Source organism: Rhodococcus sp. AG1013, assembly GCF_003350365.1.
Taxonomy (GTDB): Bacteria; Actinomycetota; Actinomycetes; order Mycobacteriales; family Mycobacteriaceae; genus Prescottella.
The window spans coordinates 57,672-173,014 of record NZ_QQAT01000012.1; the positions used below are offsets into that span (position 1 = coordinate 57,672).

Annotated in this window: 103 protein-coding genes and 5 pseudogenes (2 of these 108 cut by a window edge); 54 read left to right on the forward strand and 54 right to left on the reverse strand. The window is 68.4% G+C overall.

Annotated features, from left to right (window positions below):
* Positions 1–19,715, forward strand: partial view of a non-ribosomal peptide synthase/polyketide synthase gene (locus tag DEU38_RS15835; protein WP_114722362.1) — the 3' portion only. The gene continues 7,153 nt to the left of window position 1, outside the view; only the last 19,715 of its 26,868 coding nucleotides appear in the window; its start codon lies beyond the left edge, outside the window; it ends in the stop codon at positions 19,713–19,715.
* A gap of 126 nt (positions 19,716–19,841) precedes the next feature.
* Positions 19,842–20,243 carry a hypothetical protein gene (locus tag DEU38_RS15840; protein WP_114722462.1) on the forward strand — a complete coding sequence of 134 codons (402 nt, stop codon included), beginning with the start codon at positions 19,842–19,844 and terminating at the stop codon, positions 20,241–20,243.
* Positions 20,244–20,268: 25 nt separating this feature from the next.
* Here DEU38_RS15840 and DEU38_RS15845 read toward each other — a convergent pair whose 3' ends face one another.
* Genes DEU38_RS15845 through DEU38_RS15860 form a run of 4 tightly spaced genes read right to left on the reverse strand, consistent with a single transcriptional unit; the run spans position 20,269 to position 24,674 of the window.
* Entirely contained in the window at positions 20,269–21,264 is a 996-nt protein-coding gene (locus DEU38_RS15845) for a diiron oxygenase (RefSeq protein WP_114722363.1), read from the reverse strand.
* Positions 21,261–22,157: a prephenate dehydrogenase/arogenate dehydrogenase family protein gene (locus DEU38_RS15850; protein ID WP_114722364.1), complete on the reverse strand. Its 897-nt coding sequence runs from the start codon at positions 22,155–22,157 to the stop codon at positions 21,261–21,263. The genes DEU38_RS15845 and DEU38_RS15850 overlap by 4 nt, the downstream gene beginning before the upstream one ends.
* On the reverse strand, positions 22,154–24,295 hold the full coding sequence (pabB, locus tag DEU38_RS15855) for an aminodeoxychorismate synthase component I (RefSeq protein WP_114722365.1): 2,142 nt from the start codon (positions 24,293–24,295) through the stop codon (positions 22,154–22,156). The genes DEU38_RS15850 and pabB overlap by 4 nt, the downstream gene beginning before the upstream one ends.
* A gap of 7 nt (positions 24,296–24,302) precedes the next feature.
* A complete protein-coding gene (locus DEU38_RS15860) occupies positions 24,303–24,674 on the reverse strand; it encodes a chorismate mutase family protein (protein ID WP_114722366.1) in 372 nt (123 codons plus the stop codon).
* A 426-nt stretch (positions 24,675–25,100) separates the two neighbouring features.
* Between DEU38_RS15860 and DEU38_RS15865 the strand changes: the two genes are divergently transcribed.
* Positions 25,101–26,372 (forward strand): lipase family protein, encoded by a 1,272-nt coding sequence (locus DEU38_RS15865; RefSeq protein WP_258557943.1) that lies wholly within the window; start codon positions 25,101–25,103, stop codon positions 26,370–26,372.
* Positions 26,373–26,495: 123 nt separating this feature from the next.
* Here DEU38_RS15865 and DEU38_RS15870 read toward each other — a convergent pair whose 3' ends face one another.
* A complete protein-coding gene (locus DEU38_RS15870) occupies positions 26,496–26,834 on the reverse strand; it encodes an RNA polymerase-binding protein RbpA (RefSeq protein ID WP_114722367.1) in 339 nt (112 codons plus the stop codon).
* A 184-nt stretch (positions 26,835–27,018) separates the two neighbouring features.
* Here DEU38_RS15870 and DEU38_RS15875 point away from each other — a divergent pair, with 184 nt between their 5' ends.
* Positions 27,019–27,351 carry a hypothetical protein gene (locus DEU38_RS15875; RefSeq protein ID WP_114722368.1) on the forward strand — a complete coding sequence of 111 codons (333 nt, stop codon included), beginning with the start codon at positions 27,019–27,021 and terminating at the stop codon, positions 27,349–27,351.
* Here the strand turns inward: DEU38_RS15875 and DEU38_RS15880 are convergent.
* From DEU38_RS15880 to DEU38_RS15905, 6 genes are read right to left on the reverse strand one after another with little or no spacing between them, the layout of a single operon-like run.
* Complete coding sequence (locus tag DEU38_RS15880; RefSeq protein ID WP_181818809.1) at positions 27,293–27,784, reverse strand: hydrogenase maturation protease; 492 nt, start codon at positions 27,782–27,784, stop codon at positions 27,293–27,295. The two genes, DEU38_RS15875 and DEU38_RS15880, sit on opposite strands and share 59 nt — an antisense overlap.
* Positions 27,781–29,112 carry a Ni/Fe hydrogenase subunit alpha gene (locus DEU38_RS15885; protein WP_114722370.1) on the reverse strand — a complete coding sequence of 444 codons (1,332 nt, stop codon included), beginning with the start codon at positions 29,110–29,112 and terminating at the stop codon, positions 27,781–27,783. The genes DEU38_RS15880 and DEU38_RS15885 overlap by 4 nt, the downstream gene beginning before the upstream one ends.
* On the reverse strand, positions 29,102–29,887 hold the full coding sequence (locus DEU38_RS15890; RefSeq protein WP_114722371.1) for an oxidoreductase: 786 nt from the start codon (positions 29,885–29,887) through the stop codon (positions 29,102–29,104). The genes DEU38_RS15885 and DEU38_RS15890 overlap by 11 nt, the downstream gene beginning before the upstream one ends.
* Positions 29,887–30,711 carry an FAD/NAD(P)-binding protein gene (locus DEU38_RS15895; RefSeq protein ID WP_114722372.1) on the reverse strand — a complete coding sequence of 275 codons (825 nt, stop codon included), beginning with the start codon at positions 30,709–30,711 and terminating at the stop codon, positions 29,887–29,889. Before DEU38_RS15895 ends, DEU38_RS15890 begins: the two co-directional genes overlap by 1 nt.
* Positions 30,708–31,178 (reverse strand): Crp/Fnr family transcriptional regulator, encoded by a 471-nt coding sequence (locus tag DEU38_RS15900; protein WP_258557944.1) that lies wholly within the window; start codon positions 31,176–31,178, stop codon positions 30,708–30,710. Before DEU38_RS15900 ends, DEU38_RS15895 begins: the two co-directional genes overlap by 4 nt.
* Positions 31,175–32,281: a 4Fe-4S dicluster domain-containing protein gene (locus DEU38_RS15905; protein WP_114722373.1), complete on the reverse strand. Its 1,107-nt coding sequence runs from the start codon at positions 32,279–32,281 to the stop codon at positions 31,175–31,177. The genes DEU38_RS15900 and DEU38_RS15905 overlap by 4 nt, the downstream gene beginning before the upstream one ends.
* A gap of 143 nt (positions 32,282–32,424) precedes the next feature.
* Here DEU38_RS15905 and DEU38_RS15910 point away from each other — a divergent pair, with 143 nt between their 5' ends.
* Genes DEU38_RS15910 through DEU38_RS15920 form a run of 3 tightly spaced genes read left to right on the forward strand, consistent with a single transcriptional unit; the run spans position 32,425 to position 35,084 of the window.
* Positions 32,425–33,402 (forward strand): 1-phosphofructokinase family hexose kinase, encoded by a 978-nt coding sequence (locus tag DEU38_RS15910; RefSeq protein WP_114722374.1) that lies wholly within the window; start codon positions 32,425–32,427, stop codon positions 33,400–33,402.
* Positions 33,303–33,569 (forward strand): hypothetical protein, encoded by a 267-nt coding sequence (locus DEU38_RS29820; protein ID WP_397484721.1) that lies wholly within the window; start codon positions 33,303–33,305, stop codon positions 33,567–33,569. Before DEU38_RS15910 ends, DEU38_RS29820 begins: the two co-directional genes overlap by 100 nt.
* Before the next feature lie 6 nt (positions 33,570–33,575).
* Positions 33,576–35,084 (forward strand): AAA family ATPase, encoded by a 1,509-nt coding sequence (locus DEU38_RS15920; RefSeq protein WP_114722376.1) that lies wholly within the window; start codon positions 33,576–33,578, stop codon positions 35,082–35,084.
* Positions 35,085–35,098: 14 nt separating this feature from the next.
* Here DEU38_RS15920 and DEU38_RS15925 read toward each other — a convergent pair whose 3' ends face one another.
* From DEU38_RS15925 to DEU38_RS29240, 5 genes are read right to left on the reverse strand one after another with little or no spacing between them, the layout of a single operon-like run.
* Complete coding sequence (locus tag DEU38_RS15925; RefSeq protein ID WP_114722377.1) at positions 35,099–36,037, reverse strand: potassium-transporting ATPase subunit C; 939 nt, start codon at positions 36,035–36,037, stop codon at positions 35,099–35,101.
* 1 nt (position 36,038) lies between these two features.
* Complete coding sequence (kdpB, locus tag DEU38_RS15930) at positions 36,039–38,189, reverse strand: potassium-transporting ATPase subunit KdpB (protein ID WP_114722378.1); 2,151 nt, start codon at positions 38,187–38,189, stop codon at positions 36,039–36,041.
* A complete protein-coding gene (kdpA, locus tag DEU38_RS15935; RefSeq protein ID WP_114722379.1) occupies positions 38,186–39,856 on the reverse strand; it encodes a potassium-transporting ATPase subunit KdpA in 1,671 nt (556 codons plus the stop codon). Before kdpA ends, kdpB begins: the two co-directional genes overlap by 4 nt.
* Entirely contained in the window at positions 39,856–39,945 is a 90-nt protein-coding gene (locus DEU38_RS15940) for a potassium-transporting ATPase subunit F (RefSeq protein ID WP_114722380.1), read from the reverse strand. Before DEU38_RS15940 ends, kdpA begins: the two co-directional genes overlap by 1 nt.
* Complete coding sequence (locus DEU38_RS29240) at positions 39,942–40,067, reverse strand: hypothetical protein (protein WP_258557945.1); 126 nt, start codon at positions 40,065–40,067, stop codon at positions 39,942–39,944. The genes DEU38_RS15940 and DEU38_RS29240 overlap by 4 nt, the downstream gene beginning before the upstream one ends.
* Before the next feature lie 99 nt (positions 40,068–40,166).
* Here DEU38_RS29240 and DEU38_RS15945 point away from each other — a divergent pair, with 99 nt between their 5' ends.
* The 10 genes from DEU38_RS15945 to DEU38_RS15990 all read left to right on the forward strand — a co-directional run bounded on the left by DEU38_RS15945 (position 40,167) and on the right by DEU38_RS15990 (position 50,345).
* Positions 40,167–42,578, forward strand: coding sequence for an ATP-binding protein (locus tag DEU38_RS15945; protein ID WP_114722381.1), 2,412 nt, complete (start codon positions 40,167–40,169; stop codon positions 42,576–42,578).
* A gap of 103 nt (positions 42,579–42,681) precedes the next feature.
* Positions 42,682–43,119 carry a hypothetical protein gene (locus tag DEU38_RS15950; RefSeq protein WP_114722382.1) on the forward strand — a complete coding sequence of 146 codons (438 nt, stop codon included), beginning with the start codon at positions 42,682–42,684 and terminating at the stop codon, positions 43,117–43,119.
* The gene (locus tag DEU38_RS15955; protein ID WP_114722383.1) at positions 43,116–44,066 is read left to right on the forward strand and encodes a hypothetical protein; all 951 of its coding nucleotides are present in this window, start codon (positions 43,116–43,118) and stop codon (positions 44,064–44,066) included. The genes DEU38_RS15950 and DEU38_RS15955 overlap by 4 nt, the downstream gene beginning before the upstream one ends.
* Entirely contained in the window at positions 44,053–45,441 is a 1,389-nt protein-coding gene (locus DEU38_RS15960; protein WP_258557946.1) for a V-type ATPase 116kDa subunit family protein, read from the forward strand. The genes DEU38_RS15955 and DEU38_RS15960 overlap by 14 nt, the downstream gene beginning before the upstream one ends.
* Positions 45,438–45,857: an ATP synthase subunit C gene (locus DEU38_RS15965; protein ID WP_114722385.1), complete on the forward strand. Its 420-nt coding sequence runs from the start codon at positions 45,438–45,440 to the stop codon at positions 45,855–45,857. The genes DEU38_RS15960 and DEU38_RS15965 overlap by 4 nt, the downstream gene beginning before the upstream one ends.
* 4 nt (positions 45,858–45,861) lie before the next feature.
* On the forward strand, positions 45,862–46,080 hold the full coding sequence (locus DEU38_RS15970; RefSeq protein ID WP_114722386.1) for a hypothetical protein: 219 nt from the start codon (positions 45,862–45,864) through the stop codon (positions 46,078–46,080).
* Positions 46,077–46,601: a V-type ATP synthase subunit E family protein gene (locus DEU38_RS15975; RefSeq protein WP_181818810.1), complete on the forward strand. Its 525-nt coding sequence runs from the start codon at positions 46,077–46,079 to the stop codon at positions 46,599–46,601. The genes DEU38_RS15970 and DEU38_RS15975 overlap by 4 nt, the downstream gene beginning before the upstream one ends.
* Positions 46,589–48,313, forward strand: coding sequence for a V-type ATP synthase subunit A (locus DEU38_RS15980; RefSeq protein ID WP_114722388.1), 1,725 nt, complete (start codon positions 46,589–46,591; stop codon positions 48,311–48,313). The genes DEU38_RS15975 and DEU38_RS15980 overlap by 13 nt, the downstream gene beginning before the upstream one ends.
* Positions 48,310–49,704, forward strand: a complete 1,395-nt coding sequence (locus tag DEU38_RS15985; protein WP_114722389.1) for a V-type ATP synthase subunit B — start codon at positions 48,310–48,312, stop codon at positions 49,702–49,704. The genes DEU38_RS15980 and DEU38_RS15985 overlap by 4 nt, the downstream gene beginning before the upstream one ends.
* The gene (locus DEU38_RS15990) at positions 49,701–50,345 is read left to right on the forward strand and encodes a V-type ATP synthase subunit D (RefSeq protein WP_114722390.1); all 645 of its coding nucleotides are present in this window, start codon (positions 49,701–49,703) and stop codon (positions 50,343–50,345) included. The genes DEU38_RS15985 and DEU38_RS15990 overlap by 4 nt, the downstream gene beginning before the upstream one ends.
* Before the next feature lie 10 nt (positions 50,346–50,355).
* Here DEU38_RS15990 and DEU38_RS15995 read toward each other — a convergent pair whose 3' ends face one another.
* Positions 50,356–50,988 carry a response regulator transcription factor gene (locus DEU38_RS15995; RefSeq protein WP_114722391.1) on the reverse strand — a complete coding sequence of 211 codons (633 nt, stop codon included), beginning with the start codon at positions 50,986–50,988 and terminating at the stop codon, positions 50,356–50,358.
* A 170-nt stretch (positions 50,989–51,158) separates the two neighbouring features.
* Here DEU38_RS15995 and DEU38_RS16000 point away from each other — a divergent pair, with 170 nt between their 5' ends.
* From DEU38_RS16000 to DEU38_RS16010, 3 genes are read left to right on the forward strand one after another with little or no spacing between them, the layout of a single operon-like run.
* Entirely contained in the window at positions 51,159–52,049 is an 891-nt protein-coding gene (locus DEU38_RS16000) for a universal stress protein (protein WP_220181926.1), read from the forward strand.
* Between the two features lie 25 nt (positions 52,050–52,074).
* On the forward strand, positions 52,075–52,257 hold the full coding sequence (locus DEU38_RS16005) for a hypothetical protein (RefSeq protein ID WP_114722393.1): 183 nt from the start codon (positions 52,075–52,077) through the stop codon (positions 52,255–52,257).
* Positions 52,245–52,796 carry a flavodoxin domain-containing protein gene (locus tag DEU38_RS16010; protein WP_114722394.1) on the forward strand — a complete coding sequence of 184 codons (552 nt, stop codon included), beginning with the start codon at positions 52,245–52,247 and terminating at the stop codon, positions 52,794–52,796. The genes DEU38_RS16005 and DEU38_RS16010 overlap by 13 nt, the downstream gene beginning before the upstream one ends.
* 22 nt (positions 52,797–52,818) lie before the next feature.
* On the opposite strand, the gene DEU38_RS16015 is transcribed toward DEU38_RS16010, so the two are convergent.
* Positions 52,819–53,802, reverse strand: coding sequence for an Acg family FMN-binding oxidoreductase (locus tag DEU38_RS16015; protein WP_258557947.1), 984 nt, complete (start codon positions 53,800–53,802; stop codon positions 52,819–52,821).
* A gap of 189 nt (positions 53,803–53,991) precedes the next feature.
* On the opposite strand from DEU38_RS16015, the gene ppsA reads away from it, so the two are divergent.
* Genes ppsA through DEU38_RS16030 form a run of 3 tightly spaced genes read left to right on the forward strand, consistent with a single transcriptional unit; the run spans position 53,992 to position 57,665 of the window.
* Positions 53,992–56,307, forward strand: a complete 2,316-nt coding sequence (ppsA, locus tag DEU38_RS16020) for a phosphoenolpyruvate synthase (RefSeq protein WP_114722395.1) — start codon at positions 53,992–53,994, stop codon at positions 56,305–56,307.
* Between the two features lie 3 nt (positions 56,308–56,310).
* Positions 56,311–56,736, forward strand: a complete 426-nt coding sequence (locus tag DEU38_RS16025) for an HPP family protein (RefSeq protein WP_114722396.1) — start codon at positions 56,311–56,313, stop codon at positions 56,734–56,736.
* The gene (locus DEU38_RS16030; RefSeq protein WP_181818811.1) at positions 56,733–57,665 is read left to right on the forward strand and encodes a universal stress protein; all 933 of its coding nucleotides are present in this window, start codon (positions 56,733–56,735) and stop codon (positions 57,663–57,665) included. Before DEU38_RS16025 ends, DEU38_RS16030 begins: the two co-directional genes overlap by 4 nt.
* Here DEU38_RS16030 and DEU38_RS16035 read toward each other — a convergent pair.
* The 4 genes and pseudogenes from DEU38_RS16035 to DEU38_RS16050 all read right to left on the reverse strand — a co-directional run.
* Complete coding sequence (locus DEU38_RS16035) at positions 57,649–58,071, reverse strand: Hsp20/alpha crystallin family protein (protein ID WP_114722467.1); 423 nt, start codon at positions 58,069–58,071, stop codon at positions 57,649–57,651. The genes DEU38_RS16030 and DEU38_RS16035 overlap by 17 nt on opposite strands.
* Before the next feature lie 109 nt (positions 58,072–58,180).
* Positions 58,181–59,113 carry a universal stress protein gene (locus DEU38_RS16040; RefSeq protein WP_114722468.1) on the reverse strand — a complete coding sequence of 311 codons (933 nt, stop codon included), beginning with the start codon at positions 59,111–59,113 and terminating at the stop codon, positions 58,181–58,183.
* Between the two features lie 79 nt (positions 59,114–59,192).
* Positions 59,193–60,827 (reverse strand): GAF domain-containing sensor histidine kinase, encoded by a 1,635-nt coding sequence (locus DEU38_RS16045; RefSeq protein ID WP_147283521.1) that lies wholly within the window; start codon positions 60,825–60,827, stop codon positions 59,193–59,195.
* Between the two features lie 375 nt (positions 60,828–61,202).
* Positions 61,203–61,403 (reverse strand): annotated as a pseudogene (locus tag DEU38_RS16050) (SDR family NAD(P)-dependent oxidoreductase); the annotation flags it as partial.
* A 656-nt stretch (positions 61,404–62,059) separates the two neighbouring features.
* Between DEU38_RS16050 and DEU38_RS16055 the strand changes: the two are divergent.
* Together DEU38_RS16055 and DEU38_RS16060 are read left to right on the forward strand one after the other, a co-directional pair.
* Positions 62,060–62,713, forward strand: a complete 654-nt coding sequence (locus DEU38_RS16055; RefSeq protein ID WP_181818812.1) for an ABC transporter ATP-binding protein — start codon at positions 62,060–62,062, stop codon at positions 62,711–62,713.
* On the forward strand, positions 62,710–65,082 hold the full coding sequence (locus DEU38_RS16060) for an ABC transporter permease (protein WP_114722399.1): 2,373 nt from the start codon (positions 62,710–62,712) through the stop codon (positions 65,080–65,082). Before DEU38_RS16055 ends, DEU38_RS16060 begins: the two co-directional genes overlap by 4 nt.
* A 173-nt stretch (positions 65,083–65,255) precedes the next feature.
* Here DEU38_RS16060 and aspS read toward each other — a convergent pair whose 3' ends face one another.
* Positions 65,256–66,170: an aspartate--tRNA(Asn) ligase gene (gene aspS / locus DEU38_RS16065; protein WP_258557948.1), complete on the reverse strand. Its 915-nt coding sequence runs from the start codon at positions 66,168–66,170 to the stop codon at positions 65,256–65,258.
* Between the two features lie 161 nt (positions 66,171–66,331).
* On the opposite strand from aspS, the gene DEU38_RS28510 reads away from it, so the two are divergent.
* Positions 66,332–66,487, forward strand: coding sequence for a hypothetical protein (locus DEU38_RS28510; protein ID WP_181818817.1), 156 nt, complete (start codon positions 66,332–66,334; stop codon positions 66,485–66,487).
* 127 nt (positions 66,488–66,614) lie between these two features.
* Here DEU38_RS28510 and DEU38_RS16070 read toward each other — a convergent pair whose 3' ends face one another.
* The 7 genes from DEU38_RS16070 to DEU38_RS16105 all read right to left on the reverse strand — a co-directional run bounded on the left by DEU38_RS16070 (position 66,615) and on the right by DEU38_RS16105 (position 71,760).
* Complete coding sequence (locus DEU38_RS16070; RefSeq protein ID WP_147283522.1) at positions 66,615–66,941, reverse strand: hypothetical protein; 327 nt, start codon at positions 66,939–66,941, stop codon at positions 66,615–66,617.
* Between the two features lie 193 nt (positions 66,942–67,134).
* A complete protein-coding gene (locus tag DEU38_RS16075; protein ID WP_114722401.1) occupies positions 67,135–67,386 on the reverse strand; it encodes a WhiB family transcriptional regulator in 252 nt (83 codons plus the stop codon).
* A gap of 25 nt (positions 67,387–67,411) precedes the next feature.
* Entirely contained in the window at positions 67,412–67,789 is a 378-nt protein-coding gene (locus tag DEU38_RS16080; RefSeq protein WP_114722402.1) for an HNH endonuclease, read from the reverse strand.
* A gap of 416 nt (positions 67,790–68,205) precedes the next feature.
* Positions 68,206–68,979 carry a signal peptidase I gene (gene lepB / locus DEU38_RS16090; protein ID WP_114722404.1) on the reverse strand — a complete coding sequence of 258 codons (774 nt, stop codon included), beginning with the start codon at positions 68,977–68,979 and terminating at the stop codon, positions 68,206–68,208.
* Positions 68,980–69,123: 144 nt separating this feature from the next.
* Entirely contained in the window at positions 69,124–69,435 is a 312-nt protein-coding gene (gene mihF, locus DEU38_RS16095) for an integration host factor, actinobacterial type (protein WP_114722405.1), read from the reverse strand.
* An 82-nt stretch (positions 69,436–69,517) separates the two neighbouring features.
* Positions 69,518–70,507, reverse strand: a complete 990-nt coding sequence (locus tag DEU38_RS16100; RefSeq protein ID WP_114722406.1) for an alpha/beta hydrolase family protein — start codon at positions 70,505–70,507, stop codon at positions 69,518–69,520.
* A gap of 20 nt (positions 70,508–70,527) precedes the next feature.
* On the reverse strand, positions 70,528–71,760 hold the full coding sequence (locus DEU38_RS16105; RefSeq protein WP_114722407.1) for a lipase family protein: 1,233 nt from the start codon (positions 71,758–71,760) through the stop codon (positions 70,528–70,530).
* 631 nt (positions 71,761–72,391) lie between these two features.
* Between DEU38_RS16105 and DEU38_RS29245 the strand changes: the two genes are divergently transcribed.
* The 5 genes from DEU38_RS29245 to DEU38_RS16130 all read left to right on the forward strand — a co-directional run bounded on the left by DEU38_RS29245 (position 72,392) and on the right by DEU38_RS16130 (position 74,626).
* Positions 72,392–72,529 (forward strand): hypothetical protein, encoded by a 138-nt coding sequence (locus DEU38_RS29245; RefSeq protein ID WP_258557949.1) that lies wholly within the window; start codon positions 72,392–72,394, stop codon positions 72,527–72,529.
* 433 nt (positions 72,530–72,962) lie between these two features.
* Positions 72,963–73,223, forward strand: coding sequence for a hypothetical protein (locus tag DEU38_RS16115; RefSeq protein ID WP_147283523.1), 261 nt, complete (start codon positions 72,963–72,965; stop codon positions 73,221–73,223).
* Positions 73,220–73,474, forward strand: coding sequence for a hypothetical protein (locus DEU38_RS16120; protein ID WP_114722410.1), 255 nt, complete (start codon positions 73,220–73,222; stop codon positions 73,472–73,474). The genes DEU38_RS16115 and DEU38_RS16120 overlap by 4 nt, the downstream gene beginning before the upstream one ends.
* 201 nt (positions 73,475–73,675) lie before the next feature.
* Complete coding sequence (locus DEU38_RS16125; RefSeq protein WP_147283524.1) at positions 73,676–74,161, forward strand: hypothetical protein; 486 nt, start codon at positions 73,676–73,678, stop codon at positions 74,159–74,161.
* A gap of 45 nt (positions 74,162–74,206) precedes the next feature.
* Positions 74,207–74,626 (forward strand): DUF2628 domain-containing protein, encoded by a 420-nt coding sequence (locus DEU38_RS16130; RefSeq protein WP_114722412.1) that lies wholly within the window; start codon positions 74,207–74,209, stop codon positions 74,624–74,626.
* Between the two features lie 77 nt (positions 74,627–74,703).
* Here DEU38_RS16130 and DEU38_RS28080 read toward each other — a convergent pair whose 3' ends face one another.
* The gene (locus tag DEU38_RS28080) at positions 74,704–75,282 is read right to left on the reverse strand and encodes a hypothetical protein (RefSeq protein WP_147283525.1); all 579 of its coding nucleotides are present in this window, start codon (positions 75,280–75,282) and stop codon (positions 74,704–74,706) included.
* Positions 75,283–75,337: 55 nt separating this feature from the next.
* Here DEU38_RS28080 and DEU38_RS16140 point away from each other — a divergent pair, with 55 nt between their 5' ends.
* From DEU38_RS16140 to DEU38_RS16155, 4 genes are all read left to right on the forward strand, one after another.
* Positions 75,338–75,601 carry a hypothetical protein gene (locus tag DEU38_RS16140; RefSeq protein ID WP_114722414.1) on the forward strand — a complete coding sequence of 88 codons (264 nt, stop codon included), beginning with the start codon at positions 75,338–75,340 and terminating at the stop codon, positions 75,599–75,601.
* A 119-nt stretch (positions 75,602–75,720) separates the two neighbouring features.
* Positions 75,721–76,605, forward strand: a complete 885-nt coding sequence (locus tag DEU38_RS16145; RefSeq protein WP_114722415.1) for a hypothetical protein — start codon at positions 75,721–75,723, stop codon at positions 76,603–76,605.
* 251 nt (positions 76,606–76,856) lie between these two features.
* Positions 76,857–77,171, forward strand: coding sequence for a hypothetical protein (locus DEU38_RS16150; RefSeq protein ID WP_114722416.1), 315 nt, complete (start codon positions 76,857–76,859; stop codon positions 77,169–77,171).
* 141 nt (positions 77,172–77,312) lie between these two features.
* Positions 77,313–77,978, forward strand: coding sequence for a hypothetical protein (locus tag DEU38_RS16155; RefSeq protein WP_147283526.1), 666 nt, complete (start codon positions 77,313–77,315; stop codon positions 77,976–77,978).
* A 15-nt stretch (positions 77,979–77,993) separates the two neighbouring features.
* On the opposite strand, the gene DEU38_RS16160 is transcribed toward DEU38_RS16155, so the two are convergent.
* From DEU38_RS16160 to DEU38_RS16170, 3 genes are read right to left on the reverse strand one after another with little or no spacing between them, the layout of a single operon-like run.
* Positions 77,994–78,824 carry a metal-dependent hydrolase gene (locus DEU38_RS16160; RefSeq protein ID WP_114722418.1) on the reverse strand — a complete coding sequence of 277 codons (831 nt, stop codon included), beginning with the start codon at positions 78,822–78,824 and terminating at the stop codon, positions 77,994–77,996.
* Entirely contained in the window at positions 78,818–79,078 is a 261-nt protein-coding gene (locus tag DEU38_RS16165) for a hypothetical protein (protein ID WP_114722419.1), read from the reverse strand. Before DEU38_RS16165 ends, DEU38_RS16160 begins: the two co-directional genes overlap by 7 nt.
* Positions 79,075–79,374, reverse strand: coding sequence for a hypothetical protein (locus DEU38_RS16170; protein WP_114722420.1), 300 nt, complete (start codon positions 79,372–79,374; stop codon positions 79,075–79,077). Before DEU38_RS16170 ends, DEU38_RS16165 begins: the two co-directional genes overlap by 4 nt.
* A 567-nt stretch (positions 79,375–79,941) precedes the next feature.
* On the opposite strand from DEU38_RS16170, the gene DEU38_RS16180 reads away from it, so the two are divergent.
* On the forward strand, positions 79,942–80,334 hold the full coding sequence (locus tag DEU38_RS16180) for a hypothetical protein (RefSeq protein ID WP_114722422.1): 393 nt from the start codon (positions 79,942–79,944) through the stop codon (positions 80,332–80,334).
* Positions 80,335–80,488: 154 nt separating this feature from the next.
* Here DEU38_RS16180 and DEU38_RS16185 read toward each other — a convergent pair.
* A pseudogene (locus tag DEU38_RS16185) lies at positions 80,489–81,214 on the reverse strand (lipase family protein); the annotation flags it as partial.
* On the opposite strand from DEU38_RS16185, the gene DEU38_RS16190 reads away from it, so the two are divergent.
* Positions 81,192–81,566, forward strand: a complete 375-nt coding sequence (locus tag DEU38_RS16190; protein ID WP_147283527.1) for an NAD(P)-dependent oxidoreductase — start codon at positions 81,192–81,194, stop codon at positions 81,564–81,566. The pseudogene DEU38_RS16185 and the gene DEU38_RS16190 overlap by 23 nt on opposite strands.
* Before the next feature lie 44 nt (positions 81,567–81,610).
* Positions 81,611–82,717: pseudogene (locus DEU38_RS16195) on the forward strand (site-specific integrase).
* Positions 82,718–83,103: 386 nt separating this feature from the next.
* Here the strand turns inward: DEU38_RS16195 and DEU38_RS16200 are convergent.
* Together DEU38_RS16200 and DEU38_RS28085 are read right to left on the reverse strand one after the other, a co-directional pair.
* A complete protein-coding gene (locus DEU38_RS16200) occupies positions 83,104–84,165 on the reverse strand; it encodes a hypothetical protein (RefSeq protein WP_114722425.1) in 1,062 nt (353 codons plus the stop codon).
* 102 nt (positions 84,166–84,267) lie between these two features.
* Entirely contained in the window at positions 84,268–84,630 is a 363-nt protein-coding gene (locus DEU38_RS28085) for a Hin recombinase (RefSeq protein ID WP_147283528.1), read from the reverse strand.
* A gap of 567 nt (positions 84,631–85,197) precedes the next feature.
* On the opposite strand from DEU38_RS28085, the gene DEU38_RS16210 reads away from it, so the two are divergent.
* On the forward strand, positions 85,198–85,926 hold the full coding sequence (locus tag DEU38_RS16210; protein ID WP_397484722.1) for a methyltransferase domain-containing protein: 729 nt from the start codon (positions 85,198–85,200) through the stop codon (positions 85,924–85,926).
* A gap of 9 nt (positions 85,927–85,935) precedes the next feature.
* The gene (locus tag DEU38_RS16215) at positions 85,936–86,682 is read left to right on the forward strand and encodes a Rid family hydrolase (RefSeq protein WP_114722427.1); all 747 of its coding nucleotides are present in this window, start codon (positions 85,936–85,938) and stop codon (positions 86,680–86,682) included.
* A gap of 80 nt (positions 86,683–86,762) precedes the next feature.
* Here DEU38_RS16215 and DEU38_RS28515 read toward each other — a convergent pair whose 3' ends face one another.
* Both DEU38_RS28515 and DEU38_RS16220 read right to left on the reverse strand, forming a co-directional pair.
* Positions 86,763–86,900 (reverse strand): hypothetical protein, encoded by a 138-nt coding sequence (locus DEU38_RS28515; RefSeq protein WP_181818813.1) that lies wholly within the window; start codon positions 86,898–86,900, stop codon positions 86,763–86,765.
* A 986-nt stretch (positions 86,901–87,886) separates the two neighbouring features.
* Positions 87,887–88,483, reverse strand: coding sequence for a TetR/AcrR family transcriptional regulator (locus tag DEU38_RS16220; protein WP_114722428.1), 597 nt, complete (start codon positions 88,481–88,483; stop codon positions 87,887–87,889).
* A 139-nt stretch (positions 88,484–88,622) separates the two neighbouring features.
* Between DEU38_RS16220 and DEU38_RS16225 the strand changes: the two genes are divergently transcribed.
* The gene (locus tag DEU38_RS16225; protein WP_114722429.1) at positions 88,623–89,195 is read left to right on the forward strand and encodes a pentapeptide repeat-containing protein; all 573 of its coding nucleotides are present in this window, start codon (positions 88,623–88,625) and stop codon (positions 89,193–89,195) included.
* 145 nt (positions 89,196–89,340) lie between these two features.
* The gene (locus tag DEU38_RS29825; protein ID WP_397484724.1) at positions 89,341–89,760 is read left to right on the forward strand and encodes a nitroreductase/quinone reductase family protein; all 420 of its coding nucleotides are present in this window, start codon (positions 89,341–89,343) and stop codon (positions 89,758–89,760) included.
* A gap of 96 nt (positions 89,761–89,856) precedes the next feature.
* Here DEU38_RS29825 and DEU38_RS16235 read toward each other — a convergent pair whose 3' ends face one another.
* Positions 89,857–90,813 carry a recombinase family protein gene (locus DEU38_RS16235; RefSeq protein ID WP_114722431.1) on the reverse strand — a complete coding sequence of 319 codons (957 nt, stop codon included), beginning with the start codon at positions 90,811–90,813 and terminating at the stop codon, positions 89,857–89,859.
* A gap of 196 nt (positions 90,814–91,009) precedes the next feature.
* On the opposite strand from DEU38_RS16235, the pseudogene DEU38_RS29250 reads away from it, so the two are divergent.
* Positions 91,010–91,204: pseudogene (locus DEU38_RS29250) on the forward strand (MerR family transcriptional regulator); the annotation flags it as partial.
* Positions 91,205–91,264: 60 nt separating this feature from the next.
* A complete protein-coding gene (locus tag DEU38_RS16240) occupies positions 91,265–91,822 on the forward strand; it encodes a hypothetical protein (RefSeq protein WP_258557955.1) in 558 nt (185 codons plus the stop codon).
* Between the two features lie 869 nt (positions 91,823–92,691).
* Here the strand turns inward: DEU38_RS16240 and DEU38_RS16250 are convergent.
* From DEU38_RS16250 to DEU38_RS16260, 3 genes are read right to left on the reverse strand one after another with little or no spacing between them, the layout of a single operon-like run.
* On the reverse strand, positions 92,692–95,121 hold the full coding sequence (locus tag DEU38_RS16250; RefSeq protein ID WP_114722433.1) for a hypothetical protein: 2,430 nt from the start codon (positions 95,119–95,121) through the stop codon (positions 92,692–92,694).
* Between the two features lie 42 nt (positions 95,122–95,163).
* Positions 95,164–95,481 carry a helix-turn-helix transcriptional regulator gene (locus DEU38_RS16255; protein ID WP_181818815.1) on the reverse strand — a complete coding sequence of 106 codons (318 nt, stop codon included), beginning with the start codon at positions 95,479–95,481 and terminating at the stop codon, positions 95,164–95,166.
* The gene (locus tag DEU38_RS16260; RefSeq protein WP_258557950.1) at positions 95,481–96,599 is read right to left on the reverse strand and encodes a tyrosine-type recombinase/integrase; all 1,119 of its coding nucleotides are present in this window, start codon (positions 96,597–96,599) and stop codon (positions 95,481–95,483) included. The genes DEU38_RS16255 and DEU38_RS16260 overlap by 1 nt, the downstream gene beginning before the upstream one ends.
* A 180-nt stretch (positions 96,600–96,779) precedes the next feature.
* On the opposite strand from DEU38_RS16260, the pseudogene DEU38_RS29255 reads away from it, so the two are divergent.
* Positions 96,780–96,959 (forward strand): annotated as a pseudogene (locus DEU38_RS29255) (recombinase family protein); the annotation flags it as partial.
* A gap of 173 nt (positions 96,960–97,132) precedes the next feature.
* Here DEU38_RS29255 and metA read toward each other — a convergent pair.
* Positions 97,133–98,047, reverse strand: a complete 915-nt coding sequence (gene metA, locus DEU38_RS16270) for a homoserine O-succinyltransferase (protein WP_114722434.1) — start codon at positions 98,045–98,047, stop codon at positions 97,133–97,135.
* A gap of 191 nt (positions 98,048–98,238) precedes the next feature.
* Between metA and DEU38_RS29830 the strand changes: the two genes are divergently transcribed.
* On the forward strand, positions 98,239–98,385 hold the full coding sequence (locus DEU38_RS29830; protein WP_397484723.1) for a helix-turn-helix domain-containing protein: 147 nt from the start codon (positions 98,239–98,241) through the stop codon (positions 98,383–98,385).
* Between the two features lie 10 nt (positions 98,386–98,395).
* Here the strand turns inward: DEU38_RS29830 and DEU38_RS16280 are convergent, their stop codons facing one another.
* Positions 98,396–98,842, reverse strand: coding sequence for a DUF4362 domain-containing protein (locus tag DEU38_RS16280; RefSeq protein WP_114722436.1), 447 nt, complete (start codon positions 98,840–98,842; stop codon positions 98,396–98,398).
* Between the two features lie 200 nt (positions 98,843–99,042).
* Here DEU38_RS16280 and DEU38_RS16285 point away from each other — a divergent pair, with 200 nt between their 5' ends.
* Positions 99,043–99,969 carry a heme A synthase gene (locus tag DEU38_RS16285; RefSeq protein WP_397484725.1) on the forward strand — a complete coding sequence of 309 codons (927 nt, stop codon included), beginning with the start codon at positions 99,043–99,045 and terminating at the stop codon, positions 99,967–99,969.
* 1,078 nt (positions 99,970–101,047) lie between these two features.
* Here the strand turns inward: DEU38_RS16285 and DEU38_RS16295 are convergent.
* Together DEU38_RS16295 and DEU38_RS16300 are read right to left on the reverse strand one after the other, a co-directional pair.
* The gene (locus DEU38_RS16295; RefSeq protein ID WP_114722438.1) at positions 101,048–101,458 is read right to left on the reverse strand and encodes a hypothetical protein; all 411 of its coding nucleotides are present in this window, start codon (positions 101,456–101,458) and stop codon (positions 101,048–101,050) included.
* Positions 101,459–101,834: 376 nt separating this feature from the next.
* Positions 101,835–102,323: a hypothetical protein gene (locus DEU38_RS16300; RefSeq protein ID WP_114722439.1), complete on the reverse strand. Its 489-nt coding sequence runs from the start codon at positions 102,321–102,323 to the stop codon at positions 101,835–101,837.
* 380 nt (positions 102,324–102,703) lie between these two features.
* Here DEU38_RS16300 and DEU38_RS16305 point away from each other — a divergent pair, with 380 nt between their 5' ends.
* Positions 102,704–103,123: a barstar family protein gene (locus tag DEU38_RS16305; protein WP_258557951.1), complete on the forward strand. Its 420-nt coding sequence runs from the start codon at positions 102,704–102,706 to the stop codon at positions 103,121–103,123.
* Positions 103,124–103,379: 256 nt separating this feature from the next.
* On the opposite strand, the gene DEU38_RS29260 is transcribed toward DEU38_RS16305, so the two are convergent.
* The 3 genes from DEU38_RS29260 to DEU38_RS16315 form a co-directional block, all read right to left on the reverse strand.
* Positions 103,380–103,661 (reverse strand): hypothetical protein, encoded by a 282-nt coding sequence (locus DEU38_RS29260; RefSeq protein ID WP_258557952.1) that lies wholly within the window; start codon positions 103,659–103,661, stop codon positions 103,380–103,382.
* A 465-nt stretch (positions 103,662–104,126) separates the two neighbouring features.
* Positions 104,127–104,288 carry a hypothetical protein gene (locus DEU38_RS28520; protein ID WP_181818816.1) on the reverse strand — a complete coding sequence of 54 codons (162 nt, stop codon included), beginning with the start codon at positions 104,286–104,288 and terminating at the stop codon, positions 104,127–104,129.
* A gap of 2 nt (positions 104,289–104,290) precedes the next feature.
* Positions 104,291–105,457, reverse strand: a complete 1,167-nt coding sequence (locus tag DEU38_RS16315; protein ID WP_114722441.1) for a hypothetical protein — start codon at positions 105,455–105,457, stop codon at positions 104,291–104,293.
* A gap of 1,219 nt (positions 105,458–106,676) precedes the next feature.
* Here DEU38_RS16315 and DEU38_RS28090 point away from each other — a divergent pair.
* The 3 genes from DEU38_RS28090 (at position 106,677) to DEU38_RS28095 (ending at position 108,086) form a co-directional block, all read left to right on the forward strand.
* Positions 106,677–106,967 (forward strand): hypothetical protein, encoded by a 291-nt coding sequence (locus tag DEU38_RS28090; protein WP_147283529.1) that lies wholly within the window; start codon positions 106,677–106,679, stop codon positions 106,965–106,967.
* 213 nt (positions 106,968–107,180) lie between these two features.
* A complete protein-coding gene (locus DEU38_RS16325) occupies positions 107,181–107,555 on the forward strand; it encodes a hypothetical protein (RefSeq protein ID WP_147283530.1) in 375 nt (124 codons plus the stop codon).
* Positions 107,556–107,903: 348 nt separating this feature from the next.
* Positions 107,904–108,086: a hypothetical protein gene (locus DEU38_RS28095; protein ID WP_147283531.1), complete on the forward strand. Its 183-nt coding sequence runs from the start codon at positions 107,904–107,906 to the stop codon at positions 108,084–108,086.
* On the opposite strand, the gene DEU38_RS16335 is transcribed toward DEU38_RS28095, so the two are convergent.
* Both DEU38_RS16335 and DEU38_RS16340 read right to left on the reverse strand, forming a co-directional pair.
* Positions 108,087–108,740 carry a response regulator transcription factor gene (locus DEU38_RS16335; RefSeq protein WP_309473098.1) on the reverse strand — a complete coding sequence of 218 codons (654 nt, stop codon included), beginning with the start codon at positions 108,738–108,740 and terminating at the stop codon, positions 108,087–108,089. It lies immediately after the preceding gene.
* Positions 108,741–108,769: 29 nt separating this feature from the next.
* A complete protein-coding gene (locus tag DEU38_RS16340) occupies positions 108,770–110,038 on the reverse strand; it encodes a sensor histidine kinase (protein ID WP_114722446.1) in 1,269 nt (422 codons plus the stop codon).
* Positions 110,039–110,147: 109 nt separating this feature from the next.
* Between DEU38_RS16340 and DEU38_RS16345 the strand changes: the two genes are divergently transcribed.
* From DEU38_RS16345 to DEU38_RS16355, 3 genes are all read left to right on the forward strand, one after another.
* Entirely contained in the window at positions 110,148–110,897 is a 750-nt protein-coding gene (locus DEU38_RS16345; RefSeq protein WP_114722447.1) for an ABC transporter ATP-binding protein, read from the forward strand.
* Positions 110,894–112,825, forward strand: coding sequence for an FtsX-like permease family protein (locus DEU38_RS16350; RefSeq protein ID WP_114722448.1), 1,932 nt, complete (start codon positions 110,894–110,896; stop codon positions 112,823–112,825). The genes DEU38_RS16345 and DEU38_RS16350 overlap by 4 nt, the downstream gene beginning before the upstream one ends.
* Positions 112,826–113,130: 305 nt before the next feature.
* Complete coding sequence (locus tag DEU38_RS16355; protein WP_147283532.1) at positions 113,131–113,445, forward strand: PaaI family thioesterase; 315 nt, start codon at positions 113,131–113,133, stop codon at positions 113,443–113,445.
* A gap of 1,233 nt (positions 113,446–114,678) precedes the next feature.
* Here DEU38_RS16355 and DEU38_RS16360 read toward each other — a convergent pair.
* Positions 114,679–115,107: a protein-tyrosine phosphatase family protein gene (locus DEU38_RS16360; protein ID WP_220181928.1), complete on the reverse strand. Its 429-nt coding sequence runs from the start codon at positions 115,105–115,107 to the stop codon at positions 114,679–114,681.
* A 216-nt stretch (positions 115,108–115,323) separates the two neighbouring features.
* On the reverse strand, positions 115,324–115,343 hold the end of the coding sequence (locus DEU38_RS28100) for a hypothetical protein (RefSeq protein ID WP_147283533.1). Its footprint extends 499 nt past the window's final position; the window shows 20 of its 519 coding nt (coding positions 500–519); the start codon falls outside the window, past its right edge; it ends in the stop codon at positions 115,324–115,326.

Sequence of the window (115,343 nt, forward strand, 5' to 3'; positions counted from 1 at the left end):
CCCCCACCGTGTCCGCGCTGGCGCTGCGGATCGCGTCCGCGGGTACCCGCGGCGCCGACCGGCCACCGCTGTCGGCGGGGGAGCGGCCCACCCCGGTGCCGGTGTCGCTGGCGCAGAAGCGAATGTGGTTCATCAACCAGTTCGACACCACCTCGCCGGCGTACAACGTCGTGCTGCCGGTGCGCCTCGACGGCGACCTCGACCGGGACGGGTTGCGGGCCGCGATCGCCGACGTCCTGGACCGGCACGAATCGCTGCGCACCCGGTTCCCGATGGTCGACGGCGAGCCCACCCAGGTGGTGCTGCCCACCGCGGCCGTCGTCCCCGACCTGGAGCCGGTCACGGTGTCCGAGACCGAGGCGCCGGAGCGGATCGCGGAGTTCGGGGGCACCGGATTCGACGTCACGCTCGCCCCGCCCGTCCGGTCGCTGCTGTTGCGGCTGGCCCCGCACAGCCATGTGCTCGTCATCGTCGTCCACCACATTTGCGCCGACGGCTTCTCGATGGCCCCGCTCGCGCGGGATCTCATGACCGCCTACGTGGCCCGCGCCGTAGGGGAGATGCCGGGTTGGGAGCCGTTGCCAGTGCAGTACGCCGACTACGCGCTGTGGCAGCACCGCGTGCTCGGCAGCACCGACGACCCCGACAGCCTGCTCTCGACCCAGCTCGACTACTGGGCCCGCACCCTCGACGGGCTCCCGGAGGTGCTGGCGCTGCCGACCGACCGACCGCGGCCCGCGGAACGCTCGATGCGGGGCGCGGTCCACGACTTCCGCATCGACGACGACACGCACCGGCGCCTGGTCGCGATCGCCCGCGGCCACAATTCGACGGTGTTCATGGCGGTGCACGCCGCCCTGGCCGCGCTGCTGGCCCGGCTGGGCGACACCGACGACGTCGCGGTCGGCACCCCGATCGCCGGTCGCGGGGAGGCGGCGCTCGACGACCTCGTCGGCATGTTCGTCAACACCCTCGTGCTGCGCAGCCGGTTCGATCCCGACGCCACCTACTCGGCGCTGCTCGCCGGTGTCCGCGACTCCGACCTCGACGCCTTCCACCACGCCGACCTGCCGTTCGAGCGGCTGGTCGACGCGCTCGCCCCGGAACGCTCCACAGCGCACACGCCGCTGTTCCAGGTGATGCTCGAGTTCCGCAACACCGACCGGCCGCGACTCGAACTGCCCGGGCTGACCGTCACGACCGTGGACGCCGCGGCCGAGATCGCGAACTTCGATCTGCAGCTCACGCTGACCGAGGATTTCGCCGAGTCCGGGGAACCGGAAGGGATCACCGCCGGATTCACGTACGCGACCGATCTCTTCGATCCCGCGACCGTCGCCCGGCTCGCCGAACGGTTCACGGCGGTGCTGCGCGCGGTCACGGCCGATCCGACCACCCGGGTCGGCGACGTCGACCTGCTCACCAGCGACGAGCGGGCGGCCCTCGCCCCGGTGAGCGGCGGCGCCGGCGTGCCCGCCCGCACCCTGCCCGAACTGTTGGCGGCCGCGACCGTCATCGATCCCGAGTCCACCGCGGTGGTGTTCGAAGGGCGCGAGCTGTCGTACCGCGAACTGGACTCCCGGTCGGATCGACTGTCCCGGCTGCTGATCGAGCGCGGGGTGGGCCCGGAATCGGTGGTGGCCCTCGCCCTGGCCCGGTCGCTCGAGTCGGTGACCGCGACGTGGGCGGTGGCCAAGACCGGGGCGGCGTTCGTGCCGGTGGACCCGAACTACCCGCCGGACCGGATCGCGCACATGCTCACCGATTCCGGAGCCGCCGTCGGCCTCACCACCACCGCGCACCGCGACACCCTGCCGCAGGCCACCGACTGGATCGTGCTCGACGACAGGGACGTCCGGCAGGAGGTGCGCCGTCAGCCGGCCGGGTCGATCACCGACGCGGACCGGATCCGGCCGCTGCTCCTCGACCATCCCGCCTACCTGATCTACACGTCCGGATCGACCGGCACCCCGAAGGGCGTCGTCGTCTCGCACCGTGGCCTGGCGAACTTCGCGGCCGAGGAACGGACCCGGTTCGGGGTGACGCCGGCGTCGCGGACCCTGCACTTCTCGTCACCGAGCTTCGACGCCTCGATCCTGGAACTGCTGCTGGCGATCGGGGCGGGCGCGACGATGGTGGTCGCGCCGCCGACGGTGCTCGGCGGTGACGAACTGCGGGACGTGCTGCGCGCCGGCGCCGTGACTCATGCGTTCGTGACCCCGGCCGCACTCGGGTCGGTGGACCCGACCGGGCTGGACCGGATCGAATGCGTGGTCACCGGCGGCGAGGCGTGCCCGCCGGAACTGGTCGCGCAGTGGGCGCCGGGGCGGCGGATGTTCAACGCGTACGGGCCCACCGAGGCCACCGTCGTCGCCGCCGTCAGCGAACCACTCGCCGTCGGGGTGCCGGTCACGATCGGCCGGCCACCGATGGGCGCCGGCGCGGTGGTGCTCGACTCGCGCCTGCACCCGGTGCCCGGCGGGGTGCCCGGCGAACTGTACGTGCTCGGGACCGGGCTGGCCCGCGGCTACCACGACCGCCCCGGCATCACCGGCGAGCGCTTCGTCGCGAACCCGTTCGGCGGGCCCGGCGAACGGATGTACCGCACCGGCGACCTGGTCCGCTGGAACGGGTCGGGGCAGCTCGAGTATCTGGGCCGCACCGACTTCCAGGTCAAGATCCGCGGGTTCCGCATCGAGCTGGGCGAGATCGAGTCCGCGCTGCGCCGCCACGACGGGGTCGCGACGGCCGTCGTCACCGTCGACGGGGCCGGTCCCGCGAGCCGGCTGGCGGGCTACGTCGTGCCCGAACCCGGCGCCGAACTCGATGCCGGCGAGATCACCGAGTTCGTCGGGACGCTGCTGCCGTCGTACATGGTGCCGTCCGCGGTGACCGTGCTCGACCGGCTGCCGCTGGGCCCGGCCGGCAAGGTGGACCGCAAGGCGCTGCCGGCGCCGGACTTCGGGACGCGCGTCACGACCGGCCGGGCGCCGCGGTCGCCACGCGAGCAGGATCTGGCCGGGCTGTTCGCGGACGTCCTGGGTCTCGACGCGGTCGGCGTGGACGATTCGTTCTTCGCGCTCGGCGGCGACAGCATCATGTCGATCCAGCTGGTCTCGCGGGCGAAGGCGCTCGGCCTGCACTTCTCACCGCGGGACGTCTTCGAGCACAAGACGATCGCGGCGCTGGCCGCCGTCGCCCAGTCGGGCCCCGGCGAGACGGTGCTGACCGAACTCGACGGTGGCGGGCTCGGTGACGTGCCGCTGCTGCCGGTGGCGCACTGGTTACTCGGCCGCGGCGGCCATCACGACCGGTTCTCGCAGGCGGCGTTGCTCACCGCGCCCGACGGACTCGACGAGGCCGGCCTCGCGGGCGCGTTGCAGGCGGTCCTGGACCGGCACGACATGCTCCGCGCCCGCACCCGTCCCGGCGAGCACCGCATGACGGTGCCGCCGCCGGGATCGGTGTACGCGGAGGGGCTGATCCGCCGCGTGGACGTCGACGGGGCGACCCCCGGCACCGACGCGTTCGCGGAGATCGTGCGCGCCGAACTCGATGCCGCCGAGGACCGGCTCGATCCCGCGGCCGGTGAGATGGTCCAGGTGGTGTGGCTGGACTCCCGCACCGACCGCGGACGCCTGCTCGTCGTCGTTCATCACCTGGTCGTGGACGGGGTGGCCTGGCGGATCCTGGTTCCGGACCTGGCGATCGCGTGGGCGCGGATCGTCGCGGGTGAGCAGCCGGCTCCCGCGCCGGTGGGGACGTCGATGCGCCGGTGGGCGCACGGCCTCGTCGATGCCGCACCGGAGCGCCGCGGCGAGCTGGATCTCTGGCGGGGGATGCTCGCCGGCCCCGACCCGGTCCTGGGGTCGCGTCCTCTCGACCCCGCGGTCGATGTCGCGGCGACGGTCGAGAGTGTCACCGTGGAGGTGTCCCCGGACGTCACCGAGGCACTGCTGACGACCGTGCCGGACGCGTTCCGCGGCAGCGTCAACGACGGCCTGCTGACCGCGCTGGCGCTCGCGCTGGTCCGGTGGCGCCGCGGTCGCGGGGTCGACAACGACGACGCGCTGGTCACCCTCGAGGGGCACGGGCGCGAGGACCACGTGCTGCCGGGCGCCGACCTGGGCCGGACCGTCGGCTGGTTCACCACCCTGTTCCCGGTGCGGCTGGACCTCACCGGGGTGGACGTCGACGACGCGTTCACCGGCGGCCGTGGCGCCGGCGCCGCGGTGAAGGCGGTCAAGGAGCAGCTCCTCGCCGTTCCGGACCACGGCATCGGCTACGGGATGCTGCGCTACCTCGATCCGGACGGTGAGCAGGACCTCGGCGGCCTGCACGCCCCCCAGGTCAGCTTCAACTATCTGGGCCGGCTCACCGCGAGCGTGCCCGACGATCAACGCGACGCGGGCTGGGTGCCGACCGACGACGCCGACCTGGGGATCCTGCAGGACGCCGATCTGCCCGTCGCGTCGGTCCTCGACATCAACGCCGTCACCACCGACGGCCGGGACGGCTCCCGGATCCGGGCCACCTGGGCGTTCCCGGCCGGTGTGCTGACGGCCGCCGAGGTGGGGGAGTTGGCGGACCTGTGGACCGAGGCACTGATCGCGCTCGCCCGGCACGTGTCCCGGCCGGGCGCGGGCGGCGCGACACCGTCCGACCTGGATCTGGTCGCGCTCGACCAGGTCGAGATCGAGCGTCTCGAACAGCGCTTCCCCGCACTCGCCGACGTGTGGTCGCTCTCCCCGCTGCAGTCCGGCCTGCTGTTCCATGCGCAGATCGCGGAACAGTCCGTCGACGCCTACATGGTGCAGATGATGCTCGACGTGCGGGGCGCCGATCCGCAGCGCCTGCGGCGCGCGGGTCAGGCGATGCTCGACCGGCACCCCAACCTGCGGGCCGCGTTCGTGCACTCCACCGACGGGACGCCGGTCCAGGTGATCGTCGACGGCGCCGAGCTGCCGTGGACCGAGGTGGATCTCTCCGAACTCGACGAGCCGGTGCGGGCGACGGAGCTGTCCCGGCTGCTGGCCGCCGACCGGGCGCAGCGGTTCGACATGGCCGCCGCGCCCCTGATCCGGTTCCTGCTGGCGCGCACCGGACCCGACGAGCACCGGCTGGTGCTCACCAACCACCACATCCTGCTCGACGGCTGGTCGACGCCGCTGATGATGCAGGAGTTGCTGACGCTGTACGCCACCGACGGCGACGCCTCCGCGCTGCCCCGGGTGCATCCGTACCGCGACTACCTGGCCTGGATCGCCGCCCAGGACTCCACACACTCGCTGCGGGCCTGGACGGACGCCCTCACCGGGATCGAGGAGCCGACCCTGCTCGCACCGCTCGACCGCGCCCGCGAGCAGTCCACGATGCCGGACGCGGTGGAGACGGCGCTGGACGCGGCCGGCACCGGCCGGCTCGTCGTGATCGGCCGCCAGCTGGGTGTCACGCTCAACACGATGGTGCAGGCCGCGTGGGCGATCGTGCTCGGCGCGCTCACCGGCCGCGACGACGTCGTCTTCGGCGGCACGGTGTCGGGCCGGCCGCCGCACATCCCCGGCATCGAGTCGATGATCGGCCTGTTCATCAACACGCTCCCGGTGCGGGTGCGCCTCGACCCGCGCGAGTCCGTGGGCGAGTTGCTGCGCCGGGTGCAGGCCGAGCAGGCCGGGCTGCTCGACCACCACCACGTGGGGTTGACCGAGATCCAGAACGCGGCCGGACCGGCGCTCGCGTTCGACACCCTCACCGTGTTCGAGTCGTACCCGGTCGACCGGTCCGCGGTCGCCGACGCGGACATCGCCGGCCTGCGGCTGGTCCACATCCACGAGGGGACCGACGCCGCCCATTACCCGTTGACGCTGGTCGCGAACGCCGACGACCGGCTGCGGATGAAGCTCGAATACCTGCCGGACCTGTTCGACCGCACCACCGCGCAGGCGCTCGCGGACCGCGTCGCCCGGATCCTCGCCGACGTCGCCGAGGATCCGCAGTGCACGCTGGCCCGGCTGCGGTTGCTCTCCGACGAGGAATGGGCCGAACTGGTGCCGCTGCGGGGGCGTCCCGGGCGATCCGTGCGGACCCTGCCCGACCTGTTCACCGACGCCGCCGCCGCGGACCCCGACGCGGTCGCGCTGGTCTCCGGCGCCGCCGAGGTGTCCTACCGCGAGCTCGACGAACGGTCGAACCGGCTGGCGCGCCTGCTGGTCGAGGAGGGAATCGGGCCGGAATCGTTCGTCGCCCTGGGAATCCCACGGTCGATCGAGTCGATCGTCGCGGTGTGGGCGGTCACCAAGACCGGCGCCGCGTTCGTCCCCGTCGACCCGAACTACCCGTCCGAACGCATCGCCTTCATGCTCGACGATTCCGGCGCCGACGTCGGTCTGACGGTGACCGGGTCCCGCGACCGGCTACCGGGCACCGTGCCGTGGCACGTGCTCGACGACGCCGGCTTCGGCGCGCGCTGCGCTGCGACACCGGCGGCACCGGTCACCGATGCGGACCGGACGGTGCCACTGCGACTGGCCCATCCCGCCTACGTGATCTACACGTCCGGCACCACCGGCATCCCGAAGGGCGTCGTCCTCTCGCACGAGGGTCTGGACAACCTGTCCGAGGACTACCTGGCGCGCTTCGCGACGCGGCCGTCGTCGCGGACCCTGCACTTCTCGACACCGAGCTTCGACGCGGCGGTCCTGGACTACCTGCTGGCGTTCGGCGCGGGCGCGACCATGGTGATCGCACCGACCACCGTGTACGGCGGCAGCGAGCTCGCCGAGCTGATCCGCGAGCAGCACGTCACGCATACGTGGCTCACCACCGCCGCCGCCGCCACCGTGGAGCCCTCAGACCTCGACGAGCTGGTCGAGGTCATGGTCGGCGGCGAGGCGGTCCCGCCGGAATTGGTGGCCCGCTGGGCGCACGGTCGACGCTTCTACAACGGCTACGGACCCACCGAGACGACGGTGATCGCGAACGCCAGCGCACCGCTGGTGACAGGGGAGACCGTCACGATCGGCGCCCCGCTGCGGGGTGTGACCGAACTCGTCCTCGACCCGAGCCTGCGGCCGGTCCCGGTCGGCGTGCCGGGCGAGCTGTACATCGCCGGGTGCGGACTGGCGCGCGGCTACCACCGTCGGCCGGGTCTGACCGCGGAACGGTTCGTCGCCAACCCGCACGGCGCGCCGGGCGAGCGCATGTACCGCACCGGCGACGTGGTGCGGGTGCGACCCGATCACACCGTCGAGTACATCGGTCGCTCCGACTTCCAGGTCAAGGTGCGCGGCTTCCGCATCGAACTCGGCGACATCGACACCGCGTTCGGCGACCATCCGGCGATCCGCTTCGCGGTCACGCTCGGCCGGCCCGGACCCGGCGGCGACACCGCGCTGGTGACATACGTGCTGCCCAACGCGGACGCGCGACCCGAGCCCGGCGAGCTGCGGGACTACGCCGCGGCACGACTGCCCGTCCACATGGTGCCGTCGAGCATCATGGTCCTCGACGAGCTCCCGCTGACCCCGATCGGCAAGCTCGACCGCGCGGCGCTGCCGGAACCCGAGTTCCTGCCGGCCGCGACGACGTTCCGGGCGCCGACCACCCCCACCGAGCAGACCGTCACCGAGGTGTTCGGCGAGGTCCTCGGCCTGGAGCGGATCGGTGTCGACGACAGCTTCTTCGAGCTCGGCGGCAACTCGCTGATCGCGACCAGGGTCACCGCCCGGCTCGCCGCCGCACTCGGCGTGGACGTCGGGGTGCGCTCGTTGTTCGAGGCGCCGACCGCGCACGAACTCGCCCGCTGGATCGAGCGGAACCAGGGGACGGCGGCCTCCCGGCCGGCGCTGGTGCCGATGGCGCGACCGCACCGGGTGCCGTTGTCGTTGGCGCAGCAGCGGATGTGGTTCATCAACCAGTTCGACACCGACTCGGCCGCCTACAACATCCCGCTGGCGGTGCGGCTGTCCGGGGACCTCGACGCGGCCGCGCTGCGAGTCGCGGTCCGCGACGTCCTCGACCGGCACGAGTCGCTGCGGACGTTCTTCCCGTCCCGCGACGGGGGTCCGGTGCAGCAGATCGTCCCGGCCGCCGAGGCAGCCCCGGATCTGACCGTGATCGACGTTCCGCCGGACGAGGTGCCGGCACGGGTGTCGGCGCTGATCTCCCGCGGCTTCGACGTCACCGCGGCGGTGCCGGTGCGGGCCGAACTGCTCCGGCTCGGCCCCACCGAGCACGTGCTGGCGATCGTGGTGCATCACATCTGCGCGGACGGGTTCTCGATGGCCCCGCTGGCTCGTGACGTCATGACCGCGTACATGGCCCGCACCGGCGGGCACCTGCCGCAGTGGGCGCCGCTGCCGGTGCAGTACGCGGACTTCGCGTTGTGGCAGCGCGAGGTGCTCGGTTCGGAGGACGACCCGGAATCGCTGGTCCACCGCCAGCTGGCGTTCTGGACCGACGCGCTGGCCGGTCTGCCCGAGGCGATCACCCTGCCCACCGACCGGCCCCGGCCGGTGCAGCAGAGCTTCGACGGTGCCCGCGTGCACTTCGCGATTCCCGCCGACGTGCACCGCTCGCTCGCCGACCTCGCCCGCCGCGGCGGCGCGACGATGTTCATGGCCGCGCACGCCGCGCTGGCGGTGCTGCTCGCCAAGCTGAGCGGCAGCGACGACATCGCGATCGGCACCCCGATTGCGGGCCGCGGCGAGGCCGAACTCGACAACCTGGTGGGCATGTTCGTGGGCACGCTGGTGCTGCGCAGCCGTGTCGCCCCCGCCGACGGGTTCGAGGAACTGCTGGCCCGGACCAAGGAGTTCGACCTGGCGGCGTTCGGGCACGCGGATCTGCCGTTCGAGCGGCTCGTCGACGTCCTGGCTCCCGAGCGGTCGACGGCGCACTCGCCGCTGTTCCAGGTGATGCTCGAGTTCCAGAACAACGAGCTGCCCCGCCTGGAGCTGCCCGGCCTGACCGCCGAACCGGTGGACGCGGAGCTCGCCGTCGCCAAGTTCGACCTCCAGCTGACGCTCGCCGAACGCCACGACGAGCGGGGCGTCCCGGCCGGTATCACCGCGGCCTTCACGTACGCGACGGATCTGTTCGACGCCGACACGGTCGCCGAACTGGCGGAGCGGTTCGTCGGCCTGGTCGAGGCCCTGACCGCCGACCCGGGCCGTCCGACCGGCGACGTCGGCATCGCCACCGACGCCGAGCTCGCCGTGCTGCTGCGGGACTGGAACGCCGCGGGGTCCCGCGCGCCGGAGGCCACGCTCGCCGACCGGCTGGCGGTGACCACGGCCCGGTTCGCGGACGCCGAGGCGCTCACCTTCGACGGGCTGACCCTCAGCTACGCCGAGCTCGACGGGCGGGCCAACCGCCTCGCCCGGCACCTCGTCGCGCTCGGGGTGGCCCCCGAGTCGCTCGTGGCGGTGGCGCTGCCGCGGTCGCTGGATCTGGTGGTCGCGCTGCTCGCCGTGATCAAGGCGGGGGCCGGCTACCTGCCGATCGATGTCACCTACCCGGCGGATCGGCTCGCGTTCATGCTCGAGGACTCCGCGCCGGTGTGCGTGTTGACCACCGAGGCCGACGCCGAGGCGATCCCGCCCACCGACGTGCCGCTGGTGCGCCTCGACGACGCCGCGGTGATCGACGCGCTCGCTGCGCTGCCGGACCGTCCGGTCACCGACGCCGACCGCCGGGTCCCGCTGCGCCCCGACGACGTCGCGTACGTCATCTACACCTCCGGATCGACGGGGCGGCCCAAGGGGGTGCAGGTCACCCACCGCAACGTGCTGACCCTCTTCGAGAACACCGCCGCGACGTTCGGGTTCGACGAGACCGACGTGTGGACGATGTTCCACTCGTACGCGTTCGACTTCTCGGTGTGGGAGCTGTGGGGGCCGCTGCTGCACGGTGGCCGCCTCGTCGTGGTCGACTTCTACACCGCGCGCTCGCCGGAGATGTTCCTCGACCTGCTGCGCGCCGAGCGGGTGACGGTGCTCAACCAGACCCCGACCGCCTTCTACCAGCTCGCCGAGGCCGACCGGCTGGCCGGCGAAACCTTGACGGACACTGCGGAACTGGCATTGCGCTACGTCATCTTCGGCGGCGAGGCGCTGGATCTGGGCCAGCTCGGACGGTGGTACGCGCGGCACCCGGACACCGCGCCGCGCCTGGTCAACATGTACGGCATCACCGAGACCACCGTGCACGTCACCCGGCTCGACCTCGACCGCGACTACGCGGCGGAGGCGAACGCGAGCGTGATCGGACGCGCGATCCCCGGCCTGCGGGTGGTGGTCCTCGACGAACGCCTGCACCCGGTCCCGGCCGGGGTGACCGGCGAGATGTACGTCGCCGGCGACCAGCTCACCCGCGGCTACCTCGGCCGCGCCGCCCTCACGTCGGGGCGGTTCGTCGCCGACCCGTTCGGGGCGCCCGGCGAGCGCATGTACCGCACCGGCGACCTGGCCCGCTGGAACCGCGACGGCCGCCTCGAATACCTGGGCCGCAGCGACTTCCAGGTCAAGATCCGCGGGTTCCGCATCGAGCTCGGCGAGATCGAGTCGGCGCTGCTGCGGTACCCGGGGGTGGCGCAGGCGGTGGTGACCGTCCACGAGGGCGATCACGGTGCCGCGCGGCTGGTCGGCTACACGGTCCGCGAACAGGGATTCGATCTCGACCCACAGGACGTGCTCGACCAGGTCGGCGCCGAGCTGACCTCGTACATGGTGCCGGCCGCCCTCGTGGTGCTCGACGAACTCCCGCTCACCGCGAACGGCAAGCTCGACCGCAAGGCCCTGCCGGAACCGGACTTCGGGGCCCGCACCACGATCGGCCGCGCCCCGCAGACCGAGGCGGAACGGGTGCTCGCCGACCTGTTCGCCGAGGTCCTCGGGCTCGATTCGGTGGGCGTGGACGATTCGTTCTTCGCGCTCGGCGGCGACAGCATCATGTCGATCCAGCTGGTCTCGCGGGCCAAGGCCGCGGGAATCGCGTTCTCGCCGCGGGACGTGTTCGAACACCGCTCCGTCGCCGGCCTTGCCGCCGTGTCGGTCGCCGCCGGCGGCGAGACACCGGTGCACCTCGAGGAGCTGCCCGGCGGCGGTGTCGGCGAGTTCCCGCTCACCCCGATCATGCGCTGGCTGCTGGGCCGCGGGCCGGGCGACGCCATCCGCCGGTACACACAGACCGCGCTGCTGGCCCTGCCGGCCGCCGTCGACCGGGATCGGCTCGAGCGGACCCTGCAGGCCGTGGTGGACCGGCACGACATGCTGCGGGCGCTGCTGCAGTCGCTCGACCACGGCGAGCCCAGCATGCAGGTCCGGCCCGTCGGCTCGGTGTCCGCCGCCGACCTCCTCACGCGGGTGCCGGTCGACGAGCTGACCGGCCCGGCCTTCACCGCCGCGGCCGCCGCGGCACTGGACGGGGCGGCGGGCCGCCTCGATCCGGCGACCGGTGTCCTGCTGCAGGCGGTCTGGTTCGACGCCGGCCCGCGCGGCGGGCGGCTGCTGCTGGTGGTCCACCATCTCGCCGTCGACGGTGTCTCGTGGCGGATCCTCGTGCCCGATCTGGCGGCCGCGTGGTCGGCCGTCGCGGCCGGGGAGGTCCCCGACCTGCCGGCCACCGGTACCTCCCTGCGGCGGTGGGCGCACGCGCTGGCCGACGCCGCGGTCGGCGGCTCCCCGGGCCGCGACCGCGAGCTCGAGCTGTGGCGGTCCGCCCTGTCCACCGACGACCCGGTGATCGGCGCGCGGCCGCTCGATCCGTCCGTCGATGTCACCGGGACCGTCGACAAGGTGTCCGTCGAGGTGCCCGCCGCGGTGACCGAGGCGCTGCTGACCACCGTGCCGAACGCGTACCACGGCAACGTCAACGACGGCCTGCTGGCGGCGCTCGCGATGGCGCTCACCCGGTGGCGCCGCACCCGCGGCCACGACACCGGCACCGCACTGGTGAATCTCGAGGGACACGGCCGCGAGGATCAGGTGCTGGCCGGCGCCGACCTGGGCCGCACCGTCGGCTGGTTCACGACGATCTTCCCGGTCCGGCTCGATATCGGCGGCATCGATGTCGACGACGCGTTCGCGGCCGGCCCGGCCGCCGGTGCGGCGATGAAGGCGGTCAAGGAGCAGCTGCTCACGATCCCGGATCACGGCATCGGGTTCGGCATGCTGCGCTACCTCAACCCGCAGACCGCCCCCGTGCTCGCCGCGTTGCCGGTTCCGCAGGTCAGCTTCAACTACCTGGGCAGGCTCGGCGGCACGGCCGGCGCCGGTGACGTCGGGTGGCTGCCGGTGGGCGATACCGAACTCGACGACGCCCCCGACGCGTCGCTGCCCGTCGCGAGCGTCCTCGACGTCAATGCGGTGGTCACCGAGACACCGGACGGACCGCGCCTGCGGGCGACGTGGGCGTTCCCACGCGGTGTCCTCGCGTCGGTCGACGTCGGCGAACTGGCGGACCTGTGGGTCCGGGCACTGTCCGCGCTGGCGCGGCACGCCGAGCATCCGGGTGCGGGCGGACTGACACCGTCGGACCTGGATCTGGTGCGGCTCGACCAGGGGTCCATCGACGCACTCGAGAGCCGTTTCCCGAACCTCGCCGACGTGTGGTCGCTGTCGCCGCTGCAGTCCGGCCTGCACTTCCACGCCGCGTACTCCGACGAGTCCGTCGACGCGTACCTCGTCCAGTTGACCCTCTCACTGGGCGGAACGGTCGACACCGACCGGCTGTGGCGGGCCGGACAGGCGCTGCTGGACCGGCACCCGAACCTGCGGGCTGCCTTCGTCCAGCCCGATCACCGGGCCGCGGAGGCCGTCGGCACGGTCCAGGTGATCCCGGAACGGGTGGAGCTGCCCTGGACCGAGGTGGACCTCTCGCGGCTCGACCCCGCGGCGCGCGCCCGCCGGTTCGCCGAGCTCACCCTCGCCGACCGCCTCACCAAGTTCGACCTGACGACGGCCCCGGCGATCCGGATGACGCTGGTCGACCTGGGTGACGGGGACCACCGGCTGGTCATCACCAACCACCACATCCTGCTCGACGGCTGGTCCACGCCGCTGGTGCTGCGGGACCTGCTGACGCTGTACGCCACCGACGGCGACGCCTCGGCGCTGCCCCGCGTGCACCCGTACCGCGACTACCTCGCGTGGATGGCGCGACAGGACACCACCGAATCGACCGACGCGTGGCGGCGCGCGCTCGCCGGACTCGAGGAGCCGAGCCTGCTGGCGCCGACCGCCCCCGGCGGCGGGGCCACGACGGGCACCGAGGAGTTCGAACTCGCGCTGTCACCGGCACAGACCGACACGCTGCGCTCCCTCGTCCGGGAGCGGGGCCTGACCCTGAACACCGTCGTCCAGGTCGCGTGGGGCATCGTCCTGGGCGCGATGACCGGGCGCAGCGACGTCCTGTTCGGCGGCACCGTCTCGGGCCGGCCGCCGCAGATCCCCGGCATCGAGTCCATGGTCGGCCTGTTCATCAACACGCTGCCCGTCCGGGTCACCCTCGACGCCGGGGAGACGCTCGGTGATCTCCTCGACCGCGTGCAGCGGGAGCAGGCCACGCTGCTCGACCACCACTACCTCGGTCTCGCCGACATCCAGAAGGCCACCGGGCCGGCCACCACGTTCGACACGCTGACGGTGTTCGAGTCGTACCCCGTGGACCGGCAGGCGCTCACCGCCGACACCGACATCGCGGGCATGAGGGTCACCGGCATCGACGGCCGCGACGCCGCGCACTACCCGCTGTCGCTGGTCGCGTCGGTGAACGGCAGCCTCAACCTCAAGTTCGAGTACTTCCCGGCGTTCTTCGACAGCGACACGGTGGAGTCGATCGCGACCCGCGTCGCGGTGGTGCTCGACCGCCTCGTCGCCGACCCCGACCAGCCGCTGTCGCGGCTGGATCTGCTGACCGAGCCCGAACGGCGCGAGCTGGCACCGGTACTCGGCGCCGTCGGCGGGTCCACCCGGACCCTGCCGGAGATCTTCGCCGACGCCGCGGCCCTGGACCCCGACGCGATCGCGCTGTCGTTCTCCGGCCGCGAGGTCACCTACCGAGAGCTCGACACGGGTTCGTCGCGCATCGCCCGGTTCCTCATCGACCAGGGCGTCGGGCCGGAATCGTATGTGGCGCTCGGTATTCCGCGGTCCGTCGAGTCGGTACTCGCGGTGTGGGCGGTCGCCAAGGCCGGTGGCGCGTTCGTCCCGGTCGACCCGAACTATCCGCTCGAACGGATCGAGCACATGCTGGCCGACTCCGGGGCCGGGCTCGGGCTCACCGTCGCCGCGCACCGGCACGAGTTGCCCGACACCGTCACCTGGTTGACGCTCGAGGATCCCGAGTTCGTGGCCGCGTGCGACCAGCACTCCGACGCACCCGTCACCGCCGCCGAGCGCACCGCCCCGCTCGGCCTGCACCACGCCGCCTACGTCGTCTACACCTCCGGGTCGACGGGCCGGCCCAAGGGCGTGGTCGTGACCCATCAGGGACTCGACAACTTCGCCCTCGACCAGCAGGAACGACTCGGGGCGACCGCGCAGTCCCGGACGCTGCACTTCTCGACCCCCAGCTTCGACGGCGCGGTGTTCGAGTACCTGCAGGCCTTCGGGGTGGGCGCGACGATGGTGATCGCCGAACCCACAGTGTTCGGCGGCGCCGACCTCGCGCACCTGCTCGCGTCCGAGCGTGTCACGCACGCGTTCATCACCACCGCGGCCCTCGGCACGGTCGACCCCACCGGCCTGGACCACTTCGCCCACGTCGTCTTCGGCGGCGAGGCCTGCCCGCCGGACCTGGTCGCCCGGTGGGCGCCCGGACGGGACCTGCACAACGCGTACGGCCCCACCGAGACGACGATCATGTCGAACATCAGCGCGCCGATGACCCCCGGCGATCCGATCACGATCGGCGGGCCGATCCGCGGTGTCGGCGAACTCGTCCTCGACGGACGCCTGCAACCGGTCCCGGTCGGCGTCCCCGGCGAGCTGTACATCACCGGCCTCGGGCTGGCCCGCGGCTACCACCGTCGGCCCGGGCTGTCCGCCGAACGCTTCGTCGCGAACCCGTTCGGCAAGCCGGGCGACCGGATGTACCGCACCGGCGACATCGTGCGCTGGCGTCCGGACCACACGATCGAATACGTCGGCCGCTCCGACTTCCAGGTCAAGGTCCGCGGATTCCGCATCGAACTCGGCGAGATCGACACCGAACTGATGGCCGATCCCACCGTGAGCGTCGCGGTCACCCTCGGGGTGCCCGGACCGGCCGGTGACACGGTGCTGGTGTCGTACGTGGTACCCCGCGCCGACGCGACGGTGGTGACGTCCGCACTGACCGACCGACTCTCGTCGCGCTTGCCGTCGCACATGGTGCCGGCCTCGATCACGGTGCTCGACGAGATCCCGCTCACCCCCGTCGGCAAGCTCGATCGCGCCGCGCTGCCCGAACCGGAGTTCGAGTTCACCACCGGCGAGTTCCGGGCGCCGACCAACCCGCTCGAGTACACGCTGTCCGACATCTTCTCCGAGGTCCTCGGAGTCGACCGGATCGGCATCGAGGACAGCTTCTTCGACCTGGGCGGCAACTCGCTGATCGCGACCCGGGTCACCGCCCGGCTCAGCGGCGTCCTGGACGCCGACATCCCGGTTCGCGCGCTGTTCGAGGCGCCCACCATCCACGGCCTCGCGCAGTGGATCTCGCGCGAACGCGAGACGACCGCGGCGTACGGGCGCCCGGAACTGACCCGGCGCGAGCGGCCCGACCGGATCCCGCTCTCGCTCGCCCAGCAGCGGATGTGGTTCATCAACCAGTTCGACACCGCGTCGGCGGCCTACAACATTCCGATGGCGATCAACCTGAGCGGACACCTCGACGCCGAAGCGCTGCGCGCCGCGGTGGGGGACGTCCTCGAACGCCACGAGTCGCTCCGCACCGCCTACCCGGTGGTCGACCGCGCCCCGTCGCAGCGCGTCGTGCCGGTCGGCGAGGTGCTCACCGATCTCACCCCGATCGAGGTGTCCGACGGGACCGAGCTGCGCGAGCGGATCATCGCGTTCGCCTCCGCCGGTTTCGACGTCACCGTGGCGCCCCCGGTGCGGGCGGAACTGTTGCGGCTCGGGCCGACCGACCACGCGTTGGTGATCGTCGTCCACCACATCTGCGCCGACGGCTACTCGATGGCCCCGCTCGGCCGGGATCTGATGGCCGCCTACACCGCCCGCGCCGCCGGTGCGGTGCCGCAGTGGACGCCGCTGCCCGTCCAGTACGCCGACTTCACGCTGTGGCAGCACGAACTGCTCGGCTCGGACAGCGACCCCGAGTCGCTGCTGCGCCGCCAGCTGGAGTTCTGGACCGGCGAACTCGCCGGGCTGCCGGACGTCATCCAGCTGCCCACCGACCGCCCCCGGCCGGTGCAGCAGAGCTTCCACGGCGGGCGCATCGAGTTCCAGGTCCCCGCCGAACTCCACACCCGGATCACCGAGATCGCGCACCGGCACGGCGCGAGCATGTTCATGGCGATGCACGCGGCGCTGGCGACGCTGCTCGCCCGGCTCGCCGACACCGACGACATCGCGATCGGCACCCCCATCGCCGGCCGCGGCGAGGTCGCGCTCGACGAGTTGGTCGGCATGTTCGTCAACACCCTGGTGTTGCGCACCCGGGTCGGCCACGGCGAATCGTTCGACCACATCCTGCGGCAGATCCGCGAATCCGACCTCGCCGCGTTCGGACACGCGGAGGTCCCGTTCGAGCGCCTCGTCGAGGAACTCAACCCGCCCCGGTCCACGTCCTATTCGCCGCTGTTCCAGGTCTCCATCGAGTTCCAGAACAACGAACGGCCGCGGCTCGAGCTGCCCGGACTCGTCGTCGAGGGTGTCGGCATCGACGCCCAGGTCGCCAAGGAGGACCTCGAACTCGTTCTCGCGGAGGATTTCACCGAAGACGGCTCGCCCGCCGGGATCCAGGCCTCGCTCGACTTCGCGACCGACCTGTTCGACGAGCACACCGTCCGCGGGTTCACGGAACGCTTCGTACGGGTCCTCGAGGCCGTTACCGCCGATCCGACCCGCCCGGTCGGGGACATCGAGATCCTCGATGCCGCGGAGCTCGACGAGCTCGCGCCGGCGGCGGGGGAGACCGCGGTCTCGCCGCACGTGTGGCCCGAACTCCTGTCCGGTGCCGCCGCCGTGGACCCCGACGCGGTCGCGCTGTCCTACCTCGGCCGCACCGTCGCGTACCGCGAGCTCGACGAGCAGTCCAACCGGCTGGCGCGGGTGCTCAGCAGTCGCGGTGTGGGCCCGGAGACCTTCGTGGCTCTCGGGATGCCCCGCTCGACCGAGGAGATCCTGTCGATCTGGGCGATCGCCAAGGCCGGTGCCGCATTCGTCCCGGTCGATCCCAACTACCCGGCCGAACGCATCGCGCACATGCTCACCGACTCCGCCAGCAAGGTCGGCCTGACCACGTCGGCGCTGCGGGAACGCCTGCCCGACACCGTGCCGTGGCTGGTCGTAGACGACGGCGAACTCGACGCGCAGATGGCGGCCGCCTCGGCGGCGCCGGTCACCGACGACGACCGGACCTCCCCGCTGCACCTCGCCCATCCGGCGTACCTGATCTACACGTCGGGGTCGACGGGGCTACCCAAGGGCGTCATCGTCACGCACCTGGGGATCGCGAACCTCACCGCGGAGGAACGGAACCGGTTCACCGTCACCCCGCAGTCGCGGGTCTCGCACCTCGCCTCGCCGAGCTTCGACGCCTCGGTGTTCGAGATGATGATGGCGTTCAGTGCCGGCGCCCGCCTGGTGATCGTGCCGCCCACCGTCTACGGCGGCACCGAACTGACCGAACTCCTCTCCCGCGAGGGCGTCACACACGGGTTCATCACCCCGACCGCGCTCGCGTCGATCGAGGACGAGGGTCTCGAATCGCTGCGGGTCCTCGCCGTCGCCGGTGAAGCCTGCCCGCCGGAGCTGGTCGCCAAGTGGGCCCCCGGACGCCGGATGTTCAACGGCTACGGTCCCACCGAGACCACGATCCAGGCCAGCGTCAGCGCACCGATGCAGCCCGGCGAGGTGGTCAACATCGGCGGCCCGGCGATCGGATTCCGCGAGGCCGTCCTCGACGGCCGCCTGCGTCCGGTCCCGATCGGGGTGCCCGGCGAGCTGTACATCTCCGGCCCGGGACTGGCGCGCGGCTATCACAACCGGCCCGGCCTCACCGCCGAACGGTTCGTCGCCAGCCCCTTCGGTGAGCCCGGCACCCGGATGTACCGCACCGGCGACGTCGTCCGGTGGCGGCCCGACCACACCATCGAGTACATCGGCCGCTCCGACTTCCAGGTCAAGGTGCGCGGCTTCCGCATCGAACTCGGCGAGATCGACGCCGTCCTCACCCGGCACCCGGCGGTCACGTTCGCCGCGACGCTCGGGCACACCGGGCCGTCCGGCGACACCCTGCTCGCGTCGTACGTGCGTCCCGTCGAGGGGCATTCGGTGGAATCGCGCGAACTGCGCGCGCACGTCGCGGCGCAGCTGCCCGCGCACATGGTCCCGTCCGCGGTGGTGGTACTGGACGAGATTCCCCTGACCCCGGTGGGCAAGCTCGACCGGCGGGCCCTGCCCGCCCCGGAATTCACGTCGTTGACCACCGAGTTCCGGCCGCCGACCACCGCGACGGAGCGGGCCGTCACCGAGGTGTTCGCCGAGGTCCTCGGCATCGAGCACGTCGGAATCGACGACAGCTTCTTCGATCTCGGCGGCAACTCCATCATCGCGACCCGCATCATGTCCGAACTGCAGTCCCGGCTCGGCCGCCAGATCCCACTGCAGACGATGTTCCTCGACCCGACACCGTCCGGGCTCGCGAAGCGGATCGACCTGCCCGTCGGCTACCTCGGACACAGCGAGTCGCCGGTCGACGACGCGCTGGGCGTGGTGATTCCGCTGCGCCCCAGCGGGGAACGCCCGCCACTGTTCTGCGTCCACCCGGGAATCGGGCTGTCGTGGGGATACGCCGGTCTGGTGCAGTACCTGGCCAAGGACCGGCCCGCGTACGGGCTGCAGTTGCCGCTGCTGAGCGGGGGGCCGGACTTCGAGTCGGTCCAGCAGCTCGCGCACCGGTACGTCGAGGAGATCCGCATCGTGCAGCCGCACGGCCCGTACCACCTGCTCGGGTGGTCGCTCGGCGGCGTGATCGCGCACGCGATGGCCGTCGAACTCCGCCACGCCGGAGAGGAAGTCGCGACGCTGGCGATCATGGACAGCTACCTGACCGAGGACGAGGAGGAACCCGAGCACCTGACGGTGATCGAACTGCTCGAGGGCCTCGGGCTGGACCTGACGCCGTACAGCGACGTGCGCGACCTCACGTACGCGCAGGCCGTCGACCTGCTCAACGAATCACTCGGGCAGGAAACGGGTTTGACGCCTGCCCATCTGAAGCGGATCAACGACGGTTTCACCACGTCGGCACGGATCATGAACCGCTACCGGCCGGGGGTGTTCGACGGGGACCTGCTGTTCTTCACCGCCGGCCGCGGCGACGGCAGCGACCACGACGCGCCGGAGCATTCACCGCAGGTCTGGGAGTCCGCGGTCACCGGCCGGATCCGCGAGTTCACGATCGACTGCGAACACAACCAGATGATCGAGCCGACCGCGCTCGCCGAGATCGGCCCGCTGCTCGAGGACTACCTCGTGGAGCACTGAAATCGGTCCTGCCACAACAAACTTCGCATACATCCCCAACACCGCCGATTCGTAGCGGAGGAGGCGTACGGGGACTAGCGTCGAACCCACTGGACCGCCTTCCGTCCACACAGTTTGGAGAGCGCCATGAATCTTTCGAACGCCACGAAGGCCACGAAAGCCACCGTCGCATCGGGTCTCGTCGTCGTCGCACTCGGGACGGGAGTCGGCACCGCATACGCGGCACCCGCCGCCGCCCCCGGCGACGTTGCCGTCCCGCTGGCTGTGCCTGTCGTCGACAAGCAGACGGCGCAGGACAACCTTATTCGCGAGATCACGATCGGGTGGGAGACAGGCGGTCCCGCAGGCATGGCGATCGGCGCCGGTGTCGGCCTCGCGATCGGCTGCGTGTCGATCTTCCCGAACTTCGTCGCCGGCTGCATCGTGGGCACGGGGATCGGTGCCGCCGTCGGCGCCTACAACGGCATCACCGGCGCCAATCCGAACGTGCAGCCGGCGTTCTACGAGTGGCTCAACGCGACACCGTGATCGAGCGGACGTCCCCTACGAGTGGTCACCACTCGTAGGGGACGTCGTCGCTCACCCCGAGGTCGTCGCACAGGCGCCGGATCGCGCTGCAGTCCTGCACCAGTTGCTGTCGGTCGGCCTCGTGGGCGGCGTCGGCCACCATCGCCGCCCCGCCCCGCACGTTCTCCGCCTCCATCACAGTGGTCCACGTCGCGAAGTCGTTGGCACGGAACGCCTCGAGCCCGTCGGCCAGCCCGGCCAGCAGCATCCTGCGGTCGTCGCCGTCGAGGCGCTCGAACACGATCTTCAGCAGCTCCCCGGCGATCGACGAGTGGCAGTACTCGTCCCGCCGGTGCAGCACCACCGTCGCCCGGTTGACCGGTTGCACGTTGTCGTCGTCGGTCATCAGCCCCAGATAGGCGCTGATCGAGGTCTCCGCGACGGTGGTGAACGCCAGGCTCACCAGTGCCGACTCGCGGGGAGTGTCCGCCGCCGCGACGGCCGCGTGGTGCCGTCGGACGGTGGGACCGTAGGGCAGTCGGCTCTCGGTCAGGTTCCAGCCGCGCCGCCGCCGGGTCAGCGCGCTCGCGTTGAGGTGCATCAGCGTGTGGTACTGCTCGTCGACCATCGCCTGCAGCGTCGCGACGGTGAGGGTGTCGCCCAGTCCGGTGCCGAACGCGTCCTGCGACAGCAACCGGAACCCGGGATTGACGACGTACTGCTCGACGTCCATCACGTTCTTGTTGTAGGCGATCCACGCCCACGCGAGGATCCGGTTGCGGGTGGGCTCGTCCAGCCCGAGGAACCGGTGGTGGTCGTGGAACGGGATCAACGTCTCCGGGTAGTCCGCCTTGGCCGGGTCGAACAGTTCGTCCAGGTCCGGTTCGGGTCGCTTCACCGTCGCCCGACGCGGCCAACTACCGGCGAGGCTGTCGATGATCGCGCTCTCGATCGGGTCGGACGGATCGAACGGCGGCAGCGACGGCAGCCGCAGCAACTGCTCGTGCGCGGCGGCCTCCTCGCCGAACGGGTTGTCGGTCACCGCGTCCCCCCGTCCCCGTGCGGCGGTGCGTGCAGGCCCTCGAAGAGGTCGGCGCACAACCGGCGATAGTCACCCAGCCGATCCCCGAGAGGCTCGACGGCCTCCGCCATCAGGTCGCCGAAGACACGCTCGTCGCCGTGCGCGACCGCGTCGGACAACCGGGACAGCGAGGCCGCCAGCGCCGACCGGGCCCGGTCCGCGGCCGGGTTGCCCGCCTGGACGTCGTGGTAGACCTCGGGGACGCCGGACCCGACGCGCGCCAGCAACGCCAGCAACGTGGTGTGCGGCGGGGAAGCGAGTGCGGCCGACGCGCCCGGGTCGACGCCGAGCTCGGCCAACGCCAGGCCGAACGACAGGACGGTCGCGTGGGTCAGTGCCTGCGTCGCCGCTGCGATCCGGTCGTGCTCGTCGGCCCCGACCCGGACCACGCGAGCACCCCAGCCGACGACCGAGCCGAGGAACCGGTCCACCGCCGGCGCCGACTGGTGGATCACCGCGGCCACCGGCCGCCCCGGCATCCCCAGCGCCGGCGCGAACATCGGATTGATCCCCACCGCCGGTCGACCCGGCGCCCCGTCCTGCAGCGCGCCGTGGATCCCGGTCTTCACCGACAGCGTCTCGACCAGCAGCGCATCGGGTCTCAGGATCCGGTGCAGCGTGGGCACCGCTGCGATCGCGACGGATTCGGGCACCGCCAGCACCACCGTGTCGGCCTCGGCGAGGACCGCGCGCACCCCCGCGTCGGGTGCGACCGCATCCATCCCGTCGGCCTGGTCGACGACCGTGACGTCATCCCCATCGAGGCGCAGCAGTTCCACGAGCATCGAACCGACCGCACCCGCGCCGCCCACCACCGCGAGCCGGGCGGTCACCGGGTCCGCCCGCGCGGTCATCGGTCCCCGCCGCTGGTCCCGGCGTCTCCGGCGTCTCCGGGGTCCGAGGTCACCGACAGGCACCGCCGCATGGTCACGGCCTTGACCATCGTCTCCTCGAGTTCCTCCTCCGGATCGGACAACGCCACGATCGCGCCGCCCACACCGAACGTGACCCGGTCGTCCGTCGCGACCATCGTGCGGATGACGATCGAGAAATCGGCCGTCCCGTTGATCGAGAAGTACCCGATGGCACCGGAATAGACGCCGCGGGGGCCCTCCTCGAGCTTGTCGATGATCTCCATCGTGCGCAGTTTCGGGGCCCCGGTCATCGAGCCGCCCGGGAACGCGGCACGCACACAGTCCACCGTCGACACGTCGTCGCGGAGTGTCCCGCGGACCGTCGAGACCAATTGGTGGACAGGGGCATACGTCTCGACGTCGAACAGTTTCGGGACGTGCACCGATCCTGGAGTGCACACCCGCGACAGGTCGTTGCGGACCAGGTCGACGATCATCAGGTTCTCGGCACGATCCTTCTCGCTGTCGAGCAGGTCCTTACGCAGGGCCGCGTCGTACTCGGGCCGCGCGTGGCGGGGCCGGGTGCCCTTGATCGGCTTGGATTCGACGACCCGGTCCACCCCGATGCGCAGGAACCTCTCCGGCGACGCGCTGAGCACCGACACCCCCGTGAACTGGAGCAGCGCGCTGTACGGGGTGGGACTGATCTCGCGGAGCGTCTCGTAGCTCTGCAGCGGATCGATCACCCGGTCCACCGTCGCCGCGTTGGTCAGACACACCTCGTACGACTCACCGGACCGGATCTCGTCGAGACACTGGCCGACCAGCGCCAGGTACTCGTCTCGGTCGTGCCGCAATCGCGGCTGGGTGTCGGCCTCGAGTTTGACGAGCGGATGCGGGGGAGGCGCCTCGACGGCCTCGTCCAGTGCGCGGATCTCGGCCTCGGTGGCCGCGAACCACTCCGCCACTCGCGGATCGTCGGGGTCCTCGCTGAGGGCGAGCAGATAGCAGCGACCGCCGAGATGGTCGATCACCACCGCGCGGTCGGCGAAGACGAAGGCCGCGTCGGCCGTCGGCGACGTGTGCACCAACTGGCTGCCGGCGTCCGCCTTCAGCTCGTAGCCGAGGTACCCGACGTATCCGAGGCCGAACGCGAACGGCAGGTCCGGGACCGCCGGCACCGCTCGCTCCCGCAACTGCTCGTCGATGTAGTCGAAGAAGCGTTGGTGCACCGATTCGACGGGGCGACCGTTGCGGTGGACACAGACGGTCGTCTCGGCCACTCGATACGTGACGTACTCGGCGAGCGGACCGGAGCAGTCGCCCATGACCGAGAATTTCGACTCCGGCTCGATCGCGGCGCTGCCGTCCAGCCAGAAGCTGTTCGGTCCGTCCGCGAACAATCGGCCGTAGACGTCCTGCGGATCGACAGCGCGATCCACCCGCCGGGTGTGCACGACGTACCTGGGCTTCGCCTCCGACGGGCCCCCGGACCTTGCACCGGAGTCGGCGCGCGGCGGCGGGGACACGGACGCGGTCCGCGTCGACGACCTGCCCGAGTGCGTCGGTGTCAGATCACGGAAGTTGCCCATCAGTTCGCGCCCGTACTGCGTGCAGATCGACTCCGGATGGAACTGCACCCCCCACAGGGGATGTCGGCGGTGCTTCGCCGCCATGATCAGGCCTTCGTCCGTCCAGGCGTGCTGCTCGAGTTCCGGTGGCAGACTCTCCACGATGAGCGAGTGGTAGCGGACGGCCTGGAACGGCGACGGGATGCCGGCGAAGATCCCGGCACCGCTGTGCCGGATCGGCGACAGCCGACCGTGCATCGGGACCGGCGCCAGCCCGACGTTGCTCCCGAACAGGTGGCACAGGCCCTGGTGGCCCAGGCACACCCCGAGCACCGGAATCTCCCGATTCGCGATCGCCCGCGCGCTGACACCGAAGTCCCGCTTGCGGTCCGGGCGTCCCGGACCGGGGGAGATGACGATGTTGTCGAAGGTGCCGATGTCCACCGACGCCCAGTCCACATCGTTCTTCACCACACACGGCGGTTCGCCGTTCACCTCCGACAACAGGCTGTAGAGGTTGTAGGTGAACGAGTCGTAGTTGTCGATCAGGAGTGTGCGGGTCGACATGGCGCCATCAGCCCGTAGCACGATTCGTGTCGCCGTTGGACCCGATGACGACGTCCTCGACGCGACACGTCTCGCCGATCATCAATTCGTACAGGCTGCGGAGGAAATCGGGAGACAACCCGTTCGCGCGAGCGAATTCCTCGGCGCGTGACTGCACGAGGTTCACGCGACCGGGCTGCATCATCGGGATTCCCTGATGTCGCTTCACCTCCGCTATCCGGACACACACGTCGATGCGGGCTCGAATGTCCTCGAGTAGCCGATCGTCGATCGCGTCGAGTTCCGCCCTCAGACGAGCCAACCCCGGCTGCTCGGCCGAGATCGCGTCCACGGGGGGTTCTGAGGTGCAGGCCCTCGCGGGGCCGTTGGTGTCGTCCATGCGCCACCTCGCCTTACGTCTGCTGGACCGGCGCGGTAGTTCTTCGAGCCATCGCGTCAGCTGAATCCGCTAGCTGCGTGCGTTCCCTTCATGATGTCACGGGCGACTAGGCGAGGCGAATCCTTGCCACAATTCGGGTGGAGGTCCCGCGAGCGTCGCGATCAGTTCGGTGACAGTGCGGTCACGACCCGTGTCGATGTGTCCGGATTCGATTGCATCGCACGCAATCGTGCGGTATCCGGCCTCGAATACGCCGGTCGCGCAAAGTCGTTCACCGGATTCGAGGGATTCTTCGAAGGAGTCACATAAGCTGAGTCGCCGACCGGTCAAAGATCCGCGACCCGCGCACTTTCCGATATTCATCCAAATGCGTAATTCGGTGAAAACACACAATTCCACGGAGAAATCCGAGGACTTCGAGGGGGTATGTCGATGCTGTTCCTGGTGCGAGCGCCGCGGCCACGGTGGTCGCGGTTGCTGCCGGACACGAGTCGTGGCGGCGTGGGGAGAGCGCTCGTCACGGCCGCTGTGATCGTGTGCGCGACGGTCCTCGCGCCGTCAGCGGTCTCGGCGTCACCGATCTATCCGGTCGCCGATCCCGATCCGTTCTACAGCCAGCAGGACGCGGCGGCCGGCGCGGCACCCGGGGACGTCCTCGCGACCCGCCGTATGCCGCCGCTGCCGCAGTTCCCGAACACGTCGGTGTGGCAGCTCAAGTTCCGGTCCACGAACTCCGAGAACCACCCGATCGCCGCCGTCACCACGGTTCTCGTGCCCGACAACCGGCAGCAGAACGGCCCGCTGCTGTCGCTCCAGCACATCATCAACGCCCTCGGTGCCACGTGCGCCCCGTCGCGCGCGCTGTACACCAACGACCCGAACCTGATGATTCGCGAGTCCCCAGCCCTGAACGTCGCGCTCGCCCGCGGATGGACCGTGGCCCTGCCCGACCATCTGGGACCCACCAGCGCGTACGGCGCCGCGCGGCTGGGCGGACAGATCACCCTCGACGGCATCCGCGCGGTGCAGCGCGTCCCCGACCTGGGCCTGGCCGCGAGCCCCGTCGCGCTGGCGGGATACTCCGGCGGAGGCATGGCCACCTCGTTCGCGGCGGCCCTTGCCCCGTCCTACGCGCCCGAACTGAACATCGTGGGCGTGGCCTCCGGTGGTGCGCCGATGAACATCGGCAAGATGGCGCAGGCGCTGGGCACCGCGCCCCACCCCGCGTTCGGGCTGGCGCTCGCGGCCGCGATCGGACTCGAACGGGAGTATCCCGACCTGCTGCCCATCAGCGAGCAACTGAACGACAAAGGGATCGCCATGCGCAACGCGCTGGCCAACGCCTGCACCAACGACATCCTCGCCACCGGCGCGGGTCACAGTGCGGCAGAGATTTCCCGCACGACCGACCTGCTCGCCAGTCCGGCCGCGGAGGCGGTGCTCGACGACAACAGCATCGAACGGTATCCGGGCGTGCCGACGGCCCCGCTGTACGAATGGCACAGCCCCACCGATGCGCTGATCCCCGTGGATTCGATCGTCGCGACCGTGCAGCGCTACTGCCGGGCCGGCGCGACGGTGGAGTCGGAGTTGTTCCCGAGCCCCGACCATCTCACCACCGCGGTTCTCGGGGCGCCGCGCGCCCTGGACTACCTCGACGCCCGGTTCCGCGGGGAGCCTGCGCCCAGCAACTGCTGACTGCCCGTTTCCGTCGGGAAACACGGGGCGCGGTCGCGATCGAGGCCACCCGGCCGGGACAGACAGCGGCGCCGCCACGGAGTTCCGTGGCGGCGCCGAAGTGTTCGTGTGCGAGCGAGCGGGCTATGCGCCGCGCCGCTTAGCCTTGAGCAGGTCCAGACGCTCCTTGAGCAGCTCCTCGAGCTCCTCGACCGAGCGACGCTCCAGCAGCATGTCCCAGTGGGTACGCGGGGGCTTGACCTTCTTCGCCTCGGGGGCGGTGCCCTCCAGGAGGGTGCCCTCGAGACCGTTCTTGCACAGCCAGGTGCCGGGGATCTCGGCGTCGTCGGCGAACGGGACGTCGAACTCCTCGCCGTTGTCACACCGGTAGCGAGCCATGCGACGGGGCGCCAGGTCGTGGTCGCGGTCGGTCTCGTAGCTCACCGCTCCGAGCCGGCTACCTCGAAGTACGCGATCTGCCATGGGGGTGTCCTCTCCTCGTTCTTCCGCCGCGCCAGTTCGCCGTGGGCGGCGCACCGAGCGTTCACAACCCTCTACAACGTCCCGGAATCCCGGAACGTTCCCGAGACTCACGTGGATGCGGCCGCCCCATGTTACCGGGTACGTCGCCCTGTACGAGGGTCAGCCCGCAGTAAGGTGTGCGTCCATGGCTGCAGCTTCCCGGAGACCCGAATCGTGCGTGTGGTGCGGCCGCGAGGTGGCTCCCGCCGGGATCGGGCGCCGCCGCCGGTACTGCCGTCAATCGTGCCGCCAGCGTGCCTACGAGCAGCGCATCGCGGTCAAGGGCACATCCATCCCGGTCGACGCCCTGGTGCTCACCGCCGAGGAGTCCTCGGCCCTCTCCGATCGGATGTTCGAGCTGCGGTGCGCGGCGGAGGACGTCGCCACCGCCGTCGCCGAGGACGCCGACCATGCCGAACTCACCGAACTCGCCGACCGGTTGGTCGCGATGGCCCGGGCCGCGGAACGCTTCCGCTGACGAGCTCGGCCTCGACCGCGGCGGCCACCCGCGGGACCGCGCGCCACACCGGTGTCGACAGCCCCACTCCCGACCGGACGTCGGTGCCCTCGACGGTGAACGTCACCAACCGGCGCGGCGCCGTGCCCAATACCCGGGACAGTGCGAGTGCGGCGGCCACGTCCACCCGGTGCCCGCCGACCTCGCCCGCGCCGGCGAAGCCGTCGGTGGCGACTCGCCGCACCCGTCCAGGACGGGGCCGCGCACACTGCAGCAGGTCGACGACGATGGCGATGTCGGTGCCCGACCAGGCGGTGACCAGATCCACGGTATCTGCGGGGATACACACCGGGATCTCCGCAGCCAGGCGACCGCTCAGAGCCCGCACCACCGCCGGACCCACCCCGTCGTCGCGGCGGAATTCGTTGCCGATGCCGATCACCGTGGCCCTCACGACCGGGTCATCCGAAGGTCGAGGAAGTGGGTCGCACACGAGATGCACGGATCGTGATTGCGGATCGTCCGCTCGCACAGACCGGTCAGTGCGTCGTCGTCGAGGTCGAGGTGCTCACCGATCCGCGCGACGAGATCGGCCTCGATCGCATCCTGGTTCTGCGCCGTCGGCGGCACGATGACCGCGTCGTCGATCAGGGCGTCGTCGCCGATGCGGTAACGGTGGTAGAGCAGCCCACGCGGCGCCTCGCTGACGCCGTGGCCCACCCCGGGCCGAGCCTCCATCGCGACCGCGGGCTCGGGACGCTCGTACTCCTCGATCAGGCGCAGCGCCTCCTCGAGGGCGTACAGGACCTCGACCGCGCGAACAACGATGCTGCGGTAGGGGTTTCGACACTCGTCACCGAGCCCGGCCGCGGTCGCCGCCCGCCGGGCCAGGGGAGAGAGGTGGTCGGAGTTGAGGGTGAACCGCGCCAGAGGGCCGGTCAGATACCGCTCGCCGTCGAGCCGCGCGTGCAGGGCCGTCGAGGTCGGCACCTGCCGCTCGACGACGTGCCGATCGAACTCGGCGGCGGGGAACTGTGCCCCACCGCTGGTGCGCACCACACCGTCCTCGATTGCGTACCGGTGTTCGTCGTGGAGTGCCACCAGCACCGGATCCAGTTCGACGTCCGGGAAGTCGAAACCCGCGACCCACTCGACGGTCTCCGCGGCGGCGTCCAGGGCGGCCCGGAGGGTCCCGGTGAGGGTCGCCAGTTCCTCGACGGTCGGTGCGCGATAGAACCCGCCGACGCGCACGTTCACCGGGTGGATGGGTCGCCCGCCGATGGTCTCGAGGATCGCGTTCCCGGCCTTCTTGAGCGCCAGACCGCGCTCGACGGCCGCGCGGTCGATCCGGGCCAGTGCGATCGAATCCGGGACGCCCAGAAAGTCCGGTGCGTGCAGGAAGTAGATGTGCAGCGTGTGGCTGGCGATCCACTCACCGCAGTACAGCAGCCGGCGCAACGCGAGCAGCCGCGGTCCGGGGGTCACCCCGCACGCCTGCTCGAGCGCGTTGCAGGCACTGACCTGGTAGGCGACCGGGCAGATCCCGCAGATGCGGGACGTGATGTCCGGCGGCTCCTGGAAGTCCCGGCCCCGCAGGAACGCCTCGAAGAAGCGCGGCGGCTCGTAGATGTCCAGTCGCGCGTCCTCGACCGTATCGCCGCGGACCGTCACGTCGAGGCGGCCCTCGCCCTCGACCCGGGCCAGCGCCCGCACCGTCAGCCGGCGCACTGTCGCCGCGTCGCGGCCGGGCGGGTCGGGAGTCCCGGAACCGTCAGTGCCCATACCGGCGGCCCTCGTCGAAGTCGGGGTCCGCGACGTTGAACGTCGAGAACACGCGGCCGATGCCGGCATCGTCCATGCCGCACCGGCGCAGCCAGCCTGCCAGTGACGCGATGTTGGGGTTCGGAGTGGGACCGAAACAGCCGTAGCAGCCCCGGGCGTGCGCGGGACACAGGGCACCGCACCCGGCATGGGTGACCGGCCCCAGGCACGGGGTTCCGTCGGCGACCATGACACACGTCAGGCCGCGACGCTTGCACTCGGTGCACACGCTGGTGTTCGGGACGTTCGGGGTCCGGCCCGCCAGGAACGCGGTGATCACCTCGATCAGTTGTCGCCGGTCGATGGGACAACCGCGCAGCTCGAAGTCCACCCGCACATGGGCGGAGATCGGTGTCGACGTCGCGAGCGTGTCGATGTACTCCGGGCTCGCGTACACCGCGTCGGCGAACTCGACGACATCCGCGAAGTTCCGCAGCGCCTGCACTCCGCCGGCGGTCGCGCAGGCACCGATCGTGACCAGCCGCTTGGAGTTGTCCCGGATCGCGTGGATGCGGTCCACGTCCGTGGCGGTGGTGACCGAACCCTCCACGAGCGACAGGTCGTACGGACCCTCGACCACTGCGCTGGACATCTCGAGGAAGTGGGCGATCTGCAGTTGCGTGGCGACGCCGAGCAGTTCGTCCTCGCAGTCGAGCAACGAGAGTTGACAACCGTCGCAGGACGCGAACTTCCACACCGCGAGAGACGGCCGGGTTGCGGGTATCGGGGCACTCATCACAGCTCCCGGGTATGCATGAGCGGTGCGGCGGATGCGTAGTCGACGACGGGACCGTCGCGGCACAGCAACAGCTCGCCGAGTTGGCAGTGCCCACACACCCCGATGCCGCACTGCATGTTGCGTTCCAGCGAGACCTCGACGGCGTCCGGTGCGACGCCCTTACCCAGGAGGACCCGCACCGAGAACCGCATCATCGCCTCCGGTCCACACAGAATCGCCCGGGTTCGGGCGGGGTCGAGGTCGAGGCGTCCGAGAACTTCGGTGACGAACCCGATCGGCCCCGACCAGCCGGGAGCCGGCTGGTCGACCGTGACGAGGACGTCGATGCCCGCCGCTCGCCAGTCGTCGAGTTCGCCCCGATAGAGGATCTCCTCGGGGCTGCGGGCACCGACGACGACGGTGACCGCGCGGTATGCGGCCCGGTCGGCGCGGACCGCGAGCACGGGCGCCCGGACCGCGGCGAAACCGACCCCGCCGGCGATGATCAGCAGGTCCCGTCCGGTGGCCGCCGCGAGGTTCCAACCGGTGCCGAACGGTCCTCGCACCCCGATCATGCGTCCGACGTCCGCGTCGTGCAGAGCCGCGCTGACCGCGCCCACACGCCGGATCGTGTGCTCCGAGACCCCGTGTCGTGAGGTCGGATCGCCGCACGACGAGATCGGGATCTCGCCGACTCCCGGCGCACACAGCATCATGAACTGGCCCGGCCGGAAGCCCGGCAGCGGCGCGTGGACCGGGCCCAGTTCCAGTGTCACCGAGTCGTGCGTCTCCACCGTGCGCCGCAGCACCCGGTGCGCGGTCGGCACGACCGTCGCGGTCACGGCGAGCCACCGGGGTTCGCATAGAGATCCAACAGGCGCGCGCGGGTGGCCTGGAGTCGGTCGAGGAGGACGGCGGACAGCGCCTGCGACACCGCATAGCCGAACGCCGGATCGGCCTCGGCCGCGTCGCGCAGGGCCACGGCGTCGACCTCCCACGCCTCGGTGGTGTCGGCCGCGACGGCACCGAAGTCCCACACCCGCGGGGGCCGCAACCACGACCAGCCCAGCACGTCCCCGGCGGCGAGCGTCTCGATCACGACATCCCCCCGGCCGGGCACCGACGTGCTCAACGACACCCTTCCGCGCCGCAGCAGCCAGCATCGACGGGCCGGCTCGCCTTCCCGGAACACGAACTCGCCGGGCAGCCACAGCGCCGGCGTCGACAGCGCCTCGAGCCGGTCGCGTCCCGCCTCGTCCAGCCCCGGCAACAGCAGTCGCGACGCGGAGGCACCCGCACCGGTCGTCACGGCGACTGCCCGGCTCCGGGCAACGCACCGGTCAGCCGCGCCGCCTCCTCGGTGATGTCGATGCCGACGGGACACCAGTCGATGCACCGGCCGCAGCCGACGCACCCCGAGCTGCCGAACTGATCGAACCAGGTACCCAGTTTGTGCGTCATCCACTGGCGGTAGCGGCTCTCGCCGCTGGTGCGGACGTTGCCGCCGTGCAGGTGCGAGTAATCGAGTTCGAAGCACGACGACCAGTGCTGCCGGCGCTCGGTGTGGTCGCCGGTGAGTTCGCTGACGTCCTCGGTGGTGGTGCAGAAACACGTCGGGCACACCATGGTGCAGTTCCCGCAGGTCAGGCAACGGGCCGCGACCTCCTCCCACACCGGTTCGTCGCGCGCGGCGCGCAGCAGCGCCCGCAGATCGACGTCGGGCATCTCCCGGCCCATCGCGCCGGCCGCCGCCGTCACCGCGGCGCGGCAGTCCTCGGTCTCGGCGTCGGCCGCGGCGCGGTGCGGGATCCGGTCGAGCAACTGCTGCCCGGTCTCGGTGCCGACGTCGACGAGGAACCAGTGCCCGTCGTCGTCCACGTGCTCGGTCAGGGAGAGGTCGTAGTCGGCGGCGACGTCGGGACCGGTGCCCATCGAGGCACAGAAGCACACTCCGCCCGGCTCGGTGCAGTTGACTGCGATCACGATCAGATTCCTCAGCACGCGGGCGGAGTAACTGTCGGATTCCGCGGACAGGACCCGGTGCAGCGTCCGGATCGCGGCGAGGTCGCAGCCGCGGACACCGAGGAACACATATGCCGGCGGCGGGTCCACCGGCGCCGAGAATTCGCCGTCGTCGCACGACCACAGCACCCGGTGCGCGGGATGCAGGTACTGCTTGAACGACATCGGGCCCGACGAGTGCGCAAATACGGCCTGGTCGTCGCGGCGGCGCAACCGATACTCGCCGGGGGCTGTGAACACACCCCACCCGTCGGGCAGTTGTGTGCCCGACTCGAGCTCGGCGAGCACAATCGCGCTGTCGCGGACCGTCGGTCCCACGACTCGGCGACCGTCGCCGCGCAACACTCGGATCAGATCGTCGAGTGCGCGCCGATCGATGACTGCGTTCATGGCACCCCCTCTCGTCCATTGGGACAGCTCACTCGGCCGGAGTAAAGGGCCGTTCGGCCCTGGACCGCGTCGGCCGCGCCGATGACGATCGGACTCAGGAGGCGGGGGCGGCCATCGCCCGGGCCAGAGGGAGGCGGCCTGCGATGCCGGCGATCGTCACGCTGACCATGAATCCGGCGCTCGATATCTCGACGAGCGCCGGGGCCGTGGGGCCGACCGACAAGATTCGTTGCGCGGAGCCCCGCTACGACCCCGGTGGTGGAGGGATCAACGTCGCACGGATCGCGCGCGTGTTGGGGGAGTCCGTGGTCGCGGTGTTCCCGGTCGGCTCGGCGACCGGAACGGTCCTGGGTGCGCTGTTGGATCGCGAGGGTGTGTGGAACCGTCGGGTTCCCATCGACGGCGCCACCCGGGAGAGTCTCACTGTCGACGAACTGAGCACCGGGGACCAGTACCGGTTCGTGCTGCCGGGCCCGCACATGAGCCTGGCCGACCAGGAACGCTGCCTCGCCCTAGTCGCGGAGGTGGCCCGGGACGCCCAGCTCGTGGTGGCCAGCGGGAGCCTGCCCCCGGGCGCCCCACCGGACTTCTACGCGCGGGTCGTCGCAATGACACGCAATCTCGGCGCCCGCTGCATCGTGGACACGTCCGGCGAACCGCTACGCCACATCGACACCGGGGTGTACCTGCTGAAGCCGAGCATCCGCGAGCTCCGGGAACTGGCCGGTCGCGATCTGGTCGACGAACCCGACCAGGTCCGGGCCGCACGCGAACTCGTGACGGAGGGTCGATGCGAGGCGGTGGTGATCTCGCTGGGGGCGCGCGGCGCCATCGCGGTCACCGCCGAATCTGCCGAGCGATTCGCAGCGCTCCCGGTCCGTTTCCGCAGCGGGGTCGGCGCCGGAGACGCGATGGTTGCCGGCATCACCGTCGGTCTCGCCCGGAATTGGTGCCTGCACGACGCCGTCCGCCTCGGCATCGCGGCCGGCGCCGCGATGCTCACCACCGCGGGTACCCGTGTGTGCCGGCGCGAGGAGATCGAGAATCTGTACCGCCGCACCCGAGACGCCACTACCGTGGAAGTCGACAGCGCGGAGACGACCGAAAGGCAGGGGTCATGACCGGTCCCGAACACCATCCGCACGATCCGTCCGACCATCCCCACGTCCACGGCGACAATTGCGGTCATGAGAAGGTCCAGCACGGCGACCACGTCGACTACATCCACGACGGGCACCGGCACGCCGAACACGAGGGCCACTACGACGAGCACGGCGAGGTCGGCTGACCGTCGTTGGACACTCGCACCGGAGGTTCCGCGGACGATTCCGCCGAGCAGCCGTTCGCGGCCCTGCACGAGACCCATTCCGGCGTCGTGTTCCTCCTCGGCGATCGCGTCTACAAGGCGAAGAAGCCGATACGCACCGACTTCCTCGACTTCAGCACGCGCGCGGCCCGCGTCGCGGTGTGCGCCCGGGAGGTCGAACTGAACCGTCGTCTCGCGCCCGACGTCTATCTCGGCGTGACGGAACTCCGTGACCCGGACGGCCGCGACGGCGAACCCCTCGTCGTGATGACCCGGATGCCCGAGAAGGCGCGGCTGTCGGCCCTGCTGCGTTCGGAGGTGCCGGTCCAGGATCGGGTCGATGAGATCGCCGACCTGATCGCAAGATTCCATCGGAGCGCGCACCGCGGCCCGCACGTCGATCACGAGGGGACCATCGAGGCGGTCCGTCGGCGGTGGCGCAACAACTTTCGCGAGACTCGGACGATGCCGCAGGACGTCGTCTGCGACGACCGCCTGGACGCGCTCGAGCGCACCGTGAACAGGTTCCTCGACGGGCGTGGGCAGTTGTTCGCGGACCGCATCACGCAAGCCCGGATCGTCGACGGCCACGGCGACCTGCTGGCGGACGACATCTTCTGCCTCCGCGACGGTCCACGCGTCCTGGACTGTCTCGAGTTCGACGACCGACTCCGGTACGTCGACGGCCTCGACGACGCCGCCTGCCTCGCGATGGATCTCGAATTCCAGGGCCGCGCCGACCTGGCGACCCGTTTCCTGGACCGGTACACCGGTCAGGCCGACGATGCTGCGCCCGACGCGCTGCGCCACCACTACATCGCCTACCGCGCCTTCATGCGGGCCAAGGTCGACTGTGTCCGGCACCTGCAGGGCCGGTCCGAGTCCGCGCAGGACGCACTTCGCCACACCGCACTGGCCGCGGAACACCTGCGCCGCGGGGCGGTTCGCCTCGCCCTGGTGGGAGGGCTGCCCGCGTCCGGTAAGTCCACGGTCGCGGCGCGCCTGGCGGAATCGGTGGGCGCGCTGCTGCTGTCGAGCGACGCGATCCGCCGTGAACTGTTCGCCGACGAACGCGGCCGCGACCCGGCACCCGGATTCCGCGGCGGACGGTACTCGGCGGAGGCGACGGACCGGGTGTACGCGACGATGCTCGACCGGGCCCGCGAGGCCCTGGGACGGGGCATCTCCGTCGTCCTCGACGCGTCGTGGACGGACGCCCGGCTGCGCCGGCGGGCCGAGGCGATGGCGTCGGACGCCGTCGCCGACCTGGTCGCGCTGCGATGTGTCGCCCCGCCGGCGGTCACCGAGTCGCGACTGCGCGACCGTGCGACCGCCGGCGGTGACCACGACTCCGAGGCCGATCCCGCCATCGCGCATGCCATGGCGCGGCGTGCGGACGAGTGGGCCGAGGCCGTCGGGGTCGACACGACAGGTCCGGTCGCGGATGCGGTGCAGGCCGCCGAAGACCGCTGGTGGACCGGTGCACGCCGACCGTAGTCCAGTCGGGATGGTCAGCGCGGCATCGGGAATCGTCGGTCCAGATCCAGGTTGAGATTCAGTACGTTCACGGTGGGCTCGCCCAGGAAGCCGAGTCCGCGGCCGTCGGTGTGGGCGTCGACGGCGGCACGGATCAGGTCCGCGCCGACGCCGCGGGCGGCGGCTACCCGCGGCACCTGCAGCTCGGCATACTCGGTGGAGATGTCCGGATCCAGACCGCTGCCGCTCGCCGTGACCGCATCCGCGGGGACCGCCGGCCGCGCCGGTGCACCGCCACGAACGGGGACGATCCGGCCCGCGTCGTAAGTTTCGCGGTCGCCGAAGCGCGCGCACTCCACCGGGGCCCCCTCGTAGCTGTCCAGGAATGTCCGGGCTGGGACCGCTGGGTCCGTCGAGCAGGGCTCGTTGACGCTCACCACCCGTTCCGGGCGGGGGACATTGCCGTCGGCGTCCCGGGGCTCGATCACCGACAGCACCGCACCCACGCCTCCGGCGGTGCAGAACGGCCGGGATCCGTCCACCCCCTCGAGTTGTCCGACCCCGCGGCTGCGGGTGCACACGGCGGTGAGCAGGCTCGGCACGAATCCGGCGTCGGTCGGGGTCGCGCCGCGCGCCAACAGGTCGGGATGGGCCGGGGTGTCCCGGATGCTCTCCGGCCCGAGGTTGCTCGCCCCGGAAGCGAGGGTGTCGAATCCGGTTCCCGCGGCCGACGGGCGGCTCTGGAAGTACCGGCGCAGCGGATTCCCGTCGGAACCGGTGAACGACTGACCGATTCGTCCACTACCGACCGGCGTGCCGTCGACCGTGACGATCGCGCCGTCGGCGCGGTCGCGCAGCCACGGCACCGCGGCCACCCCCCACACCGCGACGGGGTAGACGACGCCGGTGATCACGGTCAGCACCAGAAGCGCTCGCAGCGCGGCAACGTGCTGGCGGAGCCAGGCGCGGCGCATGTCAGGACATCCCCGGCAGGAACTGCAGGATCAGATCGATCAGCTTGATCCCGACGAACGGCGCGACGACACCGCCGAGCCCGTAAATGTAGAGGTTGCGGCCGAGCAGCTTCTGCGCGGTCGCCGGGCGGTACCGCACGCCCCGCAGCGCCAGCGGGATCAGCGCGACGATGACGAGTGCGTTGTAGATGACCGCCGCGAGGATCGCGGACTGCGGGCTGTGCAGGCGCATGACGTTCAGCAGAGCGAGGCCGGGGAAGAGCACCACGAACATGGCCGGGATGATCGCGAAGTACTTCGCGATGTCGTTGGCGATCGAAAACGTCGTCAACGCGCCGCGGGTGATCAACAGCTGCTTGCCGATCTCGACGATCTCGATGAGCTTGGTGGGATCGGAGTCGAGATCCACCATGTTGCCGGCTTCCTTGGCCGCCGAGGTGCCGGTGTTCATCGCGACGCCGACGTCGGCCTGCGCGAGGGCCGGCGCGTCGTTGGTACCGTCTCCGGTCATCGCGACCAGTTTCCCGTTTGCCTGTTCCCGCTTGATCAGGGCGAATTTGTCCTCCGGGGTGGCCTCGGCCAGGAAGTCGTCGACGCCCGCCTCCTTCGCGATAGCCTCCGCGGTCAGCGGGTTGTCGCCGGTGATCATCACCGTCCGGATTCCCATGTGGCGCATTTCCTCGAAGCGCTCACGCATTCCTCGTTTGACGACGTCCTTGAGGTGGATCACGCCGAGGACACCGGCACCGTGACTGTCGGCCCGACCCACCACCAGGGGCGTGCCGCCCTCTTCGGAGATGCGGTCCGCGATCTGCGCGAGCTGATCGGGGACCCGGCCGCCGTGACCGGCCACCCAGTTCGAGAGGGCTGCAGTTGCCCCCTTGCGGAGCATCTCGCCGTCGTCCAGGTCGACGCCGGACATCCGGGTCGTGGCGCTGAACTCGACCCAGGTGGCACGCGAGAGCTCGCCCGGCGTCCGCTCGCGCAGATCGTAGGCCTGCTTGGCGTAGACGACGATCGAACGACCTTCCGGGGTCTCGTCGGCGAGGCTCGCCAACTGGGCCGCGTCGGCGAGGTCCTGCGCGGAAACCCCGTCGAGCGCGACGAACTCGGAGGCCTGACGATTGCCCAGCGTGATGGTGCCGGTCTTGTCGAGGAGTAGCGTGTTCACGTCGCCGGCGGCCTCCACCGCGCGTCCGGACATCGCCAGCACGTTGCGCTGCACCAGTCGGTCCATTCCTGCGATCCCGATCGCCGACAGCAGGGCCCCGATCGTGGTGGGGATCAGGCACACCATCAGCGACACCATGACGATCCCGGCAACCCCGTACTGGTTCAGGGCCGCGGTGTCGGGAACACCGGGATTGTCGGCCTTCGAGTAGATCGCCAGGGGCTGCAGGGTCGCCACCGCGAAGACGAAGATCACGGTCAGGGCCGCCAGGAGGATGCCGAGCGCGATCTCGTTGGGCGTCTTCTGCCGGTTGGCGCCCTCGACCAGCGCGATCATGCGGTCGATGAAACTGCCGCCCGGCTGCTGGGTGATCCTGACGACGATCCGGTCCGACAACACCTGGGTGCCGCCGGTGACCGACGAGCGGTCACCCCCCGATTCCCGCACGACGGGCGCGGACTCGCCGGTGATCGCCGACTCGTCGACCGACGCGATGCCCTCCACGACGTCGCCGTCTCCCGGAACGGTCTGTCCCGCTTCGACGATCACGACGTCGCCCTGCCGCAGATCCGTCGCCGCGACGTCGGTCTCGCTCACTACGGTGCCCCCGGGGGCCCAGTCGGGAAGCAGTCGTGCGCGGGTGCCCGTCCGAGCCTGACGGAGGGCATCGGCCTGAGCCTTGCCACGTCCCTCGGCGACGGACTCCGCGAGATTCGCGAATACGACCGTGATCCACAGCCAGAACACCGCGGCCCACGCGAACCAGGACGGGCTCAGGACCGCGAGGACCGTGCTCCACGCGGCACCCACCTCGACGATGAACATGACGGGATTGCGCCACAGCAGGCGCGGATCGAGCTTGCGGACGGCGACCGGTGCTGCCGCGGCGATGGTTCGTGCGTTGAGCAGGCTCGTGGTTCGGCCCGCCGCCCCGGACTTCGGCGACGCGGGAGGGGCCGGCGGCGGGCCGGGGGCGCTCATCGGTGGATTCCCTCCGCCAGCGGGCCCAGCGCGAGTGCGGGCAGGAACGTCAGGGTGACCAGGATCAGCGTCACCCCGGTGACGAGGGCGACGAACTGCGGGCGGTGCGTGGGCAGGGTGCCGGCCGAGGCGGGAACCGATCCCTGCCGGGCGAGCGTGCCGGCGAGCGCGAGAACGAAGATGATCGGCAGGAATCGTCCGAGCAGCATCGCGACGCCGAGGGCCGTGTTGTACCACGGGGTGTTCGCGGCGAGCCCGGCGAACGCCGACCCGTTGCTGTTGGCGACGGATGTGAACGCGTACAGAACCTCCGACAACCCGTGCGGGCCCGTGTTGAGCATCCGCTCCCGCGGCCCGGGCAGCGCCATCGTGACGGCCGTGCCGACGAGGATGACCAGCGGGGTGACCAGGAAGTAGGCGGCGGCAAGTTTGATCTCACGCGGGGTGATCTTCTTCCCGAGGTATTCCGGGGTGCGCCCGACCATCAGTCCGGCGATGAACACGGTGATGACAGCAAGGATCAGAATGCCGTAGAGGCCGGAACCGGCACCGCCCGGTGCCACCTCGCCGAGTTGCATGTTCAGCATCGTCATCATGCCGCCGAGACTGGTGTACGAGTCGTGGGCCGAGTTGGTGGCCCCCGCCGACGTCAGCGTCCCGGTCGCGGCGAAGGTGGCCGAATTCGCCACCCCGAAGCGCTGTTCCACACCCTCCATCGACGCGCCGATCGCGGTCGGGGCCGTTCCGTGGTGCTGGAGTTGCAGCAGGTTCGTCAACGTCACGCTGACGACCGCGAGGATCGCCGTGATCGCGGCGATCGCGTATCCCTGCTTCCGGCTCCCCACCATCCGGCCGAAGGTGCGGGGCAGCGCCGACGCGATGAGCAGCATCAGCAGGATCTGCACCCAGCTGGTCCAAGCCGTCGGGTTCTCGAACGGATGGGCCGCATTCGCGTTGAAGTAGCCGCCGCCGTTGGTGCCCAGCATCTCGATGGACTGTTGACTCGCGACCGGACCACCCGGTAGCACCTGGGTACCGCCGGTGAGGGTGCCGACCGAACGCTGGACGGCGAAGTTCTGGACGACGCCACCCACCACGAGTACCACCGCGCCGACGAAGGCGATGGGGAGCAGGATCCGGACCGTTCCCCGCACCAGGTCGACCCAGAAGTTCCCGATCACGGCGCTACGGGTCCGCGCGAAACCCCGCACCAACGCGATCCCGACACCCATCCCGACCGCGGCGGAGACGAAGTTCTGCACCGCGAGCCCGGTCATCTGGACGAGCGGGCTCATTGTGGACTCGCCCGCGTACGCCTGCCAGTCGGTGTTGGTGACGAAGCTGACCGCCGTGTTCCAGGCCAGGTCCGAGGTCATGGGCGTCGCCGGTGCGGGCACGTGCAGCCACAGGTGCTGCTGGACCAGTTGCAGCCCGAACAGGAACACGATGCCGACCGCAGAGAAGGCGAGAACGCTGCGCGCGTACACCGGCCAGCTGTGCTCGGCCGTCGGCTCGACGCCGATCAACCGGTACACGACGCGTTCGAGCCGCGAATGCGAGGTTCCCGAGTACACCCGGAACATGTAGTCCCCGAGCGGGACATGGACGAGCACGAGCACCACCAGCAGTGTTCCCGCGAACAGCGCACCGGCCGCGGCGGAACTCATCAGAATCGCTCCGGGAAGAACAACGCGGCAGCGAGAAACACGGCGATGAGTACGACCGTCACCAGTCCCACGGCATTGTCGAAGTTCACAGCCGCTCCACCGCCCTCAGCACCACCGTGAGCAGGAGAAAGATCACCACCGTCAGTGCGGTGAACACCACGACCGCCATGTCCGCCTCCCCGGTCGTCGAGCCCTCGGTGGACAGGCCCACGGAGGGACTTTCACCTCGATTCAACGTCGGGGTACTGCACAGCGGGGCCAGAATGGGAGTTACCGCGAGGTTTACCCGGATGGGAGGCCGTCGGAGACCATGACGAGCTCCGCGCACCCCGAACCCCCGCCGCGGCGCGGGGCACTGCACATCTATCTGGGGGCCGCCCCGGGGGTTGGCAAGACCTGCGCGATGCTCGCGGAGGCGCACCGGCAGTCGGCGCAGGGTGTCGACGTCGTCGTCGGGGTGGCCCAGACATATGGTCGCGCCGAGACGTCGGCACTGCTCGAGGAGCTCGAAACAGTCCCCCCGCGTCGGGTGACCTATCGCGGCGCCACCTTCGACGAACTCGACGTCGACGCCGTGCTCGGCCGGCGCCCCCGCATCGCGCTGGTCGACGAGCTCGCCCACACGAATCTTCCCGGGAGCCGGCACGAGAAGCGATGGCAGGACGTCGACGAGCTTCTGGAAGCCGGAATCGACGTCTACTCGACCGTCAACGTCCAGCATCTCGAGAGCCTCAACGACGTGGTCGAGCACATCACCGGCATCGCACAGAGGGAGACGGTTCCCGACGACGTCGTCCGCGACGCCGACCAGGTCGAGATGGTCGACGTCACGCCGGGGGAGCTGCGCCACCGGCTCGCCCAGGGCAAGGTCTATGCCGCGGACCGGGTCGATGCCGCGCTGAGCAACTACTTCCGGCCCGAGAACCTCACCGCGTTACGGGAGCTGGCCCTGCTGTGGCTGGCCGATCAGGTCGACATGGCGTTGGACAAATACCGCGTCGACGAGAGCGTCACCGACATCTGGGAGACCCGCGAGCGCGTCGTGGTCGCCGTGACCGGCGGGCCGGAATCGGTGAAGCTGGTTCGCCGGGCCGCCCGCATCGCCGCCCGGTCCAGCGCACGGCTGATGGTGGTTCACGTCGTCAGCGGGGACGGGACCGCCGGCGCATCCACCGCCACGATGGCCGAGATCCGACGTCTCGCGTCCGCTTCACGGGCGAGTGTGCACAGCGTCGTCGGGAACGACGTGGCCGAGGCGCTCCTCGAGTTCGCACGCTCGGTAGACGCGACCGAGCTGGTGATCGGATCCTCCCGGCGGTCACGCCTTTTCCGGATCCTCGACGAAGGCGTCGGAGAAGAGGTGATCCGGGGAGCCGGACAGATCGATGTGCACATCGTCACCCACGCCGGGGCCGCGGGAGGGCCACGGCTCTCCGTGGCGGAAACCAGGTGGCTCGTCGTCTCGAGCGGGGTCGCAGTACTGATACTGACCGCTGCGTCCACGCTGCTGGCGACCCGGAGCGGACTGCGTGCCGAGACCACGGGCGCGATCGCGCTGTTCGCCGGTGCAGTCTTCCTGATGTCGTTGGCGGTCGTCGCGCTGGTGGACGTTGCGGTCCTCCGAACTCGCCAGGCCCGCCGCGCCTCTCAGGAAGCCGAACTGCTCGCTCTGTTCGCGGGTTCGGTGCTGCGGGGATCCGACCTTCCGGCCCTGCTCGAGCGGGTCCGCGAGACGTTCGGACAGAACGGGGTCAGCGTGCTGCGCCGCGGCGCCGGTCCGGTCTGCTCGGTCGGTGCGCATCCGCCCGGCACGACAGCCGCCGCGAGCACCGTGTGCGAGGTCGGCGACGGTGAATATGCGCTCGCGTTGTCGGGCCGCGGTGTGCGCGCCCACGACCGCCGCGTCCTGACCGCGGTCGCCAATCAGGCGGTCGCGTTGTACCGGCAGCAGAACCTCGTCGACGCCGCCGGCGAGGCCCGTGCCCTCGCCACCACCGCCGACCTGCGGCGGGCGCTGCTCGCCGGGATCAGCCACGACCTGCGGACACCGCTGGCCGCGATCAAGGTCGCGCTGTCCAGTCTGCGCAGTCGGGAACCGGGCGAGTTCACCGCGCGCGATGTCGACGAATTGCTCGCGACGTCCGAGGAATCGACCGATCGGCTGATCGAACGGGTGGACGACCTGATCGATTCGTCGCGACTCGCGGCCGGCGAGGTGCGCCCGACGATGCACCGCGTGGCCGTCGAGGAATCAGTGCACGGTGCTCTGCTGTCGATCGCGCGGGCCGCCGACGGACGCGACCGGATCGGCCCGGACCGCGTAAACGTCGACGTCGACGCCGTCTCGGTTCGTGCCGACCCGGGGCTGCTCGGGCGCGTCCTCGAGAACCTGCTGGCGAACGCGCTGCGCCACAGCGGTGGTCGGCCGGTCCGCGTCGGTGCCGCGCGGGTGGGCGAGCTCGGCGTCATCACCGTCGCCGACGCGGGTCCGGGCATCCCACCGGGCAGTGAGAGCCGCATCTTCGACCCGTTCCAGCGCCTCGAGGACGGCCGGCACGCGGCCGGGGCGGGGCTGGGGCTGGGGTTGTCGGTCGCGCGCGGGTTCGTCGAAGCGATGGGCGGCACCGCGACTGCGACGGCAACGCCGGGCGGTGGCCTGACCGTCCTCGTCACACTGGATGCGGCCTCCGGTGCCGCCGACGGCGCATCGTCCATTCGGTGACAGTTGGCCCTACTCGGGCGGCCGCGTCTGGGGTGTGCTGGTCAGATCAGCTCGTGCGTCACGACCCGTGATCGAGGTCTTCGCCAGGTGCAGGGGAGGACGGATGCCACGCTCTCGAGATCTGCTCAGGCGGTTCCGCCCCGCGGGAACCCCCGGCGCCGCGGCCTCCACCGGTGTCCCGGCGGACCGCGTGTCCGAACTGTCCGCCGAGCTCGCCCCGATCCTCGCGTTGGTGGCGGACGACGACGCGCAGGCCGACCGCGTCCGGGCCGAGGCCGAGCAGAAGGCGCAACGCACGACGGAGCTGGCCGCGCAGCGGGCCCGCGATCGCCTCACCGACGCCCGACTGCGCGCCGAGGCGGAACGCTCCGCCGCCGCGGCCCAGGTGGGCCGCGGGTCGGCACAGCAGGCGGAGCGCATCGTCGCCGACGCGCGCCGGGAAGCGGACGTGGTGCGCGAACGCGGCCGCGAACGAATCCCCGATCTGGTGCGGCGCGTCGTCGACGACATTCGGGGCGGCGCGATTGGCGGCCCGTCGTGAGCACCTCGTGGGTTGCCGGCACGGTGCGTGCGCGGGCACTGGCGCAGCGACGGATCGGCGCCGACGCGGCACGTCAGCTGGCGCGCTCCGGGACCCGATCCGACGCAGTCCGGGCGGTGTCGCAGACACCGTACGGACACGCCGTCCATCCCGCCGATTCCCTCGCCGCGGCACAACACGGTGTCAGCGCAACACTGCTGTGGCAATTGCGGGTGCTTGCGGGCTGGCTGCCCCACGACGGCGTCGACGTCGTCCGACTCCTCGCCCGCGGGTTCGAGATCGCGAACATCGACGAGCAACTGGCGCAGGACGGGCGCGGCGTGGGCGATCCGCTGTACCGCCTCGGGGCGCTCGCGACGGCCGGCCACCGCATCGTCGGCATCCACGCCGCGCCCGTCCTGCGCGAGGCGTTGCGGTCGACTCCGTGGGGCGATCCCGGCGGTTCGTCCGCATGGGAGGTCGGAGTCGGGCTCCGCCTGAACTGGGCGGATCAGGTGATGGGACCGATCCCCGAAGCGGCCAGATGGGCGCGTGCCGCCACGGCGCTGCTGCTCGCGCGCATCGCCTGGTCGGACAGGCGAGTCCTTCCACCCGCGCTGGCCCGGCGCGCGGCGACCGTGATCGGGCCCGGATTCGTCGACGTCGTCGGCCCGACGTCGACGCAGGTAGCCGCCGCCGTCGAACACCTACCCGCCGACACCCGGTGGGCTTTCGATCGGGTGGACCGCCCCGAGAACGTGTGGCGAGGCGAGGCGGCATGGTGGCGCCGCATCGACCGTGACGGGTTCGCGCTCCTGCGTGAGCAGGGATTCGGGCGCGGGCCGGTCGTCGGGGCCGTCGCGGTTCTCGCGGCGGACGCCTGGCGTGCGCGCGCGGCACTCGCATCCGCGGCGCGCCACGAGGTCGTCGGCGACTCGGCGGTGGAGGCGTTCGATGTGGTGGCCTAGTGCCGCGGCTCCGGCCCGGATGCGGCGAGTGGCGCTCGTCGCGCCGGTCGCCCGTATCCGCCCGGTCCTCGTGCAGACGGCGGACGCGGGAATCGTCGAGATCGATGTGCCCGAACCGCCGACCGCGAGCAGAGACGCTCTCCGCGCGGGGGGCGATACGCCGACCGCACCGCGACTGTCGCTCACGACGCCCGATCGCGACGCGCTGGAGCGGGCCGGGCGCCGCGATCTCCTCGCCGGTGAGTCGGAACTGGACGTGGTGGGCGCCGCGGCGGTGGTGCGCGGTGGTGTTGCCGCTTTCGCCGGGTGGGCGCGCGAATCCGACGTGCTCGGGCTGGCACGGCAACTGGAACCGGAAGGCGGCGCCGTGGTCCTCCTCCTGACACCGCTCGGCACCGACCCGCCCACGGCCCTCGCCACCGGAGGGACGCTGCGGCGCTCGTTCGCACCGCTCGTCGACACCTACGGCACCGTCCCGTACGCGGACCTGGATCCGACACTGGCCGCCGGACTCGCCTACGTGTTCATGTTCGGGATGATGTTCGGCGACGTCGGCCACGGCGCGCTCCTGGTCATCGGAGGTCTGCTGCTTCGCGCCGGACGGCTCCCATGGACGGCTCGCTACGGCCGGGTATGGCCGTTCGTGGCGGGGGCCGGCGCGGCGGCGGCGGTCTTCGGGTTGTTGTACGGCGAATGTTTCGGCCCCACCGGAGTGGTGCCCGTGCTGTGGATCGCGCCGCTCGAACAGCCGGTCACGCTGCTGGGTGTCGCTCTTGGTGTCGGGGCGGTCCTCCTCGCGGGCGCCTACGTCCTCGGCACCGTCAATCGCTGGCGCGAGGGCGGATGGGCTGCCGCGCTGAGCGCTCCGTCCGGGCTGGCCGGCGCCGCGGTGTTCGCGGGGCTCGGGATGGTCGTGCTCGGACTCGTCGCAGGCAGCGGGTGGCTGCTCGCCGGGGGCGTCGTCGTGGCGCTCGGACTACTGCTCGCCTCGGTCGGATTCCTCGCCACCGCTGAGGGCGGTGCCGCCGGTGTCGTGCAGACCGTCGTCGAACTGTTCGACGCGGTGATCCGGTTGGGTGCCAACCTCGTCTCGTTCGCCCGACTGGCCGCGTTCGGGCTCACTCACGCCGCGGTCGGGATGGTGGTGTGGGACGGCACGACGAACCTGTGGCGGCTCGGAGGTGTCGGGATGGTCGCCGCGGTCGCCGTATTCAGCGTCGGCAACGCACTCGCGTTCGCGCTCGAGGCCCTCGTCGCCGGGGTGCAGGCGCTGCGACTCGAATACTACGAACTGTTCTCGCGGATCTTCGTCACGGAGGGACGTCCGTTCCGTCCGTGGCATGTTCCGCTCGAACCGTCGAGGAGGATCCCGTGACCATCTGGTTGTACGCGCTGCCGGCCCTGTTCGTGGCCGTCGCCGCGATCCTGTTGATCCTGCGCCGTGGTGGCCGCGTCGCGCTCGGTCTGGTCATCGCCTTCGACCTTGCGGTCCTGCTCGGCGCCGTCGCCGCGGTGATCGTCGCCGCCAGTGGGACACCGGCGGCGGCGACGGTGCTGGCGGAGGCTCCCCAGCCGGCCGCCAACTGGGCCGCGTTACTCGGCGCCGCGATCGCCGTGGCCGGATCCTCGATCGGGGCCGCGATCGCCGTCGCCTATACCGGTGCGGCCGCGCTCGCCGCGATGAGCGAGCGACCCGAACTGTTCGGCAGGGCGATGGTGATCGTCGGACTGGCCGAGGGGATCGCGATCTACGGGCTGATCGTCGCGATCATCCTCATCGGGAAGGCCTGACAACGTGGCCCGGGTCGCGGTCCTGGGTGCCGCACCGGCGGTGCAGGGCTACGCGCTCGCCGGTGCGCTCGTGCTCGCTGCCCCCGACGACGCCGCGGTCCGCGCCGCATGGGAGTCCATACCCGACGATGTGGCGGTGGTGGTGGTCACCGCGGCCGCCGCGCGGGCGCTGGCGCCGGACCTCCTGCGCGGCGAGCGCCCCCTGGCTGTGGTGATGCCGTGACCACGGTGCAGACCGCCGCGACCGATGCCCTCGCCCCCGTGCGCAGGGCACTGGCGGCACAGGCGCGGCGTGACGCCGAGCGGATCCGGGCGGCGGCAGCGGCGAAGGCCGCGGCGACCGTGGCGGAGGCCGATCGGGCGGCCGAGGCGCTGCTTGCGCAGGCGCGGGCGGACGGGGAGACCGACGGTGACCTTCTCGTGGCCGCGGAACGCTCCCGGGCCCGTCGGGACGCCCGCGCCGTCGTGCTCGCCGCCCAACGGGAGGTGTACGACGAACTGCGGGCAAGGGTCCGGGCCGCCGCCACCGAGCTCCGGCGGGACCCCGGGTACCCTGCGCTGCGCGCGCAGTTGGCGCGACAGGCCCGCGCCGTGCTCGGAGCCGGTGCCGATATTCAGGACCACCCGGAGGGCGGCGTCGTCGGCACCGCGCCCGGCCGTCGGGTCGTGTATTCACTCCCGGACCTGGCCGAGCAGCAATTGACAGCACTCGGCGACGCCGTCTCCGGGGTGTGGGCGCCGTGACGGCCCGGGTGGTCCGAGTCTCGGGCTCGCTCGTCGAAGTGGAGCAGCTGCCGGCAGTCGCCATCTTCGACATCGTCGCGCTCGGCGCGCGCCGACTCCCCGGCGAGGTCGTCGCGATCGACGACGGACTGGTCACCGTGCAGGCGTACGAGGACACCGCCGGACTCGCGCCCGGCGCGCCGGCCGAGTCCTCGGGGGCCCCGCTGTCGGCGCGGCTGGGCCCCGGGCTGCTCGGCGGGGTCTTCGACGGGCTGTTGCGGCCACTCTCGGACGCGGGGACGTGGCTGTCACCGGGCGCGTCCGGTGACAGCGCCGACGAGCACTGCTGGGAGTTCACCCCGACCACGCGGGTCGGCGTACATGCGCAGTCGGGAGACGAACTCGGTGTGGTGACCACCGGCGGTCCGCTCACCGTGCCGATCCTGGTGCCGCCCACCCTGGACGGGATCGTCGACTCCGTCGCGGCCCCGGGCCGCTACCGTGCAGAGGCGGTGATCGCGTCGGTTTCCGGCACCGCGGTGCCGCTGTCGGAGCGGTGGCCGGTCCGACGACCGCGCCCCTCCCGAACCCGCATCGACGACGTCGAGGTCCTGCACACCGGGCAACGGGTCCTCGACATGCTGTTCCCGATCGCGCGGGGCAGCACGGCGGCGGTTCCCGGCGGTTTCGGCACCGGGAAGACCATGCTGCTGCAGCAGATCGCGAAATGGTGCGACGCCGACGTCATCGTGTACGTGGGCTGCGGCGAACGCGGCAACGAGATGGCCGACGTCGTGCAGGATCTGGCCTCGCTCACCGATCCCCGCACCGGACACCCGCTCGCGGCCCGGACCGTCGTCATCGCGAACACCTCCAACATGGCGTTGATGGCCCGCGAGTCGAGCATCTACAGCGGCGTGACGGTCGCCGAGTACTTTCGGGATCTCGGACACCACGTCGTCGTCATCGCCGACTCCACGTCGCGGTGGGCGGAGGCGCTGCGCGAGTTCGCCTCGCGGTCGGGCGAACTCCCGGCCGAGGAGGGCTATCCCGCCGATCTCGCGTCGGCGCTCGCCGCGTTCTACGAGCGTTCCGGCCAGGTCGTCACGCTCGGCGGCCGACGCGGCTCGGTCACCATCGTCGGCGCGGTCTCCCCGTCCGGGGGCGACATGAGCGAGCCGGTGACCGCCCAGACCCTGCGTTTCGTACGCGCGGTGTGGAGCCTCGACCGGGACCTGGCGTACGCGCGGCACTATCCGGCGGTCGCCTGGTCGGGGTCGTTCTCCACCGACACCGCGGCGATCGCCGCCCGACGTGCCCGCGACGGGGATCCGGGGTGGACCCGTCGGCGCGCCCGGATCAGTAGCCTGCTCGCGGACGCCGACCGCCTGGACGCACTCGCCGAACTCGTCGGCCGTCACTCGATGCCCGCCGCCGAACGCGTCGTCATGCTCGGCGGCCGACTGCTGCGGGAAGGCGTCCTGCAACAGAGCGCACTCAGCGACAACGACGGCTTCTGCTCCGCCGCGAAGGGCGCCGCACTCGCGGACGCAGTCCTGGCGGTCATCGACCGGTGCACGTCCCTCGTCGACGCCGGAGTGGAGGCCGACGCGCTGGAGGCCGTGGATTTCGGCCCACTGGTGCAGGCACGGGAGGAGGCCGGACCCGACGATCTCGACCGGGTGGAGCGTATCCGCGACGACATGCTCGCCCGGCTCGAGGAGTTGTCGTGAGCGGGGCGCCACACGTCGAGTACTCGCAGGTGAGCCGGCTGCGCGGCCCCCTGCTGGTGGTGCGCGGGGTCACGGGTGTGGGTTGGGACGAATCGGCGCTGATCCGGCTCGGGTCCGGAGAAATCCGGCACGGCCAGGTGCTCGAGGTCGACCGCGACCTGGCCGTGTTACAGGTGCTCGAACGCACGGACGGCATGCGCCCCGAGAACACGTTCGTCTCCTTCGCCGGCGAGGCACTGCACGTCCCGGTGGGTTCGGGCTGGCTGGGGCGGGTCTGCAACGGCCGCGGCGAACCGGTCGACGGGGGACCGCCGGTCCTCGCCACCCGGCGGGCCCCCGTGTCCGGCTTCCCGCTCAACCCGACGCACCGCGATCCACCCGCCGACGCGGTCCTCACCGGCGTCTCCGCGATCGACGCGCTGACCACCGTGGTGCGCGGGCAGAAGCTGCCGGTGTTCTCCGTCGGCGGGCTCCCGCACCTGGAGCTAGCCACGCAGGTGGCCGCGCAGGCCAATGTCGCCGGCGAACCGTTCGCCGTCGTATTCGCGGGCATGGGACTGACCCACGCCGACGCCGACGCGGTGCGCAACCGACTCGAACAGCGTTCCGCCGCAGGAGATCTCGTACTGGTCCTGAACACTGCCGACGAGCCCGCGGTCGAGCGGGTCCTCACGCCCCGACTGGCCCTGACGATCGCCGAGCACCTCGCGTTCGACGACGGTCGCCACGTCCTCGTCGTCATGGCCGACATGACGTCGTACGCGGAGGCGGTGCGGGAGGTGTCGGCCGCGCGCGGCGAGATCCCGGGCCGGCGGGCCTATCCGGGCTATCTGTACAGCGATCTGGCCTCGTTGTACGAGCGCTGCGGGCGCATCCGGGGCCGACCGGGCTCGGTGACCGTCGTGCCGGTACTCACGATGCCCTCGGGCGACATCACCCATCCCGTGCCAGATCTGACCGGCTACATCACGGAGGGGCAGATCGTGTTGTCGCCGCAACAGCAGAAGGACGGGATCTATCCGCCGGTCGACGTGCTCGCGTCGTTGTCGCGCCTGATGCGCCGGGGCGCCGGTCCCGGCCGCACCCGCGCCGACCACCTCGATCTGGCGGCCCAGGTGCTGGCGTCGATGTCGAAGGCGCGCCAGGTGGGCGAGCTGGCGGAACTGATGGGCGAGGACGCACTGGGCACCGTCGATCGCGCATACCTGGGATTCACCCGGACCGTCCAACGGCACCTGCTCGATCAGGGAGCCGACGAAACCCGATCCCTGGACGACACGCTGAACCGGGCGTGGGCAGCGCTGTCGACGCTCCCGCGTTCGGAGTTGACGATGCTCCCGCAGAGCCTGCTCGACGCGCACTACCGGCCGGCGGAGGGTAGCCCGTCATGAAGCGGATGGGGCACGTGCCTCCCGGACGGACGGGGCGACTGTGGCTCGAGCGCCGATTGGAGGTGGCCCGGCGGGGAGTGGACCTGCTCGACCGCAAGCGGCAGGTCCTGCTCGCCGAGGGGGAGCGACTCGAGCGGGTGGCGGCCGACACCGCCACCGCATGGCAGGACACCTGCCGGGAGGCCGACGCGTGGCTCGTCCGGGTCCTCCTGCTCGGTGGCGAGCGGGCGATCCGGCTGGGTACCGGCGAGACGGCGCAGGTCGACATCGAATGGGCGCGATCGATGGGGGTGCGGTACCCGGCCTCTGCCACGGTGACGACACCGGCAGAGCCGCTGCGGGACGACCCGCTGGACGGACCCGCGGTGTTCGACGCACGTCGCAGCCACCGCGCGGCACTCGAGGCGGCCGTCCGGCACGCGGCGGCCCTGGCGGCCGTGCGCACGGTGCGCGCCGAGGAACGGACGACCGCGCGGCGGATGCGCGCGCTCTCGCAGCGCTGGATTCCCGCCCTCGAGGACGAACTGAGGAGGCTGCGACTGGAACTCGAGGAACAGGAACATGCGGATGCCGTCCGGCGGCGGTGGGTTATGGACCGACGCACGGCAGACGGGCCTCGGCAGCCCGAGGCAGGGACGTAGCGCGACCGGGTCAGTCGACCTCGTTCGACACCTGCAGTTTCGCGGCCAGCACCGCCGCCTGGGTGCGGCGCTGCACCCCGAGTTTCGCCAGTAGCCGCGAGACGTAGTTCTTCACCGTCTTCTCGGCCAGGAACATGCGCGCCGCGATCTGCCGATTGGTCAACCCCTCACCGAGCAACACAAGCAGCCGCCGCTCCTGTGCCGTGAGATCGTCGGGCAGGCCGCGCCCGGGTCGGCTCGGGCGCGCCTGCTGGACGACCCGAGTGTCGTGCAGCGTGTGCCCAGCCCCGACCTCCCGCACGGCCTCCACCAGCTGCATTCCCCGAATATCCTTGACCACATAGCCTTTCGCGCCGGCAGCGGTGGCCTCCCGCATCGCGCGCTCGTCCCGGAACGAGGTGACCACCAAGCAGCGGAGCTCCGGCAGACGCGTGCGGAGTTGGCGACACACATCGATACCGCTGCCGTCGGGCAACCGGACGTCGAGGAGTACGACGTCCGGCCGCAGCGCCGGAATCCGCGCCAGCGCCTGCGAGCGGTTCTCCGCCTGCCCGATCACCTCCATCTCGGAGTCCGCGTCGATGAGTTCGGCCAGGCCACGCCGCACGATCTCGTGGTCGTCCACCAGAAAGACGGTCAACATCCGAGCACCTCCAGGTGCATTCGATCCGATCCTACGACCTGCGGACTCCCACGACCTTGCGGACTCGGCCCAGCCAGGACCGGGTCGCGGACACCGGGACTTCCGGCCCTACCCGCGTGCGACGGACACCGAAACGATGGGGGGACGCGAACGTGTTTGGAGGAGCGACCGTGGACGGTGCCCAGTCCGAATCGCCGATCGTCGTGGGAGTCGACGGATCCGCGACGTCGTATGCCGCGGTGAGCTGGGCGGCGCGGGAGGCCCGGTACCACCGTCGCAGATTGCACATCGTGACCGCGCTGGGTGCGCCCACCCCGTACGGCGACGGAATCCGCTTGCCGCCGAGCTACTTCACGGACCGCGACCGCGCCGTACACGCGCACCTCACGGAGGCCACCGCGATCGCCCGCACCGCACTGACCGACCCGGACGCCACCGAAGTCACGACCGAGGTTCTCGAGGGCTCGGCGCGGCCGGTCCTGATCGAGGTCTCGAAGTCGGCACGGATGATGGTCCTCGGCAGCCGCGGGCTCACCCGACTCACCGCGGTGCTCGCCGGTTCGGTGACCACCGCCCTCGCCACCCACGCGCACTGCCCGGTTGTCGTGATCCGGGGACAGGCAGGTCAGACTTCGGGAACCGGCGCCGTCGTCGTGGGTATCGACGGCTCCGAGAACAGCCGATCGGCCCTGGTCGTGGCTTTCGAGGAGGCGGCGCTGCGCGGCACCGACATCGTCGCGATCCACACCTGGTCGCCGTTCGCGCTGTCCACGGCATTCGACGACCAACTCGACCTGCCGTGGGACCAGGTGGAGGTCGCCGAGCGGGCGGTCCTGTCCGAGAGCCTCGCCGGCTCGCAGGAGCGCTACCCCGAGACCGCCGTGTCACCGATGGTGGTGCGGGGGCAGGCGGCGGACGAGCTGCGTGAGCAGTCCGCGGACATGGAACTGCTCGTGGTCGGCAGCCACGGGCGCGGCGGCTTCGCGGGCATGCTGCTCGGTTCCACCAGCACGACGCTCCTGCACACGGCGACATGCCCGCTGATGATCGTTCGAACATGACCGGCCACCGACCGGAGGGAACGCTGTGGGCAGGCTCGACGCGCAGATCTACCTGATGGCCGGTTCCGCCGTGGATGTCGGCGATGCGATCGCGCGGGCGTTCGAACGGCGCCGACCGTGCGTCGTCAGCGGGCCGAGCGGCCCGGACCCCCACCCCGACCTCGACCGCCTTCCGGCAGACGAGGACGGCGGACAATGCCGACCCTGATCGCATACGCGTCGGCTCACGGGTCGACCGCGGGGATCGCCCGCAGTCTCGGCCGGCGGCTGACCCACCGCGGCCTGGACGTAGAGGTCCGCGACTGCGCCGAGATACCTGCCGGCACGCGACCGAGCACCCTGGTCATCGGCAGTGCGGTACACGAGAGCGAATGGCTACCGACGGCGGCGCGGTTCGTGGACCATCTCGCCGCGGGCGCCGAGGAACTCCCCGTCTGGGCGTTCTCGGTCGGGATGGTAGGCGACGAGGGAAGCGCGCTCGCCCGCCCCGTCACGGCGCTGCTCCGACGGATGCTGCGCACCCGCGAGCCGACCGCGGTCCAGCAGCTACGGGCCCGGACCCACCTCCGCGGGCACCACCGCTTCAGCGGCCGCTTCTGCGCCACGGACGCGGCCGACACCGGTCGGGCCGGGCGAATGGTCTTCCGCGCCATGGGCGGCCACTACGGCGACTACCGGGAATGGAGCGCAGTCGAGGCATGGGCCGACGACATCGCAGTCGAGATCGATCGACAGACCCACTCCTGACCGCCGCGTACCCTCTCGATCCTCACGCCCGCCACACCTCGTCGACCGGACGGCGACCCGTCATCGGCGGCGCATCACCACCGGGCCGGGCGCCGATACGGACCACGATCTGAGGGAACGGGAATCGCTCACCCGCGTCGGCGCCCGCATCACCGACCAGCGCCCGGCTCGCCGACACCTCGGTGAGATGCGTCAGGGGGCACGTGGCCAGGCCTCGCGACGTGGCCGTGAGCAGGACGTGCGACAGCGCCTCACCGCTGCGCAGCCAGTCCAGTCGGGTGTCGGCCTCGGTGCTGATCACGGCCAGCGCGGCCCGGTCCGGGCCCGATTCCGGGGACGCGAGCGTACCCACCGGGAATTCGCGACCGACCGGGACGGCGCCCTCGGCCGGCAGCGCCGCGCCGGGAATACCCTGGTCGGGCAGCCGATGGCCCGCCCACCAATACAGTTCGGCGTGGTAGGCCGGATCGTAGCGGCGGATCGAGGCGCTGTTCCGCGCCGCCTCCGCCATCCGAGACGGGCCGTCCTCGCCGAGCATCGTCAAGGACGCCCCGAACCGGGGGACCAGATCCTCGTCCACGCCGACGAGATCCGCGGGGCGCGGGGCGGCGAACGGACGGCGATCGGTGCGCCGGTGGGCGATCGCGGTGCGCAACGCATCCGACCGGTTCTCGGTGTCCGCTGCCCGCGACCGGGGCAAGGGCTCGAACGCCACCGTCGCCAGGTGCATCGGGTTCCGCGAGTCGGGGAGTCGCTCGACCGCCGCGCCCCACCCGTACCGGGAGATCACGACCGCGAAATGGTGCAGCACGGCACCGCAACTGATCACCATCTGCCGGCCGATCGGATCGGCGACAGGAACCGAACGGGAGCCGTCGGCGTGCAACTGGAGTCGGCCGCCGGACATGGTCCACCGCCACGGCTGACTGTTGTGCAACGACGGCGCCCGGCAGGCCGTCTCGACTGCCTCTCGAATGGACTGGAGTGCCACACCGGCTGCCATCATCAACCGAGTCTCGTCGCGGCGCCACGGACCGGGGAAGGGCCCAAGGGCCCTTTCCGCACCGACCGCGCACCGACCGCGCGGGGCCAGGCACGTCCGATGACCTTGGGCCCTGTCGAGCACACCCGGCCAGGTGTTTGCTGAAGAGCAGACGGTGACCGACCACCGCGTCCCGACCGAGGAGCTCGGACCATGACCGCTCAGCCTGCCCGGACACAACAGCGCTGGACCGCGTCCATCGACCGACTCGGTCTCGCGGACGCACCGTCGGTCGGCGGCAAGGCCGCCAACCTCGGCGAACTCACCCGCAACCACTTCCCGGTGCCGCCGGGCTTCGCGGTTCCCGAGTACGCGTACCTCGCGGCGATGGACGCGGCCGGTATCCGCGCCGACCTCGCCGCGCGCGGCGTCGCATCCCGCACCGCCGACGACGCCCGGATCACCCGCGCCGCCGAGGAACTGCAGCGCCTCGTCCGGGACGTCGTTCTCCCGGAGAACATGCAGGACCAGATCCAGCGGGCGTACCGGGACCTCGGCGACGACGTGTCGGTCGCGGTGCGCTCCTCCGCGCCCGCCGAGGACGCCGCCGACACCTCGTTCGCCGGAATCCACGAGAGCTACACCGACGTCGTCGGCGTCGACGCCCTGATCGACGCGCTCCGCAAGTGCTGGGCGTCGCTGTGGTCCCCACGGGCACTGACCTATCGGATTCTGCGCAAGTACGACGACGAGCCGTCGATCGCGGTCGTGGTGCAGCGCATGGTCCGCTCCGATCGCTCCGGCGTCGCGTTCACCGCAGACCCCCGCACCGGCGCGCGGGACCGGATCGTCATCGAGTCGGCCCTCGGCCTCGGCGAGGTGATCGTCGGCGGACAGGTCGAACCCGACACCTACGTGGTCGCGAAGGACGGCTTCACCGTCCTCGACCGACACCTCGGCACCCAAGCCTTCGCGATCGAACCCTCCGACACCGGCGACCGCCGCGTCGAACTCTCGACCGATGACGCCTCCGGCCAGGTGCTCGCCGACACCCAGGTGGTGCAGGTCGCGAAGCTGGCCGCGTCGGTGGAAGCCCACTACGGCAAACCGCAGGACCTCGAGTTCGCGTTCGAGGGACCACAACTGTGGCTCGTGCAGACCCGCCCGATCACCACCCTCGGCGACAGCGGGCAGTCCGCACCCGCGGCACGAACAGCGGACCGGGCAACCCCACTGGCACACGGACTCGGCGCCGGCCCCGGCACCGCCACGGGAACCGCCCGGGTCCTCACCGAACTCGCCGACGCGGCCCGCCTCGCCGACGGCGACATCCTCGTCGCACCCATGACCCGCCCCGACTGGTTGCCGGTCCTGCGCCGCGCCGCAGCGATCGTCACCGACGGCGGGGGAGTGACCTGTCATGCCGCGATCGTCGGCCGCGAACTCGGCCGTCCCGTCGTCGTCGGAACCCACGACGCGACCACCACGATCGCCGACGGCACCCTCGTCACCGTTGACGGGGATCGCGGCACCGTCCACGCCGGCGCGCGCCCTGCGACCACGGAGCCCGAACCCGGCCGCACAGCCGAACCGGTGCGCGCGGCCCCCGCGGCTACGACGGCCACTGCCGTGTACGTCAACCTCGCCACACCCGACGCCGCCGAGCGCGTCGCCGCGACCGACGTCGACGGGGTGGGGCTGCTGCGCGCCGAGTTCATGATCACCGGAGCGCTCGGCGGCGCCCACCCCGCGGCGATGATCGCCGACGGGCGGCGCCAGGAGTACATCGACGAGATGGCCGCCGGGGTCGAACACATCGCCGCGGCCTTCGCGCCCCGCCCCGTCGTCTACCGGGCGGTGGACCTGCGCTCCAACGAATTCGCCGAACTCGAGGGCGGCGACGTCGAACCCGACGAGGACAACCCGATGATCGGATACCGCGGCTGCTTCCGGTACGTCCGCGAACCGGAACTGTTCGCACTCGACCTCGACGTGCTGCACCGGGTCCGGCGGCACCTACCGAACGTGCACCTGATGATCCCGTTCGTGCGGACCCGTTGGGAACTCGCCCGCTGCCTCGCCCAACTCGACGCCCATCCGCTCGGCACCGACCACGGCATGCTCCGCTGGATCATGGCCGAGGTGCCGTCCGTCGCGTACTGGATTCCCGCGTACGCCCAGCTCGGGATCCACGGCGTCTCCATCGGCAGCAACGACCTGACCCAGCTGATGCTCGGCGTCGACCGGGACTCCGAGATCTGCAAGGACCTGTTCGACACGATGGACCCGGCCGTCCTCGACGCCATCGACCGCATCATCGACACCGCCCGCCGCGCCGGCCTGACCACGTCGCTGTGCGGACAGGCCGTCTCCACCGATCCGCGACTCGCCGAGCATCTCGTGCGGCGCGGCATCACCTCCGTCTCGGTCACCGCCGACTCGGCGGCACACACCCGTCACGTGATCGCGTCCGCCGAACAGCGCGTCCTGCTCGAACACGCCCGCGGGCCCTCCCGCGGGGAGGCCTGACCGATGCGCGCCGGCGACATCATGACCAGCCGGATCGTCGCCGTCGGCGAGCACTCCACGCTCGCGCAGGCAGTGCGACTGCTGGCCGACACCCCGGACACCTCGCTGCCGGTCGTCGACGCCTCCGGGCACCTCGTCGGCCTCGTCACCGCCACCGATGTGCTCGAACGGATCCGGAACCTTCTCGAATCGTCCGACATCGGGGAGGCCGTCGGAGGTAGCGTCACCGATGCAATGGCCACACCCGTCCTCGCCATGACCGCCGACACCGATATCGAGCACGTCGCAGCCGCCCTCGGCGAACCCGGCACCTGCGCGGTGCCCGTCGTCCGCGGGTTCACGCCGATCGGGATGATCACCCGCCTCGAACTGGTGCGGGCGCTCGCACACCGCGAGACCGGGCCCGCACCACCGAGGAGAACCCCATGACCAACGGCCTGCCGAACGGCCCGATCGTCGTCGGTGTCGACGGCTCGCCGACCTCGCGTGACGCCGTTCGCTGGGCGGCGCAGGAGGCCGACGCCCTCGGTGCGCCCCTGCTCCTCGTGTCGAGTGTCAGCCCCGGCGGCATCGGTATGTCGTCGCCGTTCACCGACGACCTCCGGATCTCCGGTGAGCGGGCCGTCGAGGACGCGGTGGCGCTCGCGGCCGCCGAGATCCCCGGCGGCACCGTCGACACCCGCACCGAGTTGTCGCAGTCCACCCCCGTCAACGCGCTGCTCGAGCACTCACGGACCGCGCGCACCATCGTCCTCGGGACCCGCGGGTTGGGGGAGTTCACCGGCGGGCTCGTCGGATCCGTCACCTCGGCGCTCGTGCGGCACGCCCACTGCCCGGTCGCGGTGATCCCGGGATGGCCCCACCCCGGTGAGCCCCCGGTGGACGGCCCCGTCCTCGTCGGGGTCGACGGCACTGCCGCCAGTGAACCGGCGGTCGCCGCCGCGTTCGAGGAAGCCTCGCTGCACGGTGCCGAACTGGTGGCGGTACACGCGTGGTCAGACCGCGACCTGTCGATCGGCTCCCCGTTCGATCCGTCCGCCGGCACCAGCCGTCTCCCGTGGCTGACCACCGAGGCCGCCGAGCGGGCCGTGCTCGCGGAAAGCCTGGCCGGGTGGCAGGAAAAGTACCCGGACGTGGCCGTCCGTCCGATCGTCGTGCAGGACCGGCCCGTACGCAATCTCCTGATGCGCGGAAACGGTGCCCGGCTGATCGTCGTCGGAAACCGCGGGCGGGGCGGCTTCGCGAGCATGACACTCGGATCTACCAGCACCGCGCTGCTGCACACCGTGACGTGTCCGCTGCTGGTCGTCCGCTCCGCCCCCGGCGATCGGTCGCCCGGGGTCAGTCGACCGGCTTGACCTGGATCTGCTTGGCACCCGACGTCTTCGCCGTCAGCCCCACCGTCACCTCGAGGATGCCCTTCGAGTAACTCGCGTCCACCTTCTCCTCGTCGGCACCGGCAGGCAACGCCACCGTGCGACTGAAGGATCCGTAGCTGAACTCGGACCGACCGCCCTCGGACTTCTCCTCGGACCGTTCCGCTTCGATCGTCAGTTGACCGTCGGCGACACTGACCTTGATGTCATTCTCCGGGTCCAACCCCGGAAGCTCGGCCCGCAGAATGTAGCGGTCGTTCTCGACCCGATCCTCGACACGAATCAGATTGCCGCCGAACGGCGGTCGGAACCCTGTCACCGGGAAGGCGTCGAACAGTTCGGACAGGTCCGGAAACACCGAACGGCGCCGGGCCGGAACACTGGACATGATCACTCCTCGCTGTCGTGGAGACCGCGCAATCGGTCGCCACTCCATTCGACTCCGTTCGGCGCGAGGAAGGCAGGGTCCTATGTCACCGAGGCGGTGCCTCGCAGTGTTACGGAGGTGAGAACCGGCAGATCATGATCGGACAACTCGCGTGATGGAGCAGGTTCTGGCTCGTCGACCCGAGCACGACACCGGTGAGCCGGCTCCGCCCCCGGCTGCCGACCACCACCAACTGGGCCTGCTCGGAGTGTTCGAGCAGCAGCTTCCCCGGACTGCGCCGCTCGAGGTGACTGACGACCTCCACCTCGGGATGGTCGGTCGCGAACCCCGCCAGCGACTCGGACAGGACCGCTCGTTCCTCGGCCTCCACCCGCGGCCAGTCCACCAACCGAAACGCGCTGTAGCGATCTATCGGCCGGTCCGGGCCCCACGCGTGCACCGCCACGAGCGGAACCCCGAACAGGGCAGCGAACGCGAACGCGGCGCGGACCGCGCGGGTACTCGCCTCGCTCCCGTCCACGCCCACCACCACCGGGCGGGCGTCCCCACGTCCGGTGCGCCCGCCCCGGCACACCACGACGGGGCACCGTGCATGGTTCGCGACACGCTGCCCCGTCGAACCGACGAGCGCCGCACCGATCGTGCCCGCCCCGGTGGCTCCCAGCACGAGAAGCTCGGCCTCGTCCGCGACGTCGAGCAGCGCCGCCGACGGCGGCCCCGGATAGATCCCGGTCGTGAACTCGACGCCGGGATGAACGGCGCCGAGTTCCTGGCGGGCACGCGCCAACACGCGGTGGGCCGCCTCGTCCAACTGCTCGGTGAACTGGGCCTGGATGAGCACCGCGGCCTCACTCAGGTAGACCCCGGGAGTCGGCAGCACGTGTGCGACGTGCAGTGGCATCCGTCGCCGCCGCGCGCCGCCCGCCGCCCAGTGCAACGCGTCGAACGCCGCCTCGGATTCGTCGACGCCGACGACGATCGCACCCCGGCCGGCGTCATCCGTCGTGTCCTCACCCGCGTCGGAATCCGTGCCCGTGTCCATGCCGACCTCCACGTCGCCGAGGAACTGCCCGTGCAGCGGACTCTTCCACTACTGGCCCTCGGCCGCCACGGTTACCCGCTCACCGCGGCAACGGCGCCGACCAGCGGACCCGCGTGCCGACGCCCACAGTCGAATCGAACCGAAACTCCCCGTTCACCTCGTCCGCCCGCGCGGCGAGATTGACCAGGCCGCTCGGATCCAGGGGGTCGGCGACACCACGGCCGTCGTCCCCGACCTCCACCGACAGTCGGTCCCCGCCCCGCACGTCGACGGAGATCCGGTCGGCCCCCGAATGCCGGACCGCGTTGCTCACCGCCTCCCGGACCACGGCTTCGGCATGATCGGCCAACACCGGGCCGACCGCGTCGAGGCCTCCGCCGATGTGCACCTCCGTACCGATGCGACTCTCCGTGGTCAGATCGGCCACCGCCCGGCGCAACCGGGCAGGCAACGACTCGGCCGCCGCATCGCCGCCGTGGAGGTCGAAGATAGCGGTCCGGATGTCGCCGACGGTGGCCTGCAGTTCGTCGATGGTCGCGTCGAGACGTGAACGCGCCGCGGGGGAGTCGATCAACCTGAGCGTGCCGTGCAGAGACAGCCCCGCCGCGAAAAGGCGCTGGATCACGTGGTCGTGCAGATCCCGTGCGATCCGGTCACGATCGGCCAGCAACGACAGCTCCTGCTGTTCACGTTGCGCGGCGGCCAGTCGCATCGCCAGGGCCGCCTGATCCGCGAACGACGTCATCAGCGCCAACTGGTCCGCATCGAACGACGAACGTCCCCGAAGCCGCAGCGTCACCAGAACGCCGACGACAAGGTCGGACGCCCGCAACGGCACGATCAACGTGGGACCGAAATCCCTTACCGCGCTGCCGAATGCGTCGTACTCGAGATGGTCGGTACTGTTCGGCGTCCGGGTCCGGAAGGCCGCGCCGGAACTGGACCGGCCCACCGGGATCCGTTGGCCGACGGCCCTCGTCGACTCGGGACCCGACGCCACGGTGATCACGAGGTAGTCCACATCGTCCGCCGGTAGATCCGGATCGGACGGCACCGCCACGAAACTCTGGTCGGCATCGGTCAGTTCACGCGCACGATCGGCCACCACCTGCACCGCATACGCGGGATCGCCGCCGGCGAGCAACTCAGTGCTGACGTCCCGCAGCGCCTCGAGCCGACTGCGTCTCGACTCGGACTGCTCGTAAAGCCTCGCGTTGTCGATCGCGACGCCGGCCGCCGACGCCAATGCCCGCACGGTGTTCTCGTCGTCCTCGGTGAAGCAGGCCCGATCCCGCTTCTCGGTCAGGTACAGATTCCCGAACACAGTTCCACGCACCCGGATCGGTACACCCAGGTAGGTGCGCATCCGAGGATGACCGGGCGGGAACCCCACCGCGGACGGATGCCGCTCGACGTCGTCGAGGCGCAGTACCGCCTGCTCCTCGAATCCCAGGCCGAGAACGCCGCGGCCCTGGGGGAGTTCACCGATAGCGGTGACGGTCGCCGGGTCGATCCCACGGTGGATGAACTGCGCCAAGCGGGTCTGTCCACATTCTCGGACACCGAGCGCCCCGTATCGAGCACCGGTCAGCCGCATGCCCGACTCGACCACGCGGCCCAAGGTGTCGTCGAGATCCAGTCCGGTCGTGACATCGAGTATCGCGTGCACGAGCTTCTCGAGCTGATCTCGTGTCCGGCATGCATCGAGGCTCAACTCGTGTTGCCCGAGTTGAGTACCAGCGCCCGGGTCTGCACCCGGACTCGCACGGCGAGACACACCGCCATTGTCCCATGAGCGCGCGGTCCGGGCCGTGACCTCGAACGATTCGGACAACCAGCGTCATTCGCGTGGTACGCGGGAACCGATCATTACGCCACTGTGACGAATAGACGGGTGGGAGCCCCGGGGAGGGGGAGAGCGCCCGGGGGTCGATGCAGCAGGTGTGGTCGTCAGTCCACCGCAGACTGGCACTGCAGCTGCCTTCCCGGGGGACCGCCATCGGCGACCCAAACTCCACACCGACGTTATGGCCTCATACAGCTCGATCCTGCACACGGAGACCGTCGACGTGGCGGTGTCCTACGACTGGAGAGTGCCGAGCAGCGGAGTTTTGAACAGGCCCGGGGCGATCGTGTTCACCCGGATCTGAAGCGACGCCAGATCTCGCGCGATCGGCAGCGTGGCACCGACTATCCCGCCGTTGGATGCCGAGTATGCGGCCTGCCCGATCTGCCCCTCGAACGCCGCGACAGATGCGGTGTTGACGATGACACCGCGCTCGCCGTCGACCCACTGCCAGCTAGATGGAAGGAGAAAGCGCCGAGATCCGAACTCCGCAGGCACCGAACGTTCGAGTCGAGCGGGCACCGGCACACTCGGCCGGACCGACCGCACCGTCCATTTGCCGAGCGCGGTGACAGCTCTGCCAAATGTGGTGGCGATTTGCCGACCAGCGTGGCGATTCACATCCGGGTGAATCGCCACCGTAGTTGTCATATCTCGGAGTTCTGACCTGCGGAGTGACAACTGAGATGACGACCGTGCGGCGCCTTTATGGCCAATGTAGTTGGCAATTTGTTCAGGCTACCCGGACGCGGCAGCGGTTCGCGACGTGCGAGTGAGACCAACAGTCGGCGATTAAGGTCACCAGCCTCGGTCACACGTGCCGGCCGGGTACGCAAGACGCCGACTAGCGCTTGATGGTGGTGATGCCCTGGTCATCGATCTGCGCGGTGCAGTCTTCCTGTCTCATGTTTGCGGTCATTACGCGAGCCCAACGAGCTTCCACAAAAGCCGGACGGCCGGTATGGTCGGCGGTTACGGTTCACGACCTCGTTATCCGAACGCATGTTGTTGGGCTAGTGGGTGTCTCGGGCTTCGTTGCCAATAGCGAGCTTGATATCAATGAAGAGGGGGGGAACATCAAGCGGTTGATGCTCTGCAACGTGTCCAAGCAGTACGATCCGGCGGGCCCGTTGGTCCTCGACGGTGTCAATGCGAGTTTCGATGTGTCCCGGCTGTACTGCGTGCTCGGTGCGTCGGGCAGCGGGAAGACTACATTTCTCGAGTGCGCGTCGGGGTTGGCCCGACCGTCCTCGGGCAGTGTGCGGCTCGCTGGCATCGACCTGACGCTCCTGGCGGACCGGAAGCTCGCCAAGCTCCGCAGATCGGAGATCGGGTTCGTCTTCCAACAGCACTCGCTGATCGAGTCGCTGCCGGTGATCGAGAACGTCCTTCTGCCGGCTCGACTGTCGGGTGCGCCGATGCGGGAGATTACCGCCAGAGCGCAGGATCTACTGGGGAGCGTCGGCCTCGGAGACCTCTCCTCGCGGCTGCCGGGTGAACTTTCGGGCGGCCAGAAGCAGCGCGTCGGGATCGCGCGGGCGCTGGTGATGCGTCCGTCCGTGGTGTTCGCCGACGAGCCGACCTCGGCGTTGGATGACCACAGTGCGGCCGAGGTGATGGCGCTCCTACGCGACTTGTGCGTCGTTCATCAGGCGACCGTGATCGTGGTGACCCACGATCCACGGGCGGCCCGAGCCGCGGACGATGTGCTGGAACTGGTCGACGGCGAGTTGACTGCCCGAGCGCAGCTATGACCGGCGCGTCGATCATCGGTCAGTCACTGCGGCGCAACGATTCCGCGGCCTGGCGGGCGGTCGCGTTCGTCGTCTTCACGACCGCGTTCGTGTGTTCGGCCCTCGGGGCGTTGCTCGGACTGTTCGCGTCCACGAAGCCGAGCACCGATGGAGCCTTTCGTGCCGACACCGCGGCCTTGGTGTCGACTCCTTCGTCGTCGTGCTCGGCAGCAGAGGTCGAGACTCGGCTGCAGAACGTGGACTCCGCGCTTCGCGCGACACCGATCACGATTCGCCGCGCGACCGTCGATGGGGTTCCCACGTTGCTGGTCGGCCGCTCGCTCACCGAGACGATGACCGTCGAAGCACGGCCACACACGGTGGACGTGCGACGCGTCGAAGGCCTGGCGCATTCGGTCGACACCGAAGTTGCTCGCAGCGACCTGCTCGCCGCCGCGGCCGTCGACGACGACGTTCTTCAACGACTCGCCGGGAGCGACCGCGTGCCTGCGATCGCCGTGGCAGGGGCAGGGGGCTCGGCGGCTGCGGACACCGCCGGTGTGGCCGCGGGCTGTGGTTGGTTGGCATCGAACATCGACACCGCGGCGCGCGACCTGGGGATTGTCGAGACACCAGATCTCGCAGGGGCATTGGAGGCAGTCTCGACGATCACGGGATTCGTTGTACTCCTCGCCGTGGTCGTGTTGTCATCGCTGATGGCGCTCGTGACCGTGCACATGCTGCCGGCGTTGGCAGTGGTGCGCGCCGTCGGCGCCAGCCGGGTGCAGACGGTTCGGCTGCACCTGCAGACGTTTCTGGGTGCCGCCGTGATTCCGACCATCGTTGGTCTCGTGTGCGGCGTCCCGGCGTGCTGGGGCCTGCTCACGTTCTTGCATCGCACCGGAGTCGTCGACCCACGTGTCGCGTGGCATCTCGGATTCGGGCTGTTGGCAGGAGTGCTGCTGTCGGGACTGGCGGTGCTGGTCGTCGCAGTTCTGTCCGGCAGCGTCTCGATGCGTCGGGTCTGGAAGTGTGCGCCGTCGGATGCGTTGCGGCCTCCTCGCCGGCAACGCTCCTCGCGGACGAAGGGGCGACTCATCGGCGGGCTGCTTCTGATCGCGGCCAGCGCGACGATGATCATGCCGATGGTTCTGTTGGACCGAGTGTCCGGGGCCATGATCGGGTTCTCGATGGTGATGTTGCTCGCGCCCATCGCAGCGTTGCTCGCGCCGTGGATCGTGGTGCCGCTGGCCAGACTGGTCGGCGCCGGATGGGCGGTTGTCGATCGTCGGCTGGGCCGACTCGTTGCCGCCGACATCAAGTTCTACGACGGGTTCATCGTCTCGGTGGGTACACCGGTCCTGGTTGCCGTAGCCCTTGTCTCGACCTCGTTCGGGTTGCAGCCGACCCTCGGCGCGGCATACGAGTATCAGGCGAGCGAAAGCGCTCGCGGTGTGGAGGTCTCGCACGAGCCCGCCACCGAGTTCGGGGATGCGCTCATTCGTGAGCAGATCCCCGGCGCTGACACCCCAGACGACGCCGATTGGACAGTGGTGGGCGTGCCCTCCGCCATGCTCGCAAGTGGTCTGCTCGATCCCGGCTACACCACCGGGACCGCGATGGGTCTCGAGGCCGACGAGTTCGCAGCGTCGAAATCGCTGGCAGACAAACGTGGTTGGGACGTGAGCCAGCAGTACCCCGTCCCGCTACCGGACGGGTCGACACAGACGCTGACGATGCGGTTCACCTACGACCGGGACCTGATCTTCGGCCAGATGCTGATGCCGAATACGACGGTCGCCGCGGCCAGCTATGCGCCGTATTCGGCCGCGCGCCTCGTCACCGGTGCCGGACATGGTGGAACCGCGGGATCCCTTGGCGGCTTGAGCGCTCAGGGGCAGGTTGAGGTTGATCCCAGCTCTGCGCTGGTCATTGCGATTCTCGTGGTCTACTGCGCCGCTGCGTTGTCCGGATCCATTGTCCTGGGTGTCTATGGCCGCAAGAGCGCGCTGCACGCACTGCGTAGGCAGGGCACGACAGGTGCGCAGCGGACGACGCGGTTGATCGTCGAAGTTACTGCGGGGGTCGCCGCAGCTGCCCTGATCGCAATCCTTGCCAGCCTGCTGACGCTCTTCCCCACCGCGGCGCTCGGAGCGGGTGTGTTCACACTGCGGCTCAGCGGCTGGACCTGGCTGGTCAGCGTGGGCGCCGTCGTGGTCGCAGCCGCAGCTGCGGTGATCGGCTATTACTCCGTCGAACCAGTGAGGTTCACCCGGACCGGTGGACGCCGAGACAGCAAGATCGCCCACCCAACCGAGGGCATGTCACCAGGTCGCGCATCGGCGGGTCGTTCACGGGTGGACACGGAGTCGGGGCAGCATCTCGAATGATCGATTGGACTCGCACGAGTTTGCCCGAAAATAGTGGTGCCATCAGGCGTCGTCCGTTCCGTCTTGCGTGGGTATCGCCGGGTATGTCGAAGAATGATGTCTTGCGTCAAGTAGTTGGCACCGTGTCGAGCTTGGGGCGGTGCGGGCGAGTTCCGCCCGCACCGCCGGTGCTGTCAGGGTTGGACGCGGTGGATGTCGCGGGGGAACAGGGTGGCGTAGCGGATGTTGTCGGCTTCGAGTAGTCGTGAGACAAGTCGCTCGAGGCCGATGGCGAAGCCGCAGTGTGGGGGCATTCCGTGTGCCATTGCTTCCAGGTAGGAGGAGTAGTTCGCGGGATCCTCGCCCCTGTTTTCGAGTGCTGAGACGTAGTCGGAATGGTTGTGCAGACGCTGTCCGCGCGTGACGAGTTCGAGTCCGCGGAAGAGCAGATCGAACGAGTTGGTCCAACGGGGGTCGTCGGGTTGCGGGTGGGTGTGGAACGGCCGCTTCGCGGACGGGTAGCCCTCCACTGCAAGGAAATCCGAGTCGAACTCCGCCTTGGCCCACTTCCCCAGGGTGCGCTCGTGCTCCGGCGACAGGTCGGGTTCGCCCGGGTGGGCTCCGACAAGTTCGAGCGCGTCGGTGAAGTGCAGGACCGGCATTTGCTCGGGGACCACCGGCAAGTCAATGCTCAGAGCACCCACGTCGTCGCCAGCGGTGTCGCCGATGTGGTCGATGTGGTCGATGTGGTCGATGACGGCAGCGAGGGTGTCCCGCAGTAACGCGAGGACGTCGCGGTGGTCGTCGATGAAGCCGAATTCGACGTCAAGAGAGATGTACTCCGCCAGGTGCCGGGCTGTGTCGTGTGGCTCCGTCCGAAAGACCGGTCCGATCTCGTAGACGCGTTCGAACACCCCGACGAGCATCTGCTTGTAGAGCTGGGGTGACTGCGCGAGGTAAGCGGGCGAGCCGAAGTAGTCGACCGTGAAGACGTTGGCTCCGGACTCCGAGGACTGGTCGACAATCTTGGGGGTCGTGACTTCGGTGAAGCCTGCCCCGTCGAGGTGCTTGCGGAATCCGGCCATGGCGGCCGCTGCGATCTTCCACACGGCCTGGCGTGTGGGGTGGCGCCAGGTCAGTCCGGCAGGTTCGCGACTTCGTCACGGATCGCAGGGTCGGTCACCACGACCTGCGCGAAACCGGAACAGTCTCGGACGACGACAAAAGTCACGGTCGCGAGCCGATCGCGCGCGGGTTGACCGTGGACGAGATGGTCGAACGCTCGAGCGTGTCCCGAGAGGTGTACACCGCAATCGAGAACCTCGCGCACTCCGTCGACATTCGCGAGTTGAGTGTTCTGGCACCTGTCCTCGGGCTCACCGCCGCGGAGGTGCTCGATTCAGTGCAGGCTGCCGGGCTCGAGTAAGGAGCCACCTGGCGCTGCTTCTGATGCCCGATAGCCGCTGACGCTCGCGGGGATGGCCCGATCCACTGAGACCTCCAAAGCGCGGATACGGAGGTTAGCTGCGCGGGCGATCGGCCGACACTGACGGCTACAGCCTGCGGGGGTGACCGAATTTGGTTGCCGCGACGGTGAGTGCAATTGCGCTGCCAAGACCGATCCATAGGAGCCCGGCGATCGGGTAGTAGAGCAGCCACAGCGCGAACCGGAGTTGGATCAGGATGAAGGGCGCCAGCGCGAGCGCGCGCAGCGTCGGGAGTCTGTCTGCGCGGTACAGGACTTCGGCTAGTAGACACACGACTGTGAGGACGGCGAAGAACGGTAGGTTGATCCACTTGAAAGCGTTCTCCCAGTACGTCTCGCCAGATTCCCAGCTCATTCGTTCGGATGCGTAGTAGCCCATGACAACCCCGGCCACCCAGTAGAGGGTGGGTTCTGAGGCGACACGCACAGAAAGGCGCTGTCTGCGTTCGTCGTCGGCAGTGCCGGATGCTCGGTCGGGGCTACCCATGGCTGGACCGTAGTCGACACGCGTACGCAACCAGCACGCGCCTAGCGGGGTGAACCTGGAGCACCTGGTTCACCCCGCGGTTGGCGAGCCGTTGCGTCAGCTACCGCGCGATGCGGCCGCGCCGGTACTCGCGCCCGCCCCACACACCGGACTGGGGGGTGGCGGCCGCGTAGGCGCCGCACGCCGCCGCGATGGGGCAGCGGGCGCAGACGCGGGCGGCATAGTCGAAGTCCTCGCTCGGGTCCGGGAACCATCGGTCGGGGTGGCGGTCGCCTCGGCAGGCGGCGACGTCCCAGTCGGTGGTGTCGTCAGTGGCCGGCAGCAGGTGAGCGAGGGTCATCATGGTGGTCATAGGTTGTGCCTCCTTTCAAGGCGATTCACGGGGTGGGGGTCAGGTCGCGCCAGATCGCGCGCTGGCGCTTGAGGTCGGCTCGGGGTGCCCGGGGGATCCACAGCAGCGGCATGCCGGCCTCCTCCGGTGTGCGGTCGGCCTTGACCTGGTTGCAGGGGGCGCAGGCGGCGACGAGATTGCCGTACGACTCGTCTCCGCCTCGACTTTTGGGGAACACGTGGTCGACGGTGTCCGCGCCCTTGCGGCCGCAGTACGCGCACCGGTAGTGGTCGCGCGCCAGGATCGCGGGGAACGTGGCGCGGGTGTCGTCGTCGACGACTGGCCGGGGTGGGGTGTGCACGTACTCGAGTAGTTGGATCGTGCGGGGGAGCGGGTACGACGTCGAAGTTCTCGTACGTGGCATTGAGCACGTGGACGCGGGTGTTCATCCAGGTGAGCGCGGTGATCGCGGTGGGGGATGTGCGGGCCATGACAATCGACAACCTCGTTCTCTCGCAGGGGGAGTGGCGGGTTCTCGAGGTGTGCAGCCCGTGCCTGGTCTGGGTTGGCCAGCGGGTCACCGGAAGGCGACCAGGGTTTCGGGGCGCGCACGCCCCGAGAATAGGGGCGTCAGAGGACGCGGAATCCGGCTGCGATGCCGGGCTTTTCGGAAATCCGGTCCAGGCGCTGAATCAGCGGATGCTGCATGCACTGTGAATACGTGTTGGCGTTCATCCGGCTGTTCCTTTCCTGATTGCGTGACGGCTTCCGGCGGTCCAGTGTGCCACGACACGAGGCGTAGTCCGAGGATTTGTTGCAGCACGCGCCACCGCGGCCGTCCTATTGCTGCGGGTCGACCGCGTGTACGACGCCCAACCGTGACGGTGGGAGCACGATCAGTCGGACCTTGCCAACGATGTCCGACACGGGAACCGCGCCGTGGAAGTCGTCGTTCATGTGGAATCTCGAGTCCTTCGAGTGGGCGCGGTTGTCGCCCATCACCCACACGCTGGCGTCGGGCACCACCACCGGACCGACGAACACACCCTGACACGGGACAGCGTTGCCGGGTGATGTGCGACTGTCGATGTACGGCTCGACCAGCGTCTTTCCGTCGACCTTCACGCCGTCGTCGCCGGGTAGACACTGCACCGTCTGACCAGAGACGGCGATAACGCGTTTGACGAGATCGTTCTCGTCCGGCGGCACCAGGCCCACCACCGAGCCGACATTCTGAATCCCGCGCAGAACGGGGTTCTCCGATCGCCGCGACCGATAGTCGTCGTTCCACGAGGGTGGCCCCTCGAACACCACGACGTCTCCCGGCTCCGGGTCACCGAAGCGGTACGCGATCTTGTCCACCACGATCCGATCTCCAGTGCACCCCGCACATCCGTGCAATGTCGGTTCCATGGATTCCGAGGGAATGAGGTAGACCCTGCCCACGAACGTCTGGAGCAGGAAGCTCAAGACCAGTGCGACCGCGACGAGAATCGGAAGCTCACGCCACATAGAGCGGCGCCGCTGTCGCCCCGCCCCGTGCTGAGGCCCGCCGCCTCGGGCATCCGATTCCGGGTCATCAGATGCACGGTCAGTCCCCCCAAATTTCACCATCCGGCAAAAGTATTCGACGAGTGGCCACCAGGACCAGTAGGCGCGACTCTGCGGGCGCCGAGCACAGGTGGGTCGACCATGCAATGAAGAAGGGGGCCTGCGAGCAGTTCACAACCGCTCGCAGGCCCCCTTCAGGCTGTCGGGTCAGCCGAGTCGTTCGAGGAGTCCGGCGCGCTGGTTCGCACCGAGACCACCCATCCGGCGGGTCTCGGAGATGCCGAGGTCGGTGATGATCTCGAGGGCGGTGGCCTTCCCGATCTTCGGCAGCGATTCGAGGATGTAGAAGACCTTGGCGCGGCTGACGGTCTCGTCAGTGCCAGCGCGGCCGAGGACCTCAGCGAAGGTTGCCTTGCCGGTCTTGAGTTCCTCGCGCAGCGCGGCTCGTGCGCGACGGGAGGCGACGGCCTTCTCGAGCGCCAGGGCGCGCTGTTCGGGGGTGAGGGTGGGCAGTGCCATGTATCCGTCCTTCGTGGGAATGTCTCGCCTGGTCAGCGTCGTGTGCGACGGTAGTACGCACCTCTGACAGGAACGAGTGCCGTCACCAGGCGCCCAGGGTGTTCAGGATCTGGCCGCGGGCCTGCCACAGTTCGGCCGACCAGTAGGACCACGCGTGGGTGCCGTTGGCGGGGAAGTTGTAGGTGGCCGGGATGCCGAGGGTGTTCAACCGGACCTGGAAGGCGCGGGTGTTGATCAGCGAGATCGCCTCGAGGCCCATCGCGGTCGCGGTATTGAAGTATGAGATCGGTGTATCGGGATGGTCGTACACGCCCGGTAGGCCGCTGGCCGCGGAGATGTACAGCGACAGTCCCCGCAGTTGCTCCGCGGACACGAACGGGTCGTTGCGCATCCACTCCGCGCTCCACGGAGGTCCCCACATCGAGTCGACGTTGTAGCCGCCGGCGTCGAGCATCGCGACGCGGATCGCCGAACGCATGCCAGGCGCGGAGATGTGCAGGTATCCCGAGAGCGATCCGGCGAACTTGAACTGGTCGCGGTGCCATCCGGCCAGTGTGAGCGCGGCTGAGCCGCCCATCGACAGCCCAAGGACGCCGTTGTTGGTCCGCGACACACCTCGGGTCGCGAGATAGTCGGGCAGTTCCCGCGTCAGGAACGTCTCCCACTTGTAGGTGATCTGCTGGCCGTTGAAGTTGCTGGGCGCGTACCAGTCCGAGTAGAAGCTGGACTCGCCGCCGACCGGCATCACCAGGGTGACGTTGTCGTTGCGGAACTGGTCGAGCGCGTTGGTCTCGAAGGACCAGCCGTTGCGGTCGTTGCGAGCGCGGAGGCCGTCGAGCAGGTACAGGGCTGCGTTGCCGCCGCGTGCGGCCCACTGGATCTGCACCTTGATCGGGCCCATGCTCGAGTTCACGAAGACCTCTTCGTAGCCGCCCGCGGGTGCCCGGTGGGCGACGGGTACTGCTGTTGCGGCGGGAACGGAGACGCCCAGCAGGGAAGCCATCGCGACGGCTGCTGCGCTGACAGTCAGCGCTGCTCGTCGCCACCTAGTTCGAATGTTCTTCACGCTCATGGTTTCTCCCGAGGATCTGGTCAGCAGGTGGTGGTGGTCGGTGTGCCCGCGAAGCGGTCTTCGAGGAACTGCACGGCGTCGGGGAGACCGAGGACCGCCGCGGACAGGTGGTCTGGGCTCCACACCGTCTTGGATTGGACCGGCACCCCGGCGTCGCAGTAGCGGCGCATGGTGGTGGTGATCGAGTCGACCGGGATCAGTGCGTCCTGTCCGGCGTGCCATTCGAAGACGGGGGCGTTCGGCACCGATGCGGTGTGTTCGACACTGTTGTGGTCGAGGACCGCCTGCACGGGTGCAGATCCGAGCAGTTCGGCGCTGCTGGATACCTCGCGCACGCTCTTGCCGGCGCCGGAGGCGATGATCTCGTTCGTGCAGGCGTTCACGATCCGGTCCCGCAGCTCGAGCCCCGCCTGGTTGAGCTGGCTGGTGACCGGCATCGCGTTGGGGTACTCGCGCTCGAGGCCGAGCGCGGCGGCCATCGCGAGCCCGAACGCCGGATGAGGATTCTCGCCGAGCGCAGTGGCCATCTTGCCGATGTTCAGCGGCGCACCACCGTAGGCGCTGCCGGCCAACCGGAGTTCGGGGGCGTAGGTCGGGGCGAGCGCCGCGGCCATCGCAGTCGCCATCCCGCCGCCGGAGTAGCCGGCCATCCCGACCGGGCTGCCCTTCAGCTCGAGCGCGGTGTGGTTCTGGGCGGCGCGGATCCCGTCGAGCGTGATCTGGCCACCGAGGCGGGCGGCGCCGTACGCGCTCGTCGGACCCAGATGGTCGGGGATCGCCACCGACCACCCCTTCTGCAGCGCCACATTCAAGCCCGGTGCTTCCCGGATCATCAGGTTCGGATCCGAGGTGTAGAGCGCCTGCGACGGCGCACACTCGAGCCCGAGCGCATTCACGATGTGCTGGAACGACAACAACGGACGCCCGGGGGCGGCGTCGCGCGGCGACAGCACGGTGGTCACCGCGGTGATGGGGTCGCCCTGCGAGTTCGTCGACCGGAACTTCAGCTGCACCGCGGTGGTGTCGATGAACCCGGCCGGAGCAGGCACCACGCGGGAGTCGATCACGTCACCCGGATGGCGGGACTCGAGGTCACCGGGGCTGCTGTAGAAGCTGTCAGCGAGGGCGGCGGGGTAGACGACCGGGCTTGCAGCCGCCTGCGGGGTGACCGCGACCGCGACCGCGACCGCGGCCGCAGCCGCTGCAGCAACACCGATTCGTCGGGCACGGGAGGGCGTGGATTGGGGGAGCATTCCTCGTCTTTCATCGTTGGCCCAGCACGCGCTGCACCGCGCCCCGACACGGGTGCATCACGAATGGCTGGGAGGGTCCACCTGCACACGCAGCGCGGTGGCCGAGTCAGACCACACGGTCTGCATCAACCTCCGACCGAGGCTATCAACCTCGGAACCGGCTGTGACAGGCCGATATTGGATGCTTGCCTGAGGTCGGGCTGCGCCGCCGCGCCACAGTAACGCCGGGGTTCTCCACGCCGATATGTAGGGGCGGTCTCGCCGACCCAATGCACGTACGGCGCCGCCTACTGCGTTGGCAAGCCGACGAACTCGCCCGACAGTGAGCTCCCACACAGCCGGAGCGATCCAAACTCCCGGCTCCGGAGTGAGACACTCGACGCCTGTATCGGAATCGCCCTGACCGGCGATCGGTAGGGGAGGAGTCCACTGATGTCGGCAGAAGGGTTTGGGGGCGCGTCCTCAGTGGCGCAGGACCGGGCACACCTTCTTTCCCTACGCGGCGTTCGTCGACGGGCGGTGGTGGGTTCTCCGGTTCAACTGCTTCCCGGATCATCCGCTTTGGACGCTGTTCATAGCCGATAGGTGCCGATTCGACTTCGATGACGAGCCGACAGGGTGGGGGATCCGCATGGCGGACGAGGCGCCGCTACTCGAGGGCCACGCGGCCGCAGAGGTGCTCGCTCCTGTCCAGGGCCTGGCCCGGTACGGCAGCGAGGTCGGCGACCCGTGTGACGACTTCCTCTGCCCCTGCGCCTGGCGCGAGTGACGGTCTCCGGGAGGCGGCGACCCTGATGCAGGACGCCGGATCCGGTCAGGTCGCCGATCGTGATCCAAGGCCGCGGCACACGAAGCCGCAGAAAGTGGTTCTCATACTGAGCAATTCGGCTCCGCGACGGCCCATCAGCGGCAGCAATCGACCGTGGTCGCACGCCACCACCGGTGTCCGGTCTGCCGGATTCTGGCGGCTACGATTGGTCTCGGGGAGTGCGCTCCGGGTCGAGGACGTGCCCAGGGGGCAAGAATCTGGAAGTGCGGGTGGGGGAGTTGCCCGAAAGTCACGGCATGTGGAGTGCCGGGGGCTCACGGATCGCGATGATCTGCGCGGCCGCCATGATCGCTGTGCCGGCGCCGCTGTTGATCGCCGGCCTCGTGTCACCACCGACCGGAGCTCCAGCACCGGACATGTGGAGGGCTGCGAAGTGCTCTCGATCCGGAAACCCGGTTGGGTCCGCGGCAAGGAATCGGCGAAGATCGGCACGACCTGCGGGACTCTGTCGACCCCGCAGAAGGGCGCGATCATCGACAGTCTGACCATCGGCGGCGTGTACGACTTCGACCTGCTCATCAACACCGTCAACGGCTCGACCGCCCGGATCATCACCCGGTCCACGCCACAGTCGACCCTCGAACACCTGCAGCGTCAGTTGCAGCAGCAGTGGCAGGAGGTGTTTCCGAAGTGAGGACCGTGGCGCAGTGGATCGGCCGGCATCAGTTCTTCACCACGATGGTCATCGCCGTGACCGCTCTCGGTGGTGGTGCTGCCCTCAGTACCACCGCGACCGAGGAGCCTGCGACCCGCACCGGGTGCACGATCGACGCCATCAACGAACCCCCAGGGGTGCGACGGGACACGCTGGTCAAAACGTCCTGCGGTGGACTGCGATCACCGAACCGGACCGTCACCGACCGACTGCAGGTCGGCGGAACCTAAGACTTCGATGTGACCGAACGCGTCGTGTGGTTCGTTCGAACCACTCTGATCGACGACGCCCGACTGTCGCGGTAGCCCACTGGGTCCCGTCACGACCCCAGGCAGATCTACCGCCGACATGACCTACGTCGTCATCCACCAGCCGCGACTGCCGGCACCACGAAGTACGGTCGGGTTTCACACATCACGGGAGAGGACACTATGAGGCGCCCGCATGCCGTAGCAGAGGAAAACAACTGGTTAGGTGAGGGAGCGCTGACCGATGCGGAGTTCACCGAGGTGGTCGAGCACTTGCGTGTGGTGTTGCCTGCATTATTGGGGGAACAGTGGACCGATGCTGTGTTCTCCGGTGACGGGTACGTGGTCACCGAATCCCCGAGGAGCGCTGGCGGGTATTTCCGCGGCTATCGGGGTGTTCGCAAGACCGCCCAGGGCTACGAGGTGATGTCCGGCGACGAGCGCGGATCCGAAGGCTTGCTGGTCACGTTCAATCGGTTCGAGGACGCTGTGAAAGGCTATGCCGCGGACGTCATCAGCTCGATTCGGTCGGACCACGGCTCGGCAGTGTTGCGTGGATGTGGAACGGCACAGTTGGCCGCATCGTCGTCGGCTGCGATCGAACTGCGGATCCCAGGGACCCGTGCGTGGTGCTGGATTGGCTATCGGTGGCTGGCTGGGGAACGATGAGCCGGCAGTTGAACGCTGTCGGGGAGAATCAATCAAGGGGTGGGGATGTCGATGTCTGGCGTCAATCCGGAAGTCGTGGAGCTCGGTGATCTGACCGACCTGGACGACAAGTGGCGGCTGCGGTTCCAGTTCTTCCACGAGCACGGGTGGCAGGGGCTGCTCAAGCCGAATCGCGCATATCAAGAGGCGCTCAAGGCGTTGTCGTACCGGCAGCGAAATATCTTGACATTCAATGGGTTCGCGTTCTTCTTCGGCGTGTTCTACATGATGCACCTGGGGATGTGGCGCAAGGCCGTGACCCTGTTCGTCGTGGGAGTCGCCCTCGGCGCAGTGAGCCTGCTGCTCGACCTCCCCAACCCGTTAGACGTGGGGTTGACCTTCGGCCTGTGCGGGTACATCGCCACCCGCGCCAACACCCTCTACTACGAATTCCGAGTTCTCGGTCGACACACCTGGGGGCTGTAGCTCCTGCGCGGTGGGCGGCCCCAATTCCCAGCTGCAGGAAATTGGGGCTGGGGCCACTTCCGTGCTCGCGGCTCGGTTCAGCGGTGCCAGCGATTGCGTTCACGCATCCGCGCCTGGTGCTCCTGGAACCACACCTTCCGTTTCGCCTGCCAGAGGTCTTCCTGCTCTAACCACGGGCCCCGCGCGGTCAGCTCCCGTTCCTCGAGGACCGCCCAATTGATCGAACCCTCCTCGAGCACCGATGCGACGGCGTCCGGGGTGCCATCGGCTGCACGAACCCGCTTGAGGGACTCCTTCGGGTTCCACGCCGGACAACCATTCGCGCGCAGCAGATTGCTGGCCGCCTGGCTGTCGTCGAACCATGCGACGAGCCGGTGGTCGAGGTCGTAGGTGTCATGCCAACCCCGCCAGTGCCGAACCTTCACCTGATCAGCGGGGCGCGACCCGTCCTTGATGAATTGCCGGAACTGGATCGGCCCTAGAGTACGGTGGTGGCGGTCGAGCCCATTCCACGTGGCGCGGGCGAACTTCGGGGCGGGTCGTCGAATACGCGATCTGGACGTCGACCGATCACAGCGACTCGATGAGCCTGCGACCGGACAAGATCGGCGTGGCGAATCCGAACGCGCGATGGACGGCGTGCCAGTCGCGGTCACGGGACCGGTCCGTGGCCAACAGCGGCTCGAACCCCCGCATCGAAGCGATGACCCCGTGTCGAAGACCGAAGCCGAGCAGATCCTCGCCAGCCCCGAAATCGGAGGCGCGATCTCCCGGACCGTCATGCGCCGCGGGCATGGGGAAACGAACGACGAGTACCACTGGGAGAACGATGCTGACGCCTCCGACGCGCAGGTTCAGCAGCAGTGCCCGACCTGCGGCCGCTGGGCGTCGATGACCTCATCGCACAGGTGCCCCGTCCCCGGGTCGGAAGCGGTCGACGAAGGGATGAACGACCTGGCCACGCAGGCGATGTAGCGTGCGGAAGCGCGCGCCGCCCGCGCAGCAGGGCTCGAACCTCCTGCGAAGCCGATGGCCCGCTCGAACCTGATGACGCAGCGCGAATACCGACTCGCGGGCACCGGGGAATCGCGAATGTGCCACCCGCTCAGGATGTCCGCGCCGTCATCGAGGGCGGCAAGATCGCGTCCCCGTCGCTGAGCTTCCGCTACCCCGACGCGACGGTGACCGGTCAGGCAACGATCTGGCGCGACGAGTCCGGTATCGACGTCGCGTCGCCGCTCAAGGAAGCGGGCGGCAACGGGATGCGCTGCACCTGCAGCACATACGCACGTACCGGCCGGTGCGATCACATCGCATCGTCGCTCCAGACGATGGCCACCGCGTACGGCGTCACCTACACCGGCGATACCGGGCTCCGGCCGGGTGTCTCGCTGTCCGATCGCCGTCGCGAGCGAACCTCCGACGCGGCGATCGACCTATCGAAGGTGCCGCTCGAGCGGATGAACTACTCGCGGATCCAGAAGCTCCGAAATCAGCGGCAGGGTGACCACGTGCAGGGGCTGTTCGAGAAGGCGCGGCGTGGGGATCCGATCAGCACCCCATCGGTGAAGCCGCCGCGGGATGCTGAGGGCAACTGGGTGGCGTGGCCGACGACGTTCGAGCGGGCGGGGATGGGCGACGCGAACTCTGACCGCACCACGGACCTGAACGACACCGCGGACGTGCAGTACCGGCTCCGAGCGGCGCTGTTCGCTCGGACTCGCAACCACTACTCGGTGCTGCGGGATCGCGACGGCGGCATGCGGATCACCGTGCCGAAGGCGCGGCGAGGCAGGGACGGCACCATTCCGCCCGTCGAGCGGCAGCGGCTCGTCGACAGTCTCGGGATCCCGGCGCACCAGTCCCGCGCTGATGGTGTGTACATCCCGGCGGACACGTCGTGGCGGCACGAGATGCTCTCCCGCGCATACGGGGACAACCCGCAGCCGGTCCGCGCGGCCCACTACACCGTTGCGTAGTACCGCGTAGGTGACGCCATTCGGGAGGTGCTGGCGGCCGCTGCTGGGTGCCCATTCGTCGCCGTCGCTGCTGTCCACAATCCTGCAGGCAGGAAGGGGAGCGCACCACGGCGCCGCGAACCAGTCCATCCGCAGCGTCAGGCAAGTTGTAACACGTTCTAGCACTGAAACATTCATGCGATTCGGTCCGTAGTGTTGGATGCATTCACGACGGGGAACTCACCTCATCTGACACGCCCCAGGAGGCCACCATGGGTATCGCAACGCTGACCTCGACCGCCGTCGTCGTCGATACCGCGTCGGATACGGGGCTGTACCGGCTCGATCCGCCGATCGTCGGGGACGACGGAAAGGCGCACGAGTACGGTGCGGCGATAGTCACGCCCTTCGGGATCCTCGTGGACGTGTGGGCGGCCCACGAGGACGGCAGCCTCGTCCTGGACGATGACGGCGACTGGGTCGCACTCATCAACTCCACTGCCGCGCCGGGAGCTCGACCCACCGTCGCAGGTGAGTTCGAGTCGGCGGGGTACCGGGTCCACAGCCAGGAACGTGCGGCGTCGTAGCCCGGCCCGGGCGCCAGGGGTAGTCCCAAGCTGCCCACGCCAGCGGCTGGGCGAGCGGAGATGGCGTGTGGGAGACAATTCCCAGGCGGGCCCGTCAGCCCGTGGAGGACGTGGACGCGTCCAGGGGAGGGAGTGGCGCCGATGGCATCGCTGTTGGTCTTGATGGTGATCCTGTGGCTGTGTATTCGGCTGGTAGCAATCGGATTGCGATACTGGCGTCGACGCGCTGCTCAACGCGCGGCAGAACCAGTCGCCGCAGAACCAGTCGCTGTAGTAACCGACGTTGAGTCACACGCGGCGGTGTACGAGGCTCATCGACGGCACCGCTGGGACGTCACGCGGCGGCAGTACCACTCGCGCCCAACGTGGACGTTCGCGCTGACTGACGGCGTCGAAGACTGGGCGCAAGGCTGGATGACGGGCGACCTGGCGCATGCTCCGTACAGTCGCGACACCGAGTGGTTGTGGGCTGACGAGTTCGGCATCGATCCATGGCGTGAATCCGTCGAGTTTGAGCTCTTCGAGCGAGCGATCGCCGACGGAATCATCCAGGTCCCGACACCCGGTCACCTCATGTACGCCGAAACGTCATACGACCCATTCGGCACCATCTACGGATTCGTCCCTGACGAGTTCGAGGAAGGGATGGTGTGCAGCTGTGCGGTCGTGACCCCCGAAGACAAGGGTTGGGGAGTCGAGACAGGACCAGACGCTGTGGCCGCCTGGCTGACCGCGGTCATCACCAGCTTCGCTGAAACGAAGCCCTACGTTCCCCGCGGCGCACTCAGGCGGCGGTACACGCACTAAGCACGCGTCGCAGCGTTACCGGAGGACCTCCTGGATACCGTGCGCCCAACCATCGGCCATCCAGGAGACCGCCATCAACACCATCGACGACCACGAGGTCGCCTCCCGGACCGGTGTCGACGCGACCGAGCTCGACGTCGCCGAGAAGGCACTGCGCGCAGCCCGCGAGAACGGCGTCGACGACGTCACGATGCTCACCCAGATCGAAAACCGCGTCATCGAAGCGACCGAGAACGGTGAACGACCCGACGGCGATGCGGTGCAGGAGATCGTCGAATCGGTCATCGCTGAGTCGGCCGGCCGAGCACCAGCCCCGAGCGAGGCTCCCCTTTTCGCTCTGCTGTTGTGTTGAACCAACTTTCGCAACCGTCGGCTGCTGGTACGCCGCCTAGCAAGAAGGGGAGCCTCCATCCGGTGGCTCCCGGCCAACCCGCGGATCGCGAGCCCGAGCGTGAAGAACAGCGTCCCGATGATCGCGGGCCTCGCGAACGCGGCCACCAGCGCGGAGACACCGACGCCGAGAAGGATCGCGAACCCGAGTGTGTGCGTGAGGGTTCGATGGCCGCCGTCGCGCGCACCGTCCTTCACTGTCCTGGTCAACCCGTAGAACGCCGACGAGCCAGCATTGATGCCCTCCGATGCGATCTGGGAGGCCACACCGAATGACCGCGCGACCGTCGACTGTGGATGGTCGAGATCCGGGAGCAGTGCTGCGCCGGCACACACTCCGGCCCATGCGAGTGTCTCCGCGAGCGACGTCGGTCCACCCCAATCGGTTGGCATGATCGCGGCGGCCGCCAACCCGACGGCAGCTCCTGACATCGCGTGCGTTGGCCCCATCACCATGCGGAACCACCTCCGAACAGGGCTGCGGCATCGGCCGCGGGTGTTTGTCCGCCGTCGGTGCTTCCGCCGCCCGTAACCGTGTTGATGACCACGGGGATCCATCGGTAGGTGAGGTCGGCGATGGTGTTGACCGACGTCTCGAACACCCTGATGACATTCGAGGAGTCGACGCCTTCGGTGTCGGCCCAGTTCACGTAGCCGCGGAACACGCCGAGGACGACGATGCCGATGACGGCGTACTTGATGATCTTCACTGTCCACCACCCGTCTCGGGCGTCTCCGTGGGGCGGTACTTGTCGGGGACCTGGTCCCCGATCTGCCCGCCGACCCCGTCGGTTACTGATTCGATCTTGTCTGCGACCTGACCGCTGCCGTCTTCGACGATGCCGCTCACCTTGTCGCGATAGTTGCTGAACCAGCCGTCCTCACCGAACTTGATCCCACCGGTCAGGTACTGGATCACACCGAGGAGGACATCGATCACGACCACGAAGAACACGATCCGGGACACGATCACGTATTTCGACTTCTTCTTCACGGGCCCGGCCATCAGAGCACCCCCGCCACGGCGTCAGTTGCCGATCGCGCGGTGGCCGCGTTCCGCACGCGCATCTCGTCGCCGACGATGCGCGCGAGACCTGGACCAGCGACTACTTGGCCGGCATCGGTTGCGTTCCAGCGGAGCCCGGTGAACCGGATTCCGGGCGGGTCAACGTTCCAAACCTCGCTTCGAGGCGAGGGAGCGTGGTCGATCATGGTGAGGTTCTCCTGCTGAGGTGTCGGGCTGTCCCGTCACGCTACGAACCTGGTTCGTCCCGACCAGTGGCGATGAGAATCGTCCAGGTCAACCGCGGAAACCGTATGGGACACCGGGGTGTTCACGACGCCGACTTGCCGTCGATTGGAGGTGCGCCGCTGCATCCACCCTGCGCGCCTCCGCCGTGATGAGTACGGCATATCGTGCGATGCTGCGGCAATGAGAACTTCACATCGAATTGCTTCAGCCGCGGCGGCCGGGCTCATGGGCGCCGCCATGGTAGTTGCGGCGCCAGGCGTGGCCAGCGCCGCCGATCCTTGCCAACTCGGGTGGTCGAACGTAGGACCCCGAACGTGCGCGATGACAGATGTCGGAATGGCGCCGGTGTGGACACTTGGAAACGGCATCTGCGCTGGCATGCTGAGTGCATCCGGCAATGCGTTTGACGGCCCACTGTGGGAGTACTCCTCCGCGCCGGGTGCTGTCTACTCCGTCGAACTGCGTATTTCGCAGGGCTTCTCACCACTGGGCGAATGGGCGTCGACGACCCTGGCTTGCGACGTGACTGCGATCATCGATTGGCAGAACCTCGACACCGGTCAGAGCGGCACAGTCAGTCGCTACGTACCCGCGGCCAACACGAGCACCCACCCGATGTACGTGAATGTCGATACTGGCCCGGGACGAGTTCGGCTCACCATGCGGACCGACCACCCGAGCATCCCGGTCACGACAGACGTGATCGTCCCCTGACCTGACCGTGCACTCGGCGAAGGTCTTCCTGTTCGCCAGCGACGGGGCAGTCCATGCGCACCAGAGTCGTTGGCGATCGGTGAACGTCTCCGACCCTGCCCGTTCGCGGCCCGGCACCGTGCCGGTGCCGGGCCGCGCTGGCCGAAGGGATGGATCAGCAGTTCGACATCGGTTCGGCGCCCGCGAAACGCGCTTCGAGGAAGCCCAGGGCGCCGGGAAGACCGATCACGGCCGCCGAGAGATGGTCAGGGCTCGGGACCAGTTCGGACTGCACTGTCACTCCGGCGTCGCAGTAGCGGCGCATCGTGTTGGTGATCGCATCGACCGGGATCAGTACGTCGGTGGGGGAATGCCATTCGTACACGGGCGCATTCGGCACCGAGGGAACCTTCTCGACGCTGTTGTCGGCGAGGACCGCCTGCACTGTCGGGCTGTCGAGTAGGGCACTACCGATGGCGGGATCGGCGACGTCACCCAGGCTTCGGCCTGCGCCGTACAGCAGGATCTCGTTGGTGCAGGCGTTCGCGATCTGGTCGCGCAGCTGCCACCCGGTCTCGTTGAGCTGGCTCGTGAGCGGCATCCGGTTCGGGTACTCGCGTTCGAGACCGAGCGCGGCGGCCATCGCCAACCCGAATGCCGGATGGGCCGACTCTCCGAGCCCCTTGGCCATATCGCTGATGTTCATCGGGACACCGCCGTAGGCGCTGCCGGCCAGCTCGAGGTCCGGCGCATACGTCGGGGCGATCGCCGCGGCCATCGCTGTGGCCATGCCTCCACCCGAGTAGCCAGCCATGCCAACCGGGCTGTCCGCGGGGCCCAGCGGGGCGTACCACTGCGCTGCGCGGATACCGTCGAGGGTGATCTGGCCCCCGAGCTTCGCCTACTTCGGCCGTCGCGTCGTCGTGATCGGTGGTGCCGGCCCACTGAAAAGCCCCGACGCCGACCAACTCGTCATCGACGACCCGCGCTTCGTCCCGCGACAGTGGCGAGCCATTGCGCAGGCCAGCGTTGACCAGTTCAGCGCCTGCGCCACCCATCCCGCGGCCTACCTGAGCCCGCCTGCGCTCTTCGGGCCCGGCAGACGCACAGGCGCCTACCGCCGAGGAACAAACCGAATCCTCATCGACGTCAACGGAGAATCACGGATATCGGCCGAAGACCTCGCCATTGCCGCCATGGATGAGATCGAGAATCCTGATTCGGGGTTGCGCCACTTCACCGTTGCGTATTAGACGCCCTTCCTGCAAGCCGACGTGGTCGTGACGAGGTACCTGTGATGTTTGTTCAACGGGTGGTCTCCCCGGTCGACGGCGTGGCGTCGTGGACGCTGGGCGATGACGGTGCCTTGGTGGCTCCGATCGAGCAGTATCTGGCGTACTTGACCCAGATCGAGCGGTCTCCGAACACGGTCAAGGCCTATGCCCATGATTTGAAGGACTGGTTCGTGTTCCTCGGTGCCCGCGGCCTGGATTGGCGTGAGGTGCGATTGAGAACGTCGTCGAGTTCGTCGCCTGGCTGCGCCGCCCGCCGCGGCTGCGCGACGGGACAGTCCCGGTTCTGCCGTCGGTGGAGCACCACTGCACCGAGGCGACGGTCAGTCGGAAGCTCTCCGCGCTCAGCGCGTTCTACCAGGAGGCCGCGCGCCACGGCATCGATCTCGGGGAGCTGCTGAGGACGTGGCAGCCGGCCGGAGGCCGGGGCTCGGGCTGGAAGCCGTTCTTGCACCACATCAGCAAGGGATATTCGCAGCCGCGGCGGGCCATCGCGTTGAGCACGCAGCGCGCAAGCTCCCTCGCGTGCTCACCGTCGCCGAGGTGCAGACCATCCTCGAAGCCTGTGACCATCTGCGGGACCGGTTCCTTTTCGCCGTGCTGTTCGACACCAGGATGCGGATCGGGGAGGCGCTGGGCCTGCGGCATGAGGACGTCGCCGCACCCGAGTCCCAGATCACGGTCCAGCGCCGGGTCAACGACAACGGTGCCCGCTCCAAGCCACGCAGCCCGCGGACGGTGCCGGTCAGCGCGGAGCTGGTCTGGCTCTGTGCCGACTACCTTCACTCGGAGTACGGCGATCTGGACTCCGACTACGTCTTCGTGAACCTGTGGGCCGACCGCATGGCCACCCGCTGACCTACATGGCCGTCTGCGAACTGGTCAAACGGCTGCGCCGACGTACCGGGATCGACTTCGATCCGCATTGGTGCCGCCACACCGCGGCCACCCGGATGCTGCGTGACGGTGTGCCGATCGAGATGGTCTCCAAGCTGCACGGCCACGCCGACATCACCACCACCGGCGCCGTCTACGGGCACCTGAGCGCCGAGGACGCCCGCAAGGCGCTGGAGGAGGCGGGCTGGTTCACCGGCCGAGAGGTACGACTGTGAGCACACAAAGCCCGCTGGTACCCGAACAGCTACCGAGGACGGTGCGCGAGCGACGCCGAACGTCGCGTCAGGCGAGTAGTTGGGACACCGAGTACCGCCGGGATGTTTGGCGGCTGCGTGAGCTCGGCATCAAAGACGGTTGGCCAAGACCTTGAGTCAGGGTTGCGGGATGTCCTCGAAGGTGTTCCGGGCGAGCCGCCGCCCGGAACTCGACAGCCTGTTCTCGCACTTGCGCGAAAATGGGACAGTCAGGTATTGAAACCCTCCGAATACCGGTATATCTGAGTCTCCGCGAAACGCCACCATCACTGTTGACGGGGCATGAATGCTCGAGGGCCGTATTGGGTTGGCCGACCACCCCTGCAGCGAATGGCGACAGGATGCGTCTATGGCGTCAAAATCCAAGTGTCGCTGTTGCTGTCGAGGTGCCAATCCTGCCGCGGTCCGTCTCCCTCGCATGCGACAGCGGTTAGCCAGATGGTGCTGCCGGGGTCCCAGCCGGCGATGACCGAGGCAGTCTCGGTGTCGACCTGAAGGGCCCGCGTCGCACTGCTGAGATAGCACAAAGGCGTGAGGTGCACGGCGTCCCACTCACTTGCGACACGCTCCCAATCGGGGATAACCCACCGGCCGTCCCGGCCCGTGGCGCGGAACCAGTCATGCCGTCGGGACGCGGTGACCTCGAGTGGAAAGGAACGGCACAGCAGTATCCAGTCCTCTTCCGAGCGGACCTCGAAAGTCCGGCCTCTCCCGCGGACCGGTATCGCTGTCGCTTGCTGCCACCCGAACCCGTCTTCCACGAGGCTCAGCTCAGCAGGAAGGCGGCCGACAGTCTTGATGAGTCCGAGCGGGATTGACCACCAGGTTCCGGTCCAATCGGCATGGGGATCGCGCGGGCGTTCACGCGCGGCCCGTTCTTCCTCCGTGCGCACGTCGGCAGCCCACTGCCTGAGGGTTTGTTGCGGATCCTTCGGCAGTGGTGCCCAGGCGTTGGCCGATCGCCAATCGATAGCCCACTGCTCGGTCCGGCGAGGCTCCGCGAACCACGCCATGATCGACGACGACGCGAGGTGTTCGGCGAGGCGTGAGAGGGCAGCCCCGATGATCGGGTGGCCCGCGACCACGTCTGCACCGTCGGGCTCCTGCCAATACCTGGCGGAATCCACCGACCGCTCCAAGGCCGCCTGAATCCGGCCGGTGTCGAGGTCGGCGAGATCGACAGACACAACGGCGGCCGAGAGCTGCTCCAGTGACGAAACAGGGAAGGGATCGGTGCCGCCCTCAGTGGTCGGGATCAACCGGACCCCCGATGAACCGCTCACTACTTCGACGCCGTGCGAGAGTTGGAAGACGGCGGTTGAAATGTCCGAGTCCAGATCCTTGGCAATTTCAAGGCAAAAACGTCGACCCCGCGGCCCCGCCAGGATCATTTCCGCAACTGGATTCATTTGACTACCTTGCACCTTCCCGTCGTGGCGGAGAGATCCCTAGGTCATCTCGTGAGACTGGACGCACTGCTCGGACGTTTCCGGCAGCCGGGACGTGCCCGTTCAGGCGTGGTCGGGGCACAACAGCGTCGGTTCCATTTGCCACCCCTCTTCGGTCAGCCAACGCTGGACCGGTTCGGGCGGTGCGCTATTGGTAGCGGCACCGATGGCGAGTTCTCCCACGAGGATGGGTCCGTCGCCGCAGACGGTGCAGGCGACGTCGACGGCGGGTTCTTCGGGTTGGCAACTGCGGCAATGATGTCGGGCGATGATCACGCCGGGGACCTCCGAGTCGAGATACAGCCAGGAAACGGCCAGGTCGGCGCGCTGGTGAGCCGCTTCCGATCGGGTAGCGGGCTCGTGCCCGCAGCTCGGGCAGGCGCGTGATGTTTTTGGCGGCGGGGCGGGATGTTCGAGCGTGGCCACTGCCGGATCAGCGGTGGCCGTCTGGTGAGCGTTGACGACGAGGGGCTGGCATCTGCTCGATGTGCTGTCGCATGGCGGAGGTCCATCCAATGTCAAGGCGCCAGCGACCTGGAGCCGCGACGTCACCACACCTCGGTAGTCGGCGTACTCGGCGCCTGATGCGGCCGGTAGCGGGTCTTGGGGTTCCGGACTGGTGAGGTCGAATAGGGGTCGGTACTGGTTCGTCGAGACATCGGGGCAATGATTATCGGCCGATTTTGCCGAAGAACAATCGATCTTCGATGCCCGACTCACATTCGCTCGGGTTAGCAGCTCGCTGCTGCGAACCGTTCGACGTGGCAGTGGGTAATCACGACACGTTGCTGTCCCGACCCATCCCCATGACCGGTGATCAATGTGCTCTAATTGGCCGGTGATGACCTTCGCGCAGCTCTGGTGGCCGCTTTCCCAGCGGCCTTGAACTGTGTTTTCCGGCCGCCTCTCGTGCGGCCGACGATCCTCGCCTGTATGACGGGCATTCATCCCGGTTGATGCGCTGAGGTGGCCTCGTATCGAGAGGACCACCCTGTGACCTTCAACGACGATCCTGTTCGCACCACCGGCATCGGCGAGATGCTGATCAGTTCCCGCTCGTTCGACGAATACCGAGCCATGTTCAACCTCACCGACGGCGACCTTGCGCTGCGGATCCTGGACTGCCCCGGCGGTGCCGCCGGGTTCACCAGCCAGGTGAGCGGTCTCGGCGGCGATGTGACCGCTTGCGACGTGGCCTATTTCGGGCGCGGAGCCGACGACCTCGCCATCATTGCAGCGACCGAGACGGATCGCGGCAACCGATACGTCCGCGCACATCCGGAGCAGTACGAGTGGACGTTCTTCGCTGACCCCGACGAACACCAGCGCGCCCGGCAACAAGCCGCCCAGCAATTCGCTGCCCATATTCGCCAACACCCGCACCACTACGTCGCCGGGCGGCTGCCCTCGTTGCCGTTCGCAGATGCCAGCTTCGATCTGGTGCTCAGCTCCCACCTGCTGTTCAGCTATTCCGACGGACTCGATCACACCTTCCACGTCAGCGCGATCACTGAGCTTATGCGAGTCACCCGCGGCGAGCTACGAATCTTCCCGCTGGTGGCCGTGGGATCGTCGAAACCCTATCCGCGACTCGCCGATCTGCTCGCCGACCTGAGGGCCCGAAGCATTGCAGGCCGAGTCGTCAAGGTCGACTACGAGTTCCAGAGCGGTGGACACCACATGTTGGTGTGCCGTCGTACCCCATCCGAAGTCCGGCAGTGACTCACCTACATGGCGACCGAAGGACGCTGCATTCACCCCGTCATTATCGAGAGAGTTAGGACCACAGTGTCTTTGGAGGACATCCGTCACGATATCGACGCGCTCGACGACCAGATCGTTGCGCTACTCGCCCAACGTCAACGGCACGTCCGACGTGCTGCTCCCTACAGGATTCGTCCCGGGCAGGCACTGGCAGTCGATTGGCGCGCCGAGATGATGAACCGTCTACACGCCCAAGCAGTCACACAAGGAGCTGCCCCTGAGGTGGTGGCCAGGGTGTATTCCGTGATGATCGACGCGTTCCTCGACCTCGAACACCTCGAACACCTCGAACTCGCCTCGCGGTCGGAAACGTACTCTCAACCTGTGGGTGACCGGCGGACACGGATCAGCTCCGGTTCACCATTCGAGGAGACGATCGGCTTCTCCCGCGCGATCCGCTCTGGGTCGCGAGTTCTGGTGTCCGGCACCGGGCCCGTGTGGCCCGACCGATCGTGCCCGGACGATGCCGGCGCCCAGGCCCGCCGCTGCTTCGAGATCATCGGTCGGGCGCTGAACGAAGCCGGCGTCGGACTGAGCGATGTACTCCGCACTCGCATGTTCGTCACCGACCTCGCCGCCAGCGAGCAGGTCGGTGTCGTGCACGGCGAATTGTTCGGTGCCGTGCGTCCGGCGGCGACAATGGTCGTCGTCGCCGGGCTGCTCGACCCGCGATGGAAAGTGGAAATCGAAGTCGAAGCAGAGGTTCCAGGTTAAGACGTTCCGTCACCGAGTCGGTCGCGGGCGGCGGCCGACCTCGGCGGGTAGCCAGTCCAGTCGCCGGCGCTGGCTTGTTGTCAGTCGACCGCGACGTTGATGTGGATACCGAGGGTGCGGGCGAGGATCGCAGCGGGTACCTCGGCGGCGAGGGCGAACAGGGCGGCCGAGCGGGCCGGGTTGGGTCGGATTCCGAGTGCACGTAGCCGTTTGCCCATTTGGGCGGTGCTGATCGGTCGGCCGGGTTGTCCGCCGGTGAACAGCCACGGTGAGTTTCGGCGTTCGCCGATGGCCGCGTGCCCGGATCGGGTGTCGACCGGCGACTTGACGAGGGTGGACAGTGGTTCGGGCAGCTCGGCGGGCGCTGGATCCCAGGCGCAGTCGGGCCCTGTTCGTTCCGGTGGTGACGTGGTCGGTGGTCAGTCCGGTGATCGTCGAGGCGCGTTGCGCGTAGAGCAGGACCAGCAGTCCGGCCACTCTGCCCTCGGGCTTGAGGGTCTGGTCGTGCAGGAGGCGGCGGGCGGTGGCCCATCGATCCTCGCCGTCGATGAGTTCGGCCGGTCCCTGCCAGCCGCGGCCGACTCCGACGAGCGAGGTGTTCACCAGCTTGTTTGTGGTGGCCCAGCGCAGGAATCCACTGCCATCGGTGCGGTAGCGGGCGTTCGAGTCGGTGAGCCATCGGTCGATGTCGGCTTGGGTGCAGGTGGCCAGGCTCAGCTGTTGGTCGGCGAGCCAGTCGAGAATGGCGATCGCCCCGCGCAAACGTTGCCGAATGCCGGTGAACTGCCCGTAGGTCACCGGGCTGCCGCGGTTTCGTGCGCGTAGTCGCCGCATGAGGTGCCAGGTTGCATAGTGGCGCACCGGCTTCCGGTTTTCCGGATCGGCGACATCGTCGACGGTATCGGTGATCCAGCGTTCGAGGCGCACCAGGTCTTCGTCGCATCCCCACGCAGCGGGCCCAGCGTTGCTGCCATGCCGCGCACCAGGGCTCGCCGGTGAGGCGTGAGATCTCGGCCGGCCCTAGACGGCCGCAGATCGAGCACGTCAGCTGCTGTTTCGGTCGACAGTTCCAGCAGTACGGGCCCTCGGAGGGTTTAACGGGACAGTCAGGTATTGAAACTCTCCGAATAGGAGCGGGTTTGAGTGTGCCGCAGTGGGAACGTGAACCGTTCCGGGTTCGATCCGACTCCAGCGGGTTTGAGGCTCAGCGTGGGGTCAGGTTTCGCAGGGCGAGGCCAAGAATCCGTGGCAAATCTTCGACCCCATAGCCCGACTCGTGATCGCAAGTATGGTCGGCGACCAAGTGGTTGGACATGGCCAGTCCATGCAGCAGGACCCAGAGCAGTGGACCGACGTCTCGGGCGTCGCCCGCGATGAGGGTGTTGCTCCGCTGTGCCTCGTCGACGATTTCATTGAAGTACCTGTTGAAGTCGGTGGCGGCCTCTTCCAGTGTCCGGCTCGGCTTGAACGCATAGTCGGCTCCGAACTCGAGTCGGTAGTGGTTCGGATACTCCCAGGCGACACGAACGTAGGCGAGACACGCGCGGAACAGCGGGGTAGAGGCTGCGGTGGTGTCCGCCGCTGCCCGCTGCATCTCAGTGCTCAAGAAGGTCAGGTTCTCCGCGGCCACCGTACTGAGTAGATCGTCCTTGTCTCGGAAGTGGCGGTATGGCGCGGTCCGGGACACGTTAGCGGCCGCGCCGACTGCTCGGAGCGTGACTTTGGCCGGTCCGCCCTGTGCCAGGAGATCGCTGGCGGCGGAGATCAGAGCATGGCGGGTATCGCGGGTCTGTTCCTGCATTGTCGCAGAATAGGAGCAGGTTGACGCTGTCAACAAGTCATTGCTAGGTTGACGCCGTCAACATGACGTCCGGCCGCTCCAACTGTCTTTTCCAGGGGGGTGAGTGGCCGCTAATGCTCGTCCTACTCAGGGGTGGTCGATGACACCGACAGCACGCATGGATCTCGACCTGCTGCACGCAGATGTGGCCGCCTGGAATTACCTGCGGTCGCTCGATGATTCGGTGAGTATCAGCCTCGTCGATGCCGGTCTGGCGGGTGCGAAGCTGTCGGGCGCGAACCTCGCGCGCGTGGACCTCTCCGGCGCCGACCTGTCAGGAGCCGACCTCACGGACGCCATCCTCACGGGTGCCAATCTGACCTCGGCCGAGCTCGTCGGCGCTGACCTGGCAAGAGCCGACCTCACCGGCGTGATCGCTCACGACGCCAACTTCGCCGGTGCATACCTCACGCGGGCCCGACTACGGGATGCCGACCTGACGCTGGCCTATCTGACATCGACCTTCCTCGGGTACGCGGATCTCACAGGAGCGGACCTTTCCGGCGCATACATGACCGGCGCGTTTCTCGGCGACGTCGATCTGTCCGGCGCCACCCTTGTCAGTGCCTACCTTGGAAGAGCCAACCTGACCGGGGCGAACATCGTCACCGCCGTCCTGGACGGTGCCGATCTCACCGAGGCGACCATGCCGGACGGCGCCTCGATCGGCTGATGGCGGCAATCGGTCCGCGCTCTGCACGCGAGTAGCTCGACTTCTCGACTCGGCCGAACTCATAACGGCCGAAACGACATCTGAAAGGAGGTTGGGAGCGCGTGGGGCACAGCCCCCGTCCTTCTGACGACAAATGCAACCGATGATGAAGACCGCCTTGACATTCCGCAACCGTGCGGCCGTAGCCTTGTATCGGATATCAGACGGCAGTCTCGGCGGGAGATCCGTGGGACTGCCCGTACTTCTGTTGACCGTGCCTGGACGCAAGACCGGAGTCCCACGAACAACACCTCTCATCTACCTCGAGCACGACAATTCGCACGTTGTGGTGGGTTCCGCATTCGGGACGAAGACCGACCCCGATTGGATACGGAACCTTGCAGTGGCCGAGTCTGCCTGGATTCGGGTTGGCGATCGCGAGTGGGAAGTATCAATAAGGATCGTGGCCGGCGAAGAGCGCGAACGTCTTTGGCAGCAAGTGATTGTGCCCGCACTGCCCACGATCGCGAAACACGAAGCGAAGTCCGGGCGGACCTTCCCCGTCTGCGTGTTGGCCAGGCAGTAGCAGAGAGACTGAATCGCAGCCGCAGAAGTGAGCGGAGTGGCCCTCCGCGTTCTGGAGTGCCTCAATCGCCAACCTGCAGCGCAGTGATGGTGCCGTTTAGACGTGGTCGAGACACAGGAGTGCTGGGGTCGTCCGCCATCCCGCTTGAGTGAGCCATCGCTGGACCAGCTCCGGCACGCCGTCCTGGGCGGGTTGTCCGGCGAGGATGGGGCCGTCTTCGCAGATGATGCAAGCGATGTCAATGGCCTGTTCTTCGGGTTGGCAACTGCGGCAATGGTGTCGGGTGATGATCGTGCCGGGGACCTCGGGGTCGAGGTACAGCCAGGAGACGGCCAGGTCTGCGCGTTGGTGTGCCGCCTCGGATCGGGTGGCGGGCTCGTGCCCGCAGCTCGGGCAGGAGCGCGATGTTTTTCGCGGCGGGACGGGATGTTCGAGCGTGGCAACTGCGAGATCAGCGGTGGCCGTCTGGTGACCTGCCGCCACAGTGTCGGTCTTCTTCAGGTGTCCGTAGAGGGTCGTGCGACGCACGCCGAGAAGGCCGGCGATCTGAGCAACGGTGTGTTCGCCGCCGTCGTAGAGGCGTTGGGCGTGCTCGGCCTGCTCGGCCTGCTCGGTGGTGAGTTTCGGTGGCCGGCCGCCCTTGCGGCCTCGGGCCCGCGCAGCGGCGAGCCCGTCGCGGGTGTTGGCCACGATCAATTCGCGTTGGAGTTCGGCGAGCACCGAGAGCATCCCGAACATGGCGCGGCCCTCGGCGGTGGCGGTGTCGATGCCCTGTTCGAGCACCTTCAGGCCCACGCCCTTCTCCCGAAGCTTGGCGCCGAGACCGATCAGGTGCAGCACCGAGCGACCCAACCGGTCGAGACGGGTGATCGCCAGCTGGTCCCCGTCGTGTAGAAGCCTGAGCACCAGATCGAGCTGCGGTCGGGATGCTTTCGCGCCGGAGGCGTACTCGACGTGGATGTTGTCGTCGGCGACCCCGGCCCGGCGCAGGGCGTCGATCTGATGGTCCGGATTCTGGTCTTCGGTCGAGACACGGGCATAGCCGATCAGCACGCGTCGACAATATCCGAATCGAGGGTTATCCGACGTTGATTACCGACGCGGGTTTTCGACAGAGTCGGCCTGGGTTGACGATTCGACCGTCGGATGTGTCGACAAACGATGGTTTTCCGTCATCGCCACGATGTTTGGCGGGCTTATGGTCACTTGGCCTTGACCTTGACGTTAGGTCATGGTTGAGACTTGGCTCATGCGAATAGGTCAACTCGCCGAGGTTGCCGGCACGACGACGCGAACCGTGCGTCACTACCACCGGCTCGGTCTGCTGATCGAGCCGCAACGTCGATCCAACGGCTACCGCGAGTACACCGTCAGCGATGCTGTCAGCTTGATGCGAATCCGTTGGCTGGCGACCAGCGGGGTTCCTCTAGGGTCGGTCGCCGCCATCCTCGCCGAGGAGAGGTCGAGTGAAGACGATCGCGACGTGGCGGCGGATCTTCGGGCGTTGATTGCCGACATCGAGAAGGAACAGGCCTTACTCGCCCGCCGCAGAACTCAGCTCAACGCGATGCTTGCCGAGGCCGATCGCGGCAACCCGATCTCGGCGCTGCCGGTGGGGCTGACGACGGCCTTGTCCGACGCCATCGACAGCGCTCCGTCAGTCGAGGTCGGTTCGGCTCTTCGGCGTGACCGGGACCTCGTCGAGGCCCTCTCGATGTCAGGGCGCGCGCCGGAGGTCCTGCTCGCGGACTACGAAGCAACGATGATCGATGGCCTCCAGCGCGAGCGGTACCTGGCGCTACTTGCCGAATGGTCACAGCTCGAAGGGTGCAGCCCGGACGCGGTGGAAACAGAGATCGATGCACTCGCAGCCCGACTCCTCGAGTTCTTCGATCAACAGCAGATGGAGATCATCGAGTCCGCTGAAGTGTCAGAGGGTGACGGCGGATTCGGCGGGGCCTTTTCGCTCGACGATCTGATCTCCGACCCCGCACAACGTGAGGTCGTTCTACGGGTTCAACGAGAACTGGTCGCCCGATCCTCGAATACTGCGGATATCTGATGGTGGTCACACTGATTCGACGATTCGAACGGGTGGCGCAAGCGGTGACGGCGGTTGTTCTCGTCGTCAATGCCACCTTGCTGGTGGCCGGTGTGATCAGTCCCCGTCAGGCGGTGCTGTTGTTCGTTGCGGTGGAGGTTCCACTCGCTTCCATGGTGATCATCGCGTTACTCCTCGCGATCGTGGTGCAGTGCCGCAACGGTGCTGGGCTTCGGGACGCGGCCCTGACCGCGCTCGGCCACTCGCCGTTCTGGCCATTCGTCCGCGCCGAAATCAGGGCTTACCGGGCTCTGTGGCTGTGGATCCGTGGACGTCACTCAGGAGTCGAACCGGGCGCGATCATTCTCGGTGCACACAAAGGATCGCTCGTGATGCCGGTGGCCTTCGCAGTCGCGACCGTCGTCGAGATCGTGGTGCTGCATCTGCTTCTACCGTGGATGTGGCTTCGGGTGAGCCTTGCGGTCGCCTCGGCCTGGTCGCTGGTCGCGCTATTCGGCTACCTGGCGATTCATCGCACCAACCCGCACTACCTGACCGACAGGTCTCTCGTGCTCCGTCAATCCGGCGCCGTCGTCGCTGTCATCGCTCGGACCGACATCGAGTCGATCGCCTTCGGGCCCCGATTCACCGAGACCACACCGGCGATCAAGGACGATCGCCTGTATCTCCCGAACGCCGACGGGACGAACGTCGATCTGGCCCTTGCCCGCCCGGTCCTCGCTCGGCTTCCCGCTCTCATGCCCTCGCGAAGAATCACCGAGGAGGTCAGCCGCATCAGCGTGTACGTCGATGAACCACCCCGGATGCGCGCAATGCTGACTCGTCGGGATGGTGGGCCCACTACGACGCTCGATACTTCGAATCGCCGGTCACCGTCTCTGGATCGGTCTTCGGCCGACGTCGGCGGCGTAGCGGGTCCAGTCGCCGGCACTGGCTTGTTGCCAGTCGACCGCAACGTTGATATGGATGCCGAGGGTGCGGGCGAGGATCGCGGCGGGAACCTCGGCCGCGAGGGCGAACAGGGCGGCCGAGCGGGCCGGGTTGGGTCGGATTCCGAGTGCACGCAGACGCACTCCCATCTGCGCGGTGCTGATCGGTCGGCCGGGTCGTCCGCCGGAGAACAGCCACGGTGAGGTACCGCGCTCGCCGATCGCCGCGTGCCCAGCTCGGGTGTCGACCAGCGACTTGACGAGGGTGGACAGTGGTTCGGGCAGCTCGACGGGGCTGGATCCCAGGCGCAGGTGGACCCCGTTCGATCCGGTGGTGACGTGGTCGGTGGTCAGTTCGGTGATCGTCGAGGCGCGTCGCGCGTAGAGAAGTACCAGCAGCCCGGCGACCCGGTCCTCGGATTTGACGGTGTTGTCATGCAGGAGACGGCGGGCGATGTCCCACCGCTGTTCACCATCGATCAGTTCGGTCGGCCCACGCCAGCTGCGGCTGATGCCATCAAGTGAGGTGTTCGCCAGCTTGTTCGTGCTGGACCAGCGCAGGAACCCGCTGCCGCCGTGGCGGTAGCGGGCATCCGGATCGCTGAGCCATCGGTCAACATCGGCTTGAGTGCAAGTGGCCAAGTTGAGTTGCCGGTCGGTGAGCCAATTGAGCAGCACAGCCGCTCCGCGGAGACGGGTCCGGATGCCGGTGGCCTGCCCGTAGCTGACCGGTCGGCCGCGGTTGCGTGCACGCAGTCGCCGTAGGAGATGCCAGGTTGCATAGTGGCGCGCCAGCTTTCGGTGCCCCGGATCGGTGACAGTGTCGACGGTGTCGGTGATCCACCGTTCGAGGCGGGCGAGGTGTTCGTCGCGATCGGGAAGCACGCTGGTCGCGACGAGCACGCTACGTAGGTGCTCGACCGGCTTGCTGGGGCCGAGGTCGTCGAGGGCATCGTGCGTCAATGCTCTTCTGCCGCTGCCGAGGTCGTTCAGCACCGCCGCCGCGGAACTTCGCGAGAGCCACTTGAACACTGTTCGCGGGAGGTCGATCGTCGCAAGAGTCCGGTGCAGCAGGGTCAGCTCGGGTCTGATGACGCCGGTGTCGTCCGCAAGCAAGGTGCCCAGGCGTTCGTCGAGAACGCATCGCTGACAGGGATGGTTACCGACGAGACGCTCGGCGGTCCCGCACCGCGGACACGGCTGCCACCGTGAGGAATCGGATTCGGTGCAACCGGCACACAACGGCGCCTCGAGAGTTCCCGACCGGATCGGCTTGACCTCACCGCATCCCGCGCAGCGGACCCAACGTTGCTGACATGCCTTGCACCAGGGCTCGCCGGTGACCTGGGAGATCTCGGCCGCCCCATGGCAGCCACAGATGGAGCACGTCAGGTGCTTTCGCGGTCGACAGTTCCAGCAGAACGGGCCCTCCGGGGTGCGCGCTTCGACCGGCTTGCGACGTCCACAGCCACTGCAGTCTTCGTGGTTGGCGGGGTCATTGAGCACGCACCGCGAACATAAGGGCAGACCTTGGTCGTCGCGGCCGGCCGGTTCGCGGGGCTTTCCGCAGCGCGAGCACGGCACCGCCCGGCCCACGCTGCTGCACCGCCGGCAGATGCGTTGCCCGTCGCACAGGCGGTTCAGAGGAGTGACTCGCCCGCAGCCGGGACAGGGCGGTCGCACGATGCCGGTGGCTCCGGCCGCGCAGAGGGCGTCGATCAGCCGCAGCACCGCCGGTATCGGCGCCAGATGCCCGGAGCCTGTGAGTAGTTCCGGGTGGTCCTCGATCGCCCAGGCCAACCTGCGGCGGGCCGTTGGTCTGGGTGCCGCAAGTGCTGCGGCGGTGATGATCGTGGTGGCCTCCAGCGACGGATCGCACGTGGTGATCACGTCGACGAGCACTGTGTGGGGATCGCGGGAGTCGGGCACCGGGCAGTGAAGGCAGTGTGGTCGTCCGTGACGGTCTCGCCGGTTGACAGGCCGCGTGTTCCCGCACGCGGCGCATTGCTCCTGTGGTCGCCCGCACGTGTGGCAGTACCAGTTCTCGCCGATCCGGGCGAGGGTGCCGTTCAGTGGTCGTTCGCAGTCGGAGCAGTGGGGAGCGGCGATCCGTTCGGCGCCGGCGGCGCGTGCCGCGACCAGCAGCTCGCCCACAACCAGCGGTGCGGGCGAGCGGCCGTCGACCAGCAGGTCGGGGCGGGCTTCGAGGGCGAGCGCCAACCGACGCGCCTTCGCCCGACCAGGCGCGACGTCGGTAACCACTTGCCGCGCGGTGTCGGGGTCGAATCCCGGATCGGTCCCCGCGAGCAGGTCCACGATCGAGCCCACCGGATCGGTGACCGCCCGATCCGGTGCCGCGGTGCCGGTCACGGCCGGTCTGTGCCGGCGATGCGAGCCCGTTTGGGTCGCAGGTCACCGACCCCCTCCGTGGCGGTCCCGCCCGACCCCCTCCGTGGCGGTCCCGCCCGCCGCCGTCCGGGTGGGCTTGGCCGAGGCGGCCGCGACGGGCTCGATGAGGTCGGTCATCGCACAGTCGAGGACGTCGAGGAGCGCCATCAGGACCTTCAGGCTCAACCGTTCCGGGCGTTCGACGACCAGCCGGTACACCTGCGACGAGGACAGCCGGATCCCACGCTGTGCCAGCGGTTCGATCAGGTCGGTGGTCGAGAACATGCCCCGGGCGGCCAGGACCTGCCGCAGATGCCAGTGGTAGTCCAGTTTTGCCGCCATCACAGGATCCCTTCCCCGTGCAGCGCGCCGAATGCGGGCGAGAGCGCTCGGCGCAGTGCGCTGTTCATGAAGTCGTCGCTGACATGGGTGTAGATCGCCGTCGAACTGTCGCACTCGTGCCCGACCTGGGACTGGATGAACCGGCGGTCCACCCCGTCCTCGGTCAGATGGGTGACGTAGGAGTGCCGCAGCGAAGGCGGCACCAGCACCGACGGCAGCCCGAGTGCGTCGCGGTACGCGCTGAACCGGGCGTTGATCTCCGCCGACTTGATCCGCCCGCCACGTTCGGTCACCCACAACGCGGGATGGTCGGCGTGCCCGAACCGCGGGCGAACGTTCTCGACGTAGTCAGCCACCGCCTCGACCGCCCAGCCCATCACCGCCGCGACATTGCGGCGCCGCGGCGTCTGCCCGCGTTTGGCCTTGCCGTAGCGCACGTGCAACATCCCGTACCGGCCGAACTCCGGGGCCGCGGGATTGCGGCCCCAGTCGACCAGGTCGAGCTTGGCGGCCTCTGTCCGGCGCAGTCCCCACCCGTAGATCACCTTGAAAAGCGTCGCATCCCGATATGCGGCCAGGGCTCCCTTGCGGCCCGCGCGCACCGATCGCTCGACCTGGTCGTCCGCGTAGTCGAAGAATTGCTGCAGCTCGTCCCGGGTGAACGGGCGTGCCTCCGGGTTGCCCTCGTAGTCGTTGAGGTGGGCGATCGTGTTCCACTCGTGGACGATCGGCACCGGATGCATGCCCGGTCCGAGTTCGTTCTCGCACGCGCGGACCCATCCGTAGCGCGGATCGGTGAGGTACTCGGTGAACAACCGCAGGTGACCCTGGTATTGGCGGATCGTCGATGGCGCCAGGTGGTGTTCGGCGGTCAAGGGCAGCGACCACTCGTCGACCTGCCCGGCCGACCACGACCACGGATAGTCATTGGTGAACGTCATGAACCGCTTCACGACCTGCTCCCGCTTCGTGATGCCCTCGTCGCGCAGACCACGGGCCGTCTGCTGCGCCCGAAACCCCCGCAGCATCGCCTCGACCATCGCGTCCTCTGGGCGCAGCTGCACGACCCCGGACAGGAGTTCGAGGTGCGCTGCACCCGCCAGATCACCACGGCCCATCCGCTCCTCCACCCTCCAGCAGGCCACCCGTTAAGTGCCGAAATCATGCATCTAACGAGATCTTCAAGCAAGTGATGCAGGTCAGAACCGATCCTCGGGTCGCTCGCTTCACGCATTCCGGAGCGCGGCCACCAGGCGACCAGCCACGATCCACTCACCAGATGCAATTCCCAAGGGTTCGGCGACACTCTCGTTGTGTGGCGACTCGACCGACTGGGCCGGAACCTGCCGCACCTGCGGCAGACGATCACCGACCTCGAGGAGAAGGGCGTCGGCTTCTGATCGCTGACCGCAGCGATCGACACCACCACTGCCGGCGGGAAGCTCATCTTCTCCATCTTCGGAGCGCTCGCCAGCTTCGTTGTTATCTGGACACTTCCTCAATCTGCCTCGACTGGAAGCAAGTGGGTTGTTCGCGATCGAGCACCAGCTCATCGCCGACGCCCAAGGGCGAGGCTGGGACCGTGAAGCCGAACGCCACCGGCGGATAGCCACGCGCATATCGGAATTGTTGAGGGAACTGGCTCAGCCGGTCAGACCTCGCCTGGAATGAACGGTGTCTCCTGGTAGACGCAGTAGTTTAGCCAGTTGGAGTACAGCAGGTGCCCGTGGCCGCGCCATCGGTTGAGCGGGATGGCGGTGGGATCGTCGCCGGGGAAGTAGTGCGCCGGAGCTGGGACCGGCAGTCCTTGCTCGCTGTCGCGGCGGTATTCACGTGCCAAGGTGTCCGCATCATATTCCGGGTGACCGGTCACGAAGATCTGGCGGCCGTCCGCGGTGGCTGCCAAGTAGACCCCGGCCTCCTCGCTCACCGCCAACACGTCGACCTCACCGGTGGCCTCGATGTCGGCGGCGTAGACATCGGTGTGCCGTGAGTGCGGCGCTAGGAACTCGTCGTCGAACCCGGTGACGATCGGCGACCGCGCGCCAGTGATCCGATGGGAGAATACACCGGAGATTTTCTGTGGGACTTCGTGTTTGCGGACACCGTAGTGGTGGTAGAGGGCCGCTTGCGCACCCCAGCAGACGTGCAGAGTCGACTGCACGGCGCTGCGGGCCCAGTCAAGGATCTTGGTCATCTCCGGCCAGTAGTCGACGTCCTCGAAGTCGAGTTTCTCGATCGGCGCCCCGGTGATGATGAGGCCGTCGAAGTGCATATGGGCCACGTCATCGAAAGTTGAGTAGAACGATTCGAGATGCTCTGCAGAGGTGGTACGCGAGACATGGCTGGCCATGTGCAGCAGGGTGATCTCGATCTGCAGCGGATTATTGCTGAGCAACCGCAGCAGCTGCGTCTCGGTGCTGACCTTCATCGGCATCAGATTCAAGATGGCGATCCGGATAGGGCGAATATCCTGTTGTCCAGCCCGCTCGTCGGACATGACAAAGATTCGCTCCGCCTCCAGGATGGTCCTGGCGGGAAGATCGCGCGGCACAGTGACAGGCATCGCCCAGCAGCTTAGTCCGCCTCCGGTTGCCGACAGGGACCGGAGCTTCAATAGCTCCAGCGGCGCGTCGCGAGAACAACGTCGCAGGACAATCTGTCCACATAATCGAGCGGGACCTTATCCGGGAACGTACGTCGGCCGGCCCCGCCGCGGCCCGTGCCCGGGGCAAGGTCGGCGGCCGCCCCCGGAAGATGACCGACAGTCGGATCAAGCAGGCCCGCAGGATGTGCGAGAACGGCATGTCCCAGACTGAGGTCGCCGAGATCCTCGGCGTCGGACGCACCACCCTGTATCAGTACCTCGGTCCGCAGAAGAGCCGAAGGAGCACTGATCAGTGAGTGCCGGGACTCAGTAGCTCGCCATGCAGTCGCGGAGCAGGTCAGGCGAGAGTTCGGCGATTGTGCAGGAGATTCTGCGCCAGCCGGGCCCACCTCCGAACTGGTCCTGCGACGAGTCGACCAGCACTTCAACGTCATTCGTTCCGGGCACGGTGCGCAGATAGTACACGATGGGGTCGCCCTCTGTCGTATAGAGGGTGAACGCGAACTCGCCGCTGTCGCGTTCTCGACCGTCCGACAGGCAGCCGATCACCGACGGGGTGAGTGGCTCCTGCGGCTCAGCTCTTGGGCGAGGCGCCGCATCACCGCAACTCGGCAGCGGGGAGCGCCAGGTGATTTTGGCCGGCTTCGGAGCGGCCGGAGGCTCCCAGCTGAAGTAGACAAGCAAAGCGATGGTGGCGAGAAGGATCGCGAAAGGGATGCACCGCACCGCTACCCGCATCTTCCCCGACCCCATGAGATCAGGCTAATGCCGACGCATCTCCGCCCGGCGGAGCAGTCCGTGATCGCACTGTTGTACGGCTTGCCCCTAATCCGCGCGATGTCATCGGTGATGGCGACCGCGAAGCAGGCTGAGGTCTGCTCGGTACGTTGGTTCGGTATCGCCAGCAATACGAGGGGGTTGTGGTGACGCCGTTGTCGTGGCTTGCACGTCGCGTGTCGTTCGGGTGGGGGAGTCTTCGGGTCGCCGCGACCGCGACGGTTGTGACGAGTGTGTTGATCATCGTCACTGGTGGGGTGGTCCGCGTGACCGGCTCCGGTTTGGGCTGTCCGACATGGCCATCCTGCACCGGGGAAGGATTGGCGCCCACGCCCGAGATGGGGATCCACGGTGCCATCGAGTTCGGCAACCGGCTGCTGACGGTGGTGCTGTGCGTCGCGGTCGGTGCGTTGATCATCGTTGCGCGCTGTCAGCGAGAGCCTGATCGCGCGGTACTGCGGGCGGCGTGGCTGCAGTTCTGGATCATCGTGCTCAACGCACTCGTCGGCGGCGTGACGGTGCTCGCCCGATTGAGCCCGTATGTTGTTGCGGCGCACCTCATTGCCGCAATGCTCTTGCTGACGGCGGCTGTGTATACGTTCGAGCTGGTCGAGCGGCTGGACAGATCCACCGCTACTGCGACCGCCGATCCGGCGCTGGCAGTGCGGGCACGGTGGTTGGTCGCCGCGACCGCAGTGCTGGTGGTGATCGGTACGGCGGTGACCGGATCGGGCGTCCATGCCGGTGATTCATCGGATGTACATCGGATGCCGTTCGACTGGACGACCATGGTGATCATTCACGCGGTGGCCGCGGTGGTCACGTTTGCTGTCGCGGTCTCATCGCTGCTGATCGCGCGCCGTTCCGGTGCCGACTCGGTCGCCGCCCGCGCCAGCGTGTTCATTGCACTGTTGCTCGCGCAGGGGTTCGTGGGTGTGCTCCAATTCGTCGGTGTTGCTGCCGAGGCCCTCGTGGTCGTGCACATGCTCGGTGCCGCACTGATCTGGGCCGGCGCACTGCGCGTGCTGTTCGCGACCGACCCTGGCCTAGGCGGCAGCCGCGCGGCATTCCATGCGTCCGTCGCGGAGACCAGCCGGATATGAGGCAGACAGACTGATCAGAGAGCTGTCGCAGCGTCGTCACGGCCAACCGGGCGGGCGGAACTGGTCGAAGATGCCACTATCTGCCAGGATGCCAACTTCGATGACGAAAATGCCAACTCTGTGACGAGTTGCCAACAACGGTGACCATTCACAGCGGTGTGAATCGTCATCGAAGTTGGCATTCCCCGGCGCTCTGACCTGCGGTGTGACAACTAGCGTGACGACGACAGGGCGCGATCGTCGTCATCGAAGTTGGCATTTGTTCGCGGCTGTTTGTTGGCGAACTAGGTTCAGTGTCGGCTGGCATCTCCGCTTCTCGACCTCGACGACGAACCACTGGGGTGATGGTCGCGTCGAGCGCGTGGCTCGCACCTACGTGATCGACCGCGTCGCCGGCTACCGTGACGAGTTTGGGTGATAGCACTGCTGCTACGCCCACGTCGTATCCGGCGCACAGCGCGGGATACCAGTTGGGCAGTCGTGATGACGCGCCTCGTTCGTGCGCGTGATCGAAGACCGCATGCGCAAGCCACCCGCCGGCTGTCAGGCGGGCGGCCCACTGCTTCGGCAGGAGGATCGCAGCGACAAGAACCGCCGTCGTTGCTAGCGCCGCGGTCCACTCGCGGGTCAGCACGGCCGAATCTGCGGGACGCCCCAGGCGTGCAATTGGGTACACGCCTGCATCGCCTACCAAACCCGCGGCGTAGGCCGTCACTCGGCGAGTTGGACTCTGCCTCGCTAGTGAGCGGTCTGCGGCGATGCTCAGCACGCCACCCGCAGGAACGCAGCGAGACGGACACACGACCCCCGTAATTCGCTCATCGAGGACCACTGAACCAGAGGGCCGTCTTCGGAGGCGCCCTTTTGCTGAACTTCAGCGGCGCCAACCATCGCCAGCTATCGAGGACGGGTTTCCGAAGGTTGTCGTCAATGCCCCTGAAGATCGCCGTTTACGCACGGTGGTGAGTTGCTCCGGAAGCACTCCGATGCCGGTTCGGTTTGCGAGATGGCGCTGCCAACGGCGGTTGCACCGTCTGGCTGAGGTGAACGCGGGTGGGGTTGCAGGTTCGGCGTGCGGCTAAGCCAAGCGAGACCAGTGGACGCGACCGCAATACGCGAGTAGCAGGGCCAGCAGTGCAATGGGCACAGGTGCCACACGACCGATAGTGAGTCCCGAGGCGTTGTCCAGGAAGTAGTTCGCGTAGGCGTTCGCTATCGCGTCGAGGCTGAGAACTGCGGCGCCGATGACCACTCCAGCTCGGTGTCGCCACCACAACAAGATTGCGCACATCGGGTCGAGGACCACCAAACTGGTGAAGAACACTGCCAGCCAGGTTGGGACAGTCGGGTAGGGGTCGGCGGGTGCGCTCAAGATCTGCAGAATGTGGACGACGGTTCCGTACGTAAACACTCCGATCGACACTCGCAGCACCAGCAAGGCGCGCCGCTCGTGACGCGACCACCGGTCCTGAGTCCCGTCGATGGTCATGTTGCCGCAGCATACGGAAGCCCGGAAAGGGGTGTGCGGTATGACCGCTCGTTGCAGTCCTGCTGAGCGCGTGAGCGCGACGCGAGCGTGCGCCGGCGCTCTGCCAACTATGTTGTCAGTTTGCCAACTAGGGCGGCGATTCACGCGGAGAGCGAGTAGCAGCTGTGAATCGTCATCGTAGTTGTCAGTTTCTGGTGCCCTGACCTGCGGTATGGCAACTAGCGTGACGACGGCGGGGCGCGATCGTCGTCATCGAACTTGGCGATTGTTCGCGGCTGTTCGTTGGCTGAACGGACTGTGTCGAGTTACCGGATGAGCTGGTGGAGGCCGGACCCCGGCGCGTCGTCGTGCCCGCACGGGGCGGTCGGCGGGTCGGTCATGGTCTTGGGTGGCGGGGTGTCGGCGGTGGTGGGCCGTATCGGCGTGAGTAGGCGATGTATCCGACGTATCCGAGCAGCGCCAGTATCGGGAGCACGGTGACGGTCGGCCTGATCCAGAACGGGACGTGTACTCCGGCGGCGGTGATGCCTGATAGGCATGTGACCCCGACGATGATGAGGGTGACAAGGACGCCGATCCACTCGAGGTCAGCGATGAACTTGGTGTTGAACTCGTTCCTGTTCTCGGGCCGTGTCCAGTAGTTCGCGTGCGGTCCGGTCACATGGAAGGCGCGGTCGGGGATCTTGGGGATGTACCACCGAGCGCCACCACAGATCAGTGCTGTGCCGAGAGCGGAGGCGCAGGTGATGGTGACGTACTGGCCGAGGCTCATCCATTCGGTGATCTCTCCGGATCCCTCGAAGTGCGATGGCAGCTGGCCGGGTGCTGTGAGTAGCAGCCAGCTCGTGGCGAGTACGAACGCCACACCGGATCCGACGAGCGCACACGATGATGGGCGCACGCGTTTCGGTGATTTCCCCATGCGCGGACCATACTCACCGGCAGCTTCCACTGTGACGCACGGTGATTGCCGAGCATGCGGGGATGCGGTCGCGACGCCCGCGCCGGGGCCGCGTGCTTGGTCAGTTGCTGGAGGTCAGGCGGAAGGGATGAGCACGCTGCGCTTTCGGCGCATATGAGACCATTGGGTATGAATATGCAGTTTTGGGAGGTAACGGCGCTCTTCCGGCATCTGCGGAACTATCTCGTCAATGCCCGCCGATTCTTCACGGGCTGGAGTGTCACCGAGATCCCGCCCACTGAAATCCCGCGCCCCGAAGACCGCTGAGCCGACAACGCGCCGACGTGGTCGACGCGATGACCCTGGAGCGTGGCGTGGGCAGTGCAGTGGAGTACGTCATGGACGGCACACGCATCCATAGGCTGGAAAACGTCTTTCTGGTTGTGGGGGAAGCAGTGCGGGGCGCCGGAGGCTACTTCGGAACGAACCTCGATTCCTTCTCGGACTGCCTGACCGGCGGTTACGGCACGCCGGATGACGGCAACTTCTATTTCGTCTGGGAGAGCAGCGAACGGTCGTGGGAATCTCTGGGCTGTTCGGAAGCCGTGCGACAACTCGACAGTCGTCTCGAAACATGTCACCGGACGAATCGGTCGAAGGTCCGTGCACAACTCGACCGAGCACTTGCTGGAGCGGGTCCGACAGCATTCGACTGGGTTGTGAACATCCTCGCATTTCGGCGTGTTCGGCTCGACCTTCGATAGCTCAGGCGCCAACAAGGTGACCATCCGCCAGCTTTCATGACGACTCCGCCAACTGAGTGACTATCCGCCAACTACGGTGACCGTTCACGGTGGGTGCGAGTTGCCATCGCAGTTGTCATTTCACGGGCGCTTGACCTGGGGATTGACAACTACGGTGACGAGAGACCCCCTTGAGGGTCGTCAGGATAGTTGGCATTTGTTCGCGCGCCTGCAGTGCCCACTGAGTCGATGGCGCTACGGGAGGGTTTGTGGGCTCTCATGTCCGGTACGGCGGGTGGGGGTTGATGGTGTCGGCTGTCCAGCCGATGAAATGGGTGTCGGGGACGGGGAAGGCTTCGAGGCGTGGGTCGGTGAGGATGGCGTCGATGCAGGCGGCGGTGCCGCCGACGTAAGTGGTCTTGTGGTCGATATCTGTTGCCACGCACCAGGTGTGATCGTTCGGCCACCGCAGGTTCGCGCTGTAGCCGCCGCTCCAGTTGTGTGGGGTCTTGCCGAAACGAGCTGCGGCCGCGTCGATCGCCCCGCGCAGCACGATCATTCCCCGGCCCGGCACATCGAGGTGCTCGATCCCGCGCGGAGGTTCCGTGTCTCCGTATCCGTCCCAGATCGCGAACCAACACGTGTCGGGTGCGGCGGTGTGGTCTTGGAGGATTGATGTGAGGGCTCGGGCCTCCGGTTGAGGTAGGGAGCCTTCTTCCGGATCGTAGCCGGGACGATGGGTACCGGTGATGGTCTGCCAACTCATTGCAGCGTGAGCGATCGTTCCGTGTTGCTCGGCGACGGTTCGCCAGTTGATTCGAGTCCAGTCGTCCCCGCGGCGAAGGTAGACGGGGTGGAAGACACGGGCGTAGGCGGGAAAGACTGGGGGCACGAGGCTTCCGACATCGAACGAACCGCGCCGCAACGCCTCCACGATCCATTGACCAGCGTCCGGACCTGAGGTGAGAGCTAGTTCCTCGGGCGCCCAATGCCAGCACTGTTCGTTTCCGGCCATGCGCTCACCCTAGAGACCAGCAGGCCTGTGGCCGGGGGATGGGTCGTCGAACGCGAGGTCGAGGTCGTCGACGGTCCCGTCCGGGCGGAGGGCGGTTACGGCGCTGTCGGCCAGCCAGACCGTGCCGTCGGCGGTGGCGGACGGCCGCGTCAGGGGAGTGGAGAGGGGCACGACTATCGTCGGCCTGTCCGAGGCCTTGTCGAGCAGCACGAACAGCCATGACCGGCCTCGCAGGGTGGCAGATCGTCCGGCCCGGTGCCAGGCCACCATCCTCTCCGGCCGATGCCGCGCGGCCGGTACGTGACGGTCCACAGCCGGACGCCGATCAGCCCCAGGCGAAGCCCGTGATGTGACACTGGACGGATCGGCTCGACGGTCAGATCGTCGAGAACTCGGTAGACCATCTTCCGTGTGCACAGCCGCAACGAGTTCGGCGACAGACTCGCTGACGACAGATTCGAATCCAGCTCGAGGATGGGCCCGACCTGCACCGCCCCGTCGGTCGTGATCGACACGAGCCGGCGTCCGCGTGGTTCCGGACCGCTGAGCGAAACAGTCAGCAGCAGAAGGAATCCGCCGTCGATGGCCGTGACGGCGTCGACTGTTCCTTTCGGTAGGTCGACCGGTGCCGGGGCGGATCCGGGAACGAGGATACGCGCGGGGCGGTCCAGGATGTCGAGTGGCGCGAGGTGGCCGGACTTGGGGTCGCGCCGTAGTCGTTGTTCGGTGTTCCCGATCGCGAGCAGGACCCCGTCGCAGAGGGCGACCTGCACGGCCGGTTGATCGTCGACACAGGTCACGCCAGCGGCGCCGTCGGGGCTCACCTCGACCCGGTGAACACCGTCGGGGCCTGCGACCCAGCAGCCGGTGGCGTCGGCGACGATGCACCGGCATTGGTCCGGGTCGACAATCGACAGCGGCAGAATGTGCTCGGTGGTCTTCCTCGCGCCGGCGGCGTCGTGAACGTGCGCAAGCAGTGGTAGTTCGCGGTCGATCACCCACAGATCCTTGTCGTGCGCCGCAAGCGCGCCCGCCACGACCCGCGGCCGCGGGTCGGCAGGAGGTATGTCGAGATCGAGATCAACCAACGCGCCCTCGCGTCGCACCAAACGCTCACCGCTGCACACCGTCTCGGCGTAGGAGCCATGAGCGCTGAAAGGCGCCTCGTCGACGTCGGTGAAACGGACGCTGCCGGGGACCAACTCGTGAGGCTGCGGGTCCGCGTCATTGGGCCGCCTGGTTGTGGTGATGACCTGCACCCGCGTGACCAGACCTCGAACCTCATCGGCTCCGTACTCCTGCGCGATCAGGATTCCCCGAACCTGCACGTGCCCCGTCATCGGCCGCTCGGTGTCGTACCGCGCGCTCCAACCGTCACCGCGCAGAACAGTCGGCCACCACGGCCGCCCGCCATCCCGAGGAAGATGCGGTCGCTGACCAACCTCTGAATATGCGACCGCGCGTAGCCTGGTGCTGGCCTGATTCGCGATTGCGCCTCGTGTCGTCGATTGCGGGTCGCCGGGACTGGGTGCGGTGCCGAGTGCGAGGCGGACCGCCAACACGGTTCCCACCTTGGGGGGAGGTGTTGCGTCGCAGTCTGAACCGTCCCAGTGGGGGACCCACACGCGTAAGGTGCGTCCATGCGGGTGCGCTGCGCCGCCGGCCAACTCGGCGCCGGACGCGACTCCCTGTGGGTTCGAATTCGATCGTTGTCCGGTCATCGTTCGTCACCGCGCTGTGCATCGATGCTGCCGATAGCAGTTCGGCAGCGCGACAGTCGCTGTAAGACAGAGAGATCCGGTCGATTCGGTCGGCGGAGGCAATGGTGGATATGCACAATTCACTCCCGAGTACTCCGTCCGGAGACGAAGAGATCGATGCTGCCGATAGCAGTTCGGCAGCGCGACAGTCGCTGTAAGACAAAGAGATCCGGTCGATTCGGTCGGCGGAGGCAATGGTGGATATGCACAATTCACTCCCGAGTACTCCGTCCGGAGACGAAGAGAACGAAGCTACACCACACCCAGCGTGACTGTCACGCTCCTCGCCGAACAGAACGGCCTCGACGTGCTCATGTTCCTTTCCAACTCCCATCTGGAACGGTGGCCAGACTGCTGGCACTCGGATTCGCGGCGGTGCTCGGGATGTTCGCCGTCGAGCTGGGGTGATCGGCGCAGACCGCATAATCATTGGGTGACCGGGGAATTCGGATGGGCCGGCAGTTCCGACACCAGTGTGGCGTCGTGGTTGGCGTCGTATCCGTATCCATACGACACGCCTGTGGGTGGGTGGTTGGAGGACCGGTATCGCCATGGTCTACAGATCCTGCATCCGGCCTACCGGTGGCATGGCGCCGATCGTGATCCGACACCGGTGTCGTGGGCGCAGATCGCTGCCGCCTGTGGCACACGGTTGAAGCCTGGCATCAGTTTCTACGCTGCCGGGTGCTTGGAGGGGCCCGACGAAACTGTCGACGGTGTGTTCGATATGCGACCGGAGGCCGGCTCGATTCCTCCCGAACGGATCGGCGCCGTCTCTGAGCACCTGCACGATGCACATATGGGTCTGTTGTGGGGTCGGTGGGGGACGCTCGTGGATGAGGAGATCATCGGAGCCGCGCGGGTCCGCGACGAGGCGGGCTGGGAGTATCTCGTGCTCACCGCGACTCGTGAGATCGGCCAGCACACGATGGTCTCCCGGACGCCGAACTTCTGGTGGCCAGATGATCGTTGGTGGTGTGCCGCCACGGGCGTCGACGAGGAAGACGCCCTCGTGGTGTCCACGGATTTCGCGCAACTCGCTGCGATCCACGCGGACCCGCGGCTGGAGACACAGCTGCACTCTCGCTGATTTGGTCTACGGGCATCGACTCGGCGCACAGGTCACCATGTCTGCGACGACCCCGGGCTGGCGCGGGTCGTCGGCCGGATCACGTAGCGCGGTGATGGTCCGGGCGTCGTTCCCGACTGGACCGGCAGGGAGTGCCCTCGTCATCGACTACACGCGGATGCGGGGACCACGGGGGTGATGGACTTCTGCCCCGGGCTCGGCCAGGATCAATCCGTGCCCGTGAGAGGGATTCTCGTAGCTACCGCGTGTGTGGTCGTGGCGGTGTCGTGGGTGTTCCTGGTCGTCGACGGGGTCGTCGAGGGCAACTGGATGCAGCTGTTCTGGCAATCCCTGCTCGCGATGATGGCACTCGACTGGTGGCGCGATCGTCAGGGAATGCCGTCCATGCCGGGGGACACGCCGCGTCAACGGCTCACATCCGGGGCGATCGCGCTGGTGATCGGCGTCGGAGGCGGCGCGATGGTCGTCACGCAGGACGCATTACTCGGGCGGATCGACGGGGGAATCCTGGTCGTAGTAGCCCTCGGCTTCCTCTACCTGATTCTGTCGAGCATTCGCGCGACGAACCCTCCCGCCGAACCGGCGTAAACCGCCGACGCCACTAACTCGCGATCTGAACCTGGCTGCCGCGGCGGCGGGCGGCCAACGAGTCTGTCTTCGGAGCTGAGGTAGGGCTGGGTCTACCCGAATGCACGGGCCTGGCGTATGCCGCCGCCGAGGCGAGACGGGTGGAATACCAGTATGAGAAATCTTCTTCATGCAGGTGTGGCCGGAACCATTCTGATTGGGGCGCTGACGTTGACGAGCTGTGCCAGTACCGAGCAGCGCGAGGAGTCGTTTGCTTTCAGCGGGCAGCGATTGGACGTAGTGAACTCACACGCGAACATGCCGGTCACGGTCTCATCAGAGGCCGGAACCGAAGAGGTGGTCGTCACTGTGCAGACACAGACGATGGGCAAGAGCGCCAACACTCCGGCGTGGTCGCTCAACGGCAGCAGCCTGAACCTGGACACGCCGTGCGGGGATGGAGTTATCGGGTACTGCGAGGGCAACTACTCGATCGTCGTCCCGGAGGGGACCGAGGTCTACATCAACGGCGCCCCCGCGGCGACTGGGTAGTCAGTCCCGGTCCTGCGTTCGCAGATAGGCCAGAACCGCCGCGACCCGGCGGTTCTGGTCGTTGTTGGGCGGGATGTCGAGCTTCATCATGATGTTACCAATGTGCTTGACCACGGCGGCCTCGCTGATGAACAGCGTCCGCGCGATGGCAGCGTTGGAGTGCCCCTCTGCGACGACTACGAGGACGTCGCGCTCGCGAGGTGTGAGCTGCTTCAGCGGGTCGCGGCGTCGGCTGATCATCTGGCTGATCACGGCGGGATCGACCGCCGTGCCGCCGGAGTGCACCCGACGCAGGGTGTCCGCGAAGTCCTGGACATCGCTGACACGGTCCTTCAGTAGGTAGCCGATTCCAGACCCACCCGCTCCATCGAGCAGTTCGGCGACATAACTCTGCTCGATGTACTGGCTGAGCACGACGATCGGCAGCCTTGGGTTCTCCTGCCGCAGCTGTGCTGCGGCGGCCAGGCCCTCGGACCGGAACTCGGGTGGCATCCGCACGTCGGTAACCACCAGGTCGGGGTCGTGCTCCCGGCAGGCCGTCAGGAGCTCGTCCGCCGTCCCTACGGCTGCGACGGCGACGAAGCCGTTGCTCTCCAGCAACATCTGAAGCCCCTCGCGTAGCAGCGTGTTGTCTTCCGCAAGGACTACACGCAGCGGTGCGGCGGGATCCGGTCGTGACGCGGTCATCCCGCGGTTCCGTCCGGGACCGCGACGGTGATGACCGTCGGCCCGCCGAGTGGCGAATCGATAGTGAGCGTGCCGTCCAGCGCGGCGAGACGGTCGGTGATCCCACTCAGCCCGCCGTCCTCGCGGCGCTGGGAGCCGGCGCCACCGCATCCGTCGTCGCGGACGACGATATGGACCTGATCCGGCGTAGGACGGTGCAGCAGGATATCGACGCGGCTGGCGGCGCTGTGCTTTACGACGTTCGACAGCAGCTCAGCCACGCAGAAGTAGAGGTTTGTCTCGACGTCGGGTGCCAGGCGGGTGCCCAACCGCTCGTCCACCTCGACTGGGATGGCGAAGCCGTCCGCGACCTCCCTCACTGCGGAACCGAGGCCGTGGTCGATCAGCACCTGGGGGTGAATGTTCCGCACGACCCTGCGCAGGTCGTCGAGGGTCTGCCGGGCCTGCTGTTGTGCGCGCACGACGTCGTCTCGTCCGGGGACGTCCTGCGGGAGTGCGGTGAGGGCGAGGCCCAGTGTCATGCTCACCGACAACAGCTGCGGCTGGATCGCGTCGTGCAGGTCGCGCTCGATGTGGCGGCGCTCGACGTCGAAAGCACGTACCAAGCGGGCCCGCGACTGCGCAGTCGCTGTGAGGTCGTGCCGCAGCCGCTCCTCAGGCCGCGTCAGCACCTGCCAGACGAGTCGCGCGTGCGCGCTCGCGAGGGCCGGTGAGGTCCACACCAGCAGGGTGAGCAGCGCCGCGCCGGCGGCGGCTGCGAGGAGGCTGTGCGCCACCGTCGTGACCGTAAATGGGCCGATGACGGCGCTGTCTCCGGTAATCGCCAGGTATGGGCTGAACAGGGCGACAACCGAGCCGATCACTGCGAGCAGCACAAGTACCGCGACGGCGCCGCCGAGGGTAAGCATGACGACGGTGTAGGCGATCGGGCGCACGAGTGTCTTCGGTTCATGCAGTTGGATATCGGGTCGTTCTGCCTCCGCGCCGTCGTGCAGCGGCGCGGCGGCAGCCCAGTCCGTCTTTGCGAGGACGGCCGAGGTGAGCGGCAAGCCGACCCCCAGCACCGCCAGTCCAGCGACGAGGAACGCACCTGTTCGCTCAGCACCCCAGTCCTTTTCGGTCGTTGCGATCAGGATCGGTGCCGCCAGGAGCGCCGATGCGGCGACCGCGAGCAGCGTGCGTGTGACCGTGGCGGCGACGTACGTCGCCGCGCGCCAGCGCGCCACAGGTACCAACCCGGGGGATATCGACGTGCTGCCGTTCATCCTCGGATCCTAGGTGCAGATCCTGGACTTGCGCGGTAGAGCCAGCCCTACCATGACTTCACGGTTCAGGCCGACTGACGGCACAGACGCGGCCAGGTGAAGTGGAAGCATGATCGAACCGGAATCGACGAACACAGTTCTTCACCTTCAGGACGTCACGAGGACCTTTCCCTCCGGCGCGGACGCGTTCGTTGCGCTCGACCGCGTCACGCTGGGATGCCGCAGGGGGTCGTGGACTGCAATCATGGGGCCGTCAGGCTCAGGCAAGTCCACGCTGATGAATTGTGCCGCTGGGCTGGACAGCCCCGACTCGGGCAGGGTCTTCCTGAACGGCCACGACATCAGCACATTGAGCGACAACACACTGACCTACCTGCGCCGCACCGACATCGGCTTCGTTTTTCAGCAGTTCAACCTGGTCGCCGCTCTGACAGCATTGCAGAATGTGAGCCTTCCGTTGCGCCTTGCCGGCGTCCGTCAGGCGGACACAGCAGCAAGGGAGGCTCTGGGTGCGCTCGGCCTCGCAGATCATGCCCACCAGAAGCCGCGCGAACTGTCCGGCGGACAGCAACAGCGTGTCGCCATCGCACGAGCCCTTGCTGCGCGACCGAGCATCCTTTTTGCCGACGAACCGACTGGAGCCCTCGACAGTACGTCCGCCGCAGTCGTCCTCGGACTTCTGCGCGACCTCGTCGACAGCGAGGGCCAGACGATCCTCATGGTGACGCACGATCCACAGGCTGCCGCCCGCGCCGACCACGTGGCGTTCCTGCGCGACGGCCGTCTGGTGCGGACCCTCGACGGTGCCGACGCGCCGAAGATCGCGGCCACCCTCGCGGACCTGGAGTCCCAGCCGTGATCGCGCTCGCGGCCCGTACGCTCCTCGATCGTTGGCAGTTGTTCGTCGGGACGATCGCTGCGGTGGCGATCGGCGTGGGGATCGTGCATGCCGGGATGACGATCATCCTCGGCGTGGAAAGCGCCGCGCCGCCCGTCAATGCGGCCCCGGAGGCGGCCGAGGCGTTCCGCCAGGCTGCCAGCGGCGCTAGCACGCTCACCGGAATGACCGTGATGCTCGGCGCCTTTCTCACCGTTTTCGTGGTGGCCTCCACGATTGGCTTCGCCGTCGACGAACGACGACGTGACCTCGCGACGCTACGCATCGTAGGTGTCACCGCAGGACAGATTCGGCGTGTACTCCTTGGGGAGGCGGCCCTCATCGCGCTGCTGGGAACACTCGTCGGTGCGGCCCTGGGCCTTGCATTAACGCCGATACAGCGGGCGATCCTCACCGGTCTGGGCGTGCTCCCGGCCGAGATTGGGTCGCCCGTTCAGCCCGCCGTTCTGATCTTGGATCTCGTCGTCGCGGTCTGTGTCACGGTCCTGGGCGCGTGGGGGAGCGTGCGGCGTGCGACGCGTGTCCGCCCCCTTGAGGTGCTACGGCGAGGCGAGACGGAACGTCGGGTGATGGGGGTACGACGGTGGCTGACCGCAGTGATCGCCGTCCTGCTCACAGTGGTCCAGGTGTACTTCTCGGCCACCAGCGGCGGGATGCTCATCCCGCTGCTGCTCGGACTGGGCATCGTCGTCACTGCTTCCGTGGCGATGAGCTGTCTCGCTCCGTTGCTGGTGCCAGCCGTCGCGGGTCTCGTCTCCGCTCTCGCCGGGCGGCGTCCGGTGACCGCGGTGGCAGTGGCGAACCTGCGTGACGCGGTACGCCGCACGGCATCCTGTGCGGCACCGATGATCGTCCTGGTGAGTCTCGTGATGGGTCTGCAGGGCATCCTCGACACCCAAACCGCTTCGGCCGAGTTCGAGCGCAGCCACCTGATCCGTGCCGATCTCGTCGCATCCGGAGCAACGTTCGACGTCGGCAGGGCCGAGACGATTCCCGGGATCGCCGTCGCGGCGCCCGAAACGGTCGTCCCGCTCGCGGTGAGGCTCACCCGCGGCGGCGTGGTCCTGGACGGCCCGGGAACGGTGGTCGCGGTCGACCCGGACCGTTTCCGGCAGACGCGGCTCTTGCAGCCGGAGTCAGGCGATCTCGCCGACTTCGGTTCGGGAAGCATCGTGTTCGGTAACGGGCTGGACAGCCTGATGGTCAACGGTGAGTACGAGCAGATCACGCTGCAGGTCGATGGCACCGCCATCCCGCTGACAGAAGCCGCACGCATGCCGGAAACTCTGGCCGGGACGGATGGCTTCTACATCGACCGCGCGATCCTTCCCGCGCAGGTGCTCGAGCGGTACACGACTGCGCTTGTGCAGCTGGAACCGGACGCCGATGTCAACCTGGTGCGTGCCGATCTCGCGGCGCTCGGCGCAACCCGCATCGAAACACCAACGGCGGCAGCGCAGGACGACTCGTCGACGAAGGATCGGGAGAACCGCGGGGTGATGGGTGCAATCGTTGGACTCGGAAGTCTGTACGCCCTGATCAGTGTGCTGAGTACCGTCGCGATCTCCATCGGACAGCGGCGGTCAGAGCTGGCCACGCTGCGACTGTCCGGCATGACGCGCCGCCAAGTCCTGGGAGCAGTCGTCGTGGAAGCGCTCTCAGCAACGCTCATCGGTCTGTTCCTTGGAGCAGTCGCCGCGGTGACGGCGCTCGTCGGGTTGTGGATCGCGACGTTCCGCGCATACGGCACGGCCGTCATTGCTGTCCCCTGGCCGCTGCTACTCGGCATCACCGCACTGACAATGGCCCTGACCGCAGCCACCTCGATCGTGTCAACACGCTCTGCGTTGCGCATCAGTGCGATTCGCGCTGTCGGCACCCCGGAGTGACCCTGCCGGGGACCCGACATGGTGGGTCCCCAGCAGGTGCATTGGGGTGCACCAGGCCCCGACAATAGTCACAGCACTACCTAATGACGTAGCCGCAGCTGTGAGTCGAATCGAGGCGCCCGCATCGGGGTCGTTTCAGCAACAACGGTGCCCGTCGTTGAGTGAGTCGGGGACCTTTCTGCGGCCCAACGCATCTAGCTTTTCGAGCGGGTCCATCACCAAGCTCCGAAACTGGCACTGGTTCTCTATGCTCGCGGCAGGGGTGCGCCGGTAGGAGCCGACGCTGTTGGATCGAGGGGACGAGGTTGACCGGCAGTACTGATTTGGATGTCGCCGCGGCGACTGGCTTGCAGGTACTCCAGCATCTCGAGTCGGTGCAGGAGGGGAGGCCAAACATCGGGCAGTTGCTCGGATTGTCGATCGACGCCCTCGAAGAGGGCCGCGTCGTGATGTCGTTGGAGCCGCAGGAACTGTTCGCGAATCAACTGGGCACGATGCATGGCGGTATCTCGGCCACGCTGCTGGATTCGGTGATGGGATGTGCCGTGCATTCGTCGCTGCCTGCCGCAACGTCGTACACGACGTTGGCGCGGAAGGCCGAGCCAGACCCACAGATCTGATGCACCGTCGATCGGGCCGGTGATGGCGAGTGCTGATGGCCCCGTTCGATGGGACTATTCGAGACCTGGTGCCGTGAGGGTAGGTCCGCTCACAGCGGAGGCTACGAGGATGGCCCAGGCTTTGCGGAAGGTTGCGGGGGAGGCCACCACACCACCGCTGGCGCGGACGGAATGGATGGTGGGTGATCGGGTACAAGGTGCATACGTCGATCAGGGCGAGCATCGTTCATGTCAACTGGCTTCCCTCCTGGTCGACTGCCGCGTGGACCTGAACACGACAGGTTTGCCGACAGACTGAATGGTTCCGCGCTGTTCGGTGGTGCTGCCCTTGGGGCGCCGCGGTTAATAGGTGACGTCCGGGCATGCCGGTTTGGAGGTGGTAGAGAGCGTTGCCTTGAGTGCCAAGGATTCCATGTTGAAAACGTCACATGACGAAATGGAACCCATAGAAGGGTTGCGGCAAGACAGAAGCAGGCTCTTTATGACCCGACGTTTGCCCGGGTACGAAGGGAGAAGCCGCGTGGTGGTGGCGATGGTCGGGCAACCCGCAGTCTCTGAAACCTCAGGAAAGGTGACGAGGCTCTCGGCCGTTGCTCCGGCTGGATCCACAGGATGCCACCTGACAGCACCGTCATCGCCAACCAAGTGTGCGGAACTGGCGTGAGCGATATTTACCGCGGTAAACGGCGACGTCGTCAACCTCTGGTAGTCCAACGCCTCCAGTCTCCGCGAATTTGCAGACATCCGGATGGCAATCCACGCGTCCGCCCGCTGTGAATCGCCACCGCAGATGTCATTTCCCGGCGCCCTGACCTGCGGTGTGGCAACTACCGTGACCACTTTCGGTCGTGATCGTGGTCAAGATAGTTGGCAATTGTTCGCGGATCCGCCGGGTGAATGGCAACGATGACCGACCAGTGGCATGAGGCGGTCGGGGAGTGCGAGCAGGCGCTCTGGTAACCGCGACGTTAACGAGTTCGGCTGGCGCAGTACGGTCTTGTCGATCTGTTCGCGGAGGATTCTCCGTGGCCTGCGAACCGACAAGGATTACACCGGACGCAGCCGAGAGCGCCCCGGCCTCCGAGAGACGTTGGCCGCGTACCGCTCTAATGGGACACTCGAGTATTGAAACCCTCCGACTGCGGGCCAGCCTGAGCTTCCTGGAGAGGGAACACGACCAGAGCCCTCTGGTCGCAGTTCCGCCCCGGATTCGATGCGATCAGCGAATCGGCTCTAGACGAACCGGGTGATGAAGCGTTTCTGCCACGGCATCTCGACGGCCCTGCGTGAGTAGTTCTCACGGACATAGTCGACAGCCTTATCGACCGGTACTCCATCCAGTACCGCGAGGCAGGACATCGCTGTCCCGGTGCGTCCGAAACCGCCGCTGCAGGCGATCTCGACACGCTCGATCTCGGAACGCTTCAGCAATTCGCGCAACGTCGGGACGAAGGCTTCGCGGTCGGACGGCAGCCAGAAGTCTCGCCACCGCACCCACCGGCTCTCCCACTCAACTGGTGGGGGCTCGCCGCCTTGCAGGTACACCCCGAAGTGAGGTATTCCCCCTGTTGGGAGGGGGTTGCGTAGGCCTCGGCCGCGAACCAGTCGCCGGGACGGCAGGCGGAGCACCCCTGGCGTCTCCGGGTCCCAGGTCTCGTTCACGCGATGTCCTTTCGGTTCTCTGATCGGTTGGTAGAGATCGGGTCCTATGATCCGGTCTCGAAGTGTCTGCCGAGCAGTGGTCCGAGGCATTCGCTCGCGACGCGCAGTGCTCGGTGAGTTGCGGGCTGTCGCCGACAGTCGCGCGGCGGCTCTTCCGAACCCTCAACTAGCCCGAGCGTGTTTTGAGTGTGGCAAGGCTGATTGCCGCGCTGTGGCCTAGGGGGTGGACCTGGGCA

Coding starts and splice junctions, on each gene's coding strand:
- DEU38_RS15840 (WP_114722462.1), top strand. CDS start 19,842: ATGAATCTTTCGAACGCCACGAAGGCCACGAAAGCCACCGTCGCATCG.
- DEU38_RS15850 (WP_114722364.1), bottom strand. CDS start 22,157: ATGACCGCGCGGGCGGACCCGGTGACCGCCCGGCTCGCGGTGGTGGGC.
- pabB (WP_114722365.1), bottom strand. CDS start 24,295: ATGTCGACCCGCACACTCCTGATCGACAACTACGACTCGTTCACCTAC.
- DEU38_RS15860 (WP_114722366.1), bottom strand. CDS start 24,674: ATGGACGACACCAACGGCCCCGCGAGGGCCTGCACCTCAGAACCCCCC.
- DEU38_RS15865 (WP_258557943.1), top strand. CDS start 25,101: ATGTCGATGCTGTTCCTGGTGCGAGCGCCGCGGCCACGGTGGTCGCGG.
- DEU38_RS15870 (WP_114722367.1), bottom strand. CDS start 26,834: ATGGCAGATCGCGTACTTCGAGGTAGCCGGCTCGGAGCGGTGAGCTAC.
- DEU38_RS15875 (WP_114722368.1), top strand. CDS start 27,019: ATGGCTGCAGCTTCCCGGAGACCCGAATCGTGCGTGTGGTGCGGCCGC.
- DEU38_RS15885 (WP_114722370.1), bottom strand. CDS start 29,112: ATGGGCACTGACGGTTCCGGGACTCCCGACCCGCCCGGCCGCGACGCG.
- DEU38_RS15890 (WP_114722371.1), bottom strand. CDS start 29,887: ATGAGTGCCCCGATACCCGCAACCCGGCCGTCTCTCGCGGTGTGGAAG.
- DEU38_RS15905 (WP_114722373.1), bottom strand. CDS start 32,281: ATGAACGCAGTCATCGATCGGCGCGCACTCGACGATCTGATCCGAGTG.
- DEU38_RS15910 (WP_114722374.1), top strand. CDS start 32,425: ATGCCGGCGATCGTCACGCTGACCATGAATCCGGCGCTCGATATCTCG.
- DEU38_RS15925 (WP_114722377.1), bottom strand. CDS start 36,037: ATGCGCCGCGCCTGGCTCCGCCAGCACGTTGCCGCGCTGCGAGCGCTT.
- kdpB (WP_114722378.1), bottom strand. CDS start 38,189: ATGAGCGCCCCCGGCCCGCCGCCGGCCCCTCCCGCGTCGCCGAAGTCC.
- kdpA (WP_114722379.1), bottom strand. CDS start 39,856: ATGAGTTCCGCCGCGGCCGGTGCGCTGTTCGCGGGAACACTGCTGGTG.
- DEU38_RS15945 (WP_114722381.1), top strand. CDS start 40,167: ATGACGAGCTCCGCGCACCCCGAACCCCCGCCGCGGCGCGGGGCACTG.
- DEU38_RS15950 (WP_114722382.1), top strand. CDS start 42,682: ATGCCACGCTCTCGAGATCTGCTCAGGCGGTTCCGCCCCGCGGGAACC.
- DEU38_RS15960 (WP_258557946.1), top strand. CDS start 44,053: ATGTGGTGGCCTAGTGCCGCGGCTCCGGCCCGGATGCGGCGAGTGGCG.
- DEU38_RS15990 (WP_114722390.1), top strand. CDS start 49,701: ATGAAGCGGATGGGGCACGTGCCTCCCGGACGGACGGGGCGACTGTGG.
- DEU38_RS15995 (WP_114722391.1), bottom strand. CDS start 50,988: ATGTTGACCGTCTTTCTGGTGGACGACCACGAGATCGTGCGGCGTGGC.
- DEU38_RS16010 (WP_114722394.1), top strand. CDS start 52,245: ATGCCGACCCTGATCGCATACGCGTCGGCTCACGGGTCGACCGCGGGG.
- DEU38_RS16015 (WP_258557947.1), bottom strand. CDS start 53,802: ATGATGGCAGCCGGTGTGGCACTCCAGTCCATTCGAGAGGCAGTCGAG.
- ppsA (WP_114722395.1), top strand. CDS start 53,992: ATGACCGCTCAGCCTGCCCGGACACAACAGCGCTGGACCGCGTCCATC.
- DEU38_RS16025 (WP_114722396.1), top strand. CDS start 56,311: ATGCGCGCCGGCGACATCATGACCAGCCGGATCGTCGCCGTCGGCGAG.
- DEU38_RS16030 (WP_181818811.1), top strand. CDS start 56,733: ATGACCAACGGCCTGCCGAACGGCCCGATCGTCGTCGGTGTCGACGGC.
- DEU38_RS16035 (WP_114722467.1), bottom strand. CDS start 58,071: ATGTCCAGTGTTCCGGCCCGGCGCCGTTCGGTGTTTCCGGACCTGTCC.
- DEU38_RS16040 (WP_114722468.1), bottom strand. CDS start 59,113: ATGGACACGGGCACGGATTCCGACGCGGGTGAGGACACGACGGATGAC.
- DEU38_RS16060 (WP_114722399.1), top strand. CDS start 62,710: ATGACCGGCGCGTCGATCATCGGTCAGTCACTGCGGCGCAACGATTCC.
- DEU38_RS28510 (WP_181818817.1), top strand. CDS start 66,332: ATGGTCGAACGCTCGAGCGTGTCCCGAGAGGTGTACACCGCAATCGAG.
- DEU38_RS16075 (WP_114722401.1), bottom strand. CDS start 67,386: ATGACCACCATGATGACCCTCGCTCACCTGCTGCCGGCCACTGACGAC.
- DEU38_RS16080 (WP_114722402.1), bottom strand. CDS start 67,789: ATGCCACGTACGAGAACTTCGACGTCGTACCCGCTCCCCCGCACGATC.
- lepB (WP_114722404.1), bottom strand. CDS start 68,979: ATGGTGAAATTTGGGGGGACTGACCGTGCATCTGATGACCCGGAATCG.
- mihF (WP_114722405.1), bottom strand. CDS start 69,435: ATGGCACTGCCCACCCTCACCCCCGAACAGCGCGCCCTGGCGCTCGAG.
- DEU38_RS16100 (WP_114722406.1), bottom strand. CDS start 70,507: ATGAGCGTGAAGAACATTCGAACTAGGTGGCGACGAGCAGCGCTGACT.
- DEU38_RS16105 (WP_114722407.1), bottom strand. CDS start 71,760: ATGCTCCCCCAATCCACGCCCTCCCGTGCCCGACGAATCGGTGTTGCT.
- DEU38_RS29245 (WP_258557949.1), top strand. CDS start 72,392: ATGGCGGACGAGGCGCCGCTACTCGAGGGCCACGCGGCCGCAGAGGTG.
- DEU38_RS16125 (WP_147283524.1), top strand. CDS start 73,676: ATGAGGCGCCCGCATGCCGTAGCAGAGGAAAACAACTGGTTAGGTGAG.
- DEU38_RS16130 (WP_114722412.1), top strand. CDS start 74,207: ATGTCGATGTCTGGCGTCAATCCGGAAGTCGTGGAGCTCGGTGATCTG.
- DEU38_RS16150 (WP_114722416.1), top strand. CDS start 76,857: ATGGGTATCGCAACGCTGACCTCGACCGCCGTCGTCGTCGATACCGCG.
- DEU38_RS16155 (WP_147283526.1), top strand. CDS start 77,313: ATGGCATCGCTGTTGGTCTTGATGGTGATCCTGTGGCTGTGTATTCGG.
- DEU38_RS16160 (WP_114722418.1), bottom strand. CDS start 78,824: ATGGTGATGGGGCCAACGCACGCGATGTCAGGAGCTGCCGTCGGGTTG.
- DEU38_RS16170 (WP_114722420.1), bottom strand. CDS start 79,374: ATGGCCGGGCCCGTGAAGAAGAAGTCGAAATACGTGATCGTGTCCCGG.
- DEU38_RS16180 (WP_114722422.1), top strand. CDS start 79,942: ATGACAGATGTCGGAATGGCGCCGGTGTGGACACTTGGAAACGGCATC.
- DEU38_RS16200 (WP_114722425.1), bottom strand. CDS start 84,165: ATGAATCCAGTTGCGGAAATGATCCTGGCGGGGCCGCGGGGTCGACGT.
- DEU38_RS16215 (WP_114722427.1), top strand. CDS start 85,936: ATGGCGACCGAAGGACGCTGCATTCACCCCGTCATTATCGAGAGAGTT.
- DEU38_RS28515 (WP_181818813.1), bottom strand. CDS start 86,900: ATGGGCAAACGGCTACGTGCACTCGGAATCCGACCCAACCCGGCCCGC.
- DEU38_RS16220 (WP_114722428.1), bottom strand. CDS start 88,483: ATGCAGGAACAGACCCGCGATACCCGCCATGCTCTGATCTCCGCCGCC.
- DEU38_RS16225 (WP_114722429.1), top strand. CDS start 88,623: ATGACACCGACAGCACGCATGGATCTCGACCTGCTGCACGCAGATGTG.
- DEU38_RS29825 (WP_397484724.1), top strand. CDS start 89,341: ATGAAGACCGCCTTGACATTCCGCAACCGTGCGGCCGTAGCCTTGTAT.
- DEU38_RS16255 (WP_181818815.1), bottom strand. CDS start 95,481: ATGGCGGCAAAACTGGACTACCACTGGCATCTGCGGCAGGTCCTGGCC.
- DEU38_RS16260 (WP_258557950.1), bottom strand. CDS start 96,599: ATGGGCCGTGGTGATCTGGCGGGTGCAGCGCACCTCGAACTCCTGTCC.
- metA (WP_114722434.1), bottom strand. CDS start 98,047: ATGCCTGTCACTGTGCCGCGCGATCTTCCCGCCAGGACCATCCTGGAG.
- DEU38_RS29830 (WP_397484723.1), top strand. CDS start 98,239: ATGACCGACAGTCGGATCAAGCAGGCCCGCAGGATGTGCGAGAACGGC.
- DEU38_RS16280 (WP_114722436.1), bottom strand. CDS start 98,842: ATGGGGTCGGGGAAGATGCGGGTAGCGGTGCGGTGCATCCCTTTCGCG.
- DEU38_RS16295 (WP_114722438.1), bottom strand. CDS start 101,458: ATGACCATCGACGGGACTCAGGACCGGTGGTCGCGTCACGAGCGGCGC.
- DEU38_RS29260 (WP_258557952.1), bottom strand. CDS start 103,661: ATGATCGTGCTGCGCGGGGCGATCGACGCGGCCGCAGCTCGTTTCGGC.
- DEU38_RS16315 (WP_114722441.1), bottom strand. CDS start 105,457: ATGACGGGGCACGTGCAGGTTCGGGGAATCCTGATCGCGCAGGAGTAC.
- DEU38_RS28090 (WP_147283529.1), top strand. CDS start 106,677: ATGGGTCTGTTGTGGGGTCGGTGGGGGACGCTCGTGGATGAGGAGATC.
- DEU38_RS16340 (WP_114722446.1), bottom strand. CDS start 110,038: ATGAACGGCAGCACGTCGATATCCCCCGGGTTGGTACCTGTGGCGCGC.
- DEU38_RS16345 (WP_114722447.1), top strand. CDS start 110,148: ATGATCGAACCGGAATCGACGAACACAGTTCTTCACCTTCAGGACGTC.